116 protein-coding genes (1 of these 116 cut by a window edge) are annotated in these 115,343 nt (G+C 37.3%); 33 read left to right on the forward strand and 83 right to left on the reverse strand.

The window, feature by feature from the left end:
* On the forward strand, nt 1–74 hold the end of the coding sequence (locus tag ACX9YW_RS01530) for a Gfo/Idh/MocA family protein (protein ID WP_460340721.1). Its footprint begins 1,003 nt before the window's first position; 74 of the gene's 1,077 nt are visible here — the last part of the coding sequence; its start codon lies off the left edge, out of view; the stop codon is at nt 72–74.
* A 400-nt stretch (nt 75–474) separates the two neighbouring features.
* On the opposite strand, the gene ACX9YW_RS01535 is transcribed toward ACX9YW_RS01530, so the two are convergent.
* Nucleotides 475–1,587 carry a DUF2515 family protein gene (locus ACX9YW_RS01535; protein WP_460340724.1) on the reverse strand — a complete coding sequence of 371 codons (1,113 nt, stop codon included), beginning with the start codon at nt 1,585–1,587 and terminating at the stop codon, nt 475–477.
* Between the two features lie 132 nt (nt 1,588–1,719).
* Between ACX9YW_RS01535 and shc the strand changes: the two genes are divergently transcribed.
* Entirely contained in the window at nt 1,720–3,597 is a 1,878-nt protein-coding gene (gene shc / locus ACX9YW_RS01540) for a squalene--hopene cyclase (protein ID WP_460341261.1), read from the forward strand.
* Between the two features lie 62 nt (nt 3,598–3,659).
* Complete coding sequence (locus tag ACX9YW_RS01545) at nt 3,660–4,595, forward strand: VanW family protein (RefSeq protein ID WP_460340727.1); 936 nt, start codon at nt 3,660–3,662, stop codon at nt 4,593–4,595.
* A gap of 31 nt (nt 4,596–4,626) precedes the next feature.
* Here ACX9YW_RS01545 and ACX9YW_RS01550 read toward each other — a convergent pair whose 3' ends face one another.
* The 36 genes from ACX9YW_RS01550 to ltaE form a co-directional block, all read right to left on the reverse strand.
* A complete protein-coding gene (locus tag ACX9YW_RS01550; protein ID WP_460340730.1) occupies nt 4,627–5,607 on the reverse strand; it encodes an ABC transporter permease in 981 nt (326 codons plus the stop codon).
* Nucleotides 5,600–6,511 carry an ABC transporter ATP-binding protein gene (locus ACX9YW_RS01555; RefSeq protein WP_460340733.1) on the reverse strand — a complete coding sequence of 304 codons (912 nt, stop codon included), beginning with the start codon at nt 6,509–6,511 and terminating at the stop codon, nt 5,600–5,602. Before ACX9YW_RS01555 ends, ACX9YW_RS01550 begins: the two co-directional genes overlap by 8 nt.
* 12 nt (nt 6,512–6,523) lie before the next feature.
* Entirely contained in the window at nt 6,524–7,306 is a 783-nt protein-coding gene (locus tag ACX9YW_RS01560; RefSeq protein ID WP_460340737.1) for an SGNH/GDSL hydrolase family protein, read from the reverse strand.
* Between the two features lie 5 nt (nt 7,307–7,311).
* Entirely contained in the window at nt 7,312–8,145 is an 834-nt protein-coding gene (locus ACX9YW_RS01565) for a deoxyribonuclease IV (protein WP_460340740.1), read from the reverse strand.
* Nucleotides 8,146–8,168: 23 nt separating this feature from the next.
* Nucleotides 8,169–10,742, reverse strand: a complete 2,574-nt coding sequence (locus ACX9YW_RS01570; RefSeq protein WP_460340743.1) for a DEAD/DEAH box helicase — start codon at nt 10,740–10,742, stop codon at nt 8,169–8,171.
* 114 nt (nt 10,743–10,856) lie between these two features.
* The gene (locus tag ACX9YW_RS01575; protein ID WP_460340746.1) at nt 10,857–11,612 is read right to left on the reverse strand and encodes an exodeoxyribonuclease III; all 756 of its coding nucleotides are present in this window, start codon (nt 11,610–11,612) and stop codon (nt 10,857–10,859) included.
* A 15-nt stretch (nt 11,613–11,627) separates the two neighbouring features.
* On the reverse strand, nt 11,628–12,683 hold the full coding sequence (locus ACX9YW_RS01580; RefSeq protein WP_460340750.1) for a DmpA family aminopeptidase: 1,056 nt from the start codon (nt 12,681–12,683) through the stop codon (nt 11,628–11,630).
* A gap of 1 nt (nt 12,684) precedes the next feature.
* Nucleotides 12,685–13,620, reverse strand: coding sequence for a dipeptidase (locus tag ACX9YW_RS01585; protein ID WP_460340753.1), 936 nt, complete (start codon nt 13,618–13,620; stop codon nt 12,685–12,687).
* 14 nt (nt 13,621–13,634) lie between these two features.
* A complete protein-coding gene (dat, locus tag ACX9YW_RS01590) occupies nt 13,635–14,465 on the reverse strand; it encodes a D-amino-acid transaminase (protein ID WP_460340756.1) in 831 nt (276 codons plus the stop codon).
* 140 nt (nt 14,466–14,605) lie between these two features.
* Nucleotides 14,606–16,153, reverse strand: a complete 1,548-nt coding sequence (locus ACX9YW_RS01595) for an ABC-F family ATP-binding cassette domain-containing protein (RefSeq protein ID WP_460340759.1) — start codon at nt 16,151–16,153, stop codon at nt 14,606–14,608.
* 547 nt (nt 16,154–16,700) lie between these two features.
* Complete coding sequence (locus tag ACX9YW_RS01600; RefSeq protein WP_460340762.1) at nt 16,701–18,047, reverse strand: aspartate aminotransferase family protein; 1,347 nt, start codon at nt 18,045–18,047, stop codon at nt 16,701–16,703.
* Between the two features lie 15 nt (nt 18,048–18,062).
* On the reverse strand, nt 18,063–19,535 hold the full coding sequence (locus ACX9YW_RS01605; RefSeq protein WP_460340764.1) for a CoA-acylating methylmalonate-semialdehyde dehydrogenase: 1,473 nt from the start codon (nt 19,533–19,535) through the stop codon (nt 18,063–18,065).
* 12 nt (nt 19,536–19,547) lie between these two features.
* Nucleotides 19,548–19,763: a hypothetical protein gene (locus ACX9YW_RS01610; RefSeq protein ID WP_460340767.1), complete on the reverse strand. Its 216-nt coding sequence runs from the start codon at nt 19,761–19,763 to the stop codon at nt 19,548–19,550.
* Between the two features lie 18 nt (nt 19,764–19,781).
* The gene (hydA, locus tag ACX9YW_RS01615; protein WP_460340770.1) at nt 19,782–21,200 is read right to left on the reverse strand and encodes a dihydropyrimidinase; all 1,419 of its coding nucleotides are present in this window, start codon (nt 21,198–21,200) and stop codon (nt 19,782–19,784) included.
* Nucleotides 21,201–21,216: 16 nt separating this feature from the next.
* Nucleotides 21,217–22,503, reverse strand: a complete 1,287-nt coding sequence (gene preA, locus ACX9YW_RS01620; protein WP_460340773.1) for an NAD-dependent dihydropyrimidine dehydrogenase subunit PreA — start codon at nt 22,501–22,503, stop codon at nt 21,217–21,219.
* A gap of 28 nt (nt 22,504–22,531) precedes the next feature.
* Nucleotides 22,532–23,857 carry an NAD(P)-dependent oxidoreductase gene (locus tag ACX9YW_RS01625; RefSeq protein WP_460341263.1) on the reverse strand — a complete coding sequence of 442 codons (1,326 nt, stop codon included), beginning with the start codon at nt 23,855–23,857 and terminating at the stop codon, nt 22,532–22,534.
* A 506-nt stretch (nt 23,858–24,363) separates the two neighbouring features.
* Nucleotides 24,364–28,197, reverse strand: a complete 3,834-nt coding sequence (locus ACX9YW_RS01630) for a hypothetical protein (RefSeq protein ID WP_460340776.1) — start codon at nt 28,195–28,197, stop codon at nt 24,364–24,366.
* The gene (locus tag ACX9YW_RS01635; RefSeq protein WP_460340779.1) at nt 28,194–30,362 is read right to left on the reverse strand and encodes a hypothetical protein; all 2,169 of its coding nucleotides are present in this window, start codon (nt 30,360–30,362) and stop codon (nt 28,194–28,196) included. The genes ACX9YW_RS01630 and ACX9YW_RS01635 overlap by 4 nt, the downstream gene beginning before the upstream one ends.
* Nucleotides 30,363–30,366: 4 nt before the next feature.
* A complete protein-coding gene (locus ACX9YW_RS01640) occupies nt 30,367–33,741 on the reverse strand; it encodes a tubulin-like doman-containing protein (RefSeq protein ID WP_460341266.1) in 3,375 nt (1,124 codons plus the stop codon).
* A gap of 25 nt (nt 33,742–33,766) precedes the next feature.
* Nucleotides 33,767–35,989, reverse strand: coding sequence for a vWA domain-containing protein (locus ACX9YW_RS01645; RefSeq protein ID WP_460340781.1), 2,223 nt, complete (start codon nt 35,987–35,989; stop codon nt 33,767–33,769).
* 275 nt (nt 35,990–36,264) lie between these two features.
* Nucleotides 36,265–38,937, reverse strand: a complete 2,673-nt coding sequence (gene ppdK, locus ACX9YW_RS01650) for a pyruvate, phosphate dikinase (protein WP_460340783.1) — start codon at nt 38,935–38,937, stop codon at nt 36,265–36,267.
* 3 nt (nt 38,938–38,940) lie between these two features.
* Nucleotides 38,941–39,753, reverse strand: a complete 813-nt coding sequence (locus ACX9YW_RS01655; RefSeq protein WP_460340785.1) for a pyruvate, water dikinase regulatory protein — start codon at nt 39,751–39,753, stop codon at nt 38,941–38,943.
* A 24-nt stretch (nt 39,754–39,777) separates the two neighbouring features.
* Nucleotides 39,778–40,431, reverse strand: a complete 654-nt coding sequence (gene ccpN / locus ACX9YW_RS01660; RefSeq protein WP_460341269.1) for a transcriptional regulator CcpN — start codon at nt 40,429–40,431, stop codon at nt 39,778–39,780.
* A 274-nt stretch (nt 40,432–40,705) separates the two neighbouring features.
* Nucleotides 40,706–41,518, reverse strand: a complete 813-nt coding sequence (locus tag ACX9YW_RS01665; RefSeq protein WP_460340787.1) for an Fpg/Nei family DNA glycosylase — start codon at nt 41,516–41,518, stop codon at nt 40,706–40,708.
* Nucleotides 41,519–41,535: 17 nt separating this feature from the next.
* A complete protein-coding gene (locus ACX9YW_RS01670) occupies nt 41,536–41,727 on the reverse strand; it encodes a YbxH family protein (protein WP_460340789.1) in 192 nt (63 codons plus the stop codon).
* Nucleotides 41,728–41,799: 72 nt separating this feature from the next.
* Nucleotides 41,800–42,312: a mismatch-specific DNA-glycosylase gene (locus ACX9YW_RS01675; RefSeq protein WP_460340791.1), complete on the reverse strand. Its 513-nt coding sequence runs from the start codon at nt 42,310–42,312 to the stop codon at nt 41,800–41,802.
* Between the two features lie 228 nt (nt 42,313–42,540).
* Entirely contained in the window at nt 42,541–44,055 is a 1,515-nt protein-coding gene (locus ACX9YW_RS01680) for a carboxypeptidase M32 (protein WP_460340793.1), read from the reverse strand.
* 151 nt (nt 44,056–44,206) lie between these two features.
* The gene (locus ACX9YW_RS01685) at nt 44,207–45,415 is read right to left on the reverse strand and encodes an alanyl-tRNA editing protein (protein ID WP_460340795.1); all 1,209 of its coding nucleotides are present in this window, start codon (nt 45,413–45,415) and stop codon (nt 44,207–44,209) included.
* A gap of 19 nt (nt 45,416–45,434) precedes the next feature.
* Nucleotides 45,435–45,632 (reverse strand): hypothetical protein, encoded by a 198-nt coding sequence (locus ACX9YW_RS01690; protein ID WP_460340797.1) that lies wholly within the window; start codon nt 45,630–45,632, stop codon nt 45,435–45,437.
* Nucleotides 45,633–45,708: 76 nt separating this feature from the next.
* Nucleotides 45,709–46,119, reverse strand: a complete 411-nt coding sequence (locus ACX9YW_RS01695; RefSeq protein WP_460340800.1) for a hypothetical protein — start codon at nt 46,117–46,119, stop codon at nt 45,709–45,711.
* 98 nt (nt 46,120–46,217) lie between these two features.
* A complete protein-coding gene (locus ACX9YW_RS01700; protein ID WP_460340803.1) occupies nt 46,218–46,592 on the reverse strand; it encodes a VOC family protein in 375 nt (124 codons plus the stop codon).
* 108 nt (nt 46,593–46,700) lie between these two features.
* Nucleotides 46,701–47,027 carry a hypothetical protein gene (locus ACX9YW_RS01705; protein WP_460340805.1) on the reverse strand — a complete coding sequence of 109 codons (327 nt, stop codon included), beginning with the start codon at nt 47,025–47,027 and terminating at the stop codon, nt 46,701–46,703.
* A 255-nt stretch (nt 47,028–47,282) separates the two neighbouring features.
* Nucleotides 47,283–47,861, reverse strand: a complete 579-nt coding sequence (locus ACX9YW_RS01710) for a peroxiredoxin (RefSeq protein ID WP_460340807.1) — start codon at nt 47,859–47,861, stop codon at nt 47,283–47,285.
* Nucleotides 47,862–47,971: 110 nt separating this feature from the next.
* On the reverse strand, nt 47,972–48,202 hold the full coding sequence (locus tag ACX9YW_RS01715; protein ID WP_460340809.1) for a hypothetical protein: 231 nt from the start codon (nt 48,200–48,202) through the stop codon (nt 47,972–47,974).
* An 84-nt stretch (nt 48,203–48,286) separates the two neighbouring features.
* Nucleotides 48,287–49,534 (reverse strand): Na+/H+ antiporter NhaC family protein, encoded by a 1,248-nt coding sequence (locus tag ACX9YW_RS01720; RefSeq protein WP_460340811.1) that lies wholly within the window; start codon nt 49,532–49,534, stop codon nt 48,287–48,289.
* An 87-nt stretch (nt 49,535–49,621) separates the two neighbouring features.
* Entirely contained in the window at nt 49,622–50,638 is a 1,017-nt protein-coding gene (gene ltaE / locus ACX9YW_RS01725; RefSeq protein ID WP_460340813.1) for a low-specificity L-threonine aldolase, read from the reverse strand.
* A 110-nt stretch (nt 50,639–50,748) separates the two neighbouring features.
* On the opposite strand from ltaE, the gene ACX9YW_RS01730 reads away from it, so the two are divergent.
* The 3 genes from ACX9YW_RS01730 to ACX9YW_RS01740 all read left to right on the forward strand — a co-directional run bounded on the left by ACX9YW_RS01730 (nt 50,749) and on the right by ACX9YW_RS01740 (nt 53,356).
* Entirely contained in the window at nt 50,749–51,540 is a 792-nt protein-coding gene (locus ACX9YW_RS01730) for a hypothetical protein (protein WP_460340815.1), read from the forward strand.
* A gap of 207 nt (nt 51,541–51,747) precedes the next feature.
* Entirely contained in the window at nt 51,748–53,034 is a 1,287-nt protein-coding gene (locus ACX9YW_RS01735; protein ID WP_460340818.1) for an MFS transporter, read from the forward strand.
* Between the two features lie 142 nt (nt 53,035–53,176).
* Nucleotides 53,177–53,356: a hypothetical protein gene (locus tag ACX9YW_RS01740; RefSeq protein WP_460340820.1), complete on the forward strand. Its 180-nt coding sequence runs from the start codon at nt 53,177–53,179 to the stop codon at nt 53,354–53,356.
* 49 nt (nt 53,357–53,405) lie between these two features.
* Here ACX9YW_RS01740 and ACX9YW_RS01745 read toward each other — a convergent pair whose 3' ends face one another.
* From ACX9YW_RS01745 to ACX9YW_RS01760, 4 genes are all read right to left on the reverse strand, one after another.
* Nucleotides 53,406–54,497: a hypothetical protein gene (locus ACX9YW_RS01745; protein ID WP_460340822.1), complete on the reverse strand. Its 1,092-nt coding sequence runs from the start codon at nt 54,495–54,497 to the stop codon at nt 53,406–53,408.
* A complete protein-coding gene (locus tag ACX9YW_RS01750) occupies nt 54,482–55,048 on the reverse strand; it encodes a sigma-70 family RNA polymerase sigma factor (RefSeq protein WP_460340824.1) in 567 nt (188 codons plus the stop codon). The genes ACX9YW_RS01745 and ACX9YW_RS01750 overlap by 16 nt, the downstream gene beginning before the upstream one ends.
* A gap of 125 nt (nt 55,049–55,173) precedes the next feature.
* Complete coding sequence (gene fdhF, locus ACX9YW_RS01755; protein WP_460340826.1) at nt 55,174–57,234, reverse strand: formate dehydrogenase subunit alpha; 2,061 nt, start codon at nt 57,232–57,234, stop codon at nt 55,174–55,176.
* Nucleotides 57,235–57,409: 175 nt separating this feature from the next.
* A complete protein-coding gene (locus tag ACX9YW_RS01760; protein ID WP_460340828.1) occupies nt 57,410–59,953 on the reverse strand; it encodes a PAS domain S-box protein in 2,544 nt (847 codons plus the stop codon).
* A gap of 267 nt (nt 59,954–60,220) precedes the next feature.
* Here ACX9YW_RS01760 and yhfH point away from each other — a divergent pair, with 267 nt between their 5' ends.
* Nucleotides 60,221–60,355: a protein YhfH gene (gene yhfH, locus ACX9YW_RS01765; protein WP_460340830.1), complete on the forward strand. Its 135-nt coding sequence runs from the start codon at nt 60,221–60,223 to the stop codon at nt 60,353–60,355.
* Between the two features lie 422 nt (nt 60,356–60,777).
* Complete coding sequence (locus ACX9YW_RS01770; protein WP_460340832.1) at nt 60,778–60,963, forward strand: hypothetical protein; 186 nt, start codon at nt 60,778–60,780, stop codon at nt 60,961–60,963.
* Nucleotides 60,964–60,994: 31 nt separating this feature from the next.
* On the opposite strand, the gene ACX9YW_RS01775 is transcribed toward ACX9YW_RS01770, so the two are convergent.
* Entirely contained in the window at nt 60,995–61,141 is a 147-nt protein-coding gene (locus tag ACX9YW_RS01775) for a cold-inducible protein YdjO-related protein (RefSeq protein WP_495994432.1), read from the reverse strand.
* Nucleotides 61,142–61,254: 113 nt separating this feature from the next.
* Between ACX9YW_RS01775 and ACX9YW_RS01780 the strand changes: the two genes are divergently transcribed.
* On the forward strand, nt 61,255–61,395 hold the full coding sequence (locus ACX9YW_RS01780) for a hypothetical protein (RefSeq protein ID WP_460340834.1): 141 nt from the start codon (nt 61,255–61,257) through the stop codon (nt 61,393–61,395).
* Between the two features lie 19 nt (nt 61,396–61,414).
* On the opposite strand, the gene ACX9YW_RS01785 is transcribed toward ACX9YW_RS01780, so the two are convergent.
* The 5 genes from ACX9YW_RS01785 to napA all read right to left on the reverse strand — a co-directional run bounded on the left by ACX9YW_RS01785 (nt 61,415) and on the right by napA (nt 67,663).
* Nucleotides 61,415–63,343 (reverse strand): endonuclease MutS2, encoded by a 1,929-nt coding sequence (locus tag ACX9YW_RS01785; RefSeq protein ID WP_460340836.1) that lies wholly within the window; start codon nt 63,341–63,343, stop codon nt 61,415–61,417.
* A gap of 451 nt (nt 63,344–63,794) precedes the next feature.
* Entirely contained in the window at nt 63,795–64,352 is a 558-nt protein-coding gene (locus tag ACX9YW_RS01790; RefSeq protein WP_460340838.1) for a 4Fe-4S dicluster domain-containing protein, read from the reverse strand.
* Complete coding sequence (locus ACX9YW_RS01795) at nt 64,349–64,615, reverse strand: chaperone NapD (protein ID WP_460340840.1); 267 nt, start codon at nt 64,613–64,615, stop codon at nt 64,349–64,351. The genes ACX9YW_RS01790 and ACX9YW_RS01795 overlap by 4 nt, the downstream gene beginning before the upstream one ends.
* 81 nt (nt 64,616–64,696) lie before the next feature.
* Nucleotides 64,697–65,110, reverse strand: a complete 414-nt coding sequence (locus ACX9YW_RS01800; protein WP_460340842.1) for a nitrate reductase cytochrome c-type subunit — start codon at nt 65,108–65,110, stop codon at nt 64,697–64,699.
* A gap of 12 nt (nt 65,111–65,122) precedes the next feature.
* Nucleotides 65,123–67,663 carry a nitrate reductase catalytic subunit NapA gene (gene napA / locus ACX9YW_RS01805; RefSeq protein ID WP_460340844.1) on the reverse strand — a complete coding sequence of 847 codons (2,541 nt, stop codon included), beginning with the start codon at nt 67,661–67,663 and terminating at the stop codon, nt 65,123–65,125.
* Between the two features lie 252 nt (nt 67,664–67,915).
* Between napA and ACX9YW_RS01810 the strand changes: the two genes are divergently transcribed.
* From ACX9YW_RS01810 to ACX9YW_RS01820, 3 genes are all read left to right on the forward strand, one after another.
* Entirely contained in the window at nt 67,916–68,617 is a 702-nt protein-coding gene (locus ACX9YW_RS01810; protein ID WP_460340846.1) for a Crp/Fnr family transcriptional regulator, read from the forward strand.
* Nucleotides 68,618–68,713: 96 nt separating this feature from the next.
* Nucleotides 68,714–69,316, forward strand: a complete 603-nt coding sequence (locus tag ACX9YW_RS01815) for an SCO family protein (RefSeq protein WP_460340848.1) — start codon at nt 68,714–68,716, stop codon at nt 69,314–69,316.
* A 371-nt stretch (nt 69,317–69,687) separates the two neighbouring features.
* Complete coding sequence (locus ACX9YW_RS01820) at nt 69,688–71,307, forward strand: ABC-F family ATP-binding cassette domain-containing protein (RefSeq protein WP_460340850.1); 1,620 nt, start codon at nt 69,688–69,690, stop codon at nt 71,305–71,307.
* 34 nt (nt 71,308–71,341) lie between these two features.
* Here ACX9YW_RS01820 and ACX9YW_RS01825 read toward each other — a convergent pair whose 3' ends face one another.
* Nucleotides 71,342–71,476: a YuzL family protein gene (locus ACX9YW_RS01825; protein WP_460340851.1), complete on the reverse strand. Its 135-nt coding sequence runs from the start codon at nt 71,474–71,476 to the stop codon at nt 71,342–71,344.
* A 111-nt stretch (nt 71,477–71,587) separates the two neighbouring features.
* Here ACX9YW_RS01825 and ACX9YW_RS01830 point away from each other — a divergent pair, with 111 nt between their 5' ends.
* Entirely contained in the window at nt 71,588–71,830 is a 243-nt protein-coding gene (locus tag ACX9YW_RS01830; protein ID WP_460340853.1) for a YkuS family protein, read from the forward strand.
* 130 nt (nt 71,831–71,960) lie between these two features.
* A complete protein-coding gene (gene modB / locus ACX9YW_RS01835) occupies nt 71,961–72,626 on the forward strand; it encodes a molybdate ABC transporter permease subunit (RefSeq protein ID WP_460340855.1) in 666 nt (221 codons plus the stop codon).
* 39 nt (nt 72,627–72,665) lie between these two features.
* Here the strand turns inward: modB and ACX9YW_RS01840 are convergent, their stop codons facing one another.
* The 4 genes from ACX9YW_RS01840 to hutU form a co-directional block, all read right to left on the reverse strand.
* Nucleotides 72,666–72,800 carry a hypothetical protein gene (locus tag ACX9YW_RS01840; protein WP_460340857.1) on the reverse strand — a complete coding sequence of 45 codons (135 nt, stop codon included), beginning with the start codon at nt 72,798–72,800 and terminating at the stop codon, nt 72,666–72,668.
* A gap of 99 nt (nt 72,801–72,899) precedes the next feature.
* On the reverse strand, nt 72,900–73,889 hold the full coding sequence (locus tag ACX9YW_RS01845; protein WP_460340859.1) for an agmatinase family protein: 990 nt from the start codon (nt 73,887–73,889) through the stop codon (nt 72,900–72,902).
* The gene (gene hutI / locus ACX9YW_RS01850; protein ID WP_460340861.1) at nt 73,883–75,154 is read right to left on the reverse strand and encodes an imidazolonepropionase; all 1,272 of its coding nucleotides are present in this window, start codon (nt 75,152–75,154) and stop codon (nt 73,883–73,885) included. Before hutI ends, ACX9YW_RS01845 begins: the two co-directional genes overlap by 7 nt.
* A gap of 9 nt (nt 75,155–75,163) precedes the next feature.
* Nucleotides 75,164–76,825, reverse strand: a complete 1,662-nt coding sequence (hutU, locus tag ACX9YW_RS01855; protein ID WP_460340863.1) for a urocanate hydratase — start codon at nt 76,823–76,825, stop codon at nt 75,164–75,166.
* A 190-nt stretch (nt 76,826–77,015) separates the two neighbouring features.
* Here hutU and ACX9YW_RS01860 point away from each other — a divergent pair, with 190 nt between their 5' ends.
* From ACX9YW_RS01860 to yidC, 4 genes are all read left to right on the forward strand, one after another.
* A complete protein-coding gene (locus ACX9YW_RS01860) occupies nt 77,016–77,468 on the forward strand; it encodes a cupredoxin domain-containing protein (protein WP_460340865.1) in 453 nt (150 codons plus the stop codon).
* Nucleotides 77,469–77,790: 322 nt separating this feature from the next.
* Nucleotides 77,791–80,016, forward strand: coding sequence for a formate C-acetyltransferase (gene pflB / locus ACX9YW_RS01865; protein WP_460340867.1), 2,226 nt, complete (start codon nt 77,791–77,793; stop codon nt 80,014–80,016).
* Nucleotides 80,017–80,081: 65 nt separating this feature from the next.
* Nucleotides 80,082–80,825: a pyruvate formate-lyase-activating protein gene (pflA, locus tag ACX9YW_RS01870; RefSeq protein ID WP_460340869.1), complete on the forward strand. Its 744-nt coding sequence runs from the start codon at nt 80,082–80,084 to the stop codon at nt 80,823–80,825.
* Nucleotides 80,826–81,315: 490 nt separating this feature from the next.
* Nucleotides 81,316–82,089, forward strand: a complete 774-nt coding sequence (gene yidC / locus ACX9YW_RS01875) for a membrane protein insertase YidC (RefSeq protein ID WP_460340871.1) — start codon at nt 81,316–81,318, stop codon at nt 82,087–82,089.
* Nucleotides 82,090–82,113: 24 nt separating this feature from the next.
* Here the strand turns inward: yidC and crcB are convergent, their stop codons facing one another.
* The 7 genes from crcB to ACX9YW_RS01910 all read right to left on the reverse strand — a co-directional run bounded on the left by crcB (nt 82,114) and on the right by ACX9YW_RS01910 (nt 85,219).
* Nucleotides 82,114–82,452 (reverse strand): fluoride efflux transporter CrcB, encoded by a 339-nt coding sequence (gene crcB / locus ACX9YW_RS01880; RefSeq protein WP_460340873.1) that lies wholly within the window; start codon nt 82,450–82,452, stop codon nt 82,114–82,116.
* Entirely contained in the window at nt 82,449–82,835 is a 387-nt protein-coding gene (locus ACX9YW_RS01885; RefSeq protein WP_460340875.1) for a fluoride efflux transporter FluC, read from the reverse strand. The genes crcB and ACX9YW_RS01885 overlap by 4 nt, the downstream gene beginning before the upstream one ends.
* A 16-nt stretch (nt 82,836–82,851) precedes the next feature.
* Nucleotides 82,852–83,403 carry a GNAT family N-acetyltransferase gene (locus ACX9YW_RS01890; RefSeq protein WP_460341274.1) on the reverse strand — a complete coding sequence of 184 codons (552 nt, stop codon included), beginning with the start codon at nt 83,401–83,403 and terminating at the stop codon, nt 82,852–82,854.
* Nucleotides 83,404–83,550: 147 nt separating this feature from the next.
* Nucleotides 83,551–83,757 (reverse strand): DUF6501 family protein, encoded by a 207-nt coding sequence (locus ACX9YW_RS01895; protein ID WP_460340877.1) that lies wholly within the window; start codon nt 83,755–83,757, stop codon nt 83,551–83,553.
* Nucleotides 83,758–83,808: 51 nt separating this feature from the next.
* Complete coding sequence (locus ACX9YW_RS01900; protein ID WP_460340880.1) at nt 83,809–84,039, reverse strand: hypothetical protein; 231 nt, start codon at nt 84,037–84,039, stop codon at nt 83,809–83,811.
* Between the two features lie 84 nt (nt 84,040–84,123).
* Nucleotides 84,124–84,984, reverse strand: coding sequence for a gamma-glutamylcyclotransferase family protein (locus ACX9YW_RS01905; RefSeq protein ID WP_460340883.1), 861 nt, complete (start codon nt 84,982–84,984; stop codon nt 84,124–84,126).
* An 82-nt stretch (nt 84,985–85,066) separates the two neighbouring features.
* Nucleotides 85,067–85,219 carry a hypothetical protein gene (locus ACX9YW_RS01910; RefSeq protein WP_460340886.1) on the reverse strand — a complete coding sequence of 51 codons (153 nt, stop codon included), beginning with the start codon at nt 85,217–85,219 and terminating at the stop codon, nt 85,067–85,069.
* A gap of 277 nt (nt 85,220–85,496) precedes the next feature.
* Here ACX9YW_RS01910 and ACX9YW_RS01915 point away from each other — a divergent pair, with 277 nt between their 5' ends.
* Complete coding sequence (locus ACX9YW_RS01915) at nt 85,497–85,637, forward strand: sporulation inhibitor A family protein (protein WP_460340888.1); 141 nt, start codon at nt 85,497–85,499, stop codon at nt 85,635–85,637.
* Between the two features lie 43 nt (nt 85,638–85,680).
* Here the strand turns inward: ACX9YW_RS01915 and mnmH are convergent, their stop codons facing one another.
* The gene (gene mnmH, locus ACX9YW_RS01920) at nt 85,681–86,754 is read right to left on the reverse strand and encodes a tRNA 2-selenouridine(34) synthase MnmH (protein WP_460340891.1); all 1,074 of its coding nucleotides are present in this window, start codon (nt 86,752–86,754) and stop codon (nt 85,681–85,683) included.
* 148 nt (nt 86,755–86,902) lie between these two features.
* Between mnmH and pxpB the strand changes: the two genes are divergently transcribed.
* The 3 genes from pxpB to pxpA are packed head-to-tail and all read left to right on the forward strand — an operon-like array spanning nt 86,903 to nt 89,314.
* Nucleotides 86,903–87,598 carry a 5-oxoprolinase subunit PxpB gene (pxpB, locus tag ACX9YW_RS01925; RefSeq protein WP_460340894.1) on the forward strand — a complete coding sequence of 232 codons (696 nt, stop codon included), beginning with the start codon at nt 86,903–86,905 and terminating at the stop codon, nt 87,596–87,598.
* Nucleotides 87,586–88,551, forward strand: a complete 966-nt coding sequence (locus ACX9YW_RS01930) for a 5-oxoprolinase subunit C family protein (protein WP_460340897.1) — start codon at nt 87,586–87,588, stop codon at nt 88,549–88,551. The genes pxpB and ACX9YW_RS01930 overlap by 13 nt, the downstream gene beginning before the upstream one ends.
* A gap of 1 nt (nt 88,552) precedes the next feature.
* Nucleotides 88,553–89,314 (forward strand): 5-oxoprolinase subunit PxpA, encoded by a 762-nt coding sequence (pxpA, locus tag ACX9YW_RS01935; protein ID WP_460340900.1) that lies wholly within the window; start codon nt 88,553–88,555, stop codon nt 89,312–89,314.
* Between the two features lie 23 nt (nt 89,315–89,337).
* On the opposite strand, the gene ACX9YW_RS01940 is transcribed toward pxpA, so the two are convergent.
* Nucleotides 89,338–89,967 carry an MOSC domain-containing protein gene (locus ACX9YW_RS01940; protein ID WP_460340903.1) on the reverse strand — a complete coding sequence of 210 codons (630 nt, stop codon included), beginning with the start codon at nt 89,965–89,967 and terminating at the stop codon, nt 89,338–89,340.
* A gap of 131 nt (nt 89,968–90,098) precedes the next feature.
* Between ACX9YW_RS01940 and bcbE the strand changes: the two genes are divergently transcribed.
* Complete coding sequence (gene bcbE, locus ACX9YW_RS01945; protein ID WP_460340906.1) at nt 90,099–91,358, forward strand: bacillibactin exporter BcbE; 1,260 nt, start codon at nt 90,099–90,101, stop codon at nt 91,356–91,358.
* A 36-nt stretch (nt 91,359–91,394) separates the two neighbouring features.
* On the opposite strand, the gene ACX9YW_RS01950 is transcribed toward bcbE, so the two are convergent.
* Nucleotides 91,395–91,754, reverse strand: coding sequence for an ArsR/SmtB family transcription factor (locus tag ACX9YW_RS01950; RefSeq protein WP_460340909.1), 360 nt, complete (start codon nt 91,752–91,754; stop codon nt 91,395–91,397).
* Between the two features lie 13 nt (nt 91,755–91,767).
* A complete protein-coding gene (locus ACX9YW_RS01955; RefSeq protein WP_460340912.1) occupies nt 91,768–93,534 on the reverse strand; it encodes a SulP family inorganic anion transporter in 1,767 nt (588 codons plus the stop codon).
* Between the two features lie 174 nt (nt 93,535–93,708).
* On the opposite strand from ACX9YW_RS01955, the gene ACX9YW_RS01960 reads away from it, so the two are divergent.
* The gene (locus ACX9YW_RS01960) at nt 93,709–93,996 is read left to right on the forward strand and encodes a DUF6509 family protein (protein ID WP_460340915.1); all 288 of its coding nucleotides are present in this window, start codon (nt 93,709–93,711) and stop codon (nt 93,994–93,996) included.
* Nucleotides 93,997–94,029: 33 nt separating this feature from the next.
* On the opposite strand, the gene ACX9YW_RS01965 is transcribed toward ACX9YW_RS01960, so the two are convergent.
* Nucleotides 94,030–94,917, reverse strand: a complete 888-nt coding sequence (locus ACX9YW_RS01965) for an NAD-dependent epimerase/dehydratase family protein (protein ID WP_460340918.1) — start codon at nt 94,915–94,917, stop codon at nt 94,030–94,032.
* A gap of 99 nt (nt 94,918–95,016) precedes the next feature.
* A complete protein-coding gene (ku, locus tag ACX9YW_RS01970) occupies nt 95,017–95,988 on the reverse strand; it encodes a non-homologous end joining protein Ku (RefSeq protein WP_460341277.1) in 972 nt (323 codons plus the stop codon).
* Nucleotides 95,989–96,117: 129 nt separating this feature from the next.
* Between ku and ACX9YW_RS01975 the strand changes: the two genes are divergently transcribed.
* Nucleotides 96,118–97,953 (forward strand): DNA ligase D, encoded by a 1,836-nt coding sequence (locus ACX9YW_RS01975; protein WP_460340921.1) that lies wholly within the window; start codon nt 96,118–96,120, stop codon nt 97,951–97,953.
* A gap of 28 nt (nt 97,954–97,981) precedes the next feature.
* On the opposite strand, the gene dapF is transcribed toward ACX9YW_RS01975, so the two are convergent.
* The 5 genes from dapF to ACX9YW_RS02000 form a co-directional block, all read right to left on the reverse strand.
* On the reverse strand, nt 97,982–98,962 hold the full coding sequence (dapF, locus tag ACX9YW_RS01980) for a diaminopimelate epimerase (RefSeq protein WP_460340924.1): 981 nt from the start codon (nt 98,960–98,962) through the stop codon (nt 97,982–97,984).
* A gap of 90 nt (nt 98,963–99,052) precedes the next feature.
* Nucleotides 99,053–99,805, reverse strand: coding sequence for a hypothetical protein (locus tag ACX9YW_RS01985; RefSeq protein ID WP_460340927.1), 753 nt, complete (start codon nt 99,803–99,805; stop codon nt 99,053–99,055).
* 107 nt (nt 99,806–99,912) lie between these two features.
* Nucleotides 99,913–100,692, reverse strand: coding sequence for an ABC transporter permease (locus ACX9YW_RS01990; RefSeq protein ID WP_460340929.1), 780 nt, complete (start codon nt 100,690–100,692; stop codon nt 99,913–99,915).
* Entirely contained in the window at nt 100,689–101,594 is a 906-nt protein-coding gene (locus tag ACX9YW_RS01995; protein WP_460340933.1) for an ABC transporter ATP-binding protein, read from the reverse strand. Before ACX9YW_RS01995 ends, ACX9YW_RS01990 begins: the two co-directional genes overlap by 4 nt.
* Complete coding sequence (locus ACX9YW_RS02000) at nt 101,594–101,794, reverse strand: PLD nuclease N-terminal domain-containing protein (protein ID WP_460340936.1); 201 nt, start codon at nt 101,792–101,794, stop codon at nt 101,594–101,596. The genes ACX9YW_RS01995 and ACX9YW_RS02000 overlap by 1 nt, the downstream gene beginning before the upstream one ends.
* Before the next feature lie 209 nt (nt 101,795–102,003).
* On the opposite strand from ACX9YW_RS02000, the gene ACX9YW_RS02005 reads away from it, so the two are divergent.
* Both ACX9YW_RS02005 and ACX9YW_RS02010 read left to right on the forward strand, forming a co-directional pair.
* A complete protein-coding gene (locus ACX9YW_RS02005) occupies nt 102,004–102,783 on the forward strand; it encodes an undecaprenyl-diphosphate phosphatase (protein ID WP_460341279.1) in 780 nt (259 codons plus the stop codon).
* A gap of 310 nt (nt 102,784–103,093) precedes the next feature.
* A complete protein-coding gene (locus ACX9YW_RS02010) occupies nt 103,094–103,654 on the forward strand; it encodes a GNAT family N-acetyltransferase (RefSeq protein WP_460340942.1) in 561 nt (186 codons plus the stop codon).
* A gap of 63 nt (nt 103,655–103,717) precedes the next feature.
* Here ACX9YW_RS02010 and ACX9YW_RS02015 read toward each other — a convergent pair whose 3' ends face one another.
* On the reverse strand, nt 103,718–103,876 hold the full coding sequence (locus ACX9YW_RS02015) for a hypothetical protein (protein ID WP_460340944.1): 159 nt from the start codon (nt 103,874–103,876) through the stop codon (nt 103,718–103,720).
* A 235-nt stretch (nt 103,877–104,111) separates the two neighbouring features.
* On the opposite strand from ACX9YW_RS02015, the gene ACX9YW_RS02020 reads away from it, so the two are divergent.
* A complete protein-coding gene (locus tag ACX9YW_RS02020) occupies nt 104,112–104,594 on the forward strand; it encodes an Hsp20/alpha crystallin family protein (RefSeq protein WP_460340947.1) in 483 nt (160 codons plus the stop codon).
* Between the two features lie 27 nt (nt 104,595–104,621).
* On the opposite strand, the gene yoyC is transcribed toward ACX9YW_RS02020, so the two are convergent.
* On the reverse strand, nt 104,622–104,885 hold the full coding sequence (yoyC, locus tag ACX9YW_RS02025; protein ID WP_460340950.1) for a protein YoyC: 264 nt from the start codon (nt 104,883–104,885) through the stop codon (nt 104,622–104,624).
* Between the two features lie 94 nt (nt 104,886–104,979).
* Here yoyC and ACX9YW_RS02030 point away from each other — a divergent pair, with 94 nt between their 5' ends.
* Nucleotides 104,980–105,219 carry a DNA alkylation repair protein gene (locus ACX9YW_RS02030; RefSeq protein WP_460340953.1) on the forward strand — a complete coding sequence of 80 codons (240 nt, stop codon included), beginning with the start codon at nt 104,980–104,982 and terminating at the stop codon, nt 105,217–105,219.
* A gap of 33 nt (nt 105,220–105,252) precedes the next feature.
* On the opposite strand, the gene ACX9YW_RS02035 is transcribed toward ACX9YW_RS02030, so the two are convergent.
* The 4 genes from ACX9YW_RS02035 to deoD form a co-directional block, all read right to left on the reverse strand.
* Entirely contained in the window at nt 105,253–106,086 is an 834-nt protein-coding gene (locus tag ACX9YW_RS02035; RefSeq protein WP_460340955.1) for a hypothetical protein, read from the reverse strand.
* Nucleotides 106,087–106,190: 104 nt separating this feature from the next.
* On the reverse strand, nt 106,191–107,726 hold the full coding sequence (locus ACX9YW_RS02040) for a lmo1851 family serine protease (protein ID WP_460340957.1): 1,536 nt from the start codon (nt 107,724–107,726) through the stop codon (nt 106,191–106,193).
* A 205-nt stretch (nt 107,727–107,931) separates the two neighbouring features.
* Nucleotides 107,932–108,777, reverse strand: a complete 846-nt coding sequence (locus ACX9YW_RS02045) for a M15 family metallopeptidase (RefSeq protein WP_460340960.1) — start codon at nt 108,775–108,777, stop codon at nt 107,932–107,934.
* A gap of 114 nt (nt 108,778–108,891) precedes the next feature.
* The gene (deoD, locus tag ACX9YW_RS02050; protein WP_460340963.1) at nt 108,892–109,593 is read right to left on the reverse strand and encodes a purine-nucleoside phosphorylase; all 702 of its coding nucleotides are present in this window, start codon (nt 109,591–109,593) and stop codon (nt 108,892–108,894) included.
* 149 nt (nt 109,594–109,742) lie between these two features.
* On the opposite strand from deoD, the gene ACX9YW_RS02055 reads away from it, so the two are divergent.
* Both ACX9YW_RS02055 and ACX9YW_RS02060 read left to right on the forward strand, forming a co-directional pair.
* The gene (locus tag ACX9YW_RS02055) at nt 109,743–109,868 is read left to right on the forward strand and encodes a hypothetical protein (protein WP_460340966.1); all 126 of its coding nucleotides are present in this window, start codon (nt 109,743–109,745) and stop codon (nt 109,866–109,868) included.
* 14 nt (nt 109,869–109,882) lie between these two features.
* A complete protein-coding gene (locus ACX9YW_RS02060) occupies nt 109,883–110,008 on the forward strand; it encodes a protein YoyE (protein ID WP_460340969.1) in 126 nt (41 codons plus the stop codon).
* A gap of 79 nt (nt 110,009–110,087) precedes the next feature.
* Here ACX9YW_RS02060 and ACX9YW_RS02065 read toward each other — a convergent pair whose 3' ends face one another.
* Together ACX9YW_RS02065 and ACX9YW_RS02070 are read right to left on the reverse strand one after the other, a co-directional pair.
* Nucleotides 110,088–110,858, reverse strand: a complete 771-nt coding sequence (locus ACX9YW_RS02065) for a sporulation protein (RefSeq protein WP_460340971.1) — start codon at nt 110,856–110,858, stop codon at nt 110,088–110,090.
* A gap of 122 nt (nt 110,859–110,980) precedes the next feature.
* Nucleotides 110,981–111,160 carry a YozD family protein gene (locus ACX9YW_RS02070; RefSeq protein ID WP_460340973.1) on the reverse strand — a complete coding sequence of 60 codons (180 nt, stop codon included), beginning with the start codon at nt 111,158–111,160 and terminating at the stop codon, nt 110,981–110,983.
* 142 nt (nt 111,161–111,302) lie between these two features.
* On the opposite strand from ACX9YW_RS02070, the gene ACX9YW_RS02075 reads away from it, so the two are divergent.
* Entirely contained in the window at nt 111,303–111,455 is a 153-nt protein-coding gene (locus tag ACX9YW_RS02075; RefSeq protein WP_460340975.1) for a hypothetical protein, read from the forward strand.
* Here ACX9YW_RS02075 and yodN read toward each other — a convergent pair.
* The 5 genes from yodN to ACX9YW_RS02100 all read right to left on the reverse strand — a co-directional run bounded on the left by yodN (nt 111,452) and on the right by ACX9YW_RS02100 (nt 113,880).
* Nucleotides 111,452–112,150, reverse strand: coding sequence for a germination protein YodN (gene yodN, locus ACX9YW_RS02080; protein WP_460340978.1), 699 nt, complete (start codon nt 112,148–112,150; stop codon nt 111,452–111,454). The two genes, ACX9YW_RS02075 and yodN, sit on opposite strands and share 4 nt — an antisense overlap.
* 123 nt (nt 112,151–112,273) lie before the next feature.
* Nucleotides 112,274–112,498 (reverse strand): YozE family protein, encoded by a 225-nt coding sequence (locus ACX9YW_RS02085; protein WP_460340981.1) that lies wholly within the window; start codon nt 112,496–112,498, stop codon nt 112,274–112,276.
* Between the two features lie 153 nt (nt 112,499–112,651).
* On the reverse strand, nt 112,652–112,996 hold the full coding sequence (locus ACX9YW_RS02090; protein ID WP_460340984.1) for a hypothetical protein: 345 nt from the start codon (nt 112,994–112,996) through the stop codon (nt 112,652–112,654).
* Nucleotides 112,997–113,281: 285 nt separating this feature from the next.
* A complete protein-coding gene (locus ACX9YW_RS02095) occupies nt 113,282–113,536 on the reverse strand; it encodes a hypothetical protein (protein WP_460340987.1) in 255 nt (84 codons plus the stop codon).
* Nucleotides 113,536–113,880 carry a hypothetical protein gene (locus ACX9YW_RS02100; protein ID WP_460340989.1) on the reverse strand — a complete coding sequence of 115 codons (345 nt, stop codon included), beginning with the start codon at nt 113,878–113,880 and terminating at the stop codon, nt 113,536–113,538. Before ACX9YW_RS02100 ends, ACX9YW_RS02095 begins: the two co-directional genes overlap by 1 nt.
* Nucleotides 113,881–113,943: 63 nt before the next feature.
* Here ACX9YW_RS02100 and ACX9YW_RS02105 point away from each other — a divergent pair, with 63 nt between their 5' ends.
* Nucleotides 113,944–115,245, forward strand: a complete 1,302-nt coding sequence (locus tag ACX9YW_RS02105; RefSeq protein WP_460341282.1) for a VTT domain-containing protein — start codon at nt 113,944–113,946, stop codon at nt 115,243–115,245.
* Nucleotides 115,246–115,343: the final 98 nt, after the last annotated feature.

Below are 115,343 nucleotides of genomic sequence, written 5' to 3' on the forward strand. Positions count from 1 at the left end.
GTGTTGCTACTCAAGTGGTTTTGGATGCTGTACGTCAGTCTGCTCGTGAAGGTAGGAAGGTTGTTATTGTCTAATGATAAAAGCCTAGCCCGGTAGATGCGGGTTAGGCTTTTTGGATCCATTTATAGTAATGCCACATGAGAATGATATAAATGAAATATCCTATGACTGAGTAGCTATGAACCCAGCTAGTAGAATGAGTTAGAAATCCAAATGTTTCAGACAATCTTTCTAAACAGCCGATTAATAAGCTACAGATACAAAAAATAGCCCATCTCCATCTAGCCTTCAATGGCTCAACAAAAAGCAATAACCCCAATGTAAAAACGGGTAAAATGACTAATACAAAGCCGACGTCAAAGCTAAAAATCAGGAAAAGGACGTTTCGGAAACGTATTATTCCCCTTTCCGACAAAAAATAAATCGAGAAAGGTCCCTATCAATGCTGACAAAATGAGAATAGAAACTAGTTGTCTATAAAAATATTGCTTTTTTGGCAATGGTAACAAGCTCGAGGTTTTCAAGTGTTTCACAGTATTCATTCATAATCTCACCATTGACCATATATATGTCTTCTTTTAAATAATCAATAACTCTCCAATCACTAAACCAATCCCCTTCTTCTGCCGGAGGATGGTCGACATTCTTCCAGGCAAAATCAAGCCGCGGACAATAAATTCTCGGCATGCCTTTTCGCAGCTTACAGTTTTTTAATCTTCGCATATACAGGTTTCCTGGTGCATACTCCTTGACATCATTAAACAAATGCGGCCAATAATCCTTTCTTGAAGCGGTATGTGAATGGCTCTTCGCCCATTGTTTGGTACGATTTAATATTTGTTCACTTGAAAATAGCAAATGATAAAGCCGTTTTCCAATCATAATCCGCTCATGAAGGGAATCAAATTGGTTAATTGTCTGTCCTAAAAATTTCGTTTGACCATCCGCTTCATAGGGAAATAGAATCTGATTAAAAGATAGAATTTCTTGTAATTTAAATTCAAACGTATCAATAACCTTATCCTTAAATTGCCTATCGCCCATCAACTGTTTTTCCAAATAGCTTTGTTCATTTATAACAAGTGCAATGGTCAAAACGTAAGGATCCCGGTAAATCCAAAAATGATTCCAAATGGTTTCCATAAAACGAGAGATATTAAAAAATTTAAAAAGATGAAACAAATTGTGTCTAATCTTTAAGCTCTCCTCATACAGGAGTAATTGTGGGTAGGCATCCTGGAAAATCAGCCAATTCCCTCGTTCCAAAAATGAAAAAAAGTCATCCCTTGCCCGTTTATCGAGTAATTTGACCAGGAAATCACCCTTTAAATCGGTCATATTCCAACCCCCATTTCGGGACACCATATGAGCCAGAAACGCCCAATGAACTTCCGGATGGTTTTTATAAAAAGCAAAATAAGCTTTTGTTCTTGTGACATTATTTTGATTGAGTTCAGATGTTTTCATTTTTATAGTAGCGATTAAATCCATTTCCTCTTTGGTTGGAAGGGGCATTGGGTGCGACTGTGATTCAATTAATGCCTCTTTTATCTCAATTAAACTTTTAGAAATACTGATTTTATTCATTTTCTTCTTAAAAAGGCAAATTGAAAACACCTCCACATAGGCATGGTTAAGTAAGTACCGGAATATAATTGGGTAGTATTGACAATATTTTCGAGAGGATGAAAAGATGTGAGACTAGACCCCACCTCAGAAATGAATCGAATCATCCAAAAATTGAAAGAGGATCAAACCTCGAACGGAACTTGGGAATACCCTTTTGAAACAGGAGTCGCAACCGATGCTTCTATGATTATTTTATTGCGTTCCTTACAAATAAATGATGAAAGATTAATCAAAGAGTTGACAGAGAGAATCCTTAGTAGGCAGGAGGAAAATGGTGCCTGGAAGTTATTTTACGATGAAGGCTCAGGGAATTTAACCGCCACTGTGGAGGCTTATTATGCACTTTTATATTCCGGCTATTACACAAAAACAGATACCAAAATACGGGCTGCCAAAAAATTTATCCTAGCAAATGGCGGGATGGAGAAAACTCATATGCTCCTAAAAATAATGCTAGCAATAACTGGTCAATATAAATGGCCGCGTTTCTTTCCAATTCCAATCGAAGCTATTCTTCTACCGACCTCCTTCCCAATAAACTTCTTTGACTTTTCTGTAGCAGGAAGAGCCAACCTCATTCCAATGATGATACTCGCAAACAAAAAATTTACCCTTACAACCAACGGAAGCCCAGATTTATCTGATTTATATATAAGGAGAAGTCAAGAGTGGGAAGAAGAATACTTAGTTTGGCAACGGTCAGCTGAAGTGCGCTCGCTTTTTTCTAGCATTAAAAGCTTAATAGGACTTCCAGAGCAACTACATATGGAGGCCATGGATCGGGCCAAACAGTATATGCTGAACCGAATCGAGCCTGATGGGACATTTTATAGCTATTTTAGCTCGACTTTTTTAATGATTTTTGCTTTCCTATCCCTTGGTTATAAAAAAAGTCATCCGTTAATCCAAAATGCAGTGAAGGGACTAAGGTCGATGACATGTCAAATCAAAGGGAAACCACATATTCAATACACAACCGCATCGGTTTGGAATACATCATTAATTAGTTACGCACTACAGGAGGCAGGGATTCCCGTAATTGACCCAGTCATTCAACAGGCAAATCACTATTTACTTTCAAGACAGCATTACAAATATGGGGATTGGGTGATTCATAACCCACATAGCCTTCCAGGTGGGTGGGGGTTCTCTAATATCAATACATTGAATCCCGACATCGACGATACCACTGCGTCATTACGTGCTATCATACAAGGCGTAAATACAGACCCTAATGTCCATCAAGCCTGGGACAGAGGGAAAAGTTGGTTATTGTCAATGCAAAACGATGATGGTGGTTGGTCGGCCTTTGAGAAAAATGTCAACAAGTCCTTTTATAAAATCATTCCCATACAAGGGGGAGAATTTTTATTAACTGACCCTTCAACACCCGATCTCACAGGTAGAACTCTTGAGTTTTTCGGGAATTATACAAACCTATCGAAACATCATCCTTCCCTAAATCGTGCTGCAAATTGGTTGTTAAATCAGCAGGAGAAGGACGGCTCTTGGTATGGTAGATGGGGAATTTGTTATTTGTATGGCACTTGGGCGGCGGTCACTGGACTTAACGCCATTGGCATTTCCCAAAATCATCCTGCGATTCAAAAGGCAATCAATTGGCTAAAATCGATTCAAAACTCGGATGGAGGCTGGGGCGAATCATGTAACAGTGATATTCATAAAACCTATATTCCATTAGGAGTAAGCACAACAACCCAGACAGCTTGGGCATTAGACACACTTATCTCGACTTCTGACAAATTAACACCGGAAATGGCTAAAGGAGTACAATTTTTAATTGATAAAAGTGATGATAAGGATTGGACGAATGATTATCCAACTGGCCAAGGAATGGCTGGTGGATTTTATATTCATTACCATAGCTACTCGTATATTTTCCCCCTACTTGCACTCTCCCATTTCCAAAAGAAATTTGGAAAAAATCAGGATTCTCCCATCGCATAAAAGATGGGCCAAAGTACATCCTAATATGGATGGACTTGGCACTTTTTTGGGAGGAAGCCCTTATGCACTTATCTTTCATTTTAGGATTTTTATTAGTAAGCCAACAGCCGGTAAAGGAACAGGACATCATTGTGCGTGATGAAGGAAATATAATCGCTATTGAAAATCGCAACAATTTATACTTTCCTTTAATAGGCTGGCCTTTTATCAATACTGATTACATTCAACCTCTCCTAGAAAAATGGGAAAACGAAGCCTATATGAAGCCGCAAAATGCCACTCTGGACGAACATGGTGCTATTGTCTCAGAAAAGACAGGATTTCAACTAGACAAGGGGTCACTAATTAGTCAACTATATCAAAGTCTATATTCTTCTGGCCCTTCGGTGGTAGATATTAAAAAAATCCCCGTCTATCCTGAAGTCGATAGTGAAATACTATCGCAAATACGCGAAAAACAGATTGGTCAATACTTAACCTACTTTAATTCAGGAAACAGAGAGCGTTCCTTGAACATCGATTTGGCGGCAAAAGCAATTAATAATCATGTGGTTTTTCCTGGTCAAACCTTTTCCTTCAACCAAGTGGTTGGAAAACGAACAAAAGGAAAGGGCTATCTCCCTGCACCAATTATCGTTAAAGGTGAATTATCTGAAGGAGTTGGCGGTGGAATATGCCAAGTATCATCCACTTTATTTAATGCAGTTGATCGCTCCGGGCTTAAAGTAGTGGAACGTTACTCCCATAGTCGCGATGTCCCATACGTTCCAAAAGGAAGAGATGCAACGGTCAGCTGGTACGGACCTGACTTTCGCTTTACCAACAAATACAATCAACCCATCTTGATAAAGGCTAAAGTTTATCATGGAAAATTGATTGTTTCGATTTATTCCTCGGACAGTATTAATTTTAAACCGCGAAAAATACCAAGCGCCTCTAATGTATTGCCTGAGGAAATAAAAGTATCAAATGATATTCAAGACAGGAATTCCAATTAAAAGGAATTCCTGTCTTGAAAGCCCTAAAGCCCTAATAAACATCTTGTCGAATAAACACAAAAAATGATATAAGTAATGCGACCATGCCCCAAAGCAAAAGAACAACCAACGAAAACCCTAATGACATCCCTTCAATAGGCGGAGGATTCCCTGCCAAATAAGCGGTTAAATCCAAATTTATCATAAACAAATATTTAGCCGACTCCCATGAAGAAACCATACTGCTTAAAATTGCTCCAGAAATTAACGCGGCCAACATCACACCCATGCCCACTGGAGTGCTCCGAACTAACACTGAAATCATAAACGTTATGGTTCCAACGATAATTGCCACAAACCAAATAAGACTATATTCCATAAACAAATACTGCCATTGGGGAATCATTTGAACTGACCCGGTATTTAATTCTCCTGCTGTACTGGTAAAACCAGTTAACATCGGAGCTGACCAACCTTTATACCCGAAAACGAGGCCCGAAATAAGATAGGACATCAGTCCAAAAATAAAAACGATAACCGATACCGATAATAGCAATGCCATGAATTTACTCATTAAGACCTTCCACCGTCTAACTGGACGTGTTAGTAAAAGCTTTATGGTCCCTGCACTTCGCTCAGCCGAAACCAAATCAGCCGCAATAATCATGACCATTAAAGGAAGGAACAACGTAATGGAGTGTTCCCCAAACGTTCGCATAAACGTTGGAGCACCCGGTTCAAGCGGATTAATATCGTGATCCAAGTAATATTGCTGCTGTTGAACCCGAAGTTGGAGCTGATTTTTCCATTCCTCTGAAATTCCACTACTCATAAGCCGATTTTGCGTATCAATGATTTGCTGCTGTAAGGTTGTCCGCCAATCTATCGAACCAACTCGCTCAATCCTTCTTTCAATTTCTTTAAATTGTGCGTAAGTAAATAGACTGACTAGCACCGCTATAATCAATCCAACATAGATTAATTTTTTTCTGCGCACTATTTTAAGTAATTCATTATGAACGAGCTTAATCAATCGATTCACCACCTGTCATTTCTAAAAATAAATCCTCTAATGCAGGTAACTTACGATTCATTTCCCTTACTTCAATTCCTTGATCCACCAAGCGTTTATTCCAAATAGATGTTTGTCCTTCCAGATATGGTGTAACTAGTTCTTCTTCTGTAGAACTTATAACCGTTGTTAGCCCACTCAATACCTCTATCGCCTTTTCTAGCGGGGTAACCTTCCATACCATTCGTTCTTGAAGGGTTAATAAATTTTCTACCGAATCAATCTTTACTACCTGGCCTTTCGAAATAATCGCAACCCGGTCACATAGCAATTGAATCTCACTTAATAAATGACTAGATACCAATACGGTCAATCCTTCCGACTCGGCCAAAAAGCGAATAAACCCTCGCATCTCACGAATTCCCATTGGATCCAAACCATTCGTCGGCTCATCTAAAATCAGCACTTTCGGCTTCCCAAGCAATGCCTGGGCAATTCCAAGCCTCTGTCTCATACCCAGAGAATATGTCTTTACCAAATCATGAATTCGTTCATCTAATCTTACTAGTTTCACCACTTCATCGATTTGATCCGACCCAACATTCGGAAGCATTCTTGCAAAATGCTCGAGATTTTCCCAGCCAGTTAAAAACGAATATAACTCGGGATTTTCAACTATACACCCTAAGTTTTGCATTGCTTCTTGAAATTGAGTTTCTACATTAAAACCGCAAATTTCAATCGTACCCGAAGTTGGCTTTATTAATCCAACAAGCATACGAATCGTTGTCGTCTTCCCAGCCCCATTTGGACCTAAAAAACCAAAAACCTCGCCCTTTTTCAAATCTAAATGAATCCCTTTGATAATTTCTCTTTTGCCGATTGATTTTCGTAAACCTTTTACAGAGAGTGTGATTTCATTCATTTTCTTTCCCCCTTACCACGTAATTAAGGAGGCTACCCGTTCAGCAATTAACCTGTAACCTTCTGTATTCGGATGGAATTTATCTGTGTATAGATAATCGTTTACTTTCAATTGAAATAAATCAAAAGTTGGTACAAAAACGGTCTGGGGATGCTTGTCCAAGAGTTCGCTTGTTTCATAGTTCCATTGGCGTACAACTTTAGTCATCACAGCCGCATCATTCAAATCGATAAACGGGTTATACAATCCAATAAAATAAATCGTCGCCTTTTCATTATTCTCTCGCAATTCTGCAATGATTTTTTCTAAGCTCCCCAGATATTGATTTCGGAGTAAATCAATTTGCTGTAAATTCATATCGATAATCGTCTGACCGCTTTGGAATAAATCATTGCCACCAATTGTAATAAGGATGATGTCTGCCTTATGAATTTGATCTCGTACTCCAGCCTGACCGATTTGTTCCAATAATTGGTTAGAACGGAATCCTTTTACCCCAAGGTTTTGTAGAGTGATTTTTTCATTTGATTTCTCTTCAAGCTCATCCACTAAATAGCCAATATACCCCTTACCGGCCGCATCACCAGTACCCCTTGTTAATGAATCACCCAGTGCGACAATGGTTTTATTCTGATTGATATTTGAATCCTTACGATTATCTTCATTTTTTACAACCACATTTGAATCAGACGTGTTAAAAAATTGATGCTGCAATGTCCATCCAAATCCGACTAAAAAAAAGAACAGTAAAAAAATGGATACAACAATAGTAAGTTTTATGCTTATTGTTTTCACTTCAATTACCCCCATGTCTCTATTAAACGACTAATTTCTTCTTCATGGGTAATCCCCTCGTCTGAAGGGGTTTCTAAAATAAACGGTATTTTTTCAAATAAATGTACTTGAATCAAGGCACTAAATTGATTTTCAGTTATATAGCCATTGCGAAAAATATTGGCATGACGATCTTTCCCAGAACCAACCGGATATTTCGAATTATTCAAATGAATGGCTTTTAAATGATCAAAATATCCTAGTGCGACACCCTTTTGGGTGAACTCATCTAGATTTTCACCCGTCCATAATTGGCTTGAAAATGCATGGCAAGTATCGAAACAAAATCCAATCTTTTCAGAGTAGCGACAAAGACTGCGTACTTGTACTAGTTCCTCCATCGTTGTTCCCATAATTCCAGGAGTTCCAGCGACATTTTCGATTAAAAGTTGGCAGTCACCATCCCAGTTTTCTAGCACTGTATCTAGCATTTCAATCATCAACTGATATCCTGCTAAAGGATTAGAGGCACTAATATGACTGCCAAAATGCACAACCACACCTATTGATCCACAGGCATTTGCAATTTCTAAATCATTCTTGAGTGACTTAATGGTTAGTTCCTTTTTACTTGGCGACGGAGTGAGATTTGTCGGATAAGGGGTGTGGGCAATCGATATAATCCCATATTCTTTACAAAATTGTCTACAATAAGAAGCATCGTCTGGATTAAAATCTTTTACCGTTAAGCTTCTGGGATTTTTCGGAAAATATTGATAAGCGGATGCGCCGATTTTAACAGCCCGTTTCGCAGCCCCCAAATAACCTTCCTTAATGCTAACGTGCGCCCCAAATAACAAATCACATCACAACCTTCCTTTGGTTAGTACCAATCTTCCTCATATCGTCGTCGGTAACGCGCCTCATAACAGCTGTTACAAATCGGAAATGGATGATCCAACGAAAGTTTTCGGCCACAATTCTTACACTTTTTCGTTAGTGTTTTGACTTCTTTTTTTAAGCTTTCATGGACATCATCGCTTATATTTGCTCGCAACCGTTCCCAATAAATCGCCTCTGTTCCTCTACCTAATCGATATAAAAATAGGAGGTGAAGACCGATCGCCTTGTAAGTTAGTTCCAGATCTTCAAGACTTCGTTTTTTAATTCTCGGTTCTGGTAAATCAACGCCCTCAACAATCGCAAACATATTTTGTTGCCATTGCCGTACTAACTCAGGTTCTTTTATCGAAAATGGCATATGCAAAAATCCGTATAAATCAACCAATGATAATCGAGCTTCAATCTCGGTGCCGCGAATTAACTCATATAGTTCTTTTTCTTCGGATAATGTAGCCTTAACCGTCCCTTTTGGACTCTTAAATTTTCCCCAGAGTTCAAAGAACATTCCCAAATCACGATAGTATTTCTGAAACCGATCAAACACCCCCGTTGTTGGTGCAACCGCAAATTCATAAACAGGGACGTCTTCCTTCTCAAGTAAATCTTTCATTACTTTAATATCTTCGGTAAAGGAAACCTTTCCGGTATTATATATTCCCTTGCGACCGGCCCGACCCGCAATTTGTTTGACTTCTTGTGAGGTGAGGCGACGTCGTTTTTCCCCATCAAACTTCGTATTTTCTAAAAAAACAATTCGCCGAATGGGTAGATTTAACCCCATTCCAATTGCATCGGTTGAAACGATTACCTTCGTTTCACCTTTAATAAATCTTTGTACTTGCTTTTGTCTAGTCTCCGGAGGCATACTTCCGTATATCATACTGACAGACTGACCCGCACGCTGTAGACGAGCAGCATTTTCAAGCACTCTCTTTCGCGAAAAACAAATTAGGGCATCCCCTTTTTTAACATCATTCATCTTGAATGTTTTTGCTTCGACCTCAAGCGGGGTCTCGCGGGTATATTCATTTATTTCGATATCAGCATCCCCTAATAGCTTTAACATCATCGACTTGGCACTTTTGCTTCCAATAATATGAACCTCATTGGCATTTGCCTTTGAGATTGCCTTATACCACGCAAATCCTCTATCCTTATCGGTAATCATTTGCGCCTCATCAATCACGACCACATCATAATAATCTTTTTCATAAAACATTTCGACCGTGCAAGAAATATGCCGGGCTCCTTGAACAGGCTTTTCCTCTTCACCTGTTTTGAGTGAACAAGGCGTACCCTCGTGATTTAGCTTGTCATATACTTCTAATGCAAGTAATCTAAGTGGCGCTAAATATAGGCCACTTTCGGCCTGTTTCATTTTTTCAAGGGCATGAAAGGTTTTACCCGTATTTGTATCTCCGATATGTAGCACATATCGAATCGGCCTTCCATGGGATAGACTATATTCCTTACCAAAAATATCTTCGAGCATTCGAGCTTCTTCTTGCCTTTTCCGCTTTAATTCCTCTTGCTCTTTGATTTTCCGTTTTGCCCAGGCTTCACGGTCCCTCACATAGATTTCTCTGTGTTTTTCGAAATCAAATGGAATATCGGCCAATTGTAATAGATCCATTACATATTCCTCTTGAATCGCTTGGAAATAGTTTTCGGCTAATTCATAGAGATGATCGTCCAACATATCTTCATCTAATTCTTCAATTCCTTCACCGAAAAGTTCCTCATACTGTTGTGTAAGTTCTCCAGGAAGATTCTGAATGACCATCTCCGAAGCAATGTCAAAAAGCTGCTGATGGATAACCCGTTCATAACCGTATTCGTAAGTTTCATATTCAAAGAAGGATCGGCCACCATGTGTGGTTTTATGGATATTTCCTGTGAGTTCTTCAAAAAACTCAGCCATCGCCTGGAAATCTTCAGCTTTAAAAACGCCTTCTTCCTCCAGCTTGATTTCCAACGCAAAGGTATCAACTTTTTTATATTTGGTTTTCGTTTCGAAGTCCTTTTGTAATTGCTGTGCCACTTGATGACGCACTCTTAAATATAGTTGTTCTTCATTTTCGTGAAGAATATCGGCTATAGCATCATCTAGGTCGTCTTGTATCTGTCTCCGTGCCTCAAATAACTGTTCTTCCCGCTCGCGGTTGAAAAAGTGATGTCTTGCCTTTTCATAACGTTCAACCCATTTTTGCTCCTGATTTTGAAAAGTTTCAGATAGCCATTCGATTACCGGAAACGGTTGATAGTCCCGCATTTCATTCCGGAACAAGGTGTTAATTAATTTACGATTAACCCCATCTACTTCAAAATCTTTTTCTGCTAAAAATTCCTTTTTTTCATTTTTTGAGACTTTATTGTTGACGTAATTAAGCCAAACATTAACCCAAATTTGTTCCAGATAATGCTTACGGTCAAGCATGTATTGCTGAAATGTGGGCATTTGCTCTTTATTTTCCAAATAATAATCAATATCCTGATATACTTTTTGTTTTGTATGCTGGATGGCTAGCGGGTGTACTGCTTCAATACTACTCAAATGGGGTTCCCCCTTTTTTTGAACAAAACATGATTGTAAGATGTACGTATGTATTAAATCAAAAATACCTAAATAAAAAAGGACAATTATGTCCTTTTTTATTCAGTATTAACATTAAATCTCAATTTCAAGCACCACCGGACAGTGATCGCTTCCTAAAATATGTGAATCTATCCTGGCATCGACCATTTTTGGTGCTAATCGCTCTGATAAAATAAAGTAATCAATCCGCCATCCTATATTCCGCTCGCGGACCTTGTTCATATAGGACCACCAAGTGTAGGCACCTTCAAAATCGGGATATAAATAGCGGTAGGAATCAACAAAACCACTACCTAGTAAGTGGTCCATCTTACCTCGTTCCTCATCCGTAAACCCGGAATTACCACGGTTTGATTTCGGGTTCTTCAAATCTATTTCCTTGTGTGCAACGTTAAGGTCACCGCAGAGAATTACAGGTTTGACCGCATCTAATTTAAACAAATAATCCTTTAGAACATCCTCCCAAGTTAGGCGGAAAGGCAGTCGTGCTAAGTCACGCTGGGCATTTGGAGTATAGACCGTAACAAGATAGAAGTCTTCAAATTCTAGCGTAATGGCACGACCTTCTGAATCATACTCTTCCATCCCTATCCCATTTCGGACTGATAGAGGCTCTTTTTTTGTAAAAACCGCCGTACCGGAATAGCCTTTTTTGACCGCATAATTCCAAAACTGCGAGTATCCCTCTAATTCAAGATTGATTTGTCCCTCTTGCAATTTCGTTTCTTGTAAACAAACAATATCGGCATCAACTTCACGAAAATAATCTAAAAAGCCTTTCCCGACACAAGCCCTAAGGCCATTCACATTCCATGATACTAATCTCATTACTAATTCTCCTATCTATATTTGAAGAAAGGGAAAGGGATAGCTTTCAACGACTCTGCTAGCCCGACCACTCGTCGTTTTCGCTTGTGACAAAGAGTTTAAGATTGCCTCTTCAGTCGCTTCAGCAGCAGCGACAAATAATTGATTAAAGAGCGGCTGGTCTTCCCTTAGATAACTTCTTGTTTCCAGCGAGTTTTCGCTAAAATGGGAGTAGCGATTGGCTGTTGAAAAAGCAATGACAATATCACCACTTCCATGGCTAAAATGACTTCCTGTCCGCCCTAAACCAATCCCGCATCTTTTGGCCACTCGTTGTAGTTGACGGGAATCGATTGGAGCATCAGTAGCTAGTACAATAATAATCGAGCCATCAGCTGTTTCATACAAACCAGTAGTTCCACTATGTAATAAATACCTCTCAGCCTGGAATTCGTCCTTTTTTCCAAAATTACTTAAAACAAGGCATCCCAAGGTGAAAATTTCGTCACCCTCACCATGAATAACACGTGAAGATGAACCTATTCCGCCTTTATGCCCAAAACAAACCATGCCTTTTCCAGCCCCAACAGCGCCTTCTTCAGCAACTTCAGATGAGGCTTGGTGAATGGCCTCTATCGCCTGTTCTGGCGTAACAGGCAATTTTCGAATTGAATTCAAATAACTATCGTTGCACTCCCCAACAACGATGTTGATTGTTCCAGTCGTTTCGCCGATTTCTTGGTTTGTTTCAAGCATGTACTGCAACGTTCCTTGTGTCACCGCAGGAACTCCGAACGTATTCGTCAGCATAATCGGTGCTTCCAGCAAACCTAGCTCATTAACCTGAACAAGACCGGTTGTTTTCCCAAACCCATTAAGAACATAGCTCGTGGCAACGACTTTTTCTTTAAAAAGATCTCCTCCATGTGGTAAAATCGCCGTCACACCTGTGCAGGCATATTCTGATCCATTTTTATCCAAAGGATAATCTAGTGTGACATGCCCGACCTGAACTCCTTCTACATCGGTAATACAGTTTTTTCTACCCGTAGGTAATGTACCAATGATCATCCCCGCTTCTCTTATCTTCATTTTACTTAACAGCCTTTGGGCGGAAGTTTAGGAAATTTTGATAAGCAAAGCCTCTCACTTGGTCCTCGCTAAAATGTTTTAACAGCTCGTTAATCAAATTCGGATACTTAGAGGCATCTTCCAACCCTGAAACAAAGGTTGAGATTCCATCAAAATCTGAACCTAGCCCGATGTGTTGAACGCCACCAATTGAACAGAAATGATCAATATGCTTCACCACATCGGCAACTGTAGCATTGCCGCCTTTTTTCACAAAAGGAGGACAAAAAACGACATGAATCATACCGCCTTTTTCAAACATAGCCTGTGCTTGGGCATCCCATAAATTCCGTGGATGATCACAAAGAGCGCGCGAATTTGAATGGCTGGCAATCGGATATTTTGCTAAATCAATGACATCCCAAAATGCTCGTTCTGACAAGTGTGAAACATCCGTTAAAACTTGATACTCATTATTTAATCGGACAACCTCTTTACCAAATAAGGTTAGCCCACCACCACGTGGTTCACCAGCTCCATCGGCTGCCAGATTGGCATTATTCCAAGTTAATCCGACAGAACGTACACCAAGCCTAAAAAGAGTTCTTAGTTTCGTCAGGTCATTTCCAATGGCATCGACACCTTCTAATGTCAACATCGCACCGATTTCGCCGGGCTTTAGCTGGTCAAAATCAGCCCATTCTTTAATATGCTTCATTTCAGGATTTTTCCCTAACACTTCCTGGTAAAAATAATCGATTTGCTCGAGGACACATTGAAATTTCTGATCAAAATGAATGGTCGGCTCAATAAAAATTGCAAAACATTGTACTTTGACATTCCCTTTTTGCAAACGAGCCATGTTTGTTTCAAGCTCCGTCGCATCTGCATATCTTAATGCCCCTTTTCCTTCCCAAAGCTTGAGAAGGGCATCGCAATGTAAATCGATAATCTCCATTTTCACCGCTCCCTCTATATGGTCTTTAAAAATTGTTGATATAACTTTTTCGTGATTTCACCTGGTTTGCCACTGCCAATGACTTGATTCCCAACGTTTACAATCGGCATAATTTCTGAAGTTGTACTCGTTACAAATACCTCATCGGCTGTTAAAAGTTCATCCGGCGTTACATGTTTTTCGATATAATCGATGTTTAGTGTGGCAGCAACATTTTTAACAGCAATTCTTGTAATTCCTGGTAAAATATGCTTTGTAAGTGGGGTGGTATAGACTTTTCCATCTTTCACGATAAACACATTCGAGCTCGTTCCTTCTGTCACAAATCCATCCTTAACTAAAATCGCTTCATAACATCCTGCTTCATGAGCTATTTGCTTCGCTAAAATATTTGGCAATAGATTCAAAGATTTTATGTAACAGTTCGCCCAACGCTCGTCGTCATGAAAAATCGCTTTCTCTCCGTTTTCACGGCTCTCAATCGATAGCACCTTAGCAGGTCTGACCGTCATCGTTATGGAAACAGGAACATTTGGAAAAAGATGATTTCTCGTCGCAATACCTCTAGTAATCTGCAAATAAACATTACAATCTGCCAGTTGCGATTTTTCCACTGCCTCAAGAATTAAATTTTTAAAATCATTCAACGTATTTGTGATCGGTAGTCTTATAGCATTTGCACTATTGATTAAACGTTCTAAATGCTCCTCTAGCATAAACAGCTTTCCGTTATAAACACGTATCACTTCGTAAACACCATCACCAAATTGATGACCTCGCTCATCAATCGGTAGAACAAGCTCGTCAATCTCCACATATCTTCCATTTATATAGCCAATACTCATAGGTATCACTCCTAAATTTGAAAATCTACTCTTAAAAATGAGTATATCACGTTCGAAGCGAGTCAAGAAAATTTTTCCCATTATAAAACCTCCTACAGCCATAATTTTCCGAGGAGGTACATGAATTAGTTTAGATAAAATTATCGTTTCCAGCTCTCCAAATCCCACACTTCCGTTACCCAATCCTTATAAAAATCGAGCTCGTGGGAAACGATTAGCACTGTTCCTTCGTAGTGGTGTAAGGCATTCGCTAATATCTCCTTTGCCCGAACATCCAAGTGGTTGGTCGGCTCATCTAATATCAGCCAATTACTGTTTTCTAACATAAGCTGACAAAGACGTACTTTCGTTTGTTCTCCACCACTTAACGAACTTAATGATTGAGAAATGTGCTCCGATCTTAACCCTGCTCTTGCAAGTGCCTGGCGAACTTCCTTTTGTGTCATTGTTTCATGTTTAGACCAAATAAATTCAAGTGGGGTTTCATCCGAGGTCGTATTCCATTCTTGAGCAAAATATGACGGATAAACATTTTGACCAAAAGAAACTCTCCCATTAAAAGGCGGTAACTCTCCCAGAATTGTTTTCAACATGCTTGATTTGCCAATTCCGTTATGACCGATGATGGCCACTTTTTCTCCACGTTTAAGTTTAAAATCAAATGGTGGTAACAATTCGTACTCGTACCCTACTGCTAATTGAATTGCTTCCACGATAAGGCTAGCTGGACGTTCCGAAACCTTAAAGGAAAATCTCGGCTTTGGTGTCGAGTCCGGTTTCACAATCCGATCCATTTTTTGAAGTTTTTTCTCACGGGCTTTCGCTTGTTTAGCTGTGGAGGCCCGGGCTTTATTTTTCTGAATATACGTTTCCAGCTTCTGAATTTCCTCTTGCTGCCGGTCAAATGCGGTGAAAATTTGCTGCTTTCGAAGTTCATATTGCTCGGTAAACTTATGATAATTCCCCAAATATCTCGTTAAAGTTCGATGTTCAAGTTGATACACAACATTCACCACTTCGTTTAAAAACTCAGTCTCGTGGGAGATGAGGATAAATGAATGTTGGTAATTTTTCAGATAGCCCGTTAACCAAGCAATATGTTGGGTGTCCAAATAGTTGGTTGGCTCATCTAACAATAGAATATGCGGTTCTTTTAATAAAAGCTTCGCCAGCAATAGTTTGGTCCTTTGCCCTCCACTTAATTGCGAAACGTCCTTATCCATTCCGAGAACGTAAATTCCTAGACCTAGCGCAACATCGTCAATCTTGGCATCTATGTGATAAAAATCATGATGATCCAATAGTTCTTGGATTTGCGCAAATCGCCTAAGACTTTTTTCAAGCTCTTCTGTTCTGCAATTCGCCATACTTTCTGATATCCGAAGCATCTCAAGTTCCATATCATAAAGATGTTGAAATGCGCTTCTTAAAAATCCTCGTATGCTTATTCCTGCCTGTAATTCAGCATGCTGTTCCAAAAAACCAACTTGAATATTGGGCAGCCACTGAATGGTTCCGATATCGGGCAATAGGCTGCCTGATAGGATTTGAAGGAGAGTTGATTTTCCGGCTCCATTTGGCCCTACTAGCCCAACTCGTTCCTTATTTAACAACCGAAATTTAATATTTTTAAAAATTAATTTATCGCCAAAATAATGAGTTAAGTTTTCAACCGAAACTATGCTCATAACTGTCACTCCTTAGTTCAAATTATTTGAACCAATCGCAACAAGAGGTAGACTCTTTCATTATATTCTGATGTAAAAAAGGTAGAGGAAAGAACCTCTACCTTTGATCGGTTTTCAAAATAGCTAGCTAAAAGCCATTTTGGGGAAACGCGAATATTGATAAGAGGAAAGGGAGCTAACGTTCGTTGTTTACGATTGGTTTCACTAAAAATGGGCACACTAATCCCGTTTATAGTTTCATCCCAAACAAACAACGAAAGTGCTCATCGGACCCTTAATCCCCCTTTAATGTAAAAAAATAGTATTACTCCTACATCATATGTTAGATGGTGGAAAAAAGTAAAGGAATTTGTCACCTAATTTTTTGGTTTCTTACAAAAAAGGTATCATTCTTTAATTTGATGACCCTTTTCTCGATTTCACACAAAAACAGTAACCATTCTTCAGTTTGATGACCCTTTTTCCCGGATTTTATACAAAAAGGTCATCAATCTCCAAAAAAAACACTCGCCAACACAATCCAGCGAGTGCCTAACAATCATCTATCTTATTTAATCTTCTCCAATGCCGCAACCAAGGTCTTCACAACAAAACTCAGATCTTCTAGCTCAATATTCAATGGTGGAGACAACGTCAACACGTTGTTAAAGCCGGCAACAGTGAAACCATTTTTACCAATAATCAGCCTCTCGGCCTTGCAATCGGCAATAACTTTATTCACTAAGCCACTATCCAATGGTGCCTTAGAGGTCTTATCCTCAACCAGCTCAATTCCAATCAGCAAGCCTTTTCCGCGAACATTACCGACGTAAGGATGTTCTGCCAAAAGGGAGCTCAACTCATTTAAGGCCTTTTCCCCTAAGTCACGCGAACGGTCGAATAGCCCCTCACGCTCCATAATCTCAAGATTCTTCAGCGCTAACGCACAAGCGGCCGGATTCCCACCAAAAGTATTGACATGACGGAAGAACTCATATTCCCCAGAACCTTTAAAAGCTTCATAGATTTCCTTCCGAACCGCAGTGGCGGACAAAGGTAAGTAGGCGCTCGTTATTCCCTTTGCCATCGTTATAATATCAGGTTTCACCTCATAGTTCATAAAACCAAACGGCTTACCAGTACGACCGAAACCACAAATAACTTCATCTACAATTAACAAAGCCCCATGTTTCTCGCAAACCTCTTTTGCAGCCTTCATATACCCATCCGGAGGAACAATGACCCCCCCACCGGTAATAATTGGCTCCATAATCATCGCCGCGATTGTTTCACTTAACTCCCACGTCATTACACGGTCAATTTCTCGAACACTATGTGGGTCTGCTGAATTAAATTCGTCACGATAGCTGTCAGGTGGGGCGACATGAATAAAGCCAGGTGTCAATGGCTCATACAAGTACTTCCGCTGCGCCTGCCCCGTTGCCGCCAGAGCCCCCATTGAACTACCGTGGTAACCACGGTATCGAGAAACAATTTTATATCGACTACCTTCACCACGTTGTTGATGATATTGGCGAGCAATTTTAAAAGCGGCTTCGTTAGCCTCAGATCCACTATTAGAATAGAAGATGACGTACTCATCGCCAAGCCATTCATTAAGCTTTTCAGCTAGTTTAATAGCAGGAACATGACTTTGAGTCAGCGGAAAATAGGCCATTTCCTTAAGTTGTTCAAAGGCCGCCTCCGCAAGTTCCTCTCGTCCATAGCCAACATTGACACACCATAGCCCTGCCATTGCATCGAGGTACCGTTTCCCATCGACATCAGTAATCCAGGAACCGGACGCTTTTTCTACAACAATCGTAGCATTCGGATTATGAGGTTTCATACTGTGCCAAACCAAGCGTTCATCTTGTTGCTGCAACGTTTCTTGAGAATGACTCATTTGTACCATAAAAACCTTCCTTTCCTATCCATCAAAACGCGATGTGATCATTTTTTTTCGTGTAAAGAAGTTCAAACCGTCTTTACCGTTAACATGAAGGTCACCATAAAAGGAATCCTTCCAGCCAGAAAACGGGAAGAACGCCATCGTTGCCGGTACTCCGACATTAATTCCCAGCATACCGGCATCCGCTTCCTCTCGGAACTTTCTAACCGCACGTGCATCATTCGTATAAATGGTTGCACCATTTCCGTAACGCGACTTTCGAATAAATTCAAGCCCCTCATCTAAGTCCTTAGCGCGTAACAGACTTAACACAGGTGCAAAAATTTCATCTCTAGCAATCGTCATTTCTGGAAGGACATGATCAAAGATGGTAGGACCTAAGAAATTCCCCTCTGTCAGCTCGCCCTCGCCCATTTCCCGCCGTCCATCACGAATCAGGTCTGCCCCTTCTTCTATACCCTTTTCAATGTATCCCAATACTTTCTCACGGTGCTCACGGCGAATGATTGGAGTTAATAACACTTCATCATCCATCCCATTGCCAATAATTAATTCATCCGCTTTTTCTTTCAAAGCTTTCACAAACGGTTCATTATCACCGACTACAACTACAGCACTGCAAGCCATGCATCTTTGCCCAGCACTGCCGAAAGTTGAACTTAATACATGTTGAACTGCCTTTTCCAAGTCGGCATCTGGCATAACGATATGATGGTTCTTCGCACCGGACAACGCTTGAACCCGCTTCCCTTCAGCAGCAGCACGTTCGTATACATACTTGGCCACTGGTTGTGAACCAACAAAGGAAATCGCAGCAATATCGCGATGTTCTAATAATCCATTCACCACATCGTGAGCACCATGGACAACATTCAACACCCCTGCAGGAGCTCCAGCTTCTGTAAATAATTCAACCAATCGGTTAGCTAAAATGGGCGTCCGCTCAGATGGTTTCAAAACGAAAGTGTTTCCACAGGATATGGCAAGTGGGAACATCCACAATGGCACCATCATTGGAAAGTTAAACGGGGTAATTCCACCAATAACTCCCAGCGGATAACGAAACATTTCCGAATCGATATCTTCAGCAATCCCCGATAGAGTTTCCCCCATCATTAATGTCGGTGCGCCACACGAAAACTCTACGCATTCAATCCCACGCTGAACCTCACCGTAGGCTTCCTTGTAGGACTTTCCATTCTCTTGAACAATTAATTTAGCAAGCTCCTCATGATTTTCAGTTATAAGGTGGTGATATTTGTATAGAATCCTAGCTCGTTTTGGGACAGGGACGTTTTTCCAGGTAGAAAACGCTTTTTTCGCAGCAGAAACTGCTTGATGAACATCCTCTTTAGTTGAAATTGGCACTCTGGCCAACAACTCGTTTGTCGCTGGGTTAGGTACATCCAAAGAATGCTTGCTACTGGACTCGACCCACTGGCCATCGATATAGTTTTTTAATACCGTCGTATTGTTTTTCGTAATCGTCATCTTACTTCTCCTTTATGCCCTGCTATTTTGTTGTATAAGAATACTAGAAAAATACTTCCGTCCATTAGCGGTACCAACATGAATCGTTTCCTTTTGCTCGCTATCCGGATGGAAAAAATCCACATAGGCACCATTTAAATTTTCCAAAATAAAGCCAATTCGGTAGCCCTTCTGAATGAGAAAATCAATCTTGTCACGTTCTGCTAAAAAAAGTTGGTGCTCCGACATCGTACTCCCCCATTCTCCTTAGATAGATTGAAGTTCACTTTGGTCTAACGTTGTATTAGCATTATACTTAGCTCGTTTTAAATAATTACCTGAACCTGGCCGACCGACAAATTGCTTTTCACGAATGACAAATTCACCACGAACAAGCACAGATACTGGCTCTCCAATCACCTTCATCCCTTCAAAAGCATTATAATCAACCGCCATATGATGGGTTTCCGCAGAAATGATCCTTTCCATATTTGGATCAAAAATGACAATATCAGCATCCGATCCAACTGCAATCGTCCCTTTTTGTGGGAACAGCCCAAATAGCTTAGCAATCCGAGTCGATGTAATATCAACAAATTGATTTAAACTGATACGCCCCTTCTTTACCCCCTCTGAAAAGAGAATCGACACTCGATCTTCAATCATTGGACCGCCATTTGGAATTTTTGTAAAATCATCCTTTCCCAAATCCTTTTGCCCCTTGAAATCAAACGAGCATTGGTCAGATCCAAGTGTTTGCAGCTGACCATTTTTCAAGGCATTCCAAAGAACTTCTTGATGCCACTTTTCGCGCAATGGCGGTGACCAGACATATTTTGCTCCTTCAAAATTAGGTTTTTCTAAATAGGTTTGATCCAGCACTAAGTATTGCGGGCACGTTTCTCCCCATACATTCAGCCCTTTATTACGGGCTTCAGCAATTTTTTCAACAGCATTTGCACAAGAAACATGAACAACATATAACTGTGAATTAGCCAATTCGGTTAAAAGTGCCGCCCTGCCGGTTGCTTCCCCCTCCACTTCTGGAGGTCTGGTTAAGGCATGATAGATTGGCGCGGTATGACCTTCATTGATTGCCTGCTTTGTTAAATAGTCTATAACATCCCCATTTTCCGCGTGAACCATGACAAGGGCACCATACTCCTTGGCTGCTAAAAGAGTTCGATAGAGCGTAGCATCATCTGCTTGGAAAACATTTTTATAGGCCATAAAAACTTTAAAAGACGTGATCCCTTCCTCTTCAATCACTTTTGGAAGTTCGTTTAGTACGTTTTCGTTTATTTCCCCAATCATCAGGTGGAATCCGTAATCAATGACCGCTTTATCCTTGGATTTGTTATGCCAGGTTTGGATAGAGTTTTTTAACGGTACTCCTTTTTGAGTTAAGCAAAAATCGATTATTGTCGTTGTCCCGCCAAACGCTGCAGCCATTGTGCCCGTTTCAAAGTCATCCTTTGTAACGGTGCCACCAAAGGGCATATCCAGATGCGTGTGTGGGTCAATTCCGCCTGGAAACACTAAACACCCCTTTGCATCGATGATTTCAGCTCCAATAGCGGAGAGATTTGACCCAATGGCCGATACCTTACCATCTTCAATTAAAATATCAGCCATATACGTATCCGAAGCGGTGACAATCGTACCATTTCGAATCAATTTACTCATACTTGTAAGCCCCCTTTTATTTGGCTATATCAGTTTTACATTGTGTGACGAGATTTAATACTGCCTGGCGATCATTCCAAGTCATTGGCGGATGCTCATTTGGCACCTCAATCATGTCAATCGCCCCATCAACTGGGCAAACAATAGAACAAAGATTACATCCGACACAGTCTTCCTCACGAACTTTTAGATAGCTCTTTCCGTTTGTATCTGTCAGCATATCAATACATTGATGGGAGGTGTCCTCACAGGCAATATGGCATTTATTGCAGTTAATACAGATGTCGGTGTTTATTTTAGCGACAATATTGTAGTTCAGATCTAAATCTCCCCAATCGGAATAACGAGGCACTGATTTGCCGATTAATTCTGAGACAGAGGCAATGCCCTTATCATCAAGATAATGATTTAAACCTTCAATCATATCCTCGACAATTCGGAAACCGTGATGCATCGCTGCTGTACATACCTGAACCCCAGTCGCCCCCATTAACAAATATTCAACAGCATCACGCCAATTAGAGATTCCGCCAATACCAGAGATTGGGACATTAATTCTTGGGCTGCGTGCACATTCGGCCACCATATTAAGGGCTATCGGCTTTACCGCCGGACCACAATAGCCACCATGGGCCCCTTTTCCGTCAACATGAGGTATCGTATTCCATGTATCCAAGTCAACACCCATCAGACTGTTGATCGTATTAATCATACTAATCGCATCTGCACCACCCCTTACGGCGGCCTCAGCAGTGGCTGTGATGTCCGTAATGTTAGGCGTTAATTTGACAATGACAGGTGTTTTTGCCACCTCTTTTACCCAATAGGTTTGCTTTTCGACTAAAGCGGGTACTTGGCCGGAAGCAGAACCCATGCCGCGCTCAGCCATTCCATGTGGACAGCCAAAATTTAGTTCTAGGCCGTCAACGCCTACATCTTCAACTCTTTTGACAATTTCATGCCATTTTTCCTGTTTCGGTTCTACCATTAACGAAACCACAATCGCATGGTTAGGAAACAGCTTCTTTGTTTCATAGATTTCCTTTAGGTTTACTTCAATTGGTCGATCCGTAATCAGCTCGATGTTATTAAATCCTGCAACTCGCTGCCCATTAAAACTGATGGCAGCAAATCGAGACGAGACGTTCAAAATGGGATCACCTAGTGTCTTCCATACAGCTCCTCCCCAGCCCGCTTCGAATGCGCGCTGGACCTGGTAACCTGAATTTGTTGGCGGGGCTGACGCGAGCCAAAACGGATTCGGTGATTTGATTCCTGCTAGATTAATAGATAAATCAGCCATTTATCAAAACCTCCTTTACTTTTTTTACTCATTTAACCTCAATGGCAGCGAATTGTTTATGTAGTGAATGCGCTACTAGCTTCCCTTGCTGGGCTGCAGTCACAACCATTGCTTCGCCATTGCCCTTTCCACCAAATATCACATCGCCACAAGCAAAGATTTTTGGATTCGAGGTTTGGAACGTTTCTTTATCAACTTGAACAACACCATGATCATGTCCTAGATATAGAGATTCTATTAGATCCAAATGACGTGTTTGACCAATTGCCTTAATCACAGCGTCAACCGGAAGGATATATTCAGAGTTTTCAATTGGCATTGGACGAGCACGGCCATCTGGACCAAGTTCGCCAAGTTTCATTTTGATACACTCGATTCCTATAACCCTACCGCTTGCATCCCCGATAATCCTTTTTGGAGCAGTTAGCCATCGGAACTCAACTCCATCTTGTTTCGCGAATTCATACTCAAAGTCGTATGCACTCATTTCTTCTTCCGTTCTGCGGTACAGGATTTTGACATTTTCAGCACCTAGCCTAACCGAACAAGTCGCTCCGTCTATTGCCGTATTTCCAGCTCCGATTACAACAACCCGTTTACCAGCAAAATCTGTTGTTAACTGATTTGTCTTCGTAGCTTTAACAAATTCGATTGCGTCATAAACTCCCGCTAGTTCTTCGCCTTCGATATTCAGATTTGGTACAGCTGACATACCTACAGCCAGAATAACAAAATCAAAATCTTCAATTATTTTTTTAGCTGGTATGTCCTTTCCAACCCGTGTATTCGTTCGAATATTCACACCCAATTTCTCGACCTGATCCACTTCCCAGAACGAGATTTGCTGTGGTAAACGGAAGGATACAATACCAAAAGTGTTTAACCCTCCCGCTCTCTCCTCCGCTTCAAAAATCGTCACATCGTAACCAAAGCGAGCTAACTCTCTTGCAGCTGATAATCCAGCAGGTCCACCGCCAATAACAGCAACGGTTTTTCCATTCCTTGTTCCAGGTTCAAACATCTTGAGTTCATTATGAATCGCCCAATCCGTCGCGAAGCGTTGCAGCTTACCAATTGGGATTGGATTCGTTGAATGATTTAATACACATGCCCCTTCACATAGCTCTTCAGTCGGACAGACACGTGCACAGCTAGCGCCAATCGGGTTAGCTGTCATAATCTTCGTTGCCGAACCTTTTAAATTCCCTGATGCAATTTTTTTAATAAAGGTTGGGATATCGATACCAGTTGGACAGGCTTTAATGCAGGGGGCATCATAGCAATAAAGACATCGATTTGCTTCCTCCAATGCCTTTCGGTTCGTTAATCCAGGGTCTACCTCCTGAAAGTTCATTTCAAGATGTGTTAATGAAAATCTTTCGCGTTTTTGAGTTGCCAAGCCATTTACCTCCTTTTCATTTGTTAAAAACAGGGACAGTACCCCTCTCGAATATTGCCCAGTCTTTTAAAGCAGAAAAGCTTTCATCATTTCATATGTTCCTGTCTAGAATCACGGTAAAACGCTTTTCCTTAAATCGATACGACAAAGGATTGGACTTTATTCTCGTAATTATTTTCTGAATCTTCCATTAACTTACCATAACCAAGCCGTATTTTTTGTTGGATTTAGTAGAAAAAGCCAACCCCACAGCATCTAGAATCATGCAAGAAATGGGATTGACTTTTTGTAGGAAATCTAATGAGGTCAATAGTTTTAAGAGTCTTTTAAGATGGATTTCGACATTTTGGCAATAACAAAATATTTATTTTTTTATCGACATAGATTAAAAACTTGTCGAAAGTCCTAATTCGTATGATTCCTAATAAAATTCGAAAAATAAAAAACTAGGATAAAATATCCTAGTTTCGTAGTGGAACTAGCTTCCGTTGAAACAACTCAAACGGCGTCATTCCTCGAGGGTATTCCTTTAATCTCTCTAGTATTTCACGATACCCTCTTCCATACTTATCCTCCCGTGCCAAGATACTTTCTTTTAGTTTCTTCGCATAGCGGAGTTCACCGATCGTTTCTAAGTAGAAAATTTCCGTCCAGACCGCATGACCTTCTAGTTGCTCCAAAGTAAATTGGTTTAAATCAAGATGCTCATATTGCCAAATATGCGTTAATTCGTGGGCAAGTGTCCCTAGAGTCTGCGATTTTGGTGCTCCGTTTTCAATTAATATTGTAAATTGATTGTCACTTGAACGGATTGCCTTTCCAATAATTCTCGGGTCAAATTCGGATGTAGGAATAAATGGATGATCCTGAATATCTCTACTAGACAATAGTTTCACATAAATATCTTGTCGAATATTAAGTTTCAAGTGAAACAGAAAATGATCCCTAACCTCGTCGTATAGTGGTTCCAGTTCATTTACCGAATTTACTGCGGTTATCCGACAATGATAACAACGGTCACGGCCATCGTCTAAGCTTTCTTTTTCGGCAATAGGCAATGGTTCACCACAAAAATCACAGATGGCTGTTTCCAGAACTGGTTCGTCTTTCAACACCTGAACAAGCATATTTGTTTTTCTTAACTCCTTTAACTCATTCTTCGGTGTTAAGTCATTCAATAGGTCGAAGGCGCCATCTATATCAAACACATCTGGCAAATGTGATTCACCTAAGTAAAAAAATGGTTTATATCCTTCCTTCATCTGTTCCAGCGCCCAATCTAAATAGTCGGCAATAATTTCGAAAATATGCTCTAAATTTTCCGAAATACTTTCTACTAAGCCCATGTGAATCGGTGAATCTTCGATGATATATAAATAGATTTCTTCTTCTGAATTATGAAAATCAATATTTGTCAATTGAGGCATGTAAAGGGCCATTCGTTCCATAAAAGGAGTATCTGGGAAAAATTTGTCCGATAACACAGTTGTAATTGCCAAGTAAGAATAAGTAGATGGGAATAGTGTCGGGATACATTCATTTAACAGATGAGCCAAGGTAAAAGCAAGCTTCTCTGAATTTGCAAATTTCTTAAAAGATGCCGATATTTTTATCAATAAGACATTTCCTAGTGGATATTGTCTTTGGACATCTCTTTTGGCTTCTTCGGTAAACGCGGTAAACTGTGTTGTTGAATCCATTAAATTTATTCCGTCGGAAAAAGTAAAATATCCATTTGTTTGAACCTTTACTTCTTGACTTAAAATACATTTCTTTATCTCATATTCATCAAAATGAATAGGTATCGTATTATTTACACTTAACTTCATATTTTTTGTTCCTGAAACCTGGTATTGTCTACTTTGTCGGTAGGTAATATCGCCGTTAGGCGATTCAAATCTTACCTCAACATGTCCTAAAAGCGGATCAATTTTAGTAATTTGGTACAATTGACCGTTAATCGCATGATATTGTCCAACTAAATAATGATGTGAGACATACCCTGCCAACATTTGACCAAGAATTTCCCCTGTAGTTGTTCTAATATCTAAGAAACGGAATAAATCAGGAACTAGCTGTTGTTTTACTTTCGGTGGTAAAAAATATTTTGTCATTTTGACAAAGGCTTGGCTATTTTTATCAAAAATCTCCTCAGACTTTATTCTTAATTGGTGCATAAAATCTAAATCTAAATGAAGGATATTATGGAAAAAGTTATTTAACGCTTCTACTAAGGTATCCTCGGAATAACCGTAAGGATGAATTTCCTTTCTAATATCTTCTTCACTGATAAAGTCAGTGCTAAGTCTTTCCAATAAAAGATAGGCTTTTCTCCAAACCGTATTTGCTACACGAGTCGCGAGTGGCGAAAACTTGCGGCTATCTTCTAAAAAGTGGTCAATATTATTAGCAAAATAATCTCTTAGTAGATAACTAGGAGAAACAACATGGACAAAAGTTTTTTTCCTTCCGACAGAATACCATTGCTTAAGGGCTTCAATTAAGTTAAAGTGCTGATCTCTAATGAGAATAATGCGAAAATCCCCAACTGGAACACAAAAATCTTGATAAAATACAGACATATTCCGCTCCAAAATAGCAAACTGGTTTTCTTTGATTCCATATTTTTTTAGGTGAATCGGTTGGTCGATGAGCTCTGCAAGGCACTCCTCAGTTGTCGTTTGATTCTGGACCGCAAAATGGATCGCTTCTACACCAAATTTAATAGCAGGTAAAGCTAAAATAACTTCCGAGTCAAGGCGTCTGTGTACCATTTTACTTAAAATTTTACTTTGAAATGATTCTTTTCCTTCCATTTTCCATATTAAATAATAGAGCTTTTCAGCTTTTCGTATGGAACCTAGTCTGTCTTTTGGTACAGAAATAAGAAATTCTCGAACCGAATGCTCCAAGTCTTTTTGCCATTGGGAAAACACCAAATATTGAGGCCGCTTTTTCATATTTTGTTCTAATCTATTTTGGCATACATTAAGCAAAAGCCCATATTTAGCTAGTGTTTTATCCGCTTCTAAAAAGATTACTCCTTCTGTATAGCCTGTGTCTTGGTAAATTTCCAAAAATAAATAGAAGGATTGATTTAATAAATAGTTGGGTGAGACAACTAAAATATCGGCATCCATATTTTGCTCAAAGGCGTCCGAAAAAAGTGAAACTGACCATACAAAATCAAGTCCAGTGACTTTTTCAATCCCTTCTTGGAACCATCTAACGGCTTCTTTAGCAGAATTTTGATCATTCGTGATAACGAGTAGCTTTTTATTTTTCGCAAGTAGCCCGTAGATAGCCGAAAAGAAATATGGTGCAAGTTCTTGAAAATTCGGATCTTCAACCAATACATCTTTCTCTTCCAGAATATCGGTAGCCAGTTGTGCATAATTCCCATTGATATCAAGTCCGTTTCGTTTTAGCCTTTCACAAAGATGATTGACCCTCCTTTGGATATTTTGATCCTCAGAAAGGGTTTGATAGTTAAATTCCAAGGGTTCAACCTTCTCTTCACTTATAGAAGCCGCTAAAATTCGTTCTGGCCAAAGACGCTTGTATTCCTCGAACAAAGCATCGTAATGAGTTGAATGAACGGATATAACATCTTCTCCAGATAATTTCTTTGATTTCGCGTTCAGTAATTCCCCTCCAAGAAACCAGGTTAATTCAGCAAGAAGGATAAATGATAAGATAGGATACCTTGGAAATAAATTAATAATAGCTGGTTCAAAATGAAAAAAAACGATTCCAATAAAGCATAATACAATGACGAATGCACCAATACTAGAAAACCCAAAAAGCGTTCTTGCAAACACCCACTCAGGGATTAATTTAATACCTTGAGCAGTATTCTCGTACGCAATAAAAACGGATTTATCTTTCTTCAAAACCTCATTAACCCATTTTCGGGGTAAAAGAATCGCTAATCTTTGCCACAAAGAATGAGAAACGCCCACTTTCACTTGGGATCGTTTTTTCTTTAAAAATTGTTGTATAATGAGCACATTTTTCCATACCACTTTTGTTAATACAAAGACCATTAAGAATAATAAATTTAATACAATAATCGAATAGTCTTCTAGAATCGGAAAGTAACTGTACACAAAGGCGGTTAAATCATGCAAAAATTTATCCTCGATATTTAACACGACAATCATAAAAATAACAGCATAAATTGGCAGCCAAACTTGTTGATACCGTTTTGTTTTGGAGATATTTGAAACTTTTTGACTACTGATTAACACGAAAAATACGACAATAGTTAGTATAAATAGGTTTAAATTCGTCATACTGAATACACCTTATCCTGGATAAAGCGGATTTTTTCAATCGGATTTAACGACCTGATTTGAATTTCATCACGAGAATTTTCGACATAAACATCGATTGAATGACCGTTACCAAATACTTCGAACTGGCATTCCAACGGAGAGTAAATAGGATTTTGATAGACATTTTTCTCTACATCAAAGAATGTTTGAAAAAAGGAGATTCCTTTCTCCTTGTCATCATAATTTGTTTCCATTTCTAATGAATCCAGCAACTGCCTTAATAAAGTTAGATGGTGAATAATTTCACCTTGATGCCAACGATAAAGGACATTTTTTTCTTTTTGTTGTACTGCTTTTATCTCGATTTCTTGAAATTGTTTTCGTATCCGAAATAACTTGTAGATGGCATTTAAATAATCATTATATTCTGCATGCGTTAAATTTTGATCATCTGCAAGTTCCTTTTGAACCAAAAGCGCTTCCTCCACAATCGAATTGATTGGCTTTAATAATGATCTATAGGTAAAATAGCAAATCAAACTGACCATTGCGATTAAAAATCCTGGGAATACAACAATTAGTAGTAGATTAACATTTTGCATCTCTAGTTGACTTTCCGTCGATAAATAAGGAATGAGGAGGCTCATAAAAGCAATTATCCAAGAAATAATTAAGATATTTTGTGTCGGTAAGGCTTTAACAAGTGTTTCCATTTTTCTACTAAAAGTAGGAAGCGCCTGAGTCCAATGCAAACGTGAACTTGATAAAGAAGGAGCAATCTCATCTATATCCGCTTGGAGCTGATGCTTTTTAGTTTGCAATGCAAGTGAATAATCTTTGATATTTACTAATTCCTCCAAGTAATGATCGTGTTTTTGTCTTTTTGTAAAGCTTAATATTTTTACACCTTCTTTTGCTGATTGTAAGCTGATTTCCTCACGGTTTTTTAAACTTGATTCTATATATTCTAAAAATCGCTTCCAATCCTGCAAAAAGACTCTTCGGCTTTTAAACTGAAACACCGGTTTCTCAATTACTATCTCCTCAAGTGGTTTAGTGGTATAAGGAAGCGAGTTAATTTCGGCAAATTTGTTTGTCATATAATGTTCCTGACCTAAATTTCGGTTATCTATTTTCTCTTTCGCCATTTGTAGGCAAACATAGTAATTAGAATACATTTGTTTGAACTCTTCTTCCCTTAAAACAACTTCTACTTCAAAAAATAATCCGTTACGAACCCTGTCAATTACCTCTGGTTTTATGCAAATAGCGTTAAGTAGAAAAACATATTCCAGTAGTGAGTGGGTTTTTTGAAATGGTGAAACTTCAGAAACCGATTTACGGATGAATAAAAAGTCACCGATAACGGAGGAGATACCAATATTTTCTTGAATAATGGTTTTTAAGAGATTTGATGGTAAAAAGGTATTGAGATGATAAGAAAATGGTGGTGTACACAATTCTCCTAGCTGTTGGCAAAACTCTTCATAGATTGTTTCAAGGATTTCACAGGAATGTAGTTCATAATAGAAATCATCCCTAATTAAATGATTTCGGATAGCAATCTCTTTCTTTTCACGAATTAGATTCAAAAGCAATTCTTCAACATTAGTCCTTCGCTTGCTTAAATCTGCAAGAAATCTTTCGGAAGGTTTATCCATAATTCCCGCGTCTTTAAGATTCACTTTTTCACCCCATACCAAATCAATGGAGAGAATTTCATTATCTAAAAAGGCATTACCAAAGCTCCCTCTATGATTTAATGGGTGTTTTATATATCCATAAATATCCATTTGCCACTGGTAATGATTTTTTATAATAATAGGTGAGTAATCAGCGTTTCTTTTTAAACCATCCAAGGTTAACAGGATTTTTCTTTGCGGCTCAATTCCCTTTTTGGTCAATCGATTAAGAAATTTTTCTTTAATAAATTGAAGCTCCCGCGTTAAACTATTTGGATTTTCTTTGTTTTGTTCATGGTTATTTAATAGGATGAGTTGCCAATGCTCTAACCGATTAAACAAAATAAAAGATACAACTTGTTTATACACCTGATCCCAATCTTCATAATTGAAAGATTCAATAAATACTAGTTGTTTAGAGGCCAGCACCTTGTAGAATAAAGGTTCTACAAGATGCCATTCCCGTGGTTTTGAATTTAAATGAATGACGATTGAATGCATCCATCTAGCTCCTAACTTTTTGGGCTTCCTTTAAAATTTCCACCCTATTTTTAATTAAGTTTTCCCATTTTTTGTATTGAACACTGTCTGGGTTCGATGACATCCTCATGGCGGACCCCATCCATAATCCATAAATAAAATTCGCCGCCTCTTCCCTAGCCTTAATCGTTCGATGCGGTCCGAATATCGTTTCAAAATATTGACCAATTTCATCAAGAAGGCATAAGCGAACTTTGTCACCGTCCTCTAGTAAATCGGCATTACCTAAATCTTCTTCTTCGTAAAGGAAGACTACATCCAAAATATTATTCATTTTATCCTTTGATATTTTTTGAACCACCTGGCAGCCGTTGATGAATCGATGTTTCATGATGTCAGGTTCATTTTTTCGATCTTTTTCCCGTTGATCAATAAAACGGTCTAAAATTTCTTCATAGATAACCGGATTATGCGGCATGGCTTGATGTAAGGAATAGATTTCCTCTGATATAGCCATCCCTGATTTCATCACGAGGCGGTCACCTTGAACCCCATAATAATGGTAGTTTTTTCGACCTTCGTCAGAAACAAGCTGAAGCCATTCATAAATAATTCCGATTAGAAAGGCTTGATCTGCCTTTTTATTTTCCAGCTTTGCTTGCGATTTATTTAAATCAGGCATAAAAGCGGGTACATGCCAACGTTTATCAAGATGTGGAGTGACTGTTGCTTCACCACGGTTTAGTTTATCGATTCTTTTGCGGTAGGCCTCATAATAAACTCCCGGAGAACGTTGATGATTCTCGGAAGTTTCACCGTCAGAGAACTTTGAAAAATTCTCAACCAATAGGCCATAATGGGCTCTGTAACATATTACTTCATATTTTGAAAAGGCAGGGTCTGCCACCTCTTTACTCTTGAATAGTTCTTGCTTCATTGTTTCACTCAGCTTCTTAAGACCGTCTGTATGGATTCCCCAAAACTTTAATTCCCGATGATGTTGAATTAGTGGAATATAAGGACTAGAAAGATTTTCAAGAACACTAAGTCTTTCTTCCAAATATTTTTCTGGTTGAATATTAAGAAATCGTGCTTCCTTGCGTATTGCCTGAATTACATCTAAGTCAAGTTGGTCATTTTTTCTTATTTTAAGCTCTTCCACACAGTAATTTAAAACATATTTTCGGTAAAACTCTTCGACTTTTATTTCATCATAAAGGCCATGTTGGTAGGTAGCATTTTGTCTATCGATAAACTGCCGATAATGACTCAAATAAATTTCCTTACAAATACTAACCGGCAACAAATCATTACTAATATCACCTCGGATTTGCTCCCAAACCTTATCTTGAAGCTCTTTTGTAGCTAAAATATACTCCTTTGTCGGGTCATTTGTTTCCTCATACATGACTGCCCTTTGAGTAAGCTCTGCTTCAAGGCTATTTCTAGTTTCAACCAAATTCTCAAAAAAACGTTCCCAATCCTTAATCATACCTTGGATTGCTGTATTAATAGCCGTAAAAACATTTTGCAACAGCATCGTTTCCTTGTATCTATTAAGGGTCGCCAACTGCCTTCCAGATTTTTGCTTGTATTCTTTTATAAAATCCCTTAAATCGTTTTTCCGGATCCATTTTCCGAAAAAACTTTGATTTAGAGCATGCTCTACCCGCTTACCTGCATCAATTGTCATATCGGAATCACCGATATGATATGCCTTATCATATTTCTCAATTTGTATTTTCAATCGGTGATTTTCGTCTCGATAAAATTTTAATTGTTCATTTAAACTGCGGTGTACTTTATACAAAAGGTAACGAACAGCAATTGGATGCACCGGTTCCGGTTTTTGTAAAAACCATGTATTTAATCGATAGTCTTGAATACCACTGCTTTCCTTTTCATAATCTGGATCAATTACTTGGTGGGTGATAAAGGTTTGATACTCATAAACTTTTTTATTAATTTGGTCCCAATAAAATTTAAGTGCCCCTTCGACTCGATTAATTTCCTTCTTAATCTGGTCTTTTATCGCTAGCTTCCCATCATCCACTTGACAATGATTATAGGAAAATGACTCTAATTCTGGATCAGATTTAAGAACTTGGATGACCTTTTCCTCTACTGCCTTAACAAATAATTCAGACTTAAGCTCACCACGTTTACCTTTATCCAGTTCCTGCCTTATTTGAAGATTAATTTGTTTAAAGAAAGGGTTTGGTTGCTCGTCATTTAGCAATTGGTCAAAATTAAACGTAAAGCGTTCTCCGCGATCTAATTTTTCACGATTAATTCCTTTACGCAAGTCAAGTTCATACTTCCGCCTTTCCTCCTCATAAATTTTATCTAAGATTAACCATGAATCATCAAGACCTGATACCGACCACTTTAGGGCATTGTAATAGACAATATCTTCGTATGGGTATGATAACGAAGCTGCACCAGCCCCACAATATCTTCCCCTTCCCTCTGAATTAATTAGCTCAAGAATTTGATTATCTTCCTGGGAAAAATGCTGAGTAGAAAGTGGACTGAATAATTGTAAATAGATTGTCCGCGACACTTGATCAATATAATCCGAAACACTATTTAGGTGTTCACCTTTCAGGTTTTCATAGTCATATAGAAAACAAAAGTCATAAGGTAGTTGTTTGTCTGTGATAGCATGGGTCGTTCTGCCGGCAAGATCGATTTGATGTGGGCGATATTCCAACTCTATCGTGACATCTTGATTATTTTTCAACTGACCAGAAGCTGCAAGAGTGATGGCATTTAACTCCTTCAAACTGGCATATCCATTTGCTTGAACTGATTCCCATTCTCTAATATCTAATGTATTACTTCTTACTAAAATATCAGGTAGTAAAAATGCTCCACGTATTAGTACACTGGAATGCCCGAACTTTCGCTCCAGCATCTCTCTTAAATTCATGGCAACCTGGAGAAATATGCCGGACCCGGTTCCTCCAACTAAAGAACTGACAATGATAACACGGATTCCAGAGGTAAACTCATCACGTTGAACCGGAAAAATATTTTCAATCGACTCCCATAACGAATTTAATTTACGGTCTGCCATCGCTGCCTGAAAGGCTAATCGAGATACTGCCCGAATTTGCCCTGCTCCTTCAGTCATCGTTTTCTTTTTTAGTTGCGGATTTTGGGGGAACCATGCTAGCGCTGATTCATTTTGATGAAGATACTCCCCAACTGATTTATTGGTACTCGTTTGTGTGGCATGATCCTTTAAATGCTTCAGTTTTTTAATACTATTCATATCCGTATCAAAAACATGAATTGCCACCCGCTTACGACTTTCCAGTGGGATATCCCCATAAATTTTATTAACTATCTGACTGCCAATTCCACCAAGTCCAATTAGAATCGTTGGTACATTCATACTCACTAATTATCCCTCCGTCAGTTTAACTGGTTCTTAATGTATATATCTCAATACTTGAGTGGTCTTCGATTTTTAACTCATCGTTACTGTACAACGTTTTATCTGATTTTCCTCCATCATCACCAAGCTCCACACCCGCCACAATCATTGATTCATTCTGAGATTTTCTTGGTAGACAGATTTGATCTGGATAATTGGTTGCTTCGAAAAGAATTCCTTGTATGGATTTTCTTTCGGGCCTATAAGGAATGACCCACCTCTCAAAGAAATTAGTTTTGAAATTTTCCGTACTTAGTTGGCCATGTTGAACTTTTTGTCCACCCACAACCAAATAGCGCTCATAATTCATCGAAATACGATCACTTGCAAATCTTGGCTTTCGGATTACTCCAAAAATCCAAATTGCGGTTAACGAAATAAGAATTAAGGCAAATAAATAAGAGGTGTACCGTATATACCATGGTACGTCCTTAATATAAATGTCAAAGTCAAGTGCAGCATGTTCAGAAGGATTCTGTCCTGTTAAAGCGACATTGACAGGAATTTTTCCCGTTGATGTACTTAACATAGTCCCTTTCTTTCCCGGCTTGATTAATATATGATTGTTTTTTTGTGATATTTTATAGTTGATTCTATGACCATCTGACTTTGCTGTTACATTTGTAAATAGTTCTTCTAACTCCTGATTAGTCATTTCCTTTCCATTCACTAATGGAATGACCTCAATCGGTTTACCTCTCTCTAATTCGTCTAATTTCATATTCCATTGTGTTTGATCCACTTTTTTCAGTTCTAATTTCCTATAAGGGAGCCCCTGAAATTGAATCGATTTTTCTTTCTGATATAGCCCTTCAATTTGAACCTTTACTGTTGCCTTAATTTCATCATTTTCAATTAATTCAAATGGTGCGGAGAAAGTTTTTTTCTTATTGTCCCAGGTTAATAGCAATTTTCTGCCAGCTACTGTAGTCTTTATTTTAAAAATATCTTTATCGACCTTATCTAACGGAATTGGCTTTTTTGATTCACTCTGGACCATCTCTACATCAAGGACCATGTTACTACCGGCATAAAAGTTTGATTCGTCAGCGGTAATGGACCCATCTGAATTCACCTTGTTGACCTTTATCATAAAATCAACAGCTGGCTCCGCCAAAAAACGGAGATTCATTTTTTGTTCAGCGGTAAGATTTGAAGCGAAATGGACCTCGTATTCACCTTCTTTTATGACCTCCCCGCCTTTTCCTTGTTTAATATGGTAAATAGATCCATTTATATCTGGTGATAACCCGTTTAGGTCTGTTGGCGATTGAATGACGAATGGTCCTTCCAGTTCCGGTTGTTGTCTTTTTCCATTAAAGATGACATCACTAAATTCTATTGTCTGCCTTTTTTCCCTCGTCTGATGGAGAATAGTGATTCTCCGCAACGGTAGGGGGGATTTCAACTTAACTCTGTTTTCTTGAAATCTCGCATTCAGGTTAAATAGTTTCGTTTCATCAGGATCGCGGTTCGTGATTAATGCCGCCACTTGATTAATACTATCAACAATCTTTGTCTCACTGTCACTCTCGATGACCGTACCGTTTGTAGTTGTTTGCCACAATTGCTTAAAATCGCTCATGATTTCTTTATGTTGAATCGATAGGTTTGATTCAATCGTGACTAGGGCACTTTTAAACGGGATATCTTTAACTTTCATATTATTTGTTAGCTCATTTAGTCTTGTTTCCGTTTGCCTCCTGGTTTTGGCTACTGTTTCTGCTGTATTGGTTTTAATTTCAGGGTCCAATTCTGCAAACACTCCATCCGTTAGAACTATCAGCCAATATTCTGCCTGTGGATGTTTTTTTGAACTATTATTTATTTGATCAATGGCTGAATAGATGGTTCGAATGGGGGTACCCTTTTTACCCTCCCAAGTTCGAATGATGTTCATTTGACTTTGTCTTTGTGATTCTTCTAAACTAATAGTTTTTAATTCTGTTGGGTCGCTCATTGGAATGACATTTAATTCATCATTGGAATCAAGAAGGCCTACTAAGCTTTGTAGTGCGTAATTTGCATATTTCCAGTTGTCAATCGGCTTGTTAGCCGCGGTCCACATACTACCCGAGTCATCATAAATTAGGGTGACAATGCGACGTTTAGGGAGCGAATCATTACTGAAGGCTTTAGATGGAATAAGAGGTAGTAAGAGTAAGAAAGAAATGATGATGTAAGCTGTTTTTTGTAAATAACTCATCTCTTAACTCCTTTATTTAGGCTTCTGTACCATTTTATTCAACATATACAAGCGGTATTTGTTTTATTTATATAAAAATTACTTTTTTTGTCACTTGCATGTAAGGATAGGAGTTGGCTACTTTATCAATTTTATGTAAAAGGTGGTCAATCATTCTTAAAATTACAAGGTTGACTCCCCATTCATTTACTCATCTCAATCTTAAAAATTTAGTCAAACAAAAAAACATGGTCGTTCCACCACAACTGAACGACCATGTTTTATCATTTCCCTATTTATTTTACTTCCGATAGATTCCTAGATTCCGCCTTCTCGAAGCGAATGGTTGCTTGTGCTGCCGCTAATCTCGCTAGTGGTACACGGTATGGTGAGCAGCTTACATAATCTAAGCCAGTTCGATAGCAGAATTCGATTGAGCTCTTTTCACCACCATGCTCTCCGCAAATACCTGTTTTCAACTCAGGCTTGGTCGCACGACCCAATTTCACACCCATATCAACGAGCTTTCCAACACCTTCTTGGTCAAGCACTGCAAATGGGTTTTCTGGTAGGACTTTATTTTCAATATATGTTTGTAAAAACTTTCCTTCCGCATCGTCTCGGCTATAACCAAATGTTGTTTGGGTTAAGTCATTTGTTCCAAATGAGAAGAAATCAGCTTCTTCTGCAATTTGATCAGCCGTTAACGCGGCACGTGGAATTTCAATCATTGTACCAATGAGATAATCAAAATCCTTACCGGTTTCTTCCTTCACCTTAACCGCTGCATCAATAACGAGCTTGCGCATCTCCTTTAGCTCGGTCACATGACCTACCAGCGGAATCATAATTTCCGGTTTCACAACAACACCTTTATCCCATAATTTTGCTACTGCATAGAAAATCGCTTTCGCTTGCATTTCGTAAATTTCTGGGTGAATCATTCCTAGACGGCAACCTCGATGCCCTAACATTGGATTCATCTCGTCTAATTGACGAACTTTTTTCAATAGCAACTCTTTTTCTCTTAATTCTTTCGAATCAGGATGTAAGATTTGTAGCTTTGTAACCTCAACTAGAAGATCCTCTTTATTCGGTAAAAACTCATGTAGCGGTGGGTCCAGCAAGCGAATCGTGACCGGGAAGCCTTGCATTGCTTCAAAAATCCCTTCAAAATCACCTTGCTGCATTGGTAATAACTTTGTTAATGCTGCGGATCGCTCTTCGTAACTTTCTGCTAAAATCATACTTTGTACAATTGGAATCCTTTTTAAGTCCATAAACATGTGCTCAGTGCGGCATAATCCAATCCCTGCAGCGCCAAATTCAAACGCCTTCTTAGCATCTTCTGGATTATCAGCATTGGCACGAACTCCTAATCTGCGCTCTTGGTCTGCCCATGCCAATAATAGCTGAAATTCATCTGATAACTCCGGTTCAATCATCGGAATTTCTCCAAGCATAATTTCGCCTGTCGCTCCATCAATCGTCATGACATCTCCATAATTAACAATCGTATCGCCGACAGTAAATTGCTTGCCTTTTAAATCAATTTTCAACACTTCACAGCCACAAATACATGCCTTTCCCATACCGCGTGCTACAACCGCTGCATGACTTGTCATTCCACCACGACTTGTCACAACCGCCTGTGCAGCCACAATTCCATGAATGTCATCCGGGGTTGTTTCAGGACGAACTAAAATAACCTTTTTACCATCATTCGTAAGGCTTTCCGCTTCATCTGCATCAAACACAACTATTCCCGTTGCCGCACCAGGTGAGGCTGGCAAACCTTTTGCCAAAATTTTTCGTTCGAAACGATCATCAATCCGACGGTGTAGAAGTTGATTTAGTTGATCTGGGTCAACACGTAACAAAGCTGTTTTTTTATCAATAATGCCTTCTTTAACCATTTCAACAGCAATTCGAATAGCTGCCTGTGCTGTACGTTTTCCTGTTCTTGTTTGTAAAATAAACAACTGGCCACGTTCCACAGTGAATTCAATATCTTGCATTTCTTGATAATGCATTTCTAAGCGCTTGCTTGTTTGAACAAATTGCTCATAAACATCCGGCATTTCATCCTTTAAGGTTCGAATTGGCTGCGGTGTACGAATACCGGCCACAACGTCCTCACCCTGTGCATTAATTAAATACTCCCCGTATAACACATGCTCACCAGTCGACGGATTGCGTGTGAAAGCCACACCTGTACCTGAATCATTTCCCATGTTTCCAAACACCATGCTTTGGATGTTTACAGCTGTTCCTAAGTGGTCAGGAATTTTATTTAAACGTCGATAGACAATCGCACGTTGATTGTTCCATGAATTAAACACAGCATTTATGGCTAAGAACAATTGCTCTTTCGGATCCTGTGGAAAATCCTTACGCGTATGTTTTTTAACTATCTCTTTATAGCCCTTAATAACTTCTTGCCAGTCTAGTGCGGACATTTCTGGATCAGATGTATAACCTCTATGTTCTCTAACCTCTTCCAGATATTGCTCAAAGAAGAAAACATTAATATCTAATACGACATTACAAAACATTTGAATAAAACGTCGATAGGAATCATAGGCAAATCGAGGATTGTTTGTTAAAGTGGCCATTCCTTCAACTGTTTCATCATTCATCCCAAGATTTAACACCGTATCCATCATTCCCGGCATCGAAAATACTGACCCGGAACGTACTGATACTAACAAAGGATTTTCTGGATTACCAAATTGTTTACCTGTTTTCGATTCTAATGTAGAAAGAGCTTCTAACACTTGGGCAGTCACTTCAGCAGGAATTTGTTTCCCTGCCTCATAATAAGCATTACAAGCTTCTGTGGAGATCGTAAAACCGAATGGAACCGGCAAGCCTATATTGGTCATTTCCGCTAAATTGGCGCCCTTTCCACCTAAAATGTCTTTCATCCCGCTATGACCTTCGTTAAATAGATAAACAAATTTACTCATGGTTTAGCTCCTCTCACTTTTTAGGTAATCCATTATTAGATTTGCAGTTTCTTCTATGGCTTTGTTGGAAACGTTTATAATAGGACAGCCCACTCGTTTCATGATTTTTTCTGCGTAATCCAGCTCTTCAAGTATCCGTTCAAAGCTTGCATAATTGGCTTGGGATGTTAAACCTAGCGCTTTTAAACGTTCCTTGCGAATATCGTTTAATTTATCAGGAGAGATGATTAGGCCAACACATTTATTTCTAGGTACTTCAAATAGTTCATCAGGAGCCGGAACCTCAGGCACAAGTGGTACGTTAGCAACCTTAAGTCGCTTATGAGCTAAATACATTGAAAGTGGTGTTTTAGAAGTTCGTGAAACACCAATTAAAACGATATCTGCTCTAGGAATTCCCCGCGGATCGCGGCCATCATCATACTTTACAGCAAACTCAATTGCTTCAATTTTTCGGAAATACTCTTCATCCAGCTTGCGCATCATTCCTGGTTGATGATTAGGCTGCTTGTTAAACTTTTTGGCAAAAGCATCCATTAATGGGTTCATTAAATCAACCGCAACTATCCCTTCCTCCTTTGCACGGTTATCAAGATATTCTTTTAGGCCCGAAATAACAATGGTATAGGCAATAATCGAATTTGATTTTTTGGCTAGTAAAAGTACATCCTCAATATCTTCGAAGTCTTCAACGTAAGAACTTCGGCGAATATCTACAAACCCCCCGTTAAACTGACTTGAAACCGCTTTTACAACGAACTCAGCTGTTTCCCCTACCGAATCAGATACAACGTAAACAACCTCTTTTTGGCTCAAAATCGTACTCACTTCCTATTTTCGTTATCGTTCAATCATTTCTAGAAATGCTTTTGTAATAGTCGTTTTAGTGATTCTTCCAATTACTTCATATGTATCTTCATCAGAATCTGTAACGACTTCACGGACAACTGGCAACGAATCTATCCGATTTTGGATTAATTTTTTGGCTGCGTTTAATAAGGTATCTTCTTGCTTAATCGTGACGATATTAGGCATTCGTGTCATGATTACGCTAACTGGCAGGTCCTCCAAATTTTTGTTTCCGATTGCAGCTCGGAGTAAATCTTTCCGCGAAATGACCCCTGCCAAATGCCCCTTCTCATCTACAGCATATAAGGTTCCAACATCCTCAAGGAAAATTTGTACAATCCCGTCATATACAGAAGCCGATTTTTGAATGACAATTGGATGGGCCTTGTAATCTTTAACAATTTGATTAGTAAACTTTGTCACTTGCATACTAATTTCAGTATCTTCATTTAAAAAATAGCCAACCCGGGGACGTGCTTCTAAATTACCTGACATAGTCAAAATAGTAAGATCTGGTCTTAATGTTGCCCGAGTTAGTGACAATTTCTTTGCAATATCCTTTCCTGTGATCGGTCCCTCTTCTTTCACAATTTCAAGGATTTCTTCTTGGCGTTTTGTCAGTTTAATAGGAATCACCACCTTAATCTCAACCAATTATGTCATACTTCTTAACAACTTAATGAATTGTGTTATACTTTTTATACATTTAGTATATAACATTAATGTGAAATAGGAAACAAAGTTTTGATTTATTTTTGACAAATTGCGAAACAAATAGATTTTGTGTGAAGGGATTTTATTTCAGCTTCTAAGCTAAAAATAGAGTATTGATTGAGAGCGAAAAGAAGGTTTTCTTCGAATGTGGACAAAGAGGTTTCATTTAATAAAAAAACCGACAGACTAAAGCCTGTCGAATTGATTACTTTTGACAATTGAGACAATAAAATGTTTTTCGCGATGAAATCGTGTCTCTTATAATTTTAGCACCACATCTTAAACATGGTTCGCCTCCACGGTCGTAGACCAAACAGAGGTTATTATAGGTACCTGTAAGAGTATCTTCTTTAAAAAAAGGAGTTTCTATATATCCTCCATGTTTGGTGGCATCAAGAAGAACGACTTTCATGGATTGATATAACTGATTCCTTTCCGTGAAGTTGAGGTCCTCAATTTCCCGTTTTGGAAGGATTCCTGCATGAAAACAAATTTCATCAGAGTAGCAATTGCCAATCCCCGATATAAATTTTTGGTCGACTAGTTTTGTTTTTAGACGGCCCCGCCTAGGTTCCAGTAAAGAAAGGAAAGCTCCGATTGTTAATGACGAGTCCAATGGCTCTGGTCCCAGGTCTGATAGTTCCTTATTTACTTCATCCCTTGATGGATAAAAGTGCAAATAGCCAAGTCGAAGACCAATAAAAAATAATTGTTCATAATCAAATGATAATTGAATCTGAATCGTTCGTTTCGGCTTGTCCTCTTCCTTTCCAAAGAACATCCATCCCCCTAGCATTAAATGCAATAAGAGCACTGCCCCATGCTCAAGGTGAAACAATAACTGTTTTGCTCTTCTTTCAACATTAACTATCCTTTGTCCCTGAATCTCGCGGATAAACACTTCGGGAAAAATATTTATGGATTTCTCGCGGTTCACTTCGACATTTGTGACCATTTTCCCGCCGATTTTTTGTTGTAGCAATAATTTATAATTTTCCATTTCCGGTAGCTCTGGCACTTGTCACGTCCTCCGGATTACAGGTTATGATTTTCACAATAGGTAGTAATCAAATCCTCGATGAGCCCAGGCTCCGGAAATTTACCAGAAAAATTAAATTGAATCTCCTCAATAAACTCCCCTTCATGATAAACATGAATCGCACCTTTTTGATTGATAACACTAAACTCGGGTTCAAAAACGAAACCACTTCTCTCAACTGCACCCATAAAAAACAGCTCCTTCTATAAGTTTCCTTCCTTGTTAGGTTACTAAAAAGGAAGAAAACCTATACAAGAGCCTTATTTATTTCCTTTAACCAACTGAGCAAGTCCCAGATAAATCTCAATAATCTCCTTTAACTTCATTCTAACCAGACCGCTAGACGATGGAGCGACAAATTCAATTGTTCCACTCACCACACTTGTTTCTTGCACGCCCCATGATACTTGCTTTCTCCCACTGCATTCTTGGTATACACCTTTACCTACAAAACAAACAAACTTTGGTTTATATTTCTCGATTTTCTGTTTTAGCTCAATCGTTCCGGTTAGATACTCATCCTTTGTGATTTCATCTGCGGCCTTTGTCGGTCTTGCCACAATATTGGTAAGACCATATCCTAATTCCAATAGTAAAGCATCTTCCGTACTATGATATTTTCTTGGAGTAATCCCCGACTTGTGCAAAATTGTCCAAAAACGATTATTCGGATTTGCGAAATGATGCCCTGTTAACGACGAACGAATACTCGGGTTAAAGCCGACAAACAAAATGTCTAGACCCTCTTTCAGATAATCTGGAATTGAATTCACTAAAAAACTCCTTCCAAAAAAACAAAAACTCATCTCCCTTTAGAGATAAGTTCATTTTAAAATATATTGGTAATAATCCCAAACACTTATAATAAAATTGGTTCATATGGTATATATTAATAATGTCCCTTCTGGAACAATTCGCTTGTTGCGGGACACTTAACCAGTTCGGACCAGAAGGGGCAGGCGTCTGATTATTCAGGCGCCTTTAATATGACCACAGAGCATTTACAGATTATAAATTTTGGAATACTTGTTATTTAGGTAGTCAGCTAAATACTTTGCATTTAACTCCTCGCCAGTCACCTTTACAATTAACTCATTTGGCGGAATTAATTTTCCGTATTGATGAATATTGTCTTTTAACCATTTCATAATTGAATCGAACTTTCCAGATTCAATATCTTGATAAAATTCTGGTAACTCTTTCTGTATCGTATGAAGAATTTGCGCCGCATATAGATTTCCTAACGTATAGGAAGGGAAGTAGCCTAAGCCACCGAAGGACCAGTGTACATCTTGAAGTACTCCTTCACGGTCAGTTCCTGGAACAATTCCTAAATATTCTTCCATTTTTGCATTCCAAATGGCTGGTAGATCCTTTGCTTGAAGCTCACCAGAAATTAATCCCTTTTCAATTTCGTAACGAATCATAATGTGAAGGTTGTATGTAAGCTCATCTGCTTCGACACGAATAAAGGAGGGCTGTACCGTATTAATCGCCCGATAAAACTCATCCAATGACATTTCCGTTAATTGTTTTGGGAAAGATTCCTGTAACTTTGGATAGAAATAGGTCCAAAATTCCTTACTGCGCCCTACCATATTTTCTAAAAATCTTGATTGGGATTCATGAATTCCAAAGGATGTTCCATCTCTTAAAATGGTTCCTTCAAAATCAGGATTGATGTTTTGTTCATAAATTCCGTGACCGGCTTCATGAATGGTTCCGAAAATCGCCGAACGGACATTGTGTTCCAAATATCTCGTTGTTAATCGGACATCCCCTGTGTTCATTGACTGGGCAAATGGGTGTACCGTTTCATCAAGGCGGCCTGCTTCTACATCAAAACCGATAATTGGTAAAATATATTGATTAAACTCCTTTTGTTTTTCCACAGAGAAATTTTGTTCAAAGACTTCTACAGGCGTCTTGGTCCCTGAATTTTGGATTCTCTTTAATAACTCAACACTAACATCACGTAATTCTGCAAATAAATCGTCAAGCTTTTCAACTGATAAGCCAGGCTCAAACTCATCGAGTAAAGCATCGTATGGATGATAATCGTAACCATAAATTTCGGCAAACTTCTTTTTCATCTCGATGATTTTTTCTAAGTGTGGCAAGAAATGATTAAAATTGTTGTTTGCTCTAGCTTCTTCCCAATAATGATTTGCTTCAGCTGTTAAGGTAGCATATTCTTGATACATTTCAGTTGGTATTGCTTTATATTTATCATACATCATCTTACGTTCACGAACTCGAGCTGCAGTCACTTCATCCATGCTGTTCATTACACCTTCTTGTGACAACTCGGCTAAATATTCGCCCAATTCTTTGGAAACTTTTAATTTAAAAATTTCTGTTTCTAATGCCGAATAAGCCTTTGAAAATAACATTCTTCCTTTTTTAGGAGCCATTACTTTTTGATCCCAACTTACCAGTGCGGAAACCGAGGACAAATGGGTAATTCTTTCATCTAGTTCTTTAAATTGCTCTACAGTCGACTTCGTTTTAATCATTGATTTACCTCCAAATCAATAAAATATTGAGGTGAATAATCATAAATAGACCATTCAGTCTATTTAATTAAAACATAAGTTTAATCGTCTGACAATATTATTTTCTAAAATTTCTCAAAAATAAATCACCCATTATTTTGAAGGGATCTTCCTAGTGTTCATATATTTTATTTATAACAATTTCCAATAATTGATTTCCTGTTAAATCAGTTTGAACACCGCCTTGGGCCAACCGATCGTTTCCGCCACCCCTTCCGCCGATAAAGGAGAGCACTTCATCTAGTAGCTTTTTCATACTTACTCCCAACTCAGACCCTCTAGCCATGACAATTTGGAGTTGCCCAGATTCATTTTCTGTTACTAATAGGATGATAGCCATGGAAGCTAGATTTACGGTTAAGCTCGCAAGTCTTTGGAGCTCTTTCATTGATTTGTTTTGGTAAACCTTTTTCATAATCGGTTGGCTTTGGATGAACTCCTGATTTGTTATCAATTCTTTTGCCTCAAATTGAAGTATTCTATCATATGTTTCATCTAATTGCTTACTTAATCCCTTCATTTGCTCCAATAGTCGTCTCAACGAATTCGCCATTTCCTCCTCTGGTGCATTTAACAAAACGGTCAGTTCAGAGAGAACTTGATGTTTGCGATGAAGTTGTTGTAAAACGCGATTACCACAGACAAATGAAATGCGTGTTTTTTTCTTTTGCTTTTCCCAATCCAAAATTTTAATCGCTAAAATCTCTCCAGTCGATTTCGGATGTGTCCCACCACATCCGTTATAGTCAAAATCAGGGATAATCACCAATCGAATATTATCAGTTACGGATAATTGCTTTCGTAATGGGTAGCTGGAAACTTCTGATGGCTGTATCCATCTTGTTTCAATCGGGCGATTTTCTAAAATAATTTGATTGGCCCGCTTCTCAGCAGCAGCCGCTTCTTCCTCTGTTATTCCATCTACGTCAAGATCAATTGTTAGCACTTCTTGACCCAAATGAAAGCTTACGGTATGATAGTCAAAAATTTCTTCAAAAGCCGCCGATAAAATATGCTGGCCTGCATGCTGCTGCATATGGTCGAATCGTCGTAACCAATCAATTTCCCCGTGTACTATCCCCCTAACTGATGAAACAGGGGTTTCTGTATAGTGGCGAATTTCCCCTGCAATTTCCTCGACGTTGATTACGGGTATGTTATTTATTAATCCTGTATCAAACGGTTGGCCGCCACCTGTTGGATAGAAGCATGTTTCCTCCATCACAACATAATTTTGCCCGTTATCATCCTTCTCTTGAAAATTAATTTTTGATGAAAAAGTTTTTATGTACGGGTCCATGTAATATAATTTTGAATTCATTTTTAATTCCCTTCTAAAATCATGAAAATTTTTTGCCACTGTTAATTTGCTTTTTCATTAATTCGTAGGATTTATCGATAATATCCGTTAATACATCTGCTTTGTAAATACGACCAAGTTTTGTATTCTCCTGATAATAGGCGACAATTTCATCAAGTTTTTTTATGGTTTCTTTTTCCATTCTGATATTCAATTGGATTCTTCCCTCATTTGACAATCTCCGACACCCCCCTAGCAACATTATATCAGAATGCTAGCATATTTATAGACAACCATTAGCAAAAATCTACAAATTAATGTAAATATTTTTTAGTGCCAAATCGACGTTGGTAAACAAATTTTCGTAAGTCTTCGTCAGTTAATTTTCTATCATAATACTTGAATAATAGTGATTGGAGGTCAGGATAGTTATTCATAACAAAAATCGCAAACTCTTTCCGCAATTTTTTTGTCGCCTCGATAAATGCTTTTTGTTGAACAACGGCCTTTAATTGTTCATAGGCATATTCCTTGTTATCTTCCCAAATAGCCAATCTATCTTCTAAAATGTTTTTAGCAAACCCCGGCATCTTTTCAATGACTAAATCAATATAGCCTTGTTGCCACATCAACATCCGGTCCTTTTCCGATAATTCAAATACCATTCTCATCAAAAGGATCTCGTCAATACTTTCATTCTGAGCATACCTTCCTACTCTATTCATCACTCTCACCTCATTAAGATTCTTCACCTGTTCGGAGGTAATTATGAAAATAAAAAGCCTTAAGATTCACTAAATGTGATTCTCAAGACTAATGGAGACTAATTTCCTTTATACTCTAAAAATTCAACACGGTTTCCAAATGGATCGCTTACAAAAAAGCGATTGCGCCCATCGATTGGCGCATCATGTTTTATAGTGACACCACGATTTTCAAGATGATTACCGAAAGTTTCTAAGTTTTCAATAATAAAGGCGGGGTGAGCTTTTTTTGCAGGTTGGAAATCTGCTTCAACACCGATATGTAATTGTTGATTACCTATTTCAAACCAACAGCCTCCACGACCTTGTAAACTTTCTGGTTTGGGAATTTCCTTTAAACCGAGCTTCTCTCCCCAAAATTCACGCGCTGCTTCTTCACAACCTTTTGGTGCCGCTAATTGAACATGATCAATACCAATAAACTGAAAATCCATCCCTTTATACCTCCAAGTATTATTTATTAACATAATTCTCCATTAACATAAAAAATCCTCTAATAAAAAATGGCTAACCCTAAAGTTAGGCTAGCCAAAAACGATATATTAAATTTCGTGATTATGTTCAACATTTGTATGATTTGATTGATTATGCTCAACCAATAAATTACTTGGGGTAAATTCATCAGATATTTCCGCTAACACCTTACGATCATTCGGATTTAGAAATTGCTGGATATCGGTCACTTTATTAGGGATATTAAGACTTTTTAAAGGGTTTTTTGGAATGTCAATTTGCCCTTTCTTTAAGCCTCGTAGCGCAATAAAGCTAACAAGCACGCTTAGAATTGATGCCCACATCATCCCTCTACCGGATGATCTCTTTTTTCTCCCTAATAGCAAAAGCGGAGTTAGCCACTTCTGAATGTTCATGATAGCCCTCCTCATCATTTTTAGGAAAAGAAAAATACTCTTCCATTCTTAAGATGAACGAAAGTGGGCTGTTTGATACTGATAATTTTTCTTTAGACCATTATTTATGTCTTGTTTTATTCTAATAAACATGTTATATTCATAAAGCGATGAGCTGAGTTGCATAAGTCGAGGAACAAGTCTTATTGACATGCACAATGTGGAGTGCAGTTTCTCGCCGCAATACGCGAAAGCCCCCATCTTTTGGGGGCTTTTTTATATTCTACCAATACCTTGTATGTCTCTTCTAATCCCTGACTGCCCCGGCATCCAGTTAGCCGGAACCACTTCACCTGTTTTCTGGCTATGCTGCATACCAGCCAAAATCCTTAAAATTTCAAATATATTTCTCCCAACCTCGGCTGGATTTGTTAATCTGGCTTTAATGATTCCTTCAGGACTTATGATAAAGGTAGTTCGACTAGCCGCACCTGTGCCCTCATTTAAAACTTGATACGACTGACTAATCTGTTGAGTTCTATCACTTACCAATAAAAACGGAATTTGATTTAACAGTTTGGAAACTTCGGTATATACCTTATGGGAATACACACTGTCTGTACTTATTGCTAATACTTCAGCATGCATGTTTTGAAAATCATGATACGAAGCAGCGACCGCTGCCAATTCCGTTGGTCAGACAAAAGTAAAATTACTTGGATAAAATAATAAAACAACCCATTTACCGAAATATTGATCGAGCCGAATATGCTCGATTTTCTTTTCAACATTATTGTAGGCTTCGGCCATAAATAATGGCGCTTGAATATCTGGTTGGACAATTTCTCTATGCATATGCTCCATCTCCTCATATCTAGTAACTATTACAACTTATTCGATATTTTGGAAATGGTTCTAAATGAAAAAGGTCTTGTTCAGTGAAGAACAAAACCTTTTTAAAAGATCTAATAATTTAAAGCAACATAAATGATCCAACAAAGCGCTAGTCCAAGCCCGATGATATAAGCAAGGAAGACGGGATTTCTTGTGTATGGATGTGCCTGAACTTTTTCACTTATCTCAGCATCATATTCACTTTGATAACGCTGCCTTCTAGCCAATTGTAATGTGTAAATCAAACCTACCAAAATTACAACCCCAACAATAAGGCTAAGTAAAAACTCCCAATGGAACACATTTGCCACCTCCCGTTACATTTACGATGCCTCAAAGAGATTAACACTATTCCATTAATAGCTGGGAAAGTCTTAATGGAGAATTTAAACATTCCAGAGCTTTTGAATGGCTTTTCCATTATTCGTTAGTGAAACTAAGATGGTTAGGACAGGTAATAACCATAGAAAAATCGCATACTGAAAATAAGAAAAAATGGAAACACCTGTTATTGTACTACACATGATAGTTAAAACACTCCAAGGGACAATTCCAGGAAAAAGCATTGTTGAATCTGCCATTACTCTGGAAAGTTCTCCGTTGCGATATCTCTTTCGCCAATGTTCTAAAAACGTCCGGCCAGTTAAAATAATCGGTAAAGTTTGATTAGCAGCAATTAGAGTAACACCTAATGTTACAAGCATAGTTTTTACTGTATCTGCTAATAACGAATGCGATGACTGTACCCATTTATTAAGCAAGATTGAGATTACTTTTAATTCCTCTAAAAGACCATTATAAGCACCGGCAAGTGCTAAAAATAGAAGTAATAAATACATATTAGATAAACCACCGCCAAGACCTGAAACCCCGGTCCATAAGGAAAAAATTAACATACTAAAGCTTACACCATTACTAAGTGCAATGACGCAAGCAGAGCTAATGCTAAAAATAAAGGCATAAAGAACTTTAATCCTTAGCATTACAACCAGAACCAAAATGGCAGGTGGAATAAATTTACTAATAGAGAGAGCTTCTAACAAGATTGGTTTTAAATTTCCATTTACTTGTAAATGATTGTCCAAATAACTAAAAAACAAAATTCCGAAAATAATCGCAAGTATCGTTGTCTTTAACATGGCCCTAAACTGATGTTTGACTTGAATTTCAAGCGTTTGGGCTAATAATTGATGCGCACTTGAAAATGGTGAGGTACGATCACCTACGAACGCACCTGATATTACCGCCCCAGCAACCATTTCTACAGGAATCTGTAACGTAATGGCGCTACCAATAATAGGTATTCCAATGGAACTTAATGTTCCAACAGATGTCCCTAAAATCATCGAAAAAACAATTGAAATAATAAAGGATAATACTAAAAAATGTTCAGCTCTTATAAAATGGAGGGATATTGCAACCATTTGTTCAATTGTTCCTGCATAATACCAAGAAGGTAATAAAAAACCGACAAGGAATAAAATCCAAATAACCCCACTAGTTCGGGTAACACCTTGTTGACAAATAGTATAAATTTGTTGGAAGGTCATTCCCTTCCTTTTGGCCAATCCTACTAGCAAAAGGAAACCCGGTAAAAAGCCTACAACTAATGGTTTATGTAAAGAAACTGCCAATAATACACCCAATAAGGTAATAGCTAAAAGCCCTATGATTTGTCTAATGGTAAACCCCAGATGATATTCCCCCTAATTCAAAAACGTCTATAAATTCGCCACTACCTTTAAGGTCTCATCGATTTCGGCTCCGCTCACATCAAAATGAGTCACAAAACGAACCAGTTTCGGACCAAAGGTGCCAGAAAGTATCCCTCTTTCTCTTAACTTATCAACAAACTCATTGGAATTCATATTCAAACCGCTTACATCAATGACAATAATATTGGTTTCCACCCTATTCACAACCTGGATTCCTGATATATTCGATAATCCTTCAGCAAGAACTTGTGCATGCTCATGATCAACCGTTAACCGGTCTCTCATCGTATTTAAAGCAACAAGTCCAGGGGCAGCAATTATTCCAGCCTGTCTCATGCCACCGCCAAGTATTTTACGCCATTTGCGGGCAGACTGAATAAACTCCTTTGAACCAGCTAATAATGAGCCCACAGGGGCACCTAGGCCTTTGGATAAGCATACTTGGATCGTATCACTATATTGGGTTATTTCACTAACAGGCACCCCTAATCCTGCGGCAGCATTAAAAATCCGGGCTCCATCAATATGGACTGGAACTTGATGATCTTTAGCAATATCATAAATTTGTTTCATATTTTCAACAGGTAATATCGCTCCGCCCGCCCGATTATGTGAATTTTCTAAACAAATCAAGCCGGTTATTGGATAATGGATATCTTCCCCTCTTATTGCCTCTTGCACGGCTATCGGGTCCATTGCCCCTCTTACCCCTTTAATCGTTCTGGTCTGAACACCGGCTAGCGCTGACACAGCACCTGCTTCATAATAAAAAATATGAGATTCAGCTTCAAGAAGAATTTCATTTCCAGGACGACAATGGGAAAGTACCGCGATTTGATTTCCTTGTGTGCCACTGGTAACAAATAAAGCTGCTTCTTTGCCAAGAAGTTCTGCCGCTGTCTCTTCTAATTTATTCACGGTCGGATCTTCACGATAAACATCGTCTCCTACCTCAGCCATATAAGCCGCTTTTCTCATTTCTTCTGTCGGTTTTGTAACTGTATCACTTCTTAAATCAATCATCAAAAAACTCCTCTCGACAATATTTATGAAAATTATACCAAGATTCACCTTATCGTGCTAAACCAACATAAGATAACATAAAAAATATTTTTTAAAAAGGAGTGACACTTTTGTCCATCAATAAATATCAAGATTCAAAAGTCTTTACGCCCAAAAAACGAGATAACCTAAGTAATCAGCAAAGTTATCGGTTAAACTATCTTTCGGAATACCTATCAGAACAAATGAAACAAAATCAATCCATCACCGAGAATTTAAATAAAATCACTTCAAGCATGAATGAAACGCAAAAAGATCAAGTTATAAAAATGAACGAAATCATATCCGGTCAACAGCAACAAACTCTGCAATCGAACCAATTTATTAATAAAATCCTTAGTCAAGAAAAAATAAATGAGGAAATTATCACTTCATTAAACCAGCTTAAAGGCAATCACATCGAAATGGGTAAAAGTTTGCAAACGGAACAGCAAATCAATCAAGCAATACTAGACCAATTAAATTTTCAAGACCAACAATTTCGTGAAACAAATAAAAGATTAGAAAACTATGTAACATTAGCAACCAAGCTTTCGGAACAATTATTAATCCAAGAACAGATTTTAAAGGGAATGGGGCAAAAACTTGATGTGCAAGATGTGTATCATACCACTGTAATGAATAAACTCGAAAAGCAAGAAGCGCTAAACGAAAAAATCATTCGTCAGATTGATCATCTAAAATCAATTGTTTATGAAAGAGCTACCTTAATTTTGGAAAAGGTAGAACAATCCTTTCAATCGACAAGTGAATATTTTCAAGAAATCTTTACAAAGGCTGGGTTTTCCAAACCATTCCTGTTACAAGGAAGACCAAAGGAAAAAACGTCTGATGAAGAAACGAACCATATAAATAAAACATAACTCCTACTTTCTAGTAGGAGTTTTCTTATCTTTATTCGATTGATTTGATTTATTACAAAATTATGTCCATCCCCTGGTGTTCACATTTCCTTCACTATTTTTGTGACAAACATCACACTATTAAGTAATCCAAATCACTATATTTACATTATAAAGTTCTTAGTAGTGAAAACTAAAAATGAAGGAACAAAGTGGAGGATAAATAATATGACGAAAATTACTCATTGGAACCCAGAGGATGAAAAGTTTTGGAACTCTGAAGGTAGGAAAATAGCAAAGAAAAATTTATGGATATCGGTGCCTGCGCTAATGCTTGCTTTTATTGTTTGGCAAATATGGTCTGTGGTAGCTATTCGCTTAACGGATATTGGATTCCAATATTCTTCAGAACAATTATTTACTTTAGCAGCCATCCCTGGATTAGTTGGCGCAACACTCCGATTTGTCTATACGTTTGGAGTTGGGAAGTTTGGCGGTAAAAACTGGACAGTGTTTTCAACAGCTATTTTAGCAATTCCTGCGATTGGTATTGGAATTGCTGTGCAAAACCCTGATACCCCATATTCTGTCATGCTACTTTTGGCAGCGCTATGTGGGCTTGGAGGAGGAAACTTCTCATCATCTGTTGCAAATATCAGCTTTTTCTTTCCTAAAAAAGAAAAAGGAACAGCACTCGGTATTAATGGTGGGCTAGGAAATATGGGCGTTTCTGTGGTTCAATTTGTAACACCACTTATTATTACAACTGGGACATTTGCTTTTATTGGTGGAAAAGGTCAAATTTTACCTAATGGTTCAGAAGTATGGTTACAAAACGCAGCGTTTATTTGGGTGATTCCCATTGTATTACTAACGTTGATTGCGGCTTTCAAAATGGATAATTTACCAAATTCAACTCAATCTGTTAAAGATCAATTTGTCATTGTTAAACGTAAACACACTTGGATTATGTCAGTATTATATATCGCAACATTCGGTTCCTTTATTGGATACTCTGCTGCATTTCCCTTATTATTAAAATCGTTATTTCCAAGTCAAATCGGCTTGGCATTCCTAGGAGCATTAATCGCTGCAGCAGCCCGTCCTGTCGGAGGTTGGTTATCTGATAAATGGGGTGGTTCAAAAGTTACCTTCCTGGTGCTAATGGTTATGACTATCGGTGCTTTATCAGTCATTTACTTTATTAATCAAAAGGAATTTTCCGGTTTCTTAATTTCATTCTTAATCCTGTTTTGTGCAGCAGGAATAGGCTCTGGTTCTACATTCCAAATGATTCCTAATATTTTCATTCCAAAAGAAGCTGCGCCAGTTCTAGGTTTTACTGCAGCATTTGCAGCATATGGATCTTTCGTAATACCTAAATTATTTGGTTGGTCAGTGAATACAACAGGAACACCAGTTACAGCTTTTTATTTCTTTATCGCTGTTTACATCATATCAATTATCCTAAACTGGTATTATTACCAACGAAAAAACTCAGAAGTAAAATGCTAAATATAAGAGACCGGCCAATTGGCCGGTCTCTTATATTTATTAGTTCTTTCTACCTCTAAATGATCAATAAATTCAGTAAAATAGTCCGAGCAACATATAGGGTAGGTTCAAATATTAATATAGCAAGGAAGGGGGGATTTTAATGAATCCTGTTGCATTATTTTTAGCATGTATTTTAGCCGGCTTTGCTTTAACAAGATTACCGGTGTTAACATTTCCTGCGACCCTTAATGGCTTAGTTCATTTAATAGGCGTTCTGGCGATGTTGGTCTTTTCGTTTGTCCTTATTTATATGGGGATCAAAGCATTGATAAAAAAATAACGATTATATAAGAGGGGGTTAAATTACCCCCTCTGTTTGTATTTCATTACTAATCTAAAAAACCAAATGTTTCAATTACCAAATTAGCCTCGTTTTTTAGCATTTCAAAAGGATATAGTAGTTCCGGATCTTGGAATGGGTTTTCTTTTACGATTGCGGCAACAAACACTATTCCATCTTTTGATGTGATTTCTCTGAACTCCTGTTCTTTATTGGTAGAAGATTTTAAAGTTTCCCATTCCTCCGTGCTTAAAAACAGAATGCTAAAAAATTCAGTCGGCTCGGTTCCTGGCTTGGTAAATAATAACTGCATCGCTTTATCACTGTTCCTGACCTCAAACATATTTTTCCACTTATTAGGTGTGTTTATTTCAAATCCGTATTGTTTATTATAATGTGAGGTAGATCCATAAATATAAGGAGTATCGCCAATATTACCACTCTTATTATCCATAAACTGAAAGCTTTTAATAATGTTTGGTAGTCCACTACTTAATTCCCCATATTTTTGTATCTCTTCTTCCGTAGTTAACGCGAGATCAAGCGGTGTGGAAAAGCGATATACATTATCTCCTAAAACGGCGATATCAGTTGATGGATCTGGACCTCCTTCGTAAAGGGTTTTCAAGCGGTCAGCAACCTTTTGAACCTCAATTCTAAACAAATCTTGTTGGTAATCTTCTTGGCTAGGAAAAAAGAATCGAACGCCCGTTTCCAACTTCTCTACTCTTACGTTATCTTTCCACTCCTCGGGAAAGGTTAATTCAAATGAATACTGAGTATTTTTATAACTTGTTGAATCTAAAAGGTCACCGACTTCAGGTTGAAAGGAAGGATCTTTAATGACTACTTCACTATTATCAGGATCTGGATTTTTATGAGCACTACGATTTGGGTCATCAGAAGAATCAAAGTATTTAACTAAAAAGGAAGAAATCAACAAGACCATTCCACAATAGGCTGCTACAGTTAAGAGTCCCCGAAATCGATTATGAAATCGTTCCTTCGTATTTATCTTTTTGAAATCCCCTCCGTTTTTGATCTTTTGAAAGACAGCTTGTCGGTTTTTAGTATCAAATTGAAAATCCTTATAAGCGGTTTCTGTTAAAGTTGATTTAAGTTTTTTTAATTGATCATCCATTCTTTGTTCCCTCCTTTCTCCAATTCTTTTTTTAATAACTGCTTCGCCCTACTTAACCTTGATTTAAGGGTATTTAAATTAATATTTAATAATTGGGTTATTTCATTTAAACTCATTTCTTCAAAATAAAATAAAAAAATAACTTCCCGATATTTTAAAGGCAATGAAAAAATGAGATTGGCTAATTGTGTTTTCTCATCTTTTTCGATTAGAATTTTTTCTGTTCCCTTTTCTTTTTGACTTCCCGTTGTAAGTTCAAAAACATTGCTAAGAACGGTACTTCGATAAGACCAGCTTTTCAGATAATCCTTGCATTTATTGACTGTTATTCGGTATAGCCATGTTTTCAAGGAAGATTCCCATTGGAAACGCTCCAAATTTGTGTAAGCACTAATGAACACCTCTTGAGCTATATCCTCAGCAATCGTACGATCTTTCACATAGGAAAAAGCTAAATACAATACGTCATTTCCATGGTCTAGCATGATTTTTTCCAATAATTCATCTTTATGAAAGTCATCTTGCTTTTTTTTCTGGTTTGCAATCGGCATTTTCTCACCTTCTATTCTCTTTACATATTTTTCTACTACATTAGACGATTCAAAAATAAAAATGGGTGAGGATTTTTAAAATAAATAAAAAGGTCCCCCACAATTAGTGGAGAACCCTTTGCTGTTTAGGCTAAGGCGATATTGACTGCGCAAGCTTTAAATTCAGCCGTCCCTGAAATTGGGTCAAATTCGTTTATGGTAAGAACATTTGTTGGAACTTCTCTCCAGTGGAAACTCATAAACACAAGCCCTTTTGCTACCTGTTCCGTGACTTTTGCCTTCACTTTTAATGAACCTCGTCTTGAAGAAACCTCTACTAAACTTCCATCTTCAATACCAAGACGTGCAGCGTCTTCAGGATGGATATCGACCGTTTCTTCGGTTTGCTTAATTTTCACCCCAGGAGCATAGTATCTTGTTTGGAAATGAGTATTGTATGACTCATAGCGTCTACCGGTCGTTAACACAAAAGGATAATCTTCATCAGGCAGTTCAACTGGTTCTGTATAAGTAACTGGAACAAACTTAGACTTCCAGCCTGTCGGATTATTGGCTTGATGGAATTTTTCATGCATGACTAATGTACCCGGATGATCTTCAGTTGGACAAGGATAATGAATACTATATTCCGTTTCCAATCGTTCATACGATATCCCACCATACATTTCGTGAGCAAGTTTTCTAACCTCATTCCAAATTTCTTCACTGTTGTTGTAACTCATAGGATAGCCCATGCGTGTCGCTAGTTCACAGAGAATTTCCCAGTCTTCTTTAATTCCTGGATGTGGTTCAACTGCTTTACGCACCCTCTGAATACGACGGTCTGTATTTGTGTAAGTTCCCTCTACTTCCCCCCAAGACATCGCAGGTAAAACAACATCAGCAATTTCTGCGGTATCAGTTAGGAAAATATCTTGAACGATTAAGAGCTCTAAATTTTGGAAAATCTGCCGCGTATGATTCATGTTCACATCAGCAAGAATTGGATTTTCACCAATACAATAAAGCGCTTTCACTTCACCGTTTTCCATCTTTTCAAACGTTCTGGTTTGCGTATCACCAACTCTAGTTGGAATTTTTACACCCCATTCACTTTCAAAACGGCCACGATATTCATCATCTAAAATACTTTTAGCCCCTGTTAATTGATTCGGCAGGCAACCCATATCTCCCGCACCCTGAACATTATTTTGTCCACGAAGGGGCATGATTCCCGTTCCTTTTTTACCGATATTACCTGTTAAAAGGGCTAAGTTTGCAATATCAAAAACATTGTTTACTCCGCAATGATGTTCCGTTATTCCCAATGTATAAGCAATCATTGAACTTCCTGAGGTCGCGTACTCCCTAGCTGTCTCTACAATTTCTTCCGGGGATAACCCTGTAATCTTTGCAGAAAACTCTGGTGTATATCTTTCCACCTGTTTTTCTAATGCATCAAAATCAACGGTAAATTGTTTGATAAAATTAGGATCGTACAGTTTTTCTTTAATAATGACATGGATGAAGGCATTGATCAAAGCGATATCAGACCCGACTTCAATTTGCAGATGACGATGGGCTACTTTGGCCATGTCAATTTTACGTGGGTCCACGACAATGATCTTTAATCCTTGTTTTGCAGCCTTTTTCATGCGGTTTGCAATAATTGGATGGGCTTCGGTTGTATTTGAACCCATTAATAGTAATACTTTTGCTTCGTAAAAATCATCTAACGTATTGGTAGGGAAACCGCTTCCAAACATAGTTGCCAGACCGGCAACACTCGGGGCGTGTCAGGTTCGGTTACAACCATCAATATGGTTGTTGCCAATCACCGTACGCATAAATTTTTGGGTCACATAGTTGGATTCATTAGTGCTTCTTGCACAAGCAAATAAAGCAATTGCATCTGTGCCATAGGTAGTTTTAATGGATGTTAATTTTTCTGAAATATAGTCATACGCTTCATCCCATGTTGCCTGTACAAGCTGTCCAGCTTTACGAATAAGCGGATGTGTTAATCTCTCATTTGCATGTACATATTCATACGCAAATGCACCTTTTACACATGTTTGTCCGTTATTAACCGGAGCATCTTTATCCCCACGAATTTTCGTAATCCGGTTATTATTTACTTCGAGAACTAGGCCACATCCGGTTCCGCAATAACCGCAGACCGTTTTGACATGCTTCGCTGCTTCCACTTAAACTCTCCTCCCTAAGTAAAAACCTGCAATAATAAAAAAATTATCCCTACTAACATATTAGTCTATAATCGGAAAAGTTTGTTGAACTTTTTATGAATTTTTTATATTTTTTCAAAAAATTTATTAGACAAAAAAAAAACAGGGATAATAAAATTCCCTGTTAGAGTAATTATTATGCAATTTTAGCGGGTAAATAAATATTGAAGGTGGTTCCTTTATTCAACTCACTTTCAACATACACTCGACCGTTATGGCTTTCAATAATTTTAAAGCTCACCATTAAACCAAGTCCATTACCGTTTTTCTTTGTTGTGAAGAACGGCTCACCAAGTTTTTTTAACTTTTCCTCCGAAATTCCGATTCCGGTATCTTGAATGGAAATCTGGACATTATGATTATTGATTGAAGTACGAACAATTAAATCACCGCCATTCGGCATGGCCTCAATTCCATTTTTAATAAAGTTTAAAAACACCTGTTTTAGTCTGTTTTCATCACATTCAACCTGAATAATTTCATCCTGGCACTCTAAATGCAAACGAACATTCTTTTTGCGCGCCTCAAACTCAAGTAACGATACAACATTTGTAATGATCGGAATAATATTTTTTTCTTCTAACTCTATCGCTTTTGGTTTTGCAAGTACCATAAACTCTTCTACAATTGTATTTACTCTTTCAATTTCATCCAAGATAATATCCAAGAACTCTTTACGTTGTGGATCGGTTTCATCCAAGCTTAAAAACTCGGTATATCCTCTCATCGATGTGAGAGGATTGCGAATCTCATGAGCTACTCCCGCTGCTAACTGACCTACTGCTGCTAACTTATCTTGACGATGTATGATTTCCTCTGTTCGTTTCCGTTCCGTGATATCATTTCGAATAGAAATATATTGGTATGGCTTGCCATTTTCATTCAGAAACGGAACAATCGTTGTATCAACCCAATATAAAGTTCCATCCTTAGCACGATTTTGAATTTCACCCTTCCAAACTTCACCACCGCCAATGGTTTTCCATAATTCTTTAAAGAATGCTTTAGAATGGGTTCCAGAATTTAATATGCGATGATCTTGACCTATTAATTCATCCTGACTATATTTGGAAATCTCACAGAAATTATCATTTACTTTCGTAATAATCCCTTTTTCATCAGTGATTGCAACAATGGCCGATTGGTCTAGAGCAAATTTAAAATCACTAATTTCTTTTAATGATTCTTTTAGCTGTTCCTTTGTCTTCTTCCGGGCAGTTATATCTGACCGAATGGCAATATATTGATATGGTTTTCCATTTTCGTTTAAGAATGGAACAATCGTCGTATCTACCCAATACTTTGAACCATCTTTGGCACGGTTGCAAATCTCACCCTTCCACACATTTCCGGAGCCAATTGTTCGCCATAATTCTTGGAAAAATACTTTAGAGTGATGTCCAGAATTTAAGATTCGATGATCCTTACCGAGAAGCTCTTCTTCACTATATTTGGATATTTCACAGAACTTTTCATTTACATAAGTAATGATTCCTCTTTGATCGGTAATCGCAACAATCGACGATTGATCAAGGGCAAATTTAATATCCTTTATTTCCTTTAATGAGTTTGCAAAATTCTCTTCAGCAAGTTTCCGGTTAGTGATATCACTTCTTATTGAAACATATTGATATGGCTTACCTTTATCATTTAAAAACGGAACAATGGTTGTAGCAACCCAATAAATAGACCCATCTTTGGCACGGTTTCGGATTTCTCCCTTCCAAATCTCGCCACGACCAATCGTCTTCCACAGGTTTTTAAAAAATTCAGTAGAATGATAACCAGAATTAACGATATTATGATTCTTACCAATTAATTCATGCTCCTCATAGCCGGAAATATCGATAAACTTTTGATTCACATACGTGATATTTCCCTTTTCGTCAGTAATCGCAACGATGGAAGAGGCGTCAAGGGCCGCATTACTATCCTTTAGGTATGAATCACTATGGGCTAGTCTTTTACTAATAATAGCGCTAGTTCCAATTAAACTAAAAAGAATAATTAGTGCAGCAATAAGAAAAATATATAGGATCGTCATTTCATGTGAATTTGTTCCTGCTTGAAAATTTTGTTGAGAAAAATTAGATGCCCTAATTAACAAGAAATGTCCTTCTACAATCGCACCAGTTATAATGAAGGAACTGATAGGTTTTAACCATAATTGATTGCTCTTAGAAATTATTCGCGACGAAAACATTATCCATAAAGAAAATAAAAAGGAGACGAATATTAAGACCAGTGAGACAAGTAAAATCCCAATATTGTAATTGATATTCATATTCATACCGTACATGCCAAGAATATGAACGCTAAAAACGGCAGCAGTTAGAAAAAAACTTGCAGTTATTAATTGTTGAGTCGCTTTAAATAGTTTTCCAATTAATGCAAGAAAAGCCAAGCCGGTAAATGATATACCTAAAACCATTGATAATAAAATAAAGGAAACATCATAAGATATGGGCTGTACCATATCAATGGCGAACATTCCAAGTAAGTTCATTACCCAAATACCTATACCAAATGAAAATGTGCCCCCTAAAAATAGGAACTGTTTATTCCGATTGGATGAAATAACTAAAGTGAATAAATCCAATGCTGTGTAGGTTGACATTATGGTTAAAAGCACAGCAATTAAAATAATTGCGGGATTGGATGTTAAAGTTGAAATGATCATGTAAAGGGATCTACCTCCCATTAATATAAATCTTCTAGTCTAATTGTAATAAAAATAATCCGTATAGGAAAGAAGTAAATTGTCTAAAAATGTTCATATTTTTCCCCCGAATCTACATTTCGCCAATTTAGTCTTTATGGTATTATTAATTATTTTGTCCATTTTCTAAAAAATTAAAAAAAGCATACACAAAATGATAATTTCAGATTATACTGTACTATAACAAAATGAACATAAATAAACTGTTGTAATAAAGAGGTGATAGGAATGTTACAAAGTCCAGTTGAATTTTTTAGAAACTTGCCAAAAAAGGTATGCGCTGAATGTGGTCAACACATTCAAGAACAAGCAGAATCATATCTATTAGAATGTGATCGCTGTCTGTCGAAGAAACAAGAATAATAAAAAAACTCACTGGAAAGTTTTCCAGTGAGTTTTTTTATTAACATCTTTGGAGACCCAACCATAAATATTGGAATCCTTACATTCCCAATATGTGTTTGTGTTTGTTCCGTATTGTTTATTTTAATCAATCGGAAACAAAACTTTTCATTGAATCTTACCAAAAGACTCGATTTTTCTCGCTCATTCCCTGAGCGTTTTTTAAGAGCTATTCATTTGTCATCGTTCACGTTATTACGGAACGAACACCGAATGGTTGAGCCTCCAAAGATGTTAAATTTTTTCTTTACACCCATATTATAACACGTTAATTTCTATCTAAACGGTAAAAATGTGACAGAGTTGTGAATTTTTTCCCATAAATGAACCTTTGAATATTTGCGCACCAATCAGTAAAACCTTAAGGTTAAGGAGTGGATGTCATGAATAAACAGAATAAATACCTTACCAATAGTCCCAAAAGAGAAGCAGTAACCGTGCAATCTGGTGAAGCAGTTGCAATTTCCAAAAACATACCTGGAGACTCAGTTGATGCTCATAAAGAATTAGAGTTGGCAAATGCGATTTTGACTGGTGAAGAAATTAAACAGCAAAACGAAAATCTATAGAGTATGGTCTGACCCATTTTTATGGGTCAGATTAAATTTTCGGTAACTCTCTCAATTCATGATTTGTTTCATTGCCACAAATAGGACATAATAAATCATCTGTAGCATAATCCTTTCGCATCCAACCTTTGCAATGTTCATCAGAACAAGCATAAACATCAGTTGTTTCGTAGACCATTTGTTCCTTTTCTTCTAGGGACTTCTTTCCGAAAAAAATGACAATCGCCTCCTTTTTCTTAGTATTACCTCATTTTGTACTTTTTAACAAAATAATTAAGAAGGGGTTGCTTTATGGTAAATAAAAAGACTATTGCTGGAACAGATATTGAAGAAGTTAAAAGATTAAATGCCAAATCTGGATTATCATATAACGAAGTAAAGGCACTTTTGGCTCAACAATATCTGAATCAAAAAAATAAACAAGGTAAGTAGAACCTACCTTGTTTATTTCTTATTCCTCTTTATACTCCGCTGATAGCCCTTCAACGTGCCTTTTCCCAAGTTGCTTTTTTATTTTGCGATTTTCTTTCGTGTCAAAAATAATATCAAAATCATAATCTGCCGGATATAATTCATCCCTCGAGATATATAATTGTAGCCGTTTATGATTAATTTCTAGTTTCTTTCCTTTTATTTGAACAATATAGTTGCCAAGTGAATCCGGACCCTTATAGACAATTCCAATTTCCTTTGTTGGACTTACTTTGACATTATCCCCCATCGAAAATACAGAAGAAATAACCGGTTCTTTCGACATCTTCACCCGACTTTGATGACGATTAACAATAATCTGTTTATCTAGCTCCAGTTTAATTTTTGGTGTATCAACATCAAATGAATATCGCTTTTCCTCTTTATAGGTTATCATATGAGCTTTTTCGATAATTTGAGGATGCAAACCGAGCTTTAAGGCAATGGCAAACGCTTGACTTTCTCCACCTCTACCAATAATCAACCGATAAGTTGGTCTTAATGTTTCTAAGTCAAACTCCATCGAACCGTTAATAAATCCTTCATGTTGATGAGCAAACTCTTTAATTTCACTATAATGAGTCGTTGCAAAAATGGTACATCCTTTTAAATATAACTGCTCTAAAATAGCCGTTGCTAACCCCATTCCTTCACCTGGGTCTGTACCTGAACCGAGTTCATCCAATAAGACAAGTGAGCGATCATTGGCAAGTTTTAGAATTTCGACGATGTTGACAATCCTCGAACTAAATGTACTTAAATTCTGTTCGATACTTTGCCCATCACCTATATCTACAAGCACATGATGAAAAATACTCATTTTCGAACCCAACTCCACAGGTAAATGAAGACCAGATTGAAACATTAACGTTAGTAATCCGACGGTTTTAATGGTGACTGTTTTACCTCCTGTATTTGGCCCAGTGATAACTAATGAATGACAGCCATTCCCTAACTCTACATTCAAAGGCACCGCATTTTTGCCCAATAATGGATGTTTGGCGTTCTTAAGGAAAATATGATGTTCTTCATTTACTTCAGCTGGTACCCCTTCAATAGCACGACTATATTTAGCTTTCGCGAATAAAAAGTCGTAATGAATCATCGTCTCCATCGCCAAACGAATTTCTGATTCGTGACTTTCCACTAAACCGGTTAAATAATAGAGAATTTTTTCAACTTCCTGCTCTTCTTCTAGAAGGACCCAGTTTAATTGTTCCTGACCGATCGCTAACTCCTCCGGTTCCAAAAATATCGTAGAACCTGATGAAGAAGTATCGATGACATTTCCTTTTACTTTATTTCGGTACTCCTTTTTAATCGGGATGACAAACCGGCCTTCCCTTTGACTTACAACTGCTTCTTGTAGAAAGGCCTTGTACTTTGAAGACTTTAAGATTTGTAATATTTTTTCCTTTAAACGCTCCTCTAATATAGCCTTTTGTTTTCGTACCTTTAATAACTCCTTGCTTGCATAATCATCAATTCCACCATTACGGATACATCTTTGTATTTCTTCTGTCAAAAAAGGAAGTTCAGAAATAGAGTGTATATACATGGATACAACTGGCGCCACATACTCTTTATCCTTCATAAATCTCCGCATTTTTCCACAACTATCAAGAAAGTGAAGTAACTTTGATAACTGATCCGTTTTTAGAGAAATACCTTTATTTAATCCTTTTAAAATTTGCTCCATTCCTTCAAGTCCATGTACAGGAACACTACTGCTCATTTTCAAAATCTCTACTGCTTCGTTAAGCTCACTTAACCATGCTTCGATTTGTCGCTTATTTGTGGATGGTTTAAGATTAAAAATCACACTTTTACCTTCTTGAGTTAAACAAAAGTCCGCTACCAATTCCTTAATCCGATTAAATTCTAAAATTTCAAATGCTTGATTAATCAATGTCTCTAACTCCTTTTATGGTTCAATTTTTCTACACAGGATTTAAATGATTACTAACCGATTCAATATGGACTATCCTTTCCAATGCAAAAAGGGCCTTAATGAACAAACGTCATTAAGGCCCGAAATAAAGACAGGTCACCCCTGTAGTTATTACTGGAAACATGCAAATAAACATTTATACAAAAATTTAAGCCATGCCTAAAATGAGCAAAGCTACAGCTTAAGTAAAAATGATATTGTCTGCTATGACATAGTTCTTAACAATCATTCCAAAGCAATAGGAAACTAAACCTCGGTCATTGTCCCGAAGCCTATACTTGGAATGTCCGTATTAAATTAACGGTTAGTTAAGAACGACACCTAACATACAACATACTCCCTTACAATTAAGATTCATCCTAATAATACTTTTTTTGCAAAATCCTGTCAATATACTACTATACATATTCTAATAATCTAAATGTACCCAAATTCCTTTAAAGTCAGTAATACATTGGGAAACGCATGCACCGCAGCCAATACAATATTCCTCGTCTACAACAGGTTTACCGTTTACTAGTTTCATTACTCCTTCTGCTGGACAGGCCCTAACACAATAATCACACATGACATTTTGATATGCGATACAAGCATTGAGGCGGATTTTAGCCTTTCCAATAGGTGGATTTGTTGTGTAATGAGATAAAAGCAGGGCATCTGTTGGACATGAATCAATGCATTCTAGACAAAAGGAGCATGGGGATTGATTGGGATCTAAATAAGGTGTATTCATCATTTTTGCCCCAGCCTGGGAGGGAAAAAGTTTAATGATTCCTTCTGGACAGACATCTTTACATTTTCCACAACGGGTACATGAAGTTAAAAAATCCAACTCAGTCCCGGCTCCCGGAGGTCTAAAGCATTCTTTTTCTTGCTCAAATTGTGGCGCCAATGCTTGGCTTAGAAATCCGATACTACCCTTCCAGTTTAGTTTTAAATAACCTCTTCGGTTCAATTCCTCGGTCATTTAGCATCAGCTGCCTTCAGGTAAAAAGAATCTTCTTCAAAATTGGTGTAAACTAAACAAGTGGAGAGAACCCCATCAATTAGTTTGAACGTATCTGATATCTTATAGCTTCGATCGACGGTTTCCGCCTCTAAGGTGATAATAATTTTATTCAATTTGTCTTCAATATGATGGACCTCAACACCCTCAACATTAGCTATTTGTTCAGCTACTTTCTTAGCTGTACCCTCTAAGGTTTCGATATACATTCCTGATATGACCATCGATGATTCCTCCAATGAAAATGAACTAAGAGGAACGATGGTTTTTTCATAACCCATGTCCCTCTTTCTCATTATTTTACTTTACTTGCTATTGAACGCAGTTTTTGTATCATTCTGTGTAGCGTGACATTGCTGGCAGTTATCACGGAACACTTTATCTTTTGTATTATCATTATAAAAATGGTTCGCAGGTGGTGTTGGTGCGCCTGTTTCCGGTTTGCTGTGACAAGCCATACAGCTATCTTGATGAAGTTTAGGATTCCATCGATCAATATGGTCCGCCGGCTGCATAGGCGGTGCCCCCACTAAAACCATTGTCGCGGCCTTTTCACGGCCTTCTTCTTCAAGCTGTGTCACAACTATTGGTTGAACTTGAGTGCTATTTGCTACCGAACTTACCTTTTCAGATGTGGGTTCGGTTAATTTTGCAATGCCAAGAGCCGCTAGTAAAACAATTACAAAAGATACCAGGAAAATGAGTTCTTTCGCCTTCATTGTGATCCCCTCCTATGCCTTCTCAATTTTGACAGCACATTTTTTATAGTCCGGCTGTTTAGAAATTGGACAGTAACAATCTAGTGTAACTAAATTTATTAACGTCTCTTCGGCAAAGAAAGGAACATAGATTAGTCCTTTAGGAGGTTTTCCTCTTCCATTTGTCGTAGCTTTTACTGCCACTTCCCCACGGCGGGAAACGACCTTAACCATATCTCCATTCTTGATTCCCAAGCTTGTTGCATCTTCTGGATGAATTTCACATAGCGCCTCAGGTACAGCTCGATGAAGCTCAGGAACTCTTCTAGTCATGGAACCACTATGCCAATGTTCAAGAACGCGTCCTGTACATAACCAGAATGGATATTCGTCGTCGGGAGTTTCTGCTGCATCTTCAAACGGACGGAAAATAACAGATGGACGATGATCGGTAGACTTATAGAAATCGATATCATCATACTTTCCGGCACTTCCAAATTCTTCAATACCGTATTGATCAAAACCATCCTCTTGTTTTCCATTTGCATAACGCCAGTTGGTTTCAACCCATTCACCTTTTACTTCACGAACTGGCCAAGCGATGCCATGCTGCTTAATGTACTCATCATAAGGAGCCAGTTGCTTCGCTTTCATCTTTAACTTTTTACCCATTTCTTGAATTTCTTTTTTGTCACTCTTATGTGGATTTGTAAACAAACGGTACTCTTCAAATAAACGTTTGTTTACTTCATACTCATCCTCAAGCAAATCATTTTTATCATAATCCCAAACATTTCCAAATATAAGATCAAAAGCCGGTTTATCACCGATTTTCTTTCCTTCAAGTACACGTTTAGCCACTTGAACAATCGCCCAAATATCATACTTTGCTTCCCCTGGAGCTTCGACTGCTTTCCTCCAGATATTTGTCCGGCGTTCTGCATTACCAAATTGTCCTTCACGTTCTATCCACATCGCTGCAGGTAAAACAACATCAGCCATTTCGGTAGATCTCGTTGGATACACTTCGGATACCACGATAAAAGCATCCAAAACACCTTTTCCGTTCTCATCACGGCCTCTAAAACGGTTTAATTTTGGCATCGTTTGTCCCCAGTTATTGGACATACTCCAAAGAAACTTGACATTCCCGTTTCCTAACTCTCTGAACATTTTTACAGTATGGAACCCCGGATTCTCAATTGCATCTAAATAACCTTTAGGAAGATCCCAAATTAACTCGGCGTATCTACGATGTTCTGGATTTTTCACAACTAAATCTGCCGGTAATCGATGGGAAAATACCCCTACTTCACGAGCAGTACCACAAGCACTAGGCTGTCCTGTTAATGAAAATGGACCACTTCCCGGCTTGCTAATTTTTCCTGTTAAAAGATGAATATTGTAAACTAGATTATTTATCCATGTTCCACGAGTATGCTGATTCATCCCCATTGTCCAAAGTGAAACAATTTTCTTTTTCGGGTCGGCAAATTCTTTGGCAAGTGCCTCTAAATCCGCTACAGGAACATTGGAAAGCTTTGATACATATTCAAAGGTATATGGCTTTACCATTTCCTTATATTCTTCAAAAGTAATATTCCAGTCCTTGTCAGCAACTAATCCAACTTCCGATTTATCATAACCATCCTCATAAGAATGACCTAAGTTTTCAGTACCAGCCTTAAATTGAAGATGTTCCTCAACAAACTTTTTATCATACTTTTCATTTTGAATGAGATAATTAGCAATGGCATTGGCGATTGCTAAATCCGTTTGTGGTCGGAAAACCATCATAATATCTGCCATTTCAGACGTTCTTGACATTCTAGTTGTCAAATCATAGAACTTTACCCCAGGAGTGCTTAATTTCCGGGCTGTGATTCTTGAAAATAATACCGGGTGCATTTCAGCCATATTTGCCCCCCAAGTCACATATACATCCGCTTCATCCAAGTCTCGGTATGACCCCATTGGTTCATCCGATTGGAAGGTTGACATAAATCCGGTTACTGCACTTGCCATACAAAGTCGCGCGTTTGGGTCGATATTATTAGATTGTAAACCCACCTTCCAAAGCTTAACGGAGGCATAGCCATCAGCAATGGTTTGTTGCCCAGAACCCCAAAAGGCAATCGATTGAGGATTCTTATTGTAGTTTTCGTTTAAGTTTTTCGCGATTAAATCAAGTGCCTCTTCCCATGATGCTTCTTTAAACCCTTCCATTGTTCCTTTTTTCGATTTATCCACACGAATCAATGGCTTCGTTAAGCGGTCCTCACCAAAAAGAATTTTGCCAACATAAAATCCTTTGATACAGTTTAACCCTTTGCTTGAACGGTTATCAGGGTCTCCCTTTGTCGCAATAACCTTTCCATTTTTTACTCCAACTAAAACCCCACAACCTGTGCCGCAAAAACGGCAGGCAGCTGCCTTCCATTCTTCAGGCTCTACAGTGTTTACTTTTGGTGCTTCACTTACGGCGGGTATGCTTTCCTTTTTACTACACCCTGCCGCTGCCATTGTTAACGATATGGCAGTGGCTTTTAATAATGATCTCCTTGTTAAATCCATACCTCTTCCCCCTAGGAAACGATAACTTTTTACTTATCTTCATCCTAGAATTTTCTATAAAACCAATTCTGTGACTATTTCCACATTTAACAATTTGTACAAAATCTTGTGAAAATTATGTGTATAATAACCAATTCGTTCATATCTTTGTCACTTTTATAGAAAAGTTACAAATGTCACAGAACCTTCATTGACCAGATTATTGGAATTTCATTAAATTTAAAATATACACGCAAGGATAGGGTGATTAATTTGGAACCGTTACAGCTTGCTTCTCCTTTTTCAGCTGAAATAAACGAATTGCTAAATTCAGCAGAAAGAGAAATGGACATAAAAAAGGGCGATTTTCTTTTTCGGGAAGGTCAGCCAGCCGCGGAGTTGTTTATTATCTTAGAAGGAAGATTTCAAGTTTTTAAAATGAATGCTGAAGGCAGAGAATTAAGTCTTCGCCTATGTAAGAGGAACGATATTGTTGGTGAGCTTACCCTTTTCACTCATAATCCAAGATATATATTTAATGTGTTGGCTTTGGAGGACGGTAAAGTAGCCGCACTAAATATAGAATCTTTAGAAAAGGCCCTGTTACAAAATACAAAATTAGCCTATGAATTTATGAAATGGATGAATAACCATTTCCGTAAAACAATAACAAAGTTTCGTGACCTAGTACTTCATGGTCGCAAAGGAGCACTATACTCAACCTTAATTCGATTAAGTAATAGTTATGGACAAAAACAAAATGGTAATATTGTCATTACCGTTCCTCTAACCAATCAAGATTTAGCCAATTTTACAGGGACAGCGAGGGAAAGTGTCAGTAGAATGCTTTCTGAATTGCGGAAACAGAAGATTATTACGATCGAGCGAAAAACGATTATTATTCATAATCTTGACTACGTAAAAAAAGCGATTGATTGTGAAAACTGTCCGGTTTCATACTGTAACATTGAATAAGCCAAATATTTCATTCCACAAGGATATTTGTTCACAAATTATCCATTTCATTTTCACATCAACTTCTTTATCTTAGTGGATAAGGGGGTTTTTATTATGAAGAAAGTAATAAGTATATGTGCAGGCTTAGTCTTACTTGGAATCATTACCGGTGTTTCTTTTTTTATGATTCGGGATGCTAATGCTCAAATACCCGAGGATACAAAGTTGGTAGACCAAAATGGTCAAGAATACCGCTTTGGAGAAGATCATACTAAGGTCAAATTAATTGAATTCATTTATACCTTTTGCCCTGATATTTGTCCGACCACTACTCAAAAAATGAATCTATTAAAAAAGGACCTTGAAAAGGCCGGGGTATTTGGAGATAAGGTGGAATTTATCACCATCACCATTGATCCATACCGTGACACTCCTGAAGTCTTAAAAGGATATATGGACAAATTTGAAATTCATAATGATGGTAAATGGCTATTTCTTACGGGACAACAGAATGACATAAAAGAAGGTCATAAAAATATTCGCGCAGCTGCTGATGCACTACAGTTTCAGTATCGCGATCCAGGAGATGGCTTTTATATCCATACATCCTTAACGTATTTATTAGATGAAAACAATAAATTTATTGAAAAATTCCCGATGGGGACAGATTTCAATAAACAAGAAGTATTTGATGAAATAATGAAAAATATTGATTAAAAAAAAGAGGTCATTTTACATTAATGACCTCTTTTTATTTCATTAAGGTTTCTACTTTACAAGAGTGGTTTGTTAGGATTGACAAATGATAGTAGGATTTAGGTTTTGTGAGACTTACCTTTATTCCAGATTGTGTTAACCTATTTACAAAATCAACTAATTTCGGTTTGGACATGGTAAATTTCCCCTTCTCTAAAACAACTGTCCTTATTATACCTTTTTTTTAATGAAATTTGTGAGATTTGCCTAATTTTATTTTTAAATAAATCAAAAAATTATGGTTTTCTCCCTCTTTATCCCGAAAAAATAGGAATTTATTTTAATGTATGTTATAATTTTGACGATAATTATGGTTTTTGGAGGCTTTATAAATGATTACGGTACAAAATGTTAGTTTAAGATATGGCGATCGCAAGTTGTTTGAGGATGTTAATATTAAATTCTCTCCAGGTAACTGTTACGGATTAATTGGAGCAAACGGCGCTGGTAAATCAACCTTTTTAAAAATTCTTTCAGGTGAAATAGAAGCTCAAACAGGTACTGTTACTTTGGGACCAAATGAGCGTATGGCTGTATTAAAACAAAATCATTTTGAATATGAAGATATTGAAGTTTTAAAGGTTGTCATAATGGGACATACCCGCTTGTACGAGGTCATGCAGGAAAAAGATGCAATCTATATGAAAGCGGACTTTACTGATGAGGATGGTATGAAAGCGGCTGAGCTTGAAGGAGAATTCGCTGATTTAAATGGATGGGAAGCGGAATCTGAGGCTGCTATTCTGTTAAAAGGTTTAGGTATTGGTGAAGAACTACACACTAAACTAATGGCCGATCTAACAGGTGGCGAAAAAGTGAAAGTCTTGCTGGCACAAGCTTTATTTGGAAAACCGGATGTCCTGCTTTTAGACGAGCCGACGAACCACTTGGATATTAAAGCAATTCAATGGTTGGAGGAATTTTTAATTAATTTCGAAAACACGGTAATTGTCGTATCCCATGACCGTCACTTTTTAAATAAAGTATGTACACATATCGCCGATTTAGATTTTAGTAAAATTCAAATTTACGTTGGTAACTACGATTTCTGGTACGAATCAAGCCAGCTTGCTCAAAAAATGGTTTCAGATACTAATAAGAAAAAGGAAGAAAAAATTAAAGAGCTACAAGCGTTTATTGCCCGCTTTAGTGCAAATGCATCTAAATCTAAACAAGCAACTTCTAGAAAGAAGCTATTAGATAAAATCACTTTAGATGATATTCGTCCTTCATCAAGAAGATATCCTTACTGTGGTTTTTCAATTGAACGTGAAATCGGAAATGATTTATTACGAGTCGAAGGTCTTACGAAAACCATTGATGGTGTTAAAGTATTAGATAATGTTAGCTTTATCATGAATAAAGACGATAAGATTGCATTTGTTGGTAAAAATGAAATTGCCAAAACGACATTATTTAAAATCTTAATGGGTGAAATGGAAGCGGATAGCGGTACATTTAAATGGGGAATTACCACGTCACAGGCTTATTTTCCTAAAGATAATTCACAGTACTTTGAGAATTCCGATTTAAACTTAGTTGATTGGTTGCGTCAATTTTCGCCGAAAGATGATAGTGAAAGCTTCTTGCGCGGATTTTTAGGAAGAATGCTATTTTCTGGTGAAGAAGTCATGAAAAAAGCTAGCGTCCTTTCGGGTGGAGAAAAAGTTCGCTGTATGCTTTCGAAAATGATGTTAAGTGGTTCAAATGTGTTGATCCTTGATGAACCTACTAACCATTTAGACTTAGAATCGATTACCGCATTAAATGACGGTCTAATCAATTACAAAGGTTCATTACTATTTGCTTCCCATGACCATCAGTTTGTTCAAACGATTGCGAATCGTATTATCGAGATAACACCTAATGGCTTAGTTGATAAAGTAATGACCTATGATGAATATTTAGAGAATGCTGATTTACAAAAGCAAATTTCCGCGATGTACGCATAATCTATTTGGAGCCGAAAGATTTCGGCTCCATTTTTTATAAATTCTTGTCCTGTTTCTTCCTCGCTGAATCCATTTTCATTTTCCCTGTTTCACGATTAGTAGTTCCTTGTCCTTCAACTTGTGGTGAGTTCAATCCAACTTTCGATGGGTCTTTTTTACGTTTTGCCATAATAACACCTCCATATACATAGCGTCTCAAAAAGTTTTCTTCCTTATTCCTTATTGGTGGGAATAACTCTAATCCAAAAAGGTAAACTTAATTTTGGAGGAGGTGTTTTTTATGACTAAAATTGGTGTTGAACAATCTCTAACAAATATTCAACAAGCATTGCGTGAAAAAGGCTATGATGTAGTTGAGCTCAAAAATGAGTCGGATGCAAAAGAATGCTCCTGCTGTGTTGTAACTGGCCTAGATACAAATATGATGGGAATGAGTGATACGTTTACAAAAGGTTCTGTCATCGAGGCAAGTGGAATGACCGCAGATGAGGTTTGCCAGGCAGTCGAAAGTCGTCTTCAATAATATTACTGGTCTGTACGGATGTGCAGACCTTTTCCATTAAAAATATGTATCCTTCTAGAGTATTTACTTCTTGTTTCTCCCGTTTTTCGCTATAATTCTCTATAGATAAAGAAAAAATGGGATGGATGTTGTGAATATTTTTGAATTATTAGCTCCAATCAAATTATCCTTACAGGTAGCATTGATATCTGTTATTTTTGTGTCGATCATCGGTGTCTTAATAGCAAAAATCATGACAAAAGGATACTTTCGTGGAAAAGTAATCATTGAAACTGTTATATTGCTACCATTGGTTCTTCCGCCAACGGTAATTGGCTTTTTATTAGTATTTTTATTTGGAGGAAATAGCTGGCTCGGGTCCTTCATTGAAACGATCTTTCGGTCAAGTCTAATGTTTACCTGGTGGGCAGCAGTCATCGCCTCTTCAGTTGTCGCCTTTCCGCTTATGTACCAATCAGCAAAAACCGGGTTTCAGTCAATTGATAAACAAATTCAGGATGCAGCACGTGTCGATGGTGCAAGTGAATGGCTTGTGTTTCTAAAAATAACCTTACCTTTATCCTATAAATCACTGATTTCAGGATTTATTCTTAGTTTTGCTAGGGCTCTTGGGGAATTTGGTGCAACACTAATGTTTGCTGGAAATATTCCGGGAAAAACTCAAACTGCACCAACCGCAATCTATGTTGCTTTAGAATCGGGAAAAACAAAAGAAGCTTGGATTCTCGTCGTATGTATGATTCTTATCTCATTTACCATGCTTCTTCTAACAACAAGAAATCGTACGTTCTCTTAAAAACCAAAGCCGGACAATAGCTCTGTCCGGTTTTGGTTTTTATTCACTATTCTGTGTTGTATTAAAAAATTCGTTCGGTTTTATGCTATTTTCTTTCGGATTTGTTTTTCCCCCCATTTTTCCATCAGATTCAAAGCTAAGCTTCATCGGCTTATCATTTTTATTATTTTTCACAATACCTACCTCCTTACTTTAATAAGAATTTGTTTCCACGATTAGATTTATGCAATAAAAGACTTGGGAAAAATCCCAAGTCCACATTCGTAAAAAGAATTAGTTATCATTAGTAAACCCTGAAACATAAGATAAAAATGTGTGAACACCGGCCTTCACGGTTGGCAGTGCTGCTAAATCTCGATTAGGATCTAAACAGACGATATCGACTGCTCTAATTTTAGTGGATTTTCCTGCCATAAAAACCGCCTCAAATAGTTCATCCGTTCTCATTCCTCCCGGAGTTGAGGCTGGGACTCCAGGTGCATAAGAAATATCTAAAACATCCATATCGATGGTCAAATAAATAGAGTCGACCTTTGACTCAAGTTCTTCGATAACTTTCTCGATTGTATCCATAAACCCATTTTTCCTTGCTTCTTTAAGGGTAATATAATTTACTCCATGTTCCTTTGCATATTGAATAAGCGAAGGACCATTGAAAAAACCGTGTAAACCAATATTATAAACGTTTTTACCTTCGACAACTCCATTTTCAATTAAATTACGAATGGGAGTTCCATTAGAAGGTCCTTGCTCCTTTAAATCACGTAAATCCAAATGCGTGTCAAGCTGTAAAATGCCAATTTTTCTAGCAGGCTCCGCTTCCTTCAATCCTGAAATAAGCATCGCGGTGATGGAATGGTCGCCTCCTATCGTAAACGGGACAGAATTTGGTAGGTAATGAGCAATCCCCTTCATCGCATTCTTTATGTTTAGATGGCAACGCGAAATATCGGTAACATGCATTTCAATATCTCCAATATCCAAAACGCTAACTTCCCGTAAATCCTGATCAGTGTCGATATTATAGGTCATAAAGCCCTTCCATAATTTGCGAAAATGGTCGGGAAACTCGGAAGCCCCTGATGCACTAATTGAAGAACGTGATAATGGTGCCCCCATCAAAACGATATCCCAATGCTTTTTTAAGATTGTCTCATCTTCACCTGTTTTTCGTTGATAAATCCAATCTTTTACCTTAAGGTCTTGAGCATCCTTCATTTGCGACCAAAAAAAGGAAGGCAATTCGATCGGCAAATTTAACATCTTTTACCTCCCCGAACAACGATTTTGCCATTTTTTATAACCGTATCGGTATGATTCATGCCAAAATGATATTGTAATTTCATATAATTTGACACGTTAGCAATGATTACATCGGCTTTTTTTCCAGTTTCCAAGCTTCCGACTTGATTAGCACGGTTAATAGCGTGTGCGGCATTAATTGTTGCTGCTGTAATCACTTCAGCAGGGGTTAGACCCATATGAAGACAGGCTAGGTTCATAATTAATGGTGTAGATACAGTCGGTGAGGAACCTGGATTACAATCCGTTGAAATCGCTATCGGCAAGCCTAAGTCAATCATCTTTCGTCCGTTGGCTGCTTCGGTCATTAAGAAGAAGGCCGTTCCAGGTAACAGTACACCGACTACCCCTTTTTCAGCCATTGCTTTAATGCCATTTTCAGATGCTTTTAGCAAATGGTCCGCAGAAATGGCCCCAACTTCCGCAGCTAACTCGGCACCTTCATACGGTTCTATTTCATCAGCGTGTATTTTCGGAATCAAGCCGTATTGCTTGCCTGACTCTAAAATACGCCGGGATTGTTCAGGAGTAAAAACGCCGCGTTCACAAAAAACATCATTGAATTCTGCCAGATTCTGCTCGGCGACCTTCGGGAGCATATCGTTTATGACATGGTCTACAAAAGCATCAGGATTTTCCCTATACTCCTTCGGAACAGCATGGGCACCCATAAAGGTTCGAACGATATCAATCGGATGGGAATCGTTTAATCGCCTTGCCACTTGTAATTGCTTTAGTTCGGTTTCCCAATCCATCCCATATCCGCTTTTTGCCTCAACTGTTGTCACTCCATGAAGAAGAAATTTCTCTAAGCGTTGGAAACTTTCAGAAAATAGCTCCTCTTCTGTTGCTATTCGGGTTTTAGATGTAGTCGAGTGAATACCCCCACCCGCATTCATAATTTCCATATATGTCGCACCTTTTAAGCGCATATTAAATTCTTCTTCTCGACTCCCTTTAAACACAAGGTGAGTATGGGGATCGACGAATCCCGGGAGAACAATTTTTCCCGATGCATCGATCCGCTCTATCCCAATGGATGAATACTTGTGACGTAAGTCTTCAGTTGTCCCAACCTCTATAATTTTGTCATCCTCTATATAAAGGGCACCATTTTCAATAATGGAAAGATCACTCATTTTTTCATAAGTAGCAGGTTTTTCCGAAAGGCCCTTTAAGGTGATTAATTGTTCAGCATTTTCGATTAAAATTGGCTTAACCACCATTAATCCCTCCTATTTCATCATTGGTATATGAACACCTTTTTCCTTAGCTGTTTTGACTGCTAGATCATAACCAGCATCAACATGGCGAACAATTCCCATACCCGGGTCTGTTGTTAACACTCTTTCTAAGCGTTTTTCAGCAGCTTCCGTTCCATCTGCAACAATGACCATACCTGCATGTATGGAGTACCCCATACCGACGCCACCACCATGGTGAACAGATACCCAACTTGCCCCGCCAACTGCATTTATCATTGCATTTAAAATTGGCCAATCTGCAACTGCATCACTGCCATCTTTCATTCCTTCGGTTTCACGGTTTGGTGAGGCAACAGAACCAGAATCCAAATGGTCGCGGCCAATAACGATTGGCGCCTTTAACTCTCCACTAGCAACCATATCATTAATGATTTTTCCAAAACGTGCTCTTTCACCATATCCTAACCAACAAATGCGTGAAGGTAGTCCCTGAAATTGAATTTTCTCTCTAGCCATTTTGATCCACTTACACAAATGTTCATTGTCTGCAAATTCTCTCAAAATGACCTCATCTGTTTTGTAAATATCCTCCGGGTCACCCGATAAAGCTACCCAACGGAAAGGTCCTTTTCCTTCACAGAACAGTGGGCGAATATAGGCTGGAACAAAGCCAGGAAAATCAAAGGCATTTTCTACCCCTTCATCCTTCGCAACCTGGCGAATATTATTTCCATAATCAAACGTAATGGCACCCCGGTTTTGCATTTCTAGCATGGCTTCCACATGTATCGCCATACTTTTCTTAGAAAGCTGTACATAGTGTATAGGGTCTACCGCTCTTAGTTCAGCTGCTTTTTCCAAACTGTAGCCAGTAGGAATATAGCCGTTTAATGGATCATGTGCCGAGGTTTGGTCCGTTAGTACATCTGGAATAAATCCTTTTTCAAGCATAAGTGGTAAAATTTCGGCTGCATTTCCTAATAGACCGATTGATAAAGGGCGTCCTTCTGCTTTGGCTTCTTTCGCCATTTTAATGGCTTCATCTAGCGAGTCAGTTCTTACATCAAGGTACTTTGTATCTAGACGTCGTTGAATGCTAATTTCACTTACGTCAATGGCAATACAAACTCCCTCGTTCATCGTGACGGCAAGTGGTTGAGCTCCCCCCATTCCACCTAAACCGGCTGTTAGCGTAATTGTATGCTTTAATGTCCCCGAAAAATGCTGTCTTGCCAGCTCAGCAAAAGTTTCATAGGTACCTTGAACAATCCCTTGGCTCCCAATGTAAATCCAGCTACCTGCCGTCATTTGTCCGTACATCATCAAACCTTTTTTATCAAGTTCATGGAAGTGTTCCCAATTAGCCCAAGCAGGGACTAAATTAGAATTGGCAATCAAAACTCTTGGTGCGTCAGATTGCGTACGGAATACTGCAACCGGTTTTCCTGATTGGACTAGTAAAGTCTCATCACTCTCAAGATTCTTTAATGTGTCGACAATTGCATCATAGCAGTCCCAGTTACGAGCAGCCTTTCCAATTCCTCCATATACAACTAACTCAGATGGATTCTCGGCCACATTTTCATCCAAATTGTTCATTAACATTCTTAGAGCCGCCTCTTGAATCCAGCCCTTTGTATGTAGTTCTGTACCCGTATAATTCTTAATTACCCGTTTTGTTTCCGCTTTCATTTTTATCCCTCCAAAACCTTTATATTGTAAGTGTATAACATATAAAACAACAATAATAGAATAATTTTCTTATAATTTATTATATTTCGTTAGATTAATAGTATTTAACACGGCCTCCGCATATATATTTGAAGACAAGCATGAACAAGCATAATATTCATATTCTACAATTGAAAAGGAGGAAAAAAGTTTGAAATTTATTGTGTTAAAAAAACGTACTCTTTTAATGTTTTTTGTCTGTATTTTATCTGCACTTGCAGCTTCAGTTTGGTTTATTATCAAATCACCAGAAGTGCCGGCGATGAATGCAAAAGTAGATGTAAAGATACGAGAAATTCATTTAGTCACCGGTGAGTTTAAAACAAAAACAGCATCTGGAAAAGAAATCGAATCGTATCGTTGGGATCCCGGTACCATTATGATGGAAAAAGGTGAAAAGGTTAACCTTACAATATACGGTGTAAATGGTGCTGAACATCCATTTTATATTGAAGGAACGAACATAAAAGGGACAGTAAAAAAAGGGGAACAAACAGTCGTACCCCTACAGTTTAACAAAGAAGGGACATACCGATTAATTTGTGAAATCCATTCTACAAAAGACCAAAGTGGACCAATGATTGCGTATATTAATGTTGATTAAACTTGATATTAGAAACAGAAGGGTTTATATCTCCTTCTGTTTTTTTTAGTTTCTTTAATGGTAAAAACAAAGTTGTTACTATATAACAGATTAGAAAAAAATCAAAAAAATAATAATACAGAACTACAGAACGTACATAATAAATTCTTTTTCACTATGTGATACTTGTGTCTAAGTTGTGAATTAACCTTGTTTTCACAATTTCTTAACAAATAGGTAGTGTTAACCTATTTCATATGTGAATTTCTTCACTTATAATCTGTTGTATAAGTTATATGATTATCACAGTTAAACTGTATTATAAATTTATGAGGTGAGAACAATGAACCAATGGACAAACTTTAACCAAGGTATTTGGAAAAAAGAAGTGAATGTTCGTGATTTTATTTTAAATAATTATCAACCATATGTAGGTGATGATTGCTTTTTAGCACCACCAACACTAGCAACAAATAAACTTTGGGAACTAGTAATGCAATTAACTGCACAAGAACGTGAAAATGGTGGCGTTCTTGAAATGGATACTGAAACAGTTTCCACCATTACATCACACGGACCAGGCTACTTAAATGAAGAACTCGAAAAGGTAGTAGGTGTTCAAACGGACAAACCTTTTAACCGTTCTTTACAGCCCTATGGTGGTATCCGGATGGCGAAAGCGGCCTGTGAGGCATATGGGTACAAAATGAGCGAAGAAATCGAAAAAATCTTTACAGATTTCCGTAAAACTCATAACCAAGGTGTTTTTGACGCCTATACCGATGAAATGATGTTAGCTCGGAAAGTAGGTATAATTACAGGATTACCAGATGCCTACGGTCGTGGCCGTATTATCGGAGACTATCGTCGTGTCGCACTATATGGTGTCAATTTTTTAATTGAAGAAAAGAAAAGAGATTTGAGTTCCACAAGTAAAGTGATGTCTGAGGAAACGATTCGTCTTCGTGAAGAAGTCTCAGAACAAATTCGCGCCTTACAAGAACTAAAAGAATTAGCAAAGATTTATGGTTACGACATTTCCTTACCTGCTAATAATGCAAAAGAAGCATTTCAATGGTTATATTTTGCTTATTTAGCCGCGATAAAGGAGCAAAATGGAGCAGCCATGAGCCTTGGGCGGGTATCCACATTCTTAGATATCTATATTGAACGCGATCTACAAAACGGAACATTATCCGAAGTAGAAGCCCAGGAACTCGTCGATCATTTTGTTATGAAATTGCGTCTCGTGAAATTTGCCAGAACTCCTGACTATAACGAATTATTTAGCGGAGACCCAACTTGGGTAACAGAATCCATTGGTGGTATTACTTTAGATGGTCGACCACTAGTAACAAAAAACTCATTTCGATTCTTACACACCTTAGATAATTTAGGACCTGCACCTGAACCAAACTTAACCGTTCTTTGGTCAACAAAACTGCCAGATAACTTTAAGAAATTTTGCGCAAAAATGTCAATTAAAACTAGTTCCATCCAATATGAAAATGATGACATTATGCGTCCAGATTATGGTGACGATTACGGAATTGCTTGCTGTGTATCTGCGATGAGAATAGGAAAACAAATGCAATTCTTTGGTGCTCGCGCCAACCTTGCTAAAGCACTACTTTATGCCATTAATGGTGGAATCGATGAAAAGGCAAAAATTCAAGTTACACCTGGATTTGCCCCAATCACTTCAGAAATTCTGAACTATGATGAAGTAATGGCTAAATTCGATCAAGTCATGGAATGGCTAGCAGACCTTTACATCAACACCTTAAATGTCATTCATTACATGCACGATAAATATAGCTATGAACGAATTGAAATGGCCTTACATGACTCAGAAATTGTGCGAACAATGGCTACAGGAATCGCTGGATTAAGTGTTGTAGCCGATTCATTAAGTGCAATAAAATACGGGCAAGTAAAAGTGATTCGAGATGAAAGTGGCTTGGCCGTAGACTTCGAAATAGCTGGAGATTATCCAAAATACGGAAATAACGATGATCTTGTTGATAGTATTGCTGTTGAAATTTTAAAAACATTTATGAAAAAGCTTCGAAAGCATCAAACTTATCGCAATGCTGTTCACACCATGTCAGTCTTAACGATTACTTCAAATGTGGTATATGGTAAGAAGACAGGAAATACACCAGATGGTAGACGTGCTGGTGAACCATTTGCACCGGGAGCGAACCCAATGCACGGACGTGACACGAAAGGAACATTAGCTTCTTTATCCTCCGTTGCTAAGCTTCCGTATGAATATTCACAAGACGGTATCTCTAATACCTTCTCGATTGTACCGAAAGCATTAGGAAAAGATGTAGATAGTCAAATTCGAAATTTAGTTTCCATCTTAGATGGTTATACAATTAAAAATGGGCACCACTTAAATGTTAACGTCTTTAACCGCGAAACCTTAATCGACGCAATGGAGCATCCGGAATTATATCCACAATTAACCATTCGTGTTTCCGGTTATGCAGTTAACTTTATTAAACTGACTCGCGAACAACAATTGGACGTCATTAACCGCACCTTCCATGCTTCATTATAAATTAAAGGACCAGGTATCTTCTGTTCATCAGAGACCTCCCTTTATTAACGAAAGGGGAAATTTTCATGATTGGAAACATTCATTCGATAGAGACCTTGGGTACAGTGGATGGTCCTGGGATCCGATATGTTGTATTTACCCAAGGTTGTCTGTTACGCTGCCAGTTTTGCCATAATGCAGATACATGGGAGATAGGAACAGGAAAACAAATGTCTGTTTCTGAAATTATGAACGATTTAATGTCTTATCTCCCCTTTATGCAAGCATCTGGTGGTGGAATTACCGTTAGTGGCGGCGAACCCTTATTGCAAATTCCTTTCTTAATCGAACTTTTTAAGGAATGTAAAAAAAACGGAATTCATACGACCATTGATTCTTCAGGGGGCTGTTATTCAAACTCAAAGCTATTTCAGGAGCAGCTCTTAGAACTTTTGCACTATACTGACTTAATATTACTTGATTTAAAACATATTAACAGAAAAAAACATATTAAGTTAACAGGAATGCCTAATTATCATATACTTGAATTTGCTCAGTTTTTATCCGAGCATAGAGTCCCTATCTGGATTCGACATGTGTTAGTCCCGGGTATAACAGATGATGAAAACGACTTAGAGGAAATGGGCAATTTTATTTCGACATTAAAAAATGTTCAAAAAATCGAAATCCTCCCTTATCATAAACTAGGAGTATATAAATGGGAGGCGCTTGGATTGGAATATCCTTTAAAAGATATTGAACCTCCAAGCGATGCACAAGTAACAAATGCTTTGCATATATTATCCAAGAAGTGTCAGTTTACTTCATAACTTGTTTTAACTCCCCCTACTAATTGTGCTGTATATAATGTACAGCACTTTTTTAATTTTAATTGAAACTATTTTTCATCTCGTTCGTAATGTTATATAGGAAATAATCTTCCATTGTATTTTTCGTAAAACAGCATTAAACTTGAAACATTCGCGGATAAAAGAGGTGAGTCCTATTTTAGAGTTTTTTACCGAAATAACAGAAATAAATACTCTCTATTGCCTATATACTGGTATTATTTTAGGGCTTACCATAAAATATATTTGGTCTTTAAATAGTGATTATATTGAATCAACAAGCTTTTTACACTATAGTACTGAATTGGCTTTTATGTCCCCTGCAATTATATTAAAAATCTACCGAACACAAGCCAATCATGTTTTTAAATGGATTATTAAGATGGTTCGAAGGAAACAAGCTGGTAGTGATGAAACAGATTCCACCCTCCTTTTCAATTAGAATTTTTTACGAGGAGGAAATCGGAATTCAATGAAAAAATTATATCTGTCTATCTTACCTGTATTACTATTAACTCTGTCAGGATGTTCACAAGGGACAAAAGAGGACCCCTCTTTTTTCCAACACTACTTAGTTCATCCTTTTGAATTGGCCATCCACTATACAGCTAACTTTTTTAACGGAAACTATGGAATTGCTATTATTCTAATTACTTTAATCGTTCGTTTCGCGCTTTTACCGCTCATGTTAAAGCAATATAAAAACCAAGCGGAAATGAAAGTGAAAATGGATCGGATAAAACCCGAAATGGATGCGATTCAAAAAAGGCTTAAAGAAGAAAAGGACAAGGCCAAACAGCAAGAAATTCAAAGAGAAATGATGGGCCTATATCAAAAACATGGTCTTAACCCTTTATCGATGGGGTGTTTGCCAATCCTTATTCAAATGCCCATCCTGATGGCGTTTTATTATTCTATTAGAGGATCTGAAGAAATAGCTACTCATTCTTTTTTATGGTTCAGTCTAGGGCAGCCCGATATCGTCATCACTCTAATTGCTGGGGTTGCTTATTATTTTCAATTTAAAGTATCCCAATCCAATATGCCTGTTCAGCAACAGCAACAAATGAAATTCATGGGGTTACTTTCCCCGATTATGATTGTCATGTTTTCATTGAAAGCTCCTGCTGCATTGCCATTATACTGGACTGTAGGTGGAGCATTCTTAATTATTCAAACGATCCTTGGTCGTAAACTATATCCACCAGCCAAACAAGATCAGCCTTCAAAGGAAAGTCATAAATAATGCCGGGTTACTCCCGGCATTTTTTTATATATTAAAATAAAAACCGAACATGACCATCAAGATTCCAGTTAAATAACTTGCAAACATGTATATTATGCTCTTAAACAGATCTCCTCTTTTCATTAGTTGAAAAGATTCCAACTTAAACGTCGAGAATGTCGTAAATGCTCCACAAAAGCCAACACCACAAAAAGCATACATGTTTTGTGAGATTCCTTTTGAAAAGAAAAAACCAAGTAAAAATGAACCAGAAATATTTACAACAAATGTACCAATTGGAAACTGATGATTTAGTTTTTTCGAAATGAAGAATCTAAGAATGGCACCGACAAATCCCCCAGCCGCTACAAATAGTATAGTCATATTGGGTTCTCCTTGATAAATCTATTCCCGATTCTAAGTCCAACGATGGTTAATCCTAGTCCACCTATTATAGTTAGAAACAAATATATCCCCAGAGATAGAAAGAGTCCTCCTTGATATAATTGATATGCCTCTAAGGATAATGTTGAAAAAGTGGTAAATGAACCTACTATTCCAGTGCTGATTCCTGTTTTTATCTCTGGATTCAAAATAGGTTTACATAACATTATTCCTGTAAACCAAGCAAGTGCAAAGGAGCCAATTAAATTCACTGTTAATGTTCCGATTGGAAAGTCTCCCAGATTAGGAAAAGGAATATTGGCAATTAGGAATCTTAATATGCTTCCTATAATCCCGCCGATTCCCACATAAAGATAAACCACCTACCTCTCACCTCATTTACTGGGATAATTTTTTTAAAAGATGAGCCTTCACAGTTGGCCATTCCTCTTTTAATATACTGTAATAAACTGTATCTCTGATATACCCATCTTCAATAATCGTATCCTTTCGTAAAATCCCCTCTTTGACTGCGCCTAAACGTTCTATCGCTTTCTGTGATCTAAGGTTACGGGCATCGGTTTTGATTTGAACCCGATTTAAATTCCAACTTTCAAACGCATGCTGAAGCAATAAATATTTACATTCTGTGTTTACTCTTGTCCGCCAGACACTAGGGTTATACCATGTCCAGCCAATTTCAGCACTTTTATGTGCCGTGGAGATATTTAAATACCGGGTGCTCCCAACAATGTTTCCAGATAGTCTATTTATGACAACAAACGGGTAGGATAAACCCTTTTCGCGGTCCCCGAGCGCGAACCTTACCATTTTCTCAGCCGCTTCAAAGCTTTTCACTTTACTATATGTAAATTCCCAAATTTCTTCGGGTTTCGCCGCATCCCAAAGTTCTGGAATATGCTGTTCCTCCATTGGCACTAATTTTATCATCTCTCCCGATAAACCAAAAAGCTGGTCCCATAATTTCAATGAACATCTCTCCTCACCTACTAACGCTATACTCATTGTAACAATTCAGGGAATCATGCAAAATATCCATCCCAGCAAAAAAAATACGCCCCAAAAAGGCGTATTTAACTATGATAATTCCTCAAAGTACTCTTTATAAAAACCGCCAACCTTACCGGAATTATCAACTACAAAATAAAATTCTTCTGTTTCATTCTTTACTTCATATTCTTTTCCGGCTGTTAGAACTTGATTAACCACAAACTTTTTGGCGACAGTGTGAACGCATTTCACTTTTTTAATTGTTTCTTTATTTTGCCAAACTAAATGTAGCAATGTTTTTCCCCCTTCCAATATTTCATTAATCTAGTATAAAGAATCCGACTACTATTGTGCAATACCTAGGATTGGCTGAGGAATAATGTCAAAGGACAATTCCATTTTCCGAATCCATCGAATACCTGTATGTTCAAAGGTTAGCCATTCACCTGTCATAACATTTTTCATTGTAATATATATCACTTCGCAGATCATATCTAGCCTAATAAATTGTAAATGCTGAAAATGATTTTGTTCAAACTCCATCTCATAAAACGCAAGTGTTGAAAAAAATTCCATTCTCTCAACCCTCTTTCCTAGATGATGGTGGTGGATATTTACCACATATGTTGCTTGTATAAAACATCATCTAGGAGTTGGCACTTATTGCCACTCACGAAGTTCATAAGGTACTTTTAACTCGTTTAACTGTTGCAATAGTTTTTGATAATAACCGCTGCTTACACGATTTCTGGAACCTCTTAAAATTTCTACTGCATAATGTTCAGAAGGAGCGATCTCCTTTTTCTTTTCATATACATGGAAGGTTAAAACATCCTTTTTCACCTCATCATTGACTATAATATCAACAAATGTCGCCCGGTACATGCCAATATGGTAGCCTTCCCGTTTAAAAAGATATTCAGCCGCTTCAAAAGGTAATTGATATAAGATTCCTTCCGTGACACCACCGTCTTCAATAATATCTGCTCGCCCCCCATCCGTTGACGTATATAAATAGCGCATGGAATAGTTTTCTAAACTTCCTACACCCACTACGTTTTCAAAATAATGGTCGACATTTGCCTTTTTAAAGCGTTCAACATCCATACAGGAGCCATAGGCAAAATATAGGAATTGTTTTGGCTTGTGCTGAAGAAATCGGTAAATTTTCCAGTCACCATATGGGATGTCAGCCACACAGTTTTTATCTGACAAGTATAGGTATGCCTCTAAGACGCCATTATCCGTATAAATGGTTTGAGTTACTCTTTCATAGAGATTGTCAGCCCTCTCCGGATTATACCTCTCTAATTGATCTAATTTCCCTAATACTTCTTGGTTAATCTCATACACTTCTCCGTATATCTTTTTACTTGACGAAGGTTTAACCATTGGATAATTTAATCCTGTATCAGACATTTCTCCATATGTCCAAGCCTGCTCTGAGATTAATTTCGCAGTTCCTAATAAGTAATGATTTCTTTCATACTTCCGAAGTGTTCCATAAACAAAAACAAACATTCACTTATCCCCCTTTTATCTATAAGAATATCATCCAACTTCTATAATATTCAAAAAAAAAAGAAGACAGGGGTTCTGTCTCCTATTCATAAACACACTGGCCATTTGTTTTAAATATTGGAAGATAGCATTTTAATGGTTTCTTTTTTGAGTGATTAGTTTCAACCATCATCTTTTTAATTTCATTGGCACGCTGCTTTTGTAATTCTTTTAATCTATATTGGTGATCGAACATATTCGATTCCCCTTCCAATTATTTTCTTATTTACAGTTTTATTTTATGAAAGAATCCGCTTGAAAACATTGGTAAAGCGGATGATTCTTTCTCCTGCTAAGGAACGAATATTTTCAAATGCAAATCATTCTTAAGGATGAGAACCTTGATCATCAAATAAGCCTATTGAAATATATTTGTAAAAAATAAAATTGCCTTTATGGGTTCACAAACCCCCGTTAAACCATTACAATATAAAAAACTGAATATTTAAAATCCTATCCGAGGAGGCTTGCAAGTGAAAATTTTAAGTAACGAGCAATTGGTGATTTCGTATCGGGATGCTGTAAAGTCTGGTAAGGAACAGGAATCGGTGGCAAGGATCTTAAAGGAAGAAATTACAAAACGTGGATTAAAACCATTTAAAAAGAAAAAATAAAAAAACCCGCTAGGCTCGTCCTGGCGGGTTCATTTATTGATTATTATTGTGATACTTTTTCAGATTTCATCTTTTTGGTGATTATTTCTTCGATTTCATTAGTTGCATGGTCGATATTATTTGCATAAAGAACTTCAAAATGACCACTATATTCCGAACGTTTATGATCATACATAGGGTCATAATAGTCTTCAAGGAGAAGTTGAATAAGATTTACCCAGTTTTTCGTTAAAAAACATTGATTTATTTCATTTTGTTTATTTATATTTTTCAAACGTTTTTCAATTTTCTCAAGACCGATTTTAACTTTATCTTCAAACCAAGATAAATCAGAAAAAGGTAAAACATACTCATTCATGATGTGCTGAATTCTTGTTTCAATGTGTGCTTGAAGGTATAGATGGATACCATTTTCTTTCATGTCTAAAAGTATCTGCGGCTGAACAGCTTTTCCGATGCGTTTACTTTCTGCTTCCATAATAATATAAGAGGAATCTTTTACATTCACAAGAGCATCAAATAACAACGCATCAAAGGTCTTTTGGTTGTGACCTTCACCAAGACCTATCGCCCCAAAAATCGAACCGCGGTGCCCGGCAATTCCCTCCAAATCCAGAACAGGATATCCTTTAGCCTTTAATTGATGAAGAATCTCAGTTTTGCCTACTCCTGTTTTCCCATGGATTACGATAGCAGTTTTACCTATTAGGTTTTCATTCAGTTTCTCTAAAATATGGTGTCGATAAGCTTTGTAGCCACCTATTAACCTTAAACAGTGTAACCCGGAATATTCCAAAAAGGTACTAATCGCTTTACTTCTCATACCGCCGCGCCAGCAATGGATCACTGGAGTAAATTCGGCATCTATCAACCTTTTTATTTGTTCCATTAAAACGGGAATTTTGGGTGAAACAATCTCCATTGCCCTCCACTTTGCCATTGATTGACCTTGTTGCTTATAGATTGTGCCAATATCCGCTCTTTCTTCATCTGAAAAAAGTGGTATATTAATCGCACCAGGTATAGCACCATCTTTAAATTCAATCGGTGACCGAACATCCACCGCGATAACGTTATCTAAACTAAGATATTGTTCTACCGTAATTTCTTTTAACATTTTTTTCGCCTCTTTAGTATTACGAAATTAATCTTCCTCTATTTTATACAAAGATAGCAAGAATGAAAATGGAAGAATTTTCACTAATCCTATTATCATTTCCAACTATTTCTGGTATCTTTGACTTACGAAAGAGAGATGAATCTTTATGAACTATTCCATCCATCCCCTCAGTGAGAATTCGATTATCATTCAGTTTAGTCAAAATGAAGATCCTTTAAAAGTACTACAAACGGCTAAACATATTGAAAATATAACATTTCAAGGTTTTGTTGAATTAATACCTGCTTACCAAACAATTACCATTTATTATGATCCTTTTCAATTAGATATTCGGTTTCCTTTTCAACAAGTAAAAACTCGTGTAGAATCCATTATCAAAACGTTAAATACAACTTTTTCAATTAATAAGCAATTCATCGAAATCCCGGTATGTTATGAAGAAGAATTTGCACCTGACTTATTCGAACTCGCAGAGAATAAGGGTCTCGCGGTTGAAGATATCATAAAGTTTCATACAGAAGTCGTATATGATGTCATTTTTATCGGCTTCTCACCAGGATTTCCCTTTCTTTCTGGATTAAATGAGCGTCTCTATACTCCTAGAAAAGCTACTCCTCGTTTGAAAGTCGCAAGGGGTTCTGTAGGAATTGCTGGGAAACAAACAGGGATTTATTCTCTCGATTCTCCAGGCGGATGGCAAATTATCGGGAGGACTCCAATATCTTTATTCAATATTGCTAAAGCCCATCCAACACTCCTTTCCGCAGGAGATCAAGTTTCATTTTTTCCAATCTCAAAAAAAGAGTTCAATCAATGGGAGGCGGAGAAATGGGGGCATTAATTGAAAAGCCGGGGTTATTAACAACCGTTCAAGATCTCGGACGTTTCGGATACCAACGTGATGGTATCATTGTATCAGGACCGATGGATTCATTATCCATGCGATTAGCCAATATTCTTGTTGGAAATAGTGAAAAGGATGCTGTCCTTGAGATCACTCTGATTGGTCCAACAATCTTGTTTTTAGTTGATACCATAATCGCTATTTGTGGAGGAGATTTATCACCTACTATTAACAATAACTTTTGTAATTTAAATAAACCTTTAATTGTAAAAAAGGGAGATTGCTTAGCTTTTGGTCCAAACAAAAAAGGTTCCAGATGCTATATTGCTTTTAAGGGTGGAATCAATGTAAATAAAGTGTTGGGAAGTCGCAGTACTTGCCTACCTGCACGGTTTGGTGGCTTTAATGGAAGACCATTAGAAAAAGGTGACCGATTGCCGATTAAACAAACAATACAGGAAATAACATCCAACTGGAGACTCTCTCCTCGTTTTAAGAACATTTTATTTAATAGAGATCCCATTCGCTTTATAAAGGGGCGGCATTATCACCTATTTACTAATGAAAGCCTACATAAATTTCAAGCGTCAGCTTTTACGGTAACCAAAGATGCCAATCGTATAGGTTACCGATTGCTTGGTCCGGAATTAAATTTATTAAAACCTCAAGAACTCTTAACTGAAGGGGTTACCTTTGGATCTGTTCAAGTTCCCGCAAATGGTCAACCGATTATTTTAATGGCTGATCACCAAACTACTGGTGGTTATCCTAAAATAGCCCAAATTTGTTCAGTTGATTTGCCTCGACTCGCCCAATTAAAACCAGGAGATGATATTTACTTTACAGAAATATCTTTTCAGAAAGCACAGCTGTTAGTAATCGAACGAGAAAAAGAACTTAGCCTCATAAAAAGAATGGTAACTGAAAAATGGAGTAAAGGGAGAATTTAGAATGGTAACTGTTGATTTGAATTGTGATTTAGGGGAAAGTTTTGGTGCCTATCAAATCGGTCAAGATGAAGAAATAATGAAATATATTACTTCAGCCAATATCGCTTGTGGGTTTCATGCAGGCGATCCTATTATCATGCGTAAAACAGTTGAAATGGCTATTAAACACGGAGTGAAAATTGGAGCACATCCTGGTTTTCCTGATCTACAAGGTTTTGGACGCAGAAATATGAACCTATCTCCAGAGGAGGTTTATTCGATGGTTCTTTACCAAATAGGAGCATTAGAGGCTTTTGTTAGGGTAATGGGAGCAACGCTCCACCATGTAAAACCTCATGGCGCGCTTTATAATATGAGCGCAACCAATCAATCATTTGCTGAGGCAATCGCAAAAGCGATTTTTGATTTTAATCCTGAGCTGTCTTTTTACGGTCTTGCAAATAGTGCTCACATAGAGGCAGGAAATAAATATCATTTAAAAATGGCTCAAGAGGTTTTTGCCGATAGAACGTATCAAGCCGATGGTACGTTAACACCTAGGAATCATGCTAATGCACTTGTTACAGATAAAGAAAAGGCCATCCAACAAACCGTAAATATGATTAAAGATAAACAAGTAACTGCTGTTACCGGTGAAACGATTTCGATTACCGCGGATACCATTTGTATTCATGGAGACGGAATTCATGCGGTTTCTTTTGCCAAAAACATTAAAAATGCCCTTGAAAACGAGGGAATTACATTAAAAAAAGCTGGTCTCTAGTGAGCAGCTTTTTTTAATGTAACTTATTTTTCCAACAAATCTGTTAAGAGGTTTCTCCACACCAAGGCAAGTTCCTCCACCTTTAAGATCTCTTCAATTGCCTGTTTATTTTTTCGATCATGAAAATAAATTTGATTAGCAAATAGGATTGAAACATTGTGTTCATTCCTTGACACCAGCTTCAATTCGGAAGAATTTTCAACCTTTCCTTCTTTAAGGACCCGAAAGAAATAACCTGTATAGCCTGTTTCAACAACACGTTTTAATAATCTGTCTATTCTGTTAAATTTTGATATCTTTGAACAAGGAATTCGTCCTTGGCTTATCTGGATCACAGAATCCCCCAATTCGTATGTATCTCCGATAAACACAGCATCCTCTTTCATTCCGTTTATCGAAAGGTTTTCACCAAAATTTCCTGGTAATGTAACTCCAAATTCTTTTTCCCATAAAGAATAATGCTCTAGTGGATACAGACAAACTGCCCTATCAGGTCCGCCATGAAATTCAGTAGCAGCTACCTCGTCTCCAACAAAACCGTTTACCGTTAGAAAGGCTTCATGGACCGGTTCCTTTTCGATTGCTGATGGAGTGATGGAACCTTGCCAATCATATGTTTTTATTCCACCTATAGATAGTCTTTGTAAATTCATGTACTCCACATCCATTCATTTTTTCCCATTATTATATCATACCTTTTACCAATTAGAGGTAAGGTAATTTTCTTAAGCTTTGTTAATAATATAATCAATGTCATTTCATATAAAAGGCGGTCATTATTGAAATGGAATACACGGAAAAGTTAAATTTAAGTAAATCCAGCAAAAAAGGTACTGCAAAGAGTGGAGAAATAGCAAAACAAAAATGGGCGATTATATCATTAGCCTCCATTCCCTTAGTAATGACATTAGGAAATTCAATGTTAATACCGGTCTTAACTACAATGGAGAATAAATTAAACATATCAGCTTTTCAAGCGAGTATGATCATCACGGTCTATTCCATTGTGGCCATATTATTAATTCCGGTAGCAGGATATTTATCGGATTTCATTGGTAGAAAGAAAGTAATCATTCCTAGTTTATTTATTGCAGCCATTGGTGGACTTATCTCGGGATATGCCTCTTGGAAAATGAATGATGGTTATTGGCTAATTTTAATCGGAAGGGCTTTTCAGGGGGTTGGGGCTGCAGGAGCATTCCCCATTGTTTTACCCTTAGTTGGAGACATGTTTAAAAACGAGGAGGACGTGAGCTGCTGTCTTGGTATAATTGAAACCTCCAATACATTTGGGAAGGTTCTTAGCCCGATTCTTGGATCGTTTTTGGCAGGTTTCGTCTGGTTTTTACCGTTTTTTGCCTTTCCAGTTTTTTGTACCATTTCTATAATATTAGTGCTCTTATTAGTTAAAACCCCCAAAAATAACACAAAAAAAATTCCATTTGAAGAATTTTTTATTAATGTTAAGAAAACATTTTCTGACAGTGGAAGATGGTTGTTCGCGATTTTCTTCGTTGGAGCAGTACTAATGTTTGTCCTTTTTGGGATTTTATTTTATTTATCCGATACATTTGAAAAGGTTTATGATATAAAAGATGTTAAAAAAGGCTTATTTTTAGCAATACCATTAGGAGCTCTTTGTTTATCCTCTTACCTAACAGGAAAAATGATTAAAAAGAATAAATTACTAATGAAATGGATTTCTGTCATTGGCATTATCCTTCTAGCCGTTTCCATCGGATTATTAATGATCTCAAAAGGTATTTGGTACATGCTTATCATGTTTTTGATTAGCGGGGTAGGAATTGGTGCTAGCCTCCCTTGTTTAGATACCTTAATTACGGATGGTGTTGAAAAAAAAGAGCGGGGTACAATTACATCCATCTATAGTTCAATGCGGTTTATCGGCGTTGCAGTTGGACCTCCAGTTATCGCTTTGTTAATGAAAAATAATGAAAAGATGTTATTTATTCTTCTAAGTTCGACTTCTGTTGTTGCTGCTCTAGTCACTTTAGTAGCAATAAAACCCAAAAAATCGCATTGAAACTACTCAATGCGACTTTTTTGGATTGTATTGAATCTAAGCTTTCGTTTTTTCCTCCATATCTTTAGATAAGTCATCACTGAATCGATCTAGCATGGTAGCCGTGTCAATTAAGTGGTTATTAAAGATTTGTTTGGCAATTTGTAAAAGATCGATAATCATTGGATCTCTTAAAGAATACGTAACCCGATTAGCCTCCTTCGTTCCGTAGACAATATTTTTACTCCGTAAAATACTAAGTTGTTGAGAAACAGCAGAACCTTCGGATCCTATGATACTCTGCAATTCATTAACATTTTTGTCACCTTCTGCTAATAATTCAAGAATCCTAATCCGCAGTGGATGAGCAAGGGCTTTAAAGAAATCTGCTTTAAATTGTTGTAAACTTAAATTCATTTCAATCTCCTCTCTAAGAATTTACTTGTTTCATTAAAGATTTTATTTCCATGTTCACTTGTGTGTTGGCTTTTGAAAATCGGGTACATTCATGGAAAGCAAAGTGCTTGCAGCCTTGACACTGGCTGCGATCTAAAATCGTTAATGCATAATTGATTGCCTCACCTGTGTGTTCAAACATATACTGCTCGCCAATTTCTTGAAACAAACCGGTTTTTATTAATGTTTCATTAGGCTGTTTGTTTAAACCGGACAGAATCAAGGTACCACCTTGCTTTTGAAAATGACGGACAATGCTTTTTAAATTGGCTTCTCCAGTAGTATCCATGTATGGGACCCTACCCATTCTTAGGATTAACACTTTTGGATGAAGATTAATGGTATTCATAATGGAATTCTCAAACATTTGAGCGACGCCAAAAAATAAAGGACCTTCGACTGTAAATATACTTATCTGAGGGCAATTATGTCCCTCACTCACTATCCTAGGGCTTACCTTTTTGCCTTTGTCACCTTGGTCTGGAAGAACTTTCTCAACTGAACTAACCTCACTCATCCTTTTCACAAATAAAATGGCTGCTAGAATTAGTCCTACTTCAACAGCTAAAGTGAGATTTGTAAAAACAGTTAATAAAAAGGTTATGGCAAGAATGATGGAATCACTCGTTTTCGTTTTCAAGACTCCTATAAATGCCTTACGTTCGCTCATGTTCCAAGCGACAATCATTAAAACTGGCGCCATACTTGCTAATGGAATTTTAGAAGCATATGGTGCAAGCAACAATAATACTAGTAAAACAACTAAACTATGGATTACACCCGAAATGGGAGAAGTCGCACCGTTTTTAATATTGGTTGCTGTTCTAGCAATTGCTCCGGTAGCAGGGATTCCACCGAATAACGGGGTAACAATATTAGCAATCCCTTGACCAATTAATTCTTTATTACTGTTATGTTTTGTGCCTGTCATCCCATCAGCCACTACTGCTGAGAGTAATGACTCGATTCCACCAAGGGCAGCAATCACAAAGGCAGGTGGAATTAACTGGGTAACTTTTTCCCAAGAAAACTCAGGGAGCTTAAATTTTGGTAATTCACTTTGAATGTTACCATATGTTGACCCAATTGTTGCAATTTTTTCAGGAAAAAGTATTGATGCTACTAAAGTAGAGATAAATAACCCTATTAATGGTCCAGGAACTTTTGGAAAAAATTTCGGTGTTAAGAGGATTAATAGTAAGCAAATAACCGCAACAAGTATGTTATAAAAATTTATGCTATCGATATGAACGAAAATTTCTTTCATATTTAAGATAAATTCTTCATGTTTTTTTATCCCTGTTAATCCTAGGAAACTAGCAATTTGCCCAGTAAAAATAATCACAGCAATTCCAGCCGTAAAACCTATTGTTACCGGACGAGGGATAAATTTGATTAACGAACCTAGTTTAAACACTCCCATTAAAACAAGCATGACCCCTGCTAAAAATCCAGCAATTAATAAATTCTCATAACCGAAAGTCATAACAACCCCTAATAAGACCGGGACAAATGCTCCAGTTGGACCTCCAATTTGAAACTTAGAACCTCCTAAAAGGGATATTAAAATCCCTGCGATAATTGTCGTGTATATTCCGTATTCAGGTTTAACGCCCGAAGCAATCGCAAATGCCATTCCTAAGGGAATTGCAATGATCCCGACTATTATGCCAGAAAATAAATCCTTTCGAAAGTGATGGAATGAATAATTGCCTAAGCTGACTGAAAAATGTTTCCCCACCAGACAACCCCTCTTTGTATATTGGAATATTTGAATCTTTGAATATACAAATTATAGTCCTCTATTTTCATTATGTCTAGAATTTTTTCTATATTTATTTGTCATCTGCACCATTTTTCGTTAAGATGTAGGATATATTATGGAAAAAAGAATTTGGAATGGTGAGGAACATATATGAACTTAACTTTAGAATCGATTGAAAAATTAGAAGATCCATTCGGAATTTTATCTGGGGAACGTTATGAACTGTTTTTCCATTTAGAAGTTCCAGAGGATGACGAGCTATATCATGAAGCGGGATTGTGGCTTAAGATCATTTATATAGTCGAAGAATCCGTTTCTCGTCTATCTCATTACCATATCTTTGAAAAGGATACCAATAATTTTGTTGATATTGGCCTTGAAGATGAAGAGGAAAAGTATTTAAAGGAACTATGCGAACAAGCTATTTCGGAAAATTAAACAACGGCTCGCCAAAATGGTGAGCCGTTTTTCCTAATTTGCAGTTGCATAGTAGGTGATTAATTCATCTATTAAAGTATCGAGGTCAACAAAAGTAAAACCCAAACCTCTTACCCGGTCTGTATTAATTTCAAATGAGGCGGGCATAGCATAAGGTGAAGCATTCTCACTCGTTAATTCCTTTTCAACTACCGCTTCTTGCCCGGTTACCTTCTCAACCTTCGCGATGATTTCTTTTAAAGAAATGCTTCCTTTTGACCCTGGATTAATTGGACCAACATAAGAGGATTTGGCGATTTCATATAAAAAGTTGGCTGCCTCATCCGCTAAAATAAAACTAAACCGAGAATTTAAATCGGGGATTCCGATTGGTTTTCCTTGCTTGACTTTATCGACATGAAACTTCAATCGTTCGGTGTAATCGTCCTTGCTCACGACAATCGGGAAACGGACCGCAACAACCTCTAAATTAGGTTGGGTGAAGAGAACAGCTTCGGAAGCCCTTTTAGCCTCCTGATATCCTCTTAATCCTTGGTATTCAGTCCTAGCTTTATATTCAAATTGAAAGTTCTGGGGATTAAAATCTTCTTCCTTCCAATTTAAACCTGAGTCATAAACTGCCTGGGTTGACGTTAAAATATACCGTGAAACTTTGCCTGCTAAAGCAGAAACAGAGTCTAATGCCTCTTGAGGAGAATAGCAGGTTTGATCAAACACAACATCCCATTTTTTGTCCTTAAAGGCTTCTTCTTGCGATTCTCGATTCTGTCTGTCGATGATTAGTCGACTAACTTGTTCGCCAAACCCATCCCGTTCTTTTCCTCGGGTGGCAATCGTTACATTGACACCATTTTTTAGTAAAAGCTCTACAAGTTTTTTACCAAAGTACTTTGTCCCACCTAAAATTAATACAGATTTCATTATAAAACACTCTCCTTTCAATCCCTATAACCTTTTCGACATTTGTTAACATAATCCTTCATTAAAAACACCGATTTCCAAATGGAAATCGGTGTTTTTTTATGCTTCCTTTTTAATTTTTGGCATCGTGGTTTTCTTTTTAGGTTTTGGTTTCGGCGGTTTTGGAACTTCTGTTTTTGGAGTTTCTGTTTCCTTTGGAATATCTATATCATCCGTCGGTTTCGTTTCATTTACCGCTTTTGCTGTCTTCGTCTTTACAACAGTTGGTTTTAGCATCGTTGAATTGACAGCTGTTTTCGGTTTTGTTCGATCGATGGATGCCTGAAGGGCTGCCATCAAATCCGTTACATTAGAGACATGCGCTTTCTCCGTTGATGTTACCGTTTCTTGTCCATTTCGTTTCTCTTCAATTAACTCAAGTAATGCGGTCCGATATTCATCCGTATATTTAGTAGGTTCAAATTCGGAGGTTAATTGATCAATTAGCATGATCGCTGTTGCTAACTCTTTTTCCGTTACCTTATCTTCATTCGGTACATTCGGCACATCTCCAGCTCGCCGAACCTCATCAGGGTAATGAATCGTTTCCATCACTAATGTATTTTCATATACACGGATAACTGCCATTTGTTCTTTGGCGCGAATAATTATTTTTGCCAAGCCCACTTTTCCAGATTCCAGTAAAGCTTTTCTCAACAAAGAATAGGCTTTCCCACCTCCCTCATTCGGTGACATATAATAGCTTTTATGAAAATATATCGGGTCAATCTCCTCTATTTTTACAAAATCAATGATTTCAACAGCTTTTTCCTCATTCTCTTTCCGCAATTTTTCTAGCTCTTCATCATCTAAAATAACGTATTTTCCTTTTGTGTATTCATATGCTTTAACGATTTCTTCCGGTTTTACTTCTATTTCACATGTTGTACAAACCTTTTCATATTTAATTGGAGAATGACATTCTTTGTGTAATGTTCTTAATTTGATATCCTTATCTTCTGTTGCAGTATGAAGCTTTATCGGGATATTTACTAACCCGAAGCTAATACTACCCTTCCACATTGTATGCATCATCATCCCATCCTTTAGTCTTAATGTTTACTTTAAAGGATTTGTCATACGTTTAAATGCTTGGAAAATGAGTAAGAAGCGTGATTGGTGAAAAAATAAGCTTAACTTGTTTGAAGGGAAAAAATTTAAATGAAACCAATGCTTCCTAGTCTTTTTTTTGAACCGCCAATCGGTGAAGAATGGGTGTATGAAACAAAATTTGATGGATTTCGTTGCTTTTGTTATGTGGATACAAATGAAGTTTCATTAATAAGTCGAAATGAAAATAGTTTAACCTCTTTATTTCCTGAAATAGAAAAATTTATTTTGTCTATCATCGACCGGCTGGCACCTACGCTCCCACTTCTATTAGATGGGGAAATTGTCATCTTAGATAATGCTTTTAAGTCAGATTTTGGAGCGGTCCAAATTAGAGGAAGGATGCGAACAGAGTCAAAGATAAAAGAGGAAACCTTAAAGAGACCGTGTGCATTTTTAGCATTTGATATTTTAACTTATAAAGGGGCCTCACTTACAAATAAACCTTATTTTGAGCGAAAAAAAGAGTTGATGGATTTATTTTTAAAATTAGATTTACCTCTTCACCCGGAATTTAATAGTGAGTATCTAATCCAAGCCATTCCTCCTTACGATCATTTTGAAGAATTATGGAACCAAATTGTTCTTTATGATGGGGAAGGGATTGTCGCAAAACAAAAGAGTAGTATTTGGGAAGAAGGGAAAAGAAGTACGTCTTGGATAAAACATAAGAATTGGAAAATGGTTTCCTGTTTTGTCACTGCCTTTGACAAGGAAAACGGGTATTTTCATGTTGGCGTTTTTAAGGAATCGGAAGTCTTTCCACTTGGAGCGGTCCTATTTGGTTTTAAACCGGAAGAGAAACAAACTCTGAGTCAATTTGTAAAACAAAATAAAATCGATGAGGATAAAAAATTTGTCTATGCCCCACCAGGAATTTGTTTAGAAATCAAATACTTGGAGTGGTATGAAGGGCAGCTTCGCGAACCACATTTTCATCAGTTTCGATTTGATTTAATACCGGAAGAGTGTACTTATCTACAATTTTATTTTCAGCAAAAGAATCTTCCTTCTAGGTTTGAGATTACACATCCGGAAAAACCAATATGGAAACAACCTCTAATAAATAAGATGGAATATCTATATTACTTGAGGGAAATTTCACCCTTCATGCAACCGTTTTTAGAGAATCGATTGTTAACGGTTATTCGATATCCACACGGGTTATTAGGAGAGCCCTTTTATCAAAAAAATTGTCCGGATTACGCACCGAATTTTATAAACACATTTTTATCGGATGATATTAACTATATATTGTGCAATGACCTTCAAACACTCGTTTGGTTGGGAAATCAATTAGCGATTGAGTTACACATTCCTTTTCAAACAGTCTTAAGTAAAGGTCCGAGTGAAATTGTATTTGATCTTGATCCACCTTCAAAAGAAGAATTCCCTTTAGCGGTTAGGGCAGCATTATTAATTAAAGATATTTTATCTCAGCTTCAGCTTTCCGGTTTTATTAAAACTTCGGGTAGTAAAGGTTTGCAAATATACATTCCATTACCTGAAAATCAATTTACCTATGATGACACACGATTATTTACCTTTTTCATCGCCAATTATCTTATCACAAAGGAACCTAGCTTATTTACGATTGAACGCTTGAAAAAAAATCGCGGCAATCGTTTATATATTGACTATGTTCAACATGCAGAAGGGAAAACGATTATCGCTCCTTACTCTGCAAGAGGAAGAGATTGGGCTGGGGTTGCAACCCCGTTGTATTGGGATGAAGTGAATGATACTCTTAGAATCGAGGATTTTACGGTTCGAAATACAGTAGAAAGGGTTAAAAAAATGGGTGACCCTTTCAAAGATTATTTCAAAATAAAAGAAATTCAACCATTCGAACCTGTACTGCAATTTTTAAAACAACATAATAAATAAAAAAAGGCCATGGTTTGGCCTTTTTTTACTATTTCTGCAAGTATTTTTTTACGTGTTCCTGTAACTTTAGATAATTTTCGTTTTCTACTTCAAAAACGGTTTTGTTGATGAACTGAAAGGATTGGATTTCGTTGTCAATAGTTATTTCTGCTTGGTAAACGTTTGTAGCATTACCGATTAAATCAATTTGATAAGTATCATGATTTTGGTGAACGACACAATGAACCATTCCACCATCATTATAAACATGAATGTCTGATTCAAAATCATTTAGGTTCAATAGGCATGTTACTAAGCTAGATGCGGACATGGCCGTGCCACAAGCATTTGTAAATCCAACACCACGTTCAAAAGTTCGAACATAAATATGACCCTTTTCTATTGCTTTGACAAAACTTACATTCACTCCATCTGGGAACAGCTCATTCGGCCGATTTACTGTTTCACTTAGCTCTTTCTGCGTTTGTAATTGGGCATCAATATCATTGACTACTGCAATTAGATGCGGGTTAGGTACTGCCACTGCAGTAAAATGCAAATCATTTGAAAGTGTCGTTATTTTTTCATTTACGAGTGTCTCTCGGGGTAAAACTAAAGGCAAATCCTCCAGTCTAAATGACACTGGCGAAATTTCTACTTGATAGGTTTTGACATCAGGGTATATATCTTCCCGTTTTTTGACGAACAAATTCGCCTTCATTGTTTCGATAACAGCTTCCTCAACATTCAAACGTTCACAAATATATCTGGCTACACAGCGTAAGCCATTTCCACACATTGAGGCCTCACTACCATCAGCATTGAAAACCCTCATTCTTCCATGTGCGTGTGCGTGGTTACTTTTCATCGTATATAATATCCCATCAGCACCTATCCCGTTGGTGCGGTCACATAGGAGGATGGCTAATTTTTGTCTTCCTTCTTCGGAAAAATGATAGTCCTTTGTCATTTCATCTATGAGAATAAAATCATTATTTGAGCCATGTACCTTTAAAAATTCAATTTGCAAATTGTTTACCTCCAACCATTGTTTTTATCTATAAAAGAACATCTAATATCTTATTTTACAACGGTTTATCGGTGTATAGCAAAGCGTAATCTATTTTTTTGCCAATCTCTTTATTAACAATGAAAAATATAACAACTTTTCTTCATTCGTTATCGTAGGATTGATGAAAACAATCGGCAAATTAGGAGTGTGAAAAACTTTTTGGCAACGAATTGGCATCCAGCCTTTTCTAATTCGAAAAATAATTTGTCCAAATGAATTTTTTACCTGTTCATCTAAGAAAAGTTTTGCCTTAATTGCCTCACCTTTGTCATCCCCAGATAAATTATGAAAAAGCGTGTCTTTATTTAAGACAGCTCCCCCAATGTAGCCATGTTCCGGTAAATAGACATCAACGGTTTCGTCTTGATAGAAATAAGATGCTAGTTTGTTCTGATTGTAATCTTCTAAAATAAATTCTTTTGGGCAATAATAATCCATTCGGGAAGTTAGGCTTCCTTGTTTAGCAAAAAGTTTTCCGGTTAACGCACCTGATGAATTGAAAAATAAGAGAGTCTTGGCCTCCTTTTCATAAAAGAGAATGATTTGCTGATTAAATAGCAAAGAGGAACGTGGAGATCTGATAACTTTATCAGATAAACTAATACTTCTTTTATATTGAAGTAGATAGAATTGGAACAATAATAAACTATATAATAGAAAAGGAAATGACAACACCATCAATCGTTTTTCTGAAAAAATGAACACATTCAAAAATATAAAAATAGAACCTAGCAGGACCGTAACCAGACTGGAATTCAAGTATAGTTGAGCTTGTTTGAAGTAAACTTGGCGGATATTCATTCACTCTTAACTCCTTAATAGCATAGGATATTCTATTCTATTAAACTTCTAACCAAATCATGTATAAAAAATAAAAGAAGTAACAATTGTTACTTCTTTTAACGTTACTATGCTGCTAGTTCTTTTTTTCTAAAGAAGAAGATGCCTACCACAAGTAAAATAGCAATTAATATTAGTGTTAGGAAGATAGTTGCCATTGTTTGATCGGGTGCATTTGTCTCAACAAGTGTTTGACTGGCATAAGCCATTAATCGTGCTGGACTCCATTCCAACGAGTCTTTTAGTATCCCACTGCCCATATTCACGACGATAATGGTTGCTAATGAAGCAAAGGCAACGACACCCGGGGTTTTTAAAAATGAATTATAAAAAATAGTTACTGTAACAACGAATGATAGCCACAATCCGTAAAGTGCAAACGACATTAGAAAATCAGGAAACGGGATAAACTTGAATAAAATACCGGTATAGTACCAGGACGCTATCATACCTACAAAGTAGGAAACCCACACTATCAATAATGAAGAAAGCCATTTGGTAAATACAAAGGACGAGTGGGAAACCGGCTTAACTAATATCATCGCCGCAACACCACTTTTTCTTTCCCCTGCTATTAACCCCATTGATGCTAGAACAATAATAAGGATTCCCAGCATATCAATATTGGCCATACTCATGCTAACCACCTCTTCTGCAGAGGGCTTTGGTAACTCAATTACCGCACCTTCCGGAAGATCTCCTACTGAATTAAGAATTTGCGGAAGGTAGTTTTGTGTGATTGGATCCATGACACCTAATAAAATAAAAGTAATCGGCATCCAAATCCATTTATAATTTCGCCAAGATTCAAGAAGTTCTTTTTTAAAGAGAACAAAAAATTGTTTCATTTTTGTACGACCTCCATAAACAAATCTTCTAACGTTAGTCTACTAATCTCAAATTTAGTTAGAGGCCAGTTATTTTCTAGGGCAGTTTTGAAAATTAATAGTTTTGCGTCTTCGATATTTTCGACTGTCAAATGTGCTTGAGTTCCTTCCACTTTTACTTCTTTAATAACGGAAGATTGAACTCCTTGAAGATAGGAATTAGGTGAATCTTTAAACTCTAAATCAATTTTTGACTGCTGATGACGATTTCTTAATTCCTGTAAAGTACCTGATTCAACAATTTGACCTTTATGTAAAAATAAAATTTCATCACAAACTTCTTCAGCATCATTCAAAATATGAGTTGAAAATAAAATGGTCATACGTTTTTTCAATTTTTCCAAAAGCTCAAGAACTTCTCTGCGCCCGAATGGGTCAAGAGCCGAAACCGGCTCATCTAGCATAAGTAAAAGCGGATCATGAATAACAGCTTGAGCAATCCCCAGCCTTTGTTTCATTCCCCCAGAATATTTACCTACCTTGCGATTTTTTGCATCGCTGATTCCTACTAAATCAAGCAACTCTAGCGCTTTATCTTTTGCTACTTTTTTCGTTAAACCACCTAATTCACCGACATATTGTAAAAATTCCAAACCACTCATCCAGTCATAAAAAACAGGATATTGTGGGAGATAGCCAATAAACTTTCTAATATCCTCCCCTTTTGACTGATTTGGAAAAGAGATGGTGCCTGCCGAAGGTTCCATTAGTCCAGAAAGCATTCTTAGGGTAGTCGTTTTCCCTGCTCCGTTTGCCCCTAGTAAGGCAATACATTTCCCTTCATTTAGACTGAAATCAAGACCTTTAATAATCTCCAAATTTTGGAAACTTTTCTTAAGACCATTGACACGAACAATCGCCATTACTGGTTTCTCCTTCCAATAACGAAATAAAGAATTGGTCCTAAAATGTTAATAAATAAAATAATGAGTGCCCATAGCCATTTCGGACCATTTGTTTTTTCAATACGAATTAAATCGATGATTGCCACAAGAAATAAAATAAATTGAATCACTAAGATCGGTGCAAAAATTGCCCAATTAATTACTTCTAAAATTTCCATTTTGTTTTCCCCCGTTTTTTTTATTTTCGCTTATTAAACGTTTGATTAAGAAAAAACGTTCACACTTTTTTCAAATTTATTTAAAAAAATTTTTAAAACGTTGAATCCCTCTCATTTAGGACAAATTTGTTCTTGAATACTCTTTTGGGAATACAATTTATTAGACAAGTTGTGGTTAAGAATCAATCATAGAGGGTGAAACAAACATGATGACAAAACTTGAAGCATTTATTTTAGGAATAATACAGGGGTTAACTGAATTTATTCCCATTTCAAGTACGGGACATTTATTTTTAGGAAGAGCACTATTTGGACTGAAGGAAGCAGGTTTATTCCTCGATACCATGCTTCATATCGGAACATTAATTGCCGTTTTGGTCATTTATAAACAAGAATTATGGACAATGATAAAAAAACCATTCAGCAAGCTAAGCCTGCTGTTGGTCATTGGTACAATTCCAGCTGTTATTGTCGGCTTATTGTTCAGTCATTTATTTGATTCGATCTCGAAAACAGGAATTACGTTAGGGTGGGAGTTTATTTTTACCGGACTTATTTTATGGATGGCTGAGAGTGTGAAAAAAGGACGAAAAAAAATGGAGAACTTAGGCTATCTCGATGCTATATTCATCGGTAGCTTTCAAGCACTTGCCATTTTTCCAGCAGTCTCAAGATCGGGATTAACGATTGCAGCAGGTTTATTTCGGAAATTGGATCGGGAAACAGCCGCATATTTCTCATTTCTTCTATCAATACCAGTAATTGCAGGTGGAATTGTCCTGGAATTCAGTGATATATTAAACGGAAATGTTGAAGCGGTTACATTCGGAAGTTTATTTGTAGCCACTTTATCATCAGCCATTTTTGGCTACTTTGCCGTCGTTTGGATGATTGGATTCCTAAAACAAAAATCATTAAAAATATTTGCCTACTACGTCTGGGCACTTGGATTCATCATCCTCATCCTACAATTCCTTAAAATCCTTTAACACATTAACGCACTGAGGGACTGTCCCTCAGTGCGTTAATGTGTTAAAGGGTGCAAAATTTGTAATAATTTGACGCAAAAAATTAATAATTTTTCTATTTATTTTTAGGATTTTTTTCAGTAAAATACAAAAGCAAGCTAATGTAGAAACATATGACTAGGGAAGGCAAATGGTGCGCCACCAGTGAAAACTGGTTCTAGTGGGTTCGATTCCCACCCCGAAATTTTTTAGAAATTATAAAAAATTTCGAGGGTGGGGCTTATTTCTTGATGGGATAGGTGTGGACTGCCCTTTATTGGAGGGGATAAGCATGCTTAAGAAACGAGATCTTTATGAATGCCACGAACTTTATGATTTAATGTCGCACCCGGATGTCTTCCCTTTTGTGCGCCAAAAAGCTTATTCATATGAAGAATATTTATTTATGACCAAACAAACGACTGAAGCGGAAGATCGTGGGGAGTTAATCTCTAGAACGATTCTTGATGAATGGGGAACTCCAATTGGAACCATTAGTCTTTTTGATATTTCTGAAAAGGCTGGATTTTTAGGAACATGGATCGGGAAACCATATCATGGTAAGGGCTATAATAAACTTGCAAAAGAAGCATTCTTTCAGGAATTATTTTTCAATTTAGGCATTGAAACCATCTTTATGAGAATTAGAAAAGAAAATGTTCGCTCCATTAAAGCTGCTGAAAAGTTGCCATTTGCGATAAAGGCGAATGATACCCGAACAGCTATTTTTAATAGTATAAACAGTGACGGACCCATTTTTGATTTATACGAGATTCCAAAAGATTTATATACTCTACATGTATTACGAAATGGTTTACAACCGGAGATTAGAGCTGAGCTTTTAGAAGCATGAATATTTAGATTGGCCCGAATATTTTTATTCGGGCCATTATCCTTTACAACCGATTCACTCTAACTAATCCATAATATTCTGTTCCATGCCCTCTTCATCTGCTCCCACACCCATTTGGAGCATTAAATCTTCCACTTCCTCATTAGTCAATGTCTCGAAACGACCATCATGGTAAAAAACTTGGGTTTGATTCGGATTGATCCGATTTAGTCTAAAAAACATAAAATATCCCCCTTGCTTTTTACTTTTATTTTCAGCAAAAAATTCATAATTCATTCGTTTTTATCAAATTGTTCATAAAATTGAAACTAAAATTTAGTTTACATAATATTATTATCGCCTATTCATAACGCTTTTATTACAATTTCAGCTTGTAATAAAGTTTAGGTAAAGAACTTTGTGGCCCACCAATGCATATGATGAGAAAAAGTGCTGCAAGCTTGAAAGGATGTTGATAATGTTTCCCTGGAATTTTTCCCCTTTTAATAAAAAATCAAATAACCTAATGGGCCAGCTTAATCCAAATGATATGGAAAAATTCATTAAACAAATAATGGAACAGATGATGCCCAAAGATATGCAAGGGATGTTCAATAATACGAATTGGTTGAATCCAAATCAAAACGGAAATCAACCGAATGAGCAAGCACAAAATCAATCAAGCGAAAGTCTGTCGTATTCAGTATTTGATACGCATAATGATGTATTTGTAAGAATTTCCATAAAGGATGAATCATGGCTATCACAATTAAAGCTATTTCATACTTCCAATCAATTGATTGTCGAGCATATTCCAAATCAGAACGACAAATATACCATTACCTTGCCATCGATTGTTCGAAAAAAAGGAACAGTAACCACCTATAAAGATCAAATTCTCGAGGTTCGTATCCCTAAAAATGTCGATATGCAATTTTCGGAAATAGAAATACCTGAATAAAAAAGGCCCTTATTCCTAAGAGCCTTTTTATTCTTCCATTACCCTTGTATGAATTTCAAGTAAAGCTAATTTTGAATCAATTGGGATTTGTGATTCAATAATTCTTTTTGTCGCCAAATAATATTTTTCGTATTTGGTTCTTCTAATCCTAGGATGTGAATTTTCATCCTTAATATCCCGTCTGATTGCTTCAAGTAAAATTTCCACACTTTCTTTATCATCTTCATTTAATAATCGGTTATTCCAAATGGAGCGGTAATCCACTAATAGTTGCTTAAAGTCTTTTTCCAAATCCTTTCCCTCCCTACGTCTATTGGTATTTTTACATATTTTCCTTTACCTTTGCAAAACATATAGTAAATATTTTCTAGGAGGGGTAAATGTCATGACCGCGCCTTATCGTTGCCCAAACTGTAAAACGAATCGAAGCAGATTTAATCTCATTAGACAAGAACCACATTCAGTAAAATTAGATCCACAGACTGGAGATGTCATACAAGAATATTCCAATACCACGTTAGAACCCTTTCACTTACCATATAACGGACCTAGTTTGAAGGTTCAATGCGGAGCATGTGGTCTTATTGAAGACGAACTAACTTTTATTAAATTTGGTGAGCGCTAAATAAAAGTAAAACACCCTTTCTAGATGGGTGTTTTATTTTGCTAACAAGAATTTATTTTTGGACAAAAAGTGTTCGCTATCGATTTTCCATGGGCCATACATGGAGTAACGTACTAAATGAATCTCATCCTTAAATGTTTTTCTTCCTACCTTTTTTATCTGCCAATCCAGCTCTACTGGTATAGAAAGATATAGCTCATCACCGATGTCTTCAGCCGGGAGCATATACATCCGACTTATAGATACGTTCTCAACATTCGGAATGATTTTACTCCAGTTGAATTTTTGTAGTGAGGATCGCTTTAAGATTTGTTTATCTTGCTGCTTAAAACCGGCTATATAGGAGTTAACCAATTCATATGGATTTACCGATGCTAAATGATCCTCCAATTCCCCCGCAGCCTTAAGGATCATTAATTTATGGGACAGATCCATTTCATTTGTTCGATGTGTCGTACTCCCATAAAAATGAATGCAGAAATGACCGGGAAAGTTATTAATTAAAGCTCCAGCACCATGTGGCATTCCATGCATAGATGCTGCAATCAATCGATTATTGTATTTCACGACAATAGCTCTACGTTTCCAACTCCACTTTCCATTATATATTTTTTTCATTATTGCTGTATCTTTTTTCGTAATAGGCTGGACATCTGCATGATTACTACCTGCCCGTCTTTGGACATTAAATTGAAGGCCAGTTTCAGAATCAATCACTACAAATTCCGTGTATTTTGGCAAAAACTGATTTGCCTGTTTCCACGGCATTACCTCTACCTTTTCTACAGTTCTTTTTGCATTTGCAACAGGTTGTTGAAAAGATAAAGTTACTGATAAAAGAACACAAATTACAATTTTTCTCATCATTTATCACTCATTTTTTTGCTCGGATTACTTTTATTTTCTCCCTCTAAAGGCAGTTCATACAAAAAAGCTGTCCCCAATTTGAATGGGACAGCTTTTCGCTCTATTTATTCTGTTATCTTTTCTTTTATGACGTCAATTGCTGTTTGTAGCTGAGGATCGTTTTTCGCTAGCTTTTCGCGTAATTTTTCCATTAGTATTAATGTCGTATCCCCTTTTAAAATACCGCTTTTATCCAAATTGTTATCAGCTTGAAATTGAACAATGGCTTTTTTCATTTGTTCATCGAAGTAACTATCAATTTTACCAGGCTGATAACCTAGCGCCTCTAACATTTGTTCTGCGGTATGAACTTCTGGTGATGACATTGAGATAGTTAGTTCCTTTTCCGGATCAATATAGGTTAGATTTGCATACTTGGGTAACTCCACCTTATAGTCTGGCTCAATCCCTTTTTGATGAATCCAATTCCCGTTAGGAGTTAGCCATTTTGCGGTAGTGTATTTCAAATTTGATCCATCTGGTAGGTCTTGAGCTGTTTGAACAGTTCCCTTTCCAAAGGACTTTTCACCAACAAGTGGTACTCCTGCAGACTCCTTTACGGCGGCTGCTAAAATTTCAGAAGCACTAGCGCTCCCCTTATCGATGATGACTACTAATGGGGTGTTTACGTTAGAATTATTTTTTGATTTATATTCCTTTACATTGCCATTTCGATCTTCTACTTTAAACAGAATTTTCCCTTCTGGAACAAATAGACTTGAAATACTAACGGCTTCATCTAAAAGTCCACCCGGGTTTTGCCTTAAATCTAAAACAAGCCCTTTCATTCCTTGTTGTTCAAGCTTGTTTAAAGTATCAATTAACTCTTTGGAAGTGTTTTCAGAGAAACTAGTAATGGATACTTTAGCAATTCCATCCTCTACCATTTCGCCGTAAACAGTTTGCACTGGAATCGTATCCCTTATAATTGGAACCGTTATTGGCTTTTCCACTCCAGCTCGTTGGATGGTAAGTTCAACCTTTGTTCCTTTTTTTCCACGAATAAGGAGAACTGCTTCCGTTGTACTCATTCCTTGTAGGCTCTTTTTGTCTACAGCTAAAATGATATCGTTAGGCTTTAAACCGGCCTTTTCAGCAGGTGAACCTTTGATAGGAGAGACAATGGTAATGTGACCTTCTTTTTCTTGGATTTCAGCACCGATTCCTTCAAAAGAGGAGGAAATACTTTGATGGAACCCTTCAGCCTCTTCAACATTCATATAATCTGAATAAGGGTCGTCTAAAGCTTCCAACATACCGTTTATGGCACCATTTACCAATTTATTATCATCTAGGTCCTTATAATAATTTTTTTTCAATGTATCATAGGCAGCATATAATTTACTAAATTCATTCCTTGCTTGATTGTAAAATTGATCCTCTTCCACATTGACGATATCCTGGGGACTTTCATCTCCAAAAGCCAAAACAAACGTTGTAATTCCCGCTGATAAAAATATTACAGAGAAAATAAGCATAAAAAAATAAAAGCTTTTCATCTTTACATATCCGGCACTTTTTGGTTGAGGATCCTGCTCTTGATGTTGTTCCAAACCAGGTTCCTCCACCTTCTTCATTAACTTGTCATCATCCAAATTCATCACCACTTTCACCAACAAAAACTTAAGAAATCATCCTTACCAATTAGAATACCATCTTTCGCCCAAAATGAACAAAAAAAAATAACTCATTAACACCTTATCGCTTTAAACCAAGTATATTATTATTTAACACTAAAGCACCTTAGTGCTTTAGTGTTAAATAATTCGGGGACAGTCCCTACTTGGAATAAGCATTAAAGTAGGCTTAGATTTTTTTGACGATTTGGAAGTATTCTTCAAGGGTAAGGTTGTGTTCATAAATGGCTGTTGCCGCATCCACCCCGATGTAGCGGAAATGCCATGCTTCGTATTGGTAGCCGGTAATCGATTCTTTTCCTTTTGGATACCGTAAAATAAAACCAAATCGATGAGCGTTTTCGGCAAGCCACTTTCCCTCTTCTGTTGTTCCAAAATCTTCTGTTAGCTCCATATTAGCACTTCTTGAGGTGATGTCCATCGCCAGTCCTGTTTGATGTTCACTCTGACCAGGAAACGCTACAGCCGCCATTGCCTTTTCTCTTCCGACTTTTTTTACCTCAGTTTCAAATAAACCATGTTGATATTGGTATGACCGATATCCAGAAACGGCAAAAAGCTCAATTCCATTTTGTTTTGCAACTTGAAATAGCTTTTCCAACGCAGAGGCAGCTTCTTTTCGCAATAAGCTTTTCTCAATTTTTAAGTCTCCGAAGGAAAAATCCACCTCTGGCCTTGTTAAATCATTAGGTAAAAAAGTTTCCGGTAAACTGTATTGTTTATTCACCAAAGCCAACGTATTTTCAGGATTCATAATAACCTTTTCGCCATTAGCATCTTTTATTTGATTAAAAAAGATATCTTCTAAGGTAAGCTGGGTATCATCAGCTTGCTTTTCACTTTCATTTTTTTTCTCAATTGTTTCTTTGGGCTCTGAGGCTTGTCCAGGTTTTTTTTCAGGTTCTTTTACGATATTTTTAATAAAAGGAAGATGATCCATCATTGATTCAACCCTGGAACATGCTGTAGTCATAAATAATAAACTGATAAAACCCAAAAGCATTAACTTTTTCATTTAAATCCACCAACTTTTAATCTTAGTCATAAAGGCAATATAACTATTTTATAATAAAACGTCAAAAAAATAAAAAGCATAAGCTATAATAGCCTATGCTTACTTTTTAAGCTTTTATTTTAATGCCGCATCAAGAGCTACTTCTATCATTGTATTAAATGTTAATTGACGCTCCTCTGCACTTGTTTCCTCACCTGTTAAAATGTGGTCGCTTACAGTTAACACAGAAAGAGCTTGACGACCAAACTTGGCAGCCAGAGTATATAAAGCGGTAGTTTCCATTTCAACAGCTAATATACCGTATTGAGCCAATTTCTCCCAATTAGGATTTTCATTATAAAATAAATCCGCTGTGAAAACGTTTCCTACTTTTAGATTTAACCCTCTCTCTAAACCAACATCATAGGCATTTTTCAACAATTCAAAATTCGCCGTTGGTGCATAATCAATCCCACCAAATGTCAAGCGATTCATTTGCGAATCACTTGAAGATGTCATCGCTAAAATAACGTCCCTTACTTTAACATCCTTTTGTATTGCCCCACAAGTTCCTACACGAATTAGCTTTTGAACATTATAGCTTTGCATCAGTTCAGTAATGTAGATCGAAATGGACGGAACCCCCATTCCCGTTCCTTGAACGGAAATTCTTTGTCCCTTATATGTACCGGTATATCCAAACATATTACGTACTTCATTATAAAGGGTCGCCCCTTCTAAAAAGTTTTCCGCAATATACTTCGCTCGAAGCGGATCCCCAGGTAGCAGAACTGTTTCAGCGATTTCGTTTTCCTTAGCCCCGATATGAATGCTCATTTCATTATCCTCCAATCAAATAACAAGTATAGTCGTCAGACTTCCTACAATTACAATATAACACATTCCTGTTAAACGAACACTACCCTAGCATTTTTTTATCGTTTATGGAAATGCTAATTTTAGATTGTCCAAAGGAGGGGTCAACCATGCCTAAACAAAAAATGAGTAAAAAGCTTGAGCAAGCTGTCCAACACGCGAATGAAACGAATCCTACCTCCCGTTCAGGAGGAGAACCACCAACAAATCGCGATAAAATGAAAAATCCTAAATAGGAGGGCTTTTTACAATGGGTAAAAAACATCGTGCCAGAATTAAAGGTCAAAAGAAAAATAACCATATTCCTGCTGAAGCGATAGTCGCAGAGCATGAAGCACATGCAAAGGAACATTCAGCAAAGGATAGAAAAAGCTAAAAAAACCCCTGGAAGATTGACCTTCCAGGGATATTTTTCGTCTAGCTACAACGCCCAGTAGGCACTACCGCTTATGCATTTATGAATATCTTTCGATTGTACTTTGTAGTTTTGCTCGTAAGTTTGGTAAATCACTTGTTGAAATAGTCAGGCGAAGGTTTGTCTCATCCATATCCATTGCTGCAGCCAGAATCCCACCCAATCCTTTTGCTTTGCGATCAACTTGCATATAAACTTCCATTTGTTCTTCAGAATAAGGGTAAAAAACTAATTCCAGTTCATCCAATCTGCCACGAAAGGGTCCTGTAACTGGGATAAACTCAAATTCTTGCACAAAAGGTAATCTTTTCCTTAAACGATACGATATCTCCTGGCAATCCGCCTCACGTAGACGGAAACCCATTTCTTCAACCGCTTTAAAAACGGCGGATACTAATTTATTTGGTAATACCTTAATATAATCTTTATCAGTAGGATCGACTGCATTTTTAATATCAAGGCCAGTCGTAACCCAAATTCTTGTTCTTCCAATCGTAATCGGGGTATCATGTGGTAATACAAAGGTGAACGGTATTTCCTTACGTTCATTAGGCTTTATAGTAAAGGATTCCACGACACGGAAACGGTCAATTGTAGCCGTTACATTGTACTTCTTATCGTCCGACTCTTTAATATAATTTGTATGGAGTGATAAATAGATCTCATCCACCTTTTGCTCCACATTTCCGCCTTGGATTTCAACAACCCCTGTTACTTGTTCACCTGCTGTCAAATTATCCTTTTCCAATTTCGTGTCAACTTTTGCTGAACCAATCCCTACACTCGCAAACACCTTGTTAAAAAATGACATACATTCCCCTCACTTTGAAATTTAAGTTTTCGGTTAATATATACACCTCGTCATAAAAAAAAGTTTCACCCCATAAAAAATAGTGAGCCAAAGACCCACTTTTTTTTGGTTGTAGAAGAGAACTATTTTTCCTCTTCATCCACTTCTTCATTTATAATACATTTTTCCAATAAATAGTCAAAGGTAATATCAGCGATTTCTTCAAGCTCTTCTTCAGATGGGACATATCCTCGTTTGACAAGCTCTTGAAAGAAAAACTCAGCAATCTCTTCTGTATCAATATATACCTCGATTTCTTTCACCTTAATCGCCCTCCCTTCCTAAAAATGTATGATACAACTCACTATTTCATGCGTGATTTTCGAATATGAAAAAAGCTTGTCGCCCCGAAGAATAAATGGCTTGGACAAGCATATATTTGTAAAAACTAGAGGGGGAATAAAAATGGCAAATTTTATAGAAATGTTAAAGGATGATTTAAATCAGGAAGACGGGATTGTTATCTCGTGGTTTACAAGAATCACAACATTCTTGTTTAAAAGTGTATTATTTATAGCCATTCCACTTTTTATCTATCTATTTTGGTCTATCTTTTAATGGGGATCGTTGTTATTTTGAGTTAGTAACCTTTTCAATTTACGTAAAATGCCCTTTTGGATTTTGACATATTCTGTGTCTTTAAACATTCTATATAAACAATCGTAATCATTATAGACATCCAGCATTTGATCAACCATAAATTTTTGTTTTTCCTCTAATTCATTTGAAATGATGATCGGGGTCAAGCCTGAGGTTGTGTTTGATTCGGGATGCTTGATAGTGGATTTTTTTTGATCGTTCATGTACAAATACCCCAAGTTCTGAATAAATTCATTGGCGTACTTGGCTTCTGCGACTAAAGAAAGCTCTTCTTCACTTGCTTCGAGCCACTCCCCATCGGTAATCCTTGAAAGCTCGTAAATGACGTCCTCCCAGGCATCCTCTTGATAACGCCATATTTCAGTTCGAAATCCTACCACTTTAAACAAATCGGTATGATAGCCATCCACTTGGACTATATCGCCAATAACGAACTGATATTCAATGTCAATGTGTTCTCTGTCAACAATTCGTCCTGCATATTCGGCCACTAACTGGAGTCGCTCTTCCAAAAATAATCCTTCATCATTATTAATTACATACATAAATCGACCATCGATCCATTTAACATCGGTAATTTCCCCAATGGTTCCATAATTAATAATCACGACTTTATCACCAATTGAATATTTTGGTTTTTTTCTTTTCCCCATCGTCTCTTCCCTCCAAATGATAGTCGTGAATAAGTATTTTATTATATGCCAATTGCAACAGACATGATAATAAAAATACCTAGGGGGAAAAGCACAAAAACCCTTTAGCTGGCCATTTTCAAGTTATTTATCGATATCATTTAAAAAAAGCTCCCATGCTTCATCAAATAGAGTCATATTCCCCAAATAATGCCCATTCAGTTCTAGATAAGAGCTTAATTCATTATACTGTGTTGTTTGCTTCGGGAATCCGTGATCAAGATAAACATCATTAGCAAAATGACTAAGTGCATCTTTTGGTTCAGGATGGCGGAATTTCATTAGAAAATGGTAAAATGATTTGCTCATTATCTTTGCCCCTTTTGTTTTTTAAAGATAGTTATTCCTTTAGAACATATTAAACGAAAATAAAAAACCTGCCAAGATAAAGTCTTGGCAGGTCCTCCACAACAAATCACTTGTATGTTGATTATTTCCATTTATTTTTACCTAGGTCAACTTTTAAGTCGGGGTGGATGCTAATCCTAAACTTGTTGGGTTGGATTCTATACCAAATAATCCGATACTGTTATACCAAACCGCCTTACCTTCTGTGAAAATATGAAATAAGTTTTGGCCTAAGTGGCCAGCAAGGTCCAACGGAATAATCGCATATCCAAAGTGAGTAAAGTTTTTTCTAACGGTTCCTTCCATCCCAAAAATAGAGGCAAGTTTAGCTGTTCCTACCAATAAGAAAATCGGTATAGCCATGATAATGATAAAGGCTAATGTAAAGTTCACTAAATAATTACTTGTTCTAGTTACCATTCCTAAGGTATTAAATATATCCTGCCAAGGTTCAAGCATTGTAAAATTTTGGACAATACAATCCCCATGATAACAGCTGCTAAAGATGCATGCTCAAGCTTTTTGGATTTTTCAAACCCCATAGTTCCTTCGTCGGAACGCGAATTTGAATTTTAATAGAATCATTTGGACAGTTCTTAATACAATTTGCACAGATATTACATTCCGCGCTTGATTCCATTGTTTTTGGAAATTGAAACATTGGACAGCCTTCTACTTTTTCAGTTCCTCTATAACAAGACTGTACTTTACAGGTTTTACAAATATCTGGAATCGCTTGTACCTTTACTGCTCCTGATCTTGAATAATTTCCTGCAAGTCCTCCAAGAAAGCCCATGTCATCGTTGTCCCTAAGTTTTTACTAGGATTGACTGTACCCATCACAAGTTCAAACACGATGACCGAAAACACAAAGATGACAATCCATTGAAAAATCCCCGGGTACCATTTACTTTTTACAAATTTCTTTACCCAAGGGATGGATAAAAGATCAAAAGGCAGCTTTACTGATGGTTTTAAGTTCTTCTCTGGGATTGCCATTAGATATCCCCCCGTCTTCTAAACCATTTATTCCAAACTCCTATTAGGATAAAAGATAGATTTACTGCTCCATAGGTTCCGAGTATTTTATCATTAGGCGGAGTTTCCACAACAGGTCCATGATGACCTCCATTTTCCTCTTCATGACCACCTTCTGAATGGACACCATTAGAATGTTCTTCTCCGCTGTCCTTGTGTATATCGTTGTGACCACTATGTTCTTGTTGTTCATCACCAGCTCCACTTTTAAATATCTGCACTGATTCTTTGATACTGTTGTGATCGGTATGCCCCTCATCCGAATCCTGAACGATCAGTTCGGATTTAGTCGCTAAGCATAGCATTGAAGCTATTGATATTTACTGTTATTGGACATAATAAAAAAACGAAAAGGGGGACCATTTTTGATGAATTTAACACCTTATCTCGATCAGTATGGGTATATCATTTTATTTTTTGCTCTAATGCTGGAACTTATTGCGCTTCCAATGCCAGGTGAGATTCTTATGAGTTATACTGGATTCCTTGTATTTCAAGGGCATTTAAATTGGGGTACAAGTATTTTAGTGGCTGGTGTGGGCAGCTGTATTGGGATGACTATTGCTTATGGGATAGGCTATAAGTTAGGCACTCCATTTTTTGAGAGATACGGTCGGCGGTTTCATATGGGACCTGAACGAATTGAAAAAACATCGCTTTGGTTTAGTAGGCACGGTAATAAACTGCTCATTATCGCCTATTTCATACCTGGTGTCAGACATATTACTGGGTATTTTTCTGGGATTACCAAGCTTCCGTTCCGTACTTATGCTCTTTTTGCATATAGTGGTGCGTTCATTTGGGTGACGGTTTTTATTACGCTTGGAAAAATATTAGGTCCCCAATGGGAGCAGTTCCACAATTCAATAAAGAAATACCTCATTATTGGAGGTATTTTGGCGGCCATCTTAATAATGGTTATCTATATATATAAAAAGTATAGAATAGTGCTAAAAAATACAGCAATTAAGTTTTTAGATTTAACTTTAGATATATTTCATACCAGAAAACGGGTAGGACTACTGATTGCTTTAACCGGCATTACAACATTAGGACTTACTATCTTAATGATTGGGATGATACAGGACTTTCTTGGCAATGAATTTCTTGATTTTAATGAAATTGTTGGTTTATTGGTTTCCTTAACTTTTCATAAAAATTGGACAGATACTATGCAAATCTTTTCATTTTTGGGGTCTAGACAAATTCTTTTTCTCCTTATATTTCTTACGTTAGTTTGGATTATATTTAAAGGACGTGATAAAAAAATTGTATTCGTTTCTGTTGCAATCGTTACATTGGGTGGGGAACTCTACGAAGAAAGTTTAAGGAGAATTTTTAATAAGCTCTCTCCTATCAATCAGCCATTTATAGATCAGCTATTTTATGCTTTTCCAAGCGAACAGTCATTAATGGCCGTTGTGATTTACGGGTTTTTCCTATTTGTATTTGTTCGATCTACACACAAAATTTGGGTCCATACCTTCGTTATTATTGCTGGATTAATTGCTTTAGTTCTCATTGCAATCAGTCGATTGTATTTGGAAGTCGAACTCCCAAGTGATGTTGCTGCTGGTTACGTTTTTGGTGGAGTTTGGTTAGGGTTAAATATTCTTTCACTTGAAATATTCCGCTTGTTAAAAAGCCTCGATGCTCACTCTAAAACCTAATACAAGAGATCTGTAATTCATAGACTACAAAGTAGAAACCCAACAATATCAATTTGAAGGAAATGGCGCTTTTGAAATACTGGCGTGACTTTTTCAGT

This window comes from Pseudoneobacillus rhizolycopersici (assembly GCF_054786815.1).

Bases quoted from the DNA above. Each gene is read 5' to 3' on its own strand.
- preA (WP_460340773.1), bottom strand. From the start codon at position 22,503: ATGGCTGATTTATCTATTAATCTAGCAGGAATCAAATCACCGAATCCG.
- napA (WP_460340844.1), bottom strand. From the start codon at position 67,663: ATGGATTTAACAAGGAGATCATTATTAAAAGCCACTGCCATATCGTTA.
- ACX9YW_RS02055 (WP_460340966.1), top strand. From the start codon at position 109,743: ATGCCTAAACAAAAAATGAGTAAAAAGCTTGAGCAAGCTGTCCAACAC.
- ACX9YW_RS01800 (WP_460340842.1), bottom strand. From the start codon at position 65,110: ATGAAGGCGAAAGAACTCATTTTCCTGGTATCTTTTGTAATTGTTTTA.
- ACX9YW_RS01760 (WP_460340828.1), bottom strand. From the start codon at position 59,953: ATGATCATTTCAACTTTAACATCCAATCCCGCAATTATTTTAATTGCT.
- dat (WP_460340756.1), bottom strand. From the start codon at position 14,465: ATGAGTATTGGCTATATAAATGGAAGATATGTGGAGATTGACGAGCTT.
- pflA (WP_460340869.1), top strand. From the start codon at position 80,082: ATGATTGGAAACATTCATTCGATAGAGACCTTGGGTACAGTGGATGGT.
- ACX9YW_RS01670 (WP_460340789.1), bottom strand. From the start codon at position 41,727: ATGGGTGCAGTTGAGAGAAGTGGTTTCGTTTTTGAACCCGAGTTTAGT.
- ACX9YW_RS01795 (WP_460340840.1), bottom strand. From the start codon at position 64,615: ATGGTCATATCAGGAATGTATATCGAAACCTTAGAGGGTACAGCTAAG.
- ACX9YW_RS01930 (WP_460340897.1), top strand. From the start codon at position 87,586: ATGGGGGCATTAATTGAAAAGCCGGGGTTATTAACAACCGTTCAAGAT.
- ACX9YW_RS02000 (WP_460340936.1), bottom strand. From the start codon at position 101,794: ATGGAAATTTTAGAAGTAATTAATTGGGCAATTTTTGCACCGATCTTA.
- ACX9YW_RS02105 (WP_460341282.1), top strand. From the start codon at position 113,944: ATGAATTTAACACCTTATCTCGATCAGTATGGGTATATCATTTTATTT.
- hutU (WP_460340863.1), bottom strand. From the start codon at position 76,825: ATGAAAGCGGAAACAAAACGGGTAATTAAGAATTATACGGGTACAGAA.
- ACX9YW_RS01705 (WP_460340805.1), bottom strand. From the start codon at position 47,027: ATGAACATTCAGAAGTGGCTAACTCCGCTTTTGCTATTAGGGAGAAAA.
- hutI (WP_460340861.1), bottom strand. From the start codon at position 75,154: ATGGTGGTTAAGCCAATTTTAATCGAAAATGCTGAACAATTAATCACC.
- ACX9YW_RS02045 (WP_460340960.1), bottom strand. From the start codon at position 108,777: ATGAAAAAGTTAATGCTTTTGGGTTTTATCAGTTTATTATTTATGACT.
- ACX9YW_RS01610 (WP_460340767.1), bottom strand. From the start codon at position 19,763: ATGTCGGAGCACCAACTTTTTTTAGCAGAACGTGACAAGATTGATTTT.
- ACX9YW_RS02020 (WP_460340947.1), top strand. From the start codon at position 104,112: ATGTTTCCCTGGAATTTTTCCCCTTTTAATAAAAAATCAAATAACCTA.
- ACX9YW_RS01700 (WP_460340803.1), bottom strand. From the start codon at position 46,592: ATGGATTTTCAGTTTATTGGTATTGATCATGTTCAATTAGCGGCACCA.
- ACX9YW_RS01845 (WP_460340859.1), bottom strand. From the start codon at position 73,889: ATGTTAAATTTGCCGATCGAATTGCCTTCCTTTTTTTGGTCGCAAATG.
- ACX9YW_RS01890 (WP_460341274.1), bottom strand. From the start codon at position 83,403: ATGATAAAATTAGTGCCAATGGAGGAACAGCATATTCCAGAACTTTGG.
- ACX9YW_RS01820 (WP_460340850.1), top strand. From the start codon at position 69,688: ATGATTACGGTACAAAATGTTAGTTTAAGATATGGCGATCGCAAGTTG.
- ACX9YW_RS01950 (WP_460340909.1), bottom strand. From the start codon at position 91,754: ATGAATTTAAGTTTACAACAATTTAAAGCAGATTTCTTTAAAGCCCTT.
- hydA (WP_460340770.1), bottom strand. From the start codon at position 21,200: ATGAGTAAATTGATTCGAAATGGTACGATTGTCACCGCTTCGGATACG.
- ACX9YW_RS01960 (WP_460340915.1), top strand. From the start codon at position 93,709: ATGAACTTAACTTTAGAATCGATTGAAAAATTAGAAGATCCATTCGGA.
- ACX9YW_RS01635 (WP_460340779.1), bottom strand. From the start codon at position 30,362: ATGCATTCAATCGTCATTCATTTAAATTCAAAACCACGGGAATGGCAT.
- ACX9YW_RS02040 (WP_460340957.1), bottom strand. From the start codon at position 107,726: ATGAATTTGGATGATGACAAGTTAATGAAGAAGGTGGAGGAACCTGGT.
- pxpA (WP_460340900.1), top strand. From the start codon at position 88,553: ATGGTAACTGTTGATTTGAATTGTGATTTAGGGGAAAGTTTTGGTGCC.
- ACX9YW_RS01740 (WP_460340820.1), top strand. From the start codon at position 53,177: ATGAATCCTGTTGCATTATTTTTAGCATGTATTTTAGCCGGCTTTGCT.
- ACX9YW_RS01680 (WP_460340793.1), bottom strand. From the start codon at position 44,055: ATGATTAAAACGAAGTCGACTGTAGAGCAATTTAAAGAACTAGATGAA.
- ACX9YW_RS02030 (WP_460340953.1), top strand. From the start codon at position 104,980: ATGACCGCGCCTTATCGTTGCCCAAACTGTAAAACGAATCGAAGCAGA.
- ACX9YW_RS02005 (WP_460341279.1), top strand. From the start codon at position 102,004: ATGACAAAACTTGAAGCATTTATTTTAGGAATAATACAGGGGTTAACT.
- ku (WP_460341277.1), bottom strand. From the start codon at position 95,988: ATGCATACAATGTGGAAGGGTAGTATTAGCTTCGGGTTAGTAAATATC.
- ACX9YW_RS01745 (WP_460340822.1), bottom strand. From the start codon at position 54,497: ATGGATGATCAATTAAAAAAACTTAAATCAACTTTAACAGAAACCGCT.
- ACX9YW_RS01910 (WP_460340886.1), bottom strand. From the start codon at position 85,219: ATGTTCGATCACCAATATAGATTAAAAGAATTACAAAAGCAGCGTGCC.
- ACX9YW_RS01780 (WP_460340834.1), top strand. From the start codon at position 61,255: ATGGTAAATAAAAAGACTATTGCTGGAACAGATATTGAAGAAGTTAAA.
- ltaE (WP_460340813.1), bottom strand. From the start codon at position 50,638: ATGATTGATTTAAGAAGTGATACAGTTACAAAACCGACAGAAGAAATG.
- ACX9YW_RS02095 (WP_460340987.1), bottom strand. From the start codon at position 113,536: ATGGCAATCCCAGAGAAGAACTTAAAACCATCAGTAAAGCTGCCTTTT.
- ACX9YW_RS01985 (WP_460340927.1), bottom strand. From the start codon at position 99,805: ATGAATATCCGCCAAGTTTACTTCAAACAAGCTCAACTATACTTGAAT.
- ACX9YW_RS01905 (WP_460340883.1), bottom strand. From the start codon at position 84,984: ATGTTTGTTTTTGTTTATGGAACACTTCGGAAGTATGAAAGAAATCAT.
- ACX9YW_RS01585 (WP_460340753.1), bottom strand. From the start codon at position 13,620: ATGGAGATTATCGATTTACATTGCGATGCCCTTCTCAAGCTTTGGGAA.
- ACX9YW_RS01815 (WP_460340848.1), top strand. From the start codon at position 68,714: ATGAAGAAAGTAATAAGTATATGTGCAGGCTTAGTCTTACTTGGAATC.
- ACX9YW_RS01630 (WP_460340776.1), bottom strand. From the start codon at position 28,197: ATGACGAATTTAAACCTATTTATACTAACTATTGTCGTATTTTTCGTG.
- ACX9YW_RS01770 (WP_460340832.1), top strand. From the start codon at position 60,778: ATGAATAAACAGAATAAATACCTTACCAATAGTCCCAAAAGAGAAGCA.
- ppdK (WP_460340783.1), bottom strand. From the start codon at position 38,937: ATGAGTAAATTTGTTTATCTATTTAACGAAGGTCATAGCGGGATGAAA.
- ACX9YW_RS01695 (WP_460340800.1), bottom strand. From the start codon at position 46,119: ATGAATAGAGTAGGAAGGTATGCTCAGAATGAAAGTATTGACGAGATC.
- ACX9YW_RS01575 (WP_460340746.1), bottom strand. From the start codon at position 11,612: ATGAGATTAGTATCATGGAATGTGAATGGCCTTAGGGCTTGTGTCGGG.
- ACX9YW_RS01790 (WP_460340838.1), bottom strand. From the start codon at position 64,352: ATGACCGAGGAATTGAACCGAAGAGGTTATTTAAAACTAAACTGGAAG.
- ACX9YW_RS01830 (WP_460340853.1), top strand. From the start codon at position 71,588: ATGACTAAAATTGGTGTTGAACAATCTCTAACAAATATTCAACAAGCA.
- ACX9YW_RS01580 (WP_460340750.1), bottom strand. From the start codon at position 12,683: ATGAAGATAAGAGAAGCGGGGATGATCATTGGTACATTACCTACGGGT.
- ACX9YW_RS02015 (WP_460340944.1), bottom strand. From the start codon at position 103,876: ATGTTTTTTAGACTAAATCGGATCAATCCGAATCAAACCCAAGTTTTT.
- ACX9YW_RS02075 (WP_460340975.1), top strand. From the start codon at position 111,303: ATGGCAAATTTTATAGAAATGTTAAAGGATGATTTAAATCAGGAAGAC.
- ACX9YW_RS01965 (WP_460340918.1), bottom strand. From the start codon at position 94,917: ATGAAATCTGTATTAATTTTAGGTGGGACAAAGTACTTTGGTAAAAAA.
- ACX9YW_RS01735 (WP_460340818.1), top strand. From the start codon at position 51,748: ATGACGAAAATTACTCATTGGAACCCAGAGGATGAAAAGTTTTGGAAC.
- ACX9YW_RS01940 (WP_460340903.1), bottom strand. From the start codon at position 89,967: ATGAATTTACAAAGACTATCTATAGGTGGAATAAAAACATATGATTGG.
- pflB (WP_460340867.1), top strand. From the start codon at position 77,791: ATGAACCAATGGACAAACTTTAACCAAGGTATTTGGAAAAAAGAAGTG.
- shc (WP_460341261.1), top strand. From the start codon at position 1,720: ATGAATCGAATCATCCAAAAATTGAAAGAGGATCAAACCTCGAACGGA.
- ACX9YW_RS02010 (WP_460340942.1), top strand. From the start codon at position 103,094: ATGCTTAAGAAACGAGATCTTTATGAATGCCACGAACTTTATGATTTA.
- ACX9YW_RS01685 (WP_460340795.1), bottom strand. From the start codon at position 45,415: ATGAATTCAAAATTATATTACATGGACCCGTACATAAAAACTTTTTCA.
- crcB (WP_460340873.1), bottom strand. From the start codon at position 82,452: ATGACTATACTATTTGTAGCGGCTGGGGGATTTGTCGGTGCCATTCTT.
- ACX9YW_RS02090 (WP_460340984.1), bottom strand. From the start codon at position 112,996: ATGCTTGAACCTTGGCAGGATATATTTAATACCTTAGGAATGGTAACT.
- ACX9YW_RS01605 (WP_460340764.1), bottom strand. From the start codon at position 19,535: ATGACGATTACGAAAAACAATACGACGGTATTAAAAAACTATATCGAT.
- ACX9YW_RS01640 (WP_460341266.1), bottom strand. From the start codon at position 33,741: ATGAATGTACCAACGATTCTAATTGGACTTGGTGGAATTGGCAGTCAG.
- ACX9YW_RS01750 (WP_460340824.1), bottom strand. From the start codon at position 55,048: ATGCCGATTGCAAACCAGAAAAAAAAGCAAGATGACTTTCATAAAGAT.
- ACX9YW_RS01555 (WP_460340733.1), bottom strand. From the start codon at position 6,511: ATGAATGAAATCACACTCTCTGTAAAAGGTTTACGAAAATCAATCGGC.
- ACX9YW_RS02065 (WP_460340971.1), bottom strand. From the start codon at position 110,858: ATGTCATTTTTTAACAAGGTGTTTGCGAGTGTAGGGATTGGTTCAGCA.
- pxpB (WP_460340894.1), top strand. From the start codon at position 86,903: ATGAACTATTCCATCCATCCCCTCAGTGAGAATTCGATTATCATTCAG.
- ACX9YW_RS02060 (WP_460340969.1), top strand. From the start codon at position 109,883: ATGGGTAAAAAACATCGTGCCAGAATTAAAGGTCAAAAGAAAAATAAC.
- bcbE (WP_460340906.1), top strand. From the start codon at position 90,099: ATGGAATACACGGAAAAGTTAAATTTAAGTAAATCCAGCAAAAAAGGT.
- deoD (WP_460340963.1), bottom strand. From the start codon at position 109,593: ATGAGCATTCATATCGGGGCTAAGGAAAACGAAATCGCTGAAACAGTT.
- ACX9YW_RS01975 (WP_460340921.1), top strand. From the start codon at position 96,118: ATGAAACCAATGCTTCCTAGTCTTTTTTTTGAACCGCCAATCGGTGAA.
- ACX9YW_RS01595 (WP_460340759.1), bottom strand. From the start codon at position 16,153: ATGAGCATAGTTTCGGTTGAAAACTTAACTCATTATTTTGGCGATAAA.
- ACX9YW_RS01775 (WP_495994432.1), bottom strand. From the start codon at position 61,141: ATGGTCTACGAAACAACTGATGTTTATGCTTGTTCTGATGAACATTGC.
- ACX9YW_RS01825 (WP_460340851.1), bottom strand. From the start codon at position 71,476: ATGGCAAAACGTAAAAAAGACCCATCGAAAGTTGGATTGAACTCACCA.
- ACX9YW_RS01600 (WP_460340762.1), bottom strand. From the start codon at position 18,047: ATGGTACAAATGAGTCATTCTCAAGAAACGTTGCAGCAACAAGATGAA.
- yhfH (WP_460340830.1), top strand. From the start codon at position 60,221: ATGTTACAAAGTCCAGTTGAATTTTTTAGAAACTTGCCAAAAAAGGTA.
- ACX9YW_RS01545 (WP_460340727.1), top strand. From the start codon at position 3,660: ATGCACTTATCTTTCATTTTAGGATTTTTATTAGTAAGCCAACAGCCG.
- ACX9YW_RS01900 (WP_460340880.1), bottom strand. From the start codon at position 84,039: ATGGAATTTTTTTCAACACTTGCGTTTTATGAGATGGAGTTTGAACAA.
- mnmH (WP_460340891.1), bottom strand. From the start codon at position 86,754: ATGTTAAAAGAAATTACGGTAGAACAATATCTTAGTTTAGATAACGTT.
- ACX9YW_RS01535 (WP_460340724.1), bottom strand. From the start codon at position 1,587: ATGAATAAAATCAGTATTTCTAAAAGTTTAATTGAGATAAAAGAGGCA.
- ACX9YW_RS02035 (WP_460340955.1), bottom strand. From the start codon at position 106,086: ATGATGAGAAAAATTGTAATTTGTGTTCTTTTATCAGTAACTTTATCT.
- ACX9YW_RS01625 (WP_460341263.1), bottom strand. From the start codon at position 23,857: ATGAACTTTCAGGAGGTAGACCCTGGATTAACGAACCGAAAGGCATTG.
- yidC (WP_460340871.1), top strand. From the start codon at position 81,316: ATGAAAAAATTATATCTGTCTATCTTACCTGTATTACTATTAACTCTG.
- ACX9YW_RS01645 (WP_460340781.1), bottom strand. From the start codon at position 35,989: ATGAGTTATTTACAAAAAACAGCTTACATCATCATTTCTTTCTTACTC.
- ACX9YW_RS02100 (WP_460340989.1), bottom strand. From the start codon at position 113,880: ATGCTATGCTTAGCGACTAAATCCGAACTGATCGTTCAGGATTCGGAT.
- ACX9YW_RS01990 (WP_460340929.1), bottom strand. From the start codon at position 100,692: ATGAAACAATTTTTTGTTCTCTTTAAAAAAGAACTTCTTGAATCTTGG.
- yodN (WP_460340978.1), bottom strand. From the start codon at position 112,150: ATGGGGAAAAGAAAAAAACCAAAATATTCAATTGGTGATAAAGTCGTG.
- ACX9YW_RS02085 (WP_460340981.1), bottom strand. From the start codon at position 112,498: ATGAGCAAATCATTTTACCATTTTCTAATGAAATTCCGCCATCCTGAA.
- ACX9YW_RS01995 (WP_460340933.1), bottom strand. From the start codon at position 101,594: ATGGCGATTGTTCGTGTCAATGGTCTTAAGAAAAGTTTCCAAAATTTG.